The organism is Microvirga sp. Mcv34 (genome assembly GCF_024519725.1).
In the GTDB taxonomy this organism is placed as follows: Bacteria; Pseudomonadota; Alphaproteobacteria; order Rhizobiales; family Beijerinckiaceae; genus Microvirga.
The window spans coordinates 1-110,958 of the sequence record NZ_JALJRK010000007.1 but is presented as its reverse complement, the minus strand read 5'-3'; the positions used below and the strand labels follow the sequence as shown (position 1 = coordinate 110,958).

General features: G+C 64.5%; 112 protein-coding genes, 2 tRNA genes and 1 pseudogene (1 of these 115 only partly in view). 55 read left to right on the top strand and 60 right to left on the bottom strand.

Annotation, left to right across the window (positions count from 1 at the left end; translation table 11 throughout):
* The 4 genes from OC446_RS06640 to OC446_RS06625 form a co-directional block, all read left to right on the top strand.
* Positions 1 to 1,029, top strand: partial view of an APC family permease gene (locus OC446_RS06640; RefSeq protein ID WP_262028259.1) — the 3' portion only. It extends 504 nt beyond the left edge of the window; only the last 1,029 of its 1,533 coding nucleotides appear in the window; its start codon lies beyond the left edge, outside the window; its stop codon occupies positions 1,027 to 1,029.
* A 171-nt stretch (positions 1,030 to 1,200) separates the two neighbouring features.
* Positions 1,201 to 2,571, top strand: coding sequence for a glutamine synthetase family protein (locus OC446_RS06635; protein ID WP_262028258.1), 1,371 nt, complete (start codon positions 1,201 to 1,203; stop codon positions 2,569 to 2,571).
* A 72-nt stretch (positions 2,572 to 2,643) separates the two neighbouring features.
* The gene (locus OC446_RS06630; RefSeq protein WP_262028257.1) at positions 2,644 to 4,035 is read left to right on the top strand and encodes an aldehyde dehydrogenase family protein; all 1,392 of its coding nucleotides are present in this window, start codon (positions 2,644 to 2,646) and stop codon (positions 4,033 to 4,035) included.
* A gap of 11 nt (positions 4,036 to 4,046) precedes the next feature.
* A complete protein-coding gene (locus tag OC446_RS06625) occupies positions 4,047 to 5,210 on the top strand; it encodes an iron-containing alcohol dehydrogenase (RefSeq protein WP_262028256.1) in 1,164 nt (387 codons plus the stop codon).
* 71 nt (positions 5,211 to 5,281) lie between these two features.
* Here the strand turns inward: OC446_RS06625 and OC446_RS06620 are convergent, their stop codons facing one another.
* The gene (locus OC446_RS06620; RefSeq protein WP_262028255.1) at positions 5,282 to 5,878 is read right to left on the bottom strand and encodes an NADPH-dependent FMN reductase; all 597 of its coding nucleotides are present in this window, start codon (positions 5,876 to 5,878) and stop codon (positions 5,282 to 5,284) included.
* A 103-nt stretch (positions 5,879 to 5,981) separates the two neighbouring features.
* On the opposite strand from OC446_RS06620, the gene OC446_RS06615 reads away from it, so the two are divergent.
* Entirely contained in the window at positions 5,982 to 6,389 is a 408-nt protein-coding gene (locus OC446_RS06615) for a winged helix-turn-helix transcriptional regulator (protein WP_262028254.1), read from the top strand.
* A 17-nt stretch (positions 6,390 to 6,406) separates the two neighbouring features.
* On the opposite strand, the gene aac(3) is transcribed toward OC446_RS06615, so the two are convergent.
* Together aac(3) and OC446_RS06605 are read right to left on the bottom strand one after the other, a co-directional pair.
* The gene (aac(3), locus tag OC446_RS06610) at positions 6,407 to 7,222 is read right to left on the bottom strand and encodes an aminoglycoside 3-N-acetyltransferase (protein ID WP_262028253.1); all 816 of its coding nucleotides are present in this window, start codon (positions 7,220 to 7,222) and stop codon (positions 6,407 to 6,409) included.
* 54 nt (positions 7,223 to 7,276) lie between these two features.
* On the bottom strand, positions 7,277 to 7,942 hold the full coding sequence (locus OC446_RS06605; protein WP_262028252.1) for an HAD family hydrolase: 666 nt from the start codon (positions 7,940 to 7,942) through the stop codon (positions 7,277 to 7,279).
* 179 nt (positions 7,943 to 8,121) lie between these two features.
* On the opposite strand from OC446_RS06605, the gene OC446_RS06600 reads away from it, so the two are divergent.
* Complete coding sequence (locus tag OC446_RS06600; RefSeq protein ID WP_262028251.1) at positions 8,122 to 8,889, top strand: ion transporter; 768 nt, start codon at positions 8,122 to 8,124, stop codon at positions 8,887 to 8,889.
* A gap of 5 nt (positions 8,890 to 8,894) precedes the next feature.
* On the opposite strand, the gene OC446_RS06595 is transcribed toward OC446_RS06600, so the two are convergent.
* From OC446_RS06595 to OC446_RS06580, 4 genes are all read right to left on the bottom strand, one after another.
* The gene (locus OC446_RS06595) at positions 8,895 to 10,001 is read right to left on the bottom strand and encodes an ABC transporter ATP-binding protein (protein WP_262028292.1); all 1,107 of its coding nucleotides are present in this window, start codon (positions 9,999 to 10,001) and stop codon (positions 8,895 to 8,897) included.
* 5 nt (positions 10,002 to 10,006) lie between these two features.
* Positions 10,007 to 12,196 (bottom strand): ABC transporter permease, encoded by a 2,190-nt coding sequence (locus OC446_RS06590; RefSeq protein WP_262028250.1) that lies wholly within the window; start codon positions 12,194 to 12,196, stop codon positions 10,007 to 10,009.
* Between the two features lie 111 nt (positions 12,197 to 12,307).
* A complete protein-coding gene (locus tag OC446_RS06585) occupies positions 12,308 to 13,354 on the bottom strand; it encodes an ABC transporter substrate-binding protein (protein ID WP_262028249.1) in 1,047 nt (348 codons plus the stop codon).
* A gap of 119 nt (positions 13,355 to 13,473) precedes the next feature.
* Positions 13,474 to 14,268: an inositol monophosphatase family protein gene (locus tag OC446_RS06580; protein WP_262028248.1), complete on the bottom strand. Its 795-nt coding sequence runs from the start codon at positions 14,266 to 14,268 to the stop codon at positions 13,474 to 13,476.
* A 191-nt stretch (positions 14,269 to 14,459) separates the two neighbouring features.
* On the opposite strand from OC446_RS06580, the gene OC446_RS06575 reads away from it, so the two are divergent.
* The 8 genes from OC446_RS06575 to OC446_RS06540 all read left to right on the top strand — a co-directional run bounded on the left by OC446_RS06575 (position 14,460) and on the right by OC446_RS06540 (position 21,767).
* Positions 14,460 to 14,906: an NUDIX hydrolase gene (locus tag OC446_RS06575; protein ID WP_262028247.1), complete on the top strand. Its 447-nt coding sequence runs from the start codon at positions 14,460 to 14,462 to the stop codon at positions 14,904 to 14,906.
* Between the two features lie 114 nt (positions 14,907 to 15,020).
* On the top strand, positions 15,021 to 16,193 hold the full coding sequence (locus OC446_RS06570) for a zinc-dependent alcohol dehydrogenase (protein ID WP_262028246.1): 1,173 nt from the start codon (positions 15,021 to 15,023) through the stop codon (positions 16,191 to 16,193).
* Positions 16,194 to 16,204: 11 nt separating this feature from the next.
* Positions 16,205 to 16,780 carry a cyclase dehydrase gene (locus OC446_RS06565; RefSeq protein ID WP_262028245.1) on the top strand — a complete coding sequence of 192 codons (576 nt, stop codon included), beginning with the start codon at positions 16,205 to 16,207 and terminating at the stop codon, positions 16,778 to 16,780.
* A gap of 9 nt (positions 16,781 to 16,789) precedes the next feature.
* Entirely contained in the window at positions 16,790 to 17,239 is a 450-nt protein-coding gene (locus OC446_RS06560) for a DUF488 family protein (RefSeq protein WP_262028244.1), read from the top strand.
* A 33-nt stretch (positions 17,240 to 17,272) separates the two neighbouring features.
* Positions 17,273 to 17,815, top strand: a complete 543-nt coding sequence (locus tag OC446_RS06555) for an MOSC domain-containing protein (protein ID WP_262028243.1) — start codon at positions 17,273 to 17,275, stop codon at positions 17,813 to 17,815.
* 301 nt (positions 17,816 to 18,116) lie between these two features.
* Complete coding sequence (locus OC446_RS06550; RefSeq protein WP_262028242.1) at positions 18,117 to 19,928, top strand: ABC transporter ATP-binding protein; 1,812 nt, start codon at positions 18,117 to 18,119, stop codon at positions 19,926 to 19,928.
* 42 nt (positions 19,929 to 19,970) lie between these two features.
* Entirely contained in the window at positions 19,971 to 20,468 is a 498-nt protein-coding gene (locus tag OC446_RS06545) for a GAF domain-containing protein (RefSeq protein ID WP_262028241.1), read from the top strand.
* Positions 20,469 to 20,477: 9 nt separating this feature from the next.
* Positions 20,478 to 21,767 carry an NAD(P)/FAD-dependent oxidoreductase gene (locus tag OC446_RS06540; protein ID WP_262028240.1) on the top strand — a complete coding sequence of 430 codons (1,290 nt, stop codon included), beginning with the start codon at positions 20,478 to 20,480 and terminating at the stop codon, positions 21,765 to 21,767.
* Between the two features lie 227 nt (positions 21,768 to 21,994).
* On the opposite strand, the gene OC446_RS06535 is transcribed toward OC446_RS06540, so the two are convergent.
* The 5 genes from OC446_RS06535 to hemA form a co-directional block, all read right to left on the bottom strand.
* Positions 21,995 to 22,306 carry a hypothetical protein gene (locus OC446_RS06535; protein ID WP_262028239.1) on the bottom strand — a complete coding sequence of 104 codons (312 nt, stop codon included), beginning with the start codon at positions 22,304 to 22,306 and terminating at the stop codon, positions 21,995 to 21,997.
* A gap of 110 nt (positions 22,307 to 22,416) precedes the next feature.
* Positions 22,417 to 23,859 (bottom strand): M10 family metallopeptidase, encoded by a 1,443-nt coding sequence (locus OC446_RS06530; protein ID WP_262028238.1) that lies wholly within the window; start codon positions 23,857 to 23,859, stop codon positions 22,417 to 22,419.
* 395 nt (positions 23,860 to 24,254) lie between these two features.
* Positions 24,255 to 24,539 (bottom strand): hypothetical protein, encoded by a 285-nt coding sequence (locus OC446_RS06525; RefSeq protein WP_262028237.1) that lies wholly within the window; start codon positions 24,537 to 24,539, stop codon positions 24,255 to 24,257.
* A 215-nt stretch (positions 24,540 to 24,754) separates the two neighbouring features.
* A tRNA-Thr gene (locus OC446_RS06520) sits at positions 24,755 to 24,829 on the bottom strand.
* A 64-nt stretch (positions 24,830 to 24,893) separates the two neighbouring features.
* On the bottom strand, positions 24,894 to 26,120 hold the full coding sequence (gene hemA / locus OC446_RS06515) for a 5-aminolevulinate synthase (protein ID WP_262028291.1): 1,227 nt from the start codon (positions 26,118 to 26,120) through the stop codon (positions 24,894 to 24,896).
* A 383-nt stretch (positions 26,121 to 26,503) separates the two neighbouring features.
* Here hemA and murA point away from each other — a divergent pair, with 383 nt between their 5' ends.
* The 5 genes from murA (at position 26,504) to OC446_RS06490 (ending at position 30,647) form a co-directional block, all read left to right on the top strand.
* Positions 26,504 to 27,793 (top strand): UDP-N-acetylglucosamine 1-carboxyvinyltransferase, encoded by a 1,290-nt coding sequence (gene murA, locus OC446_RS06510; RefSeq protein WP_262028236.1) that lies wholly within the window; start codon positions 26,504 to 26,506, stop codon positions 27,791 to 27,793.
* A gap of 132 nt (positions 27,794 to 27,925) precedes the next feature.
* Positions 27,926 to 28,366 carry a DUF2948 family protein gene (locus tag OC446_RS06505; protein WP_262028235.1) on the top strand — a complete coding sequence of 147 codons (441 nt, stop codon included), beginning with the start codon at positions 27,926 to 27,928 and terminating at the stop codon, positions 28,364 to 28,366.
* Positions 28,366 to 29,658: a histidinol dehydrogenase gene (hisD, locus tag OC446_RS06500; RefSeq protein ID WP_262028234.1), complete on the top strand. Its 1,293-nt coding sequence runs from the start codon at positions 28,366 to 28,368 to the stop codon at positions 29,656 to 29,658. The genes OC446_RS06505 and hisD overlap by 1 nt, the downstream gene beginning before the upstream one ends.
* A gap of 17 nt (positions 29,659 to 29,675) precedes the next feature.
* The gene (locus OC446_RS06495; RefSeq protein ID WP_262028233.1) at positions 29,676 to 30,161 is read left to right on the top strand and encodes a UPF0262 family protein; all 486 of its coding nucleotides are present in this window, start codon (positions 29,676 to 29,678) and stop codon (positions 30,159 to 30,161) included.
* Positions 30,162 to 30,164: 3 nt separating this feature from the next.
* Positions 30,165 to 30,647: a low molecular weight phosphatase family protein gene (locus OC446_RS06490; protein ID WP_181051693.1), complete on the top strand. Its 483-nt coding sequence runs from the start codon at positions 30,165 to 30,167 to the stop codon at positions 30,645 to 30,647.
* Here OC446_RS06490 and OC446_RS06485 read toward each other — a convergent pair.
* The 3 genes from OC446_RS06485 to OC446_RS06475 all read right to left on the bottom strand — a co-directional run bounded on the left by OC446_RS06485 (position 30,612) and on the right by OC446_RS06475 (position 32,416).
* On the bottom strand, positions 30,612 to 30,935 hold the full coding sequence (locus tag OC446_RS06485) for an AzlD family protein (protein WP_262028232.1): 324 nt from the start codon (positions 30,933 to 30,935) through the stop codon (positions 30,612 to 30,614). The genes OC446_RS06490 and OC446_RS06485 overlap by 36 nt on opposite strands.
* Entirely contained in the window at positions 30,932 to 31,633 is a 702-nt protein-coding gene (locus tag OC446_RS06480) for an AzlC family ABC transporter permease (protein ID WP_262028290.1), read from the bottom strand. The genes OC446_RS06485 and OC446_RS06480 overlap by 4 nt, the downstream gene beginning before the upstream one ends.
* A 114-nt stretch (positions 31,634 to 31,747) precedes the next feature.
* Positions 31,748 to 32,416 (bottom strand): TerC family protein, encoded by a 669-nt coding sequence (locus OC446_RS06475; protein ID WP_262028231.1) that lies wholly within the window; start codon positions 32,414 to 32,416, stop codon positions 31,748 to 31,750.
* A 437-nt stretch (positions 32,417 to 32,853) separates the two neighbouring features.
* On the opposite strand from OC446_RS06475, the gene OC446_RS06470 reads away from it, so the two are divergent.
* From OC446_RS06470 to rarD, 5 genes are all read left to right on the top strand, one after another.
* Positions 32,854 to 33,522: a tripartite tricarboxylate transporter TctB family protein gene (locus tag OC446_RS06470; protein ID WP_262028230.1), complete on the top strand. Its 669-nt coding sequence runs from the start codon at positions 32,854 to 32,856 to the stop codon at positions 33,520 to 33,522.
* Positions 33,522 to 35,024, top strand: a complete 1,503-nt coding sequence (locus OC446_RS06465; protein ID WP_262028229.1) for a tripartite tricarboxylate transporter permease — start codon at positions 33,522 to 33,524, stop codon at positions 35,022 to 35,024. Before OC446_RS06470 ends, OC446_RS06465 begins: the two co-directional genes overlap by 1 nt.
* A 59-nt stretch (positions 35,025 to 35,083) precedes the next feature.
* Complete coding sequence (locus OC446_RS06460; protein ID WP_262028228.1) at positions 35,084 to 36,058, top strand: tripartite tricarboxylate transporter substrate-binding protein; 975 nt, start codon at positions 35,084 to 35,086, stop codon at positions 36,056 to 36,058.
* A gap of 121 nt (positions 36,059 to 36,179) precedes the next feature.
* Positions 36,180 to 36,256, top strand: a tRNA-His gene (locus tag OC446_RS06455).
* A 324-nt stretch (positions 36,257 to 36,580) separates the two neighbouring features.
* Entirely contained in the window at positions 36,581 to 37,510 is a 930-nt protein-coding gene (gene rarD / locus OC446_RS06450) for an EamA family transporter RarD (RefSeq protein WP_262028227.1), read from the top strand.
* 479 nt (positions 37,511 to 37,989) lie between these two features.
* Here rarD and OC446_RS06445 read toward each other — a convergent pair whose 3' ends face one another.
* The 6 genes from OC446_RS06445 to OC446_RS06420 form a co-directional block, all read right to left on the bottom strand.
* On the bottom strand, positions 37,990 to 39,273 hold the full coding sequence (locus tag OC446_RS06445) for a hypothetical protein (protein WP_262028226.1): 1,284 nt from the start codon (positions 39,271 to 39,273) through the stop codon (positions 37,990 to 37,992).
* Between the two features lie 586 nt (positions 39,274 to 39,859).
* Positions 39,860 to 40,795 (bottom strand): sugar-binding protein, encoded by a 936-nt coding sequence (locus tag OC446_RS06440; RefSeq protein ID WP_262028289.1) that lies wholly within the window; start codon positions 40,793 to 40,795, stop codon positions 39,860 to 39,862.
* A 118-nt stretch (positions 40,796 to 40,913) separates the two neighbouring features.
* Entirely contained in the window at positions 40,914 to 41,963 is a 1,050-nt protein-coding gene (locus tag OC446_RS06435) for an ABC transporter permease (RefSeq protein WP_262028225.1), read from the bottom strand.
* Positions 41,963 to 42,703: an ATP-binding cassette domain-containing protein gene (locus OC446_RS06430; protein WP_262028224.1), complete on the bottom strand. Its 741-nt coding sequence runs from the start codon at positions 42,701 to 42,703 to the stop codon at positions 41,963 to 41,965. Before OC446_RS06430 ends, OC446_RS06435 begins: the two co-directional genes overlap by 1 nt.
* A 140-nt stretch (positions 42,704 to 42,843) precedes the next feature.
* Positions 42,844 to 43,680: an amidohydrolase family protein gene (locus OC446_RS06425; RefSeq protein WP_262028223.1), complete on the bottom strand. Its 837-nt coding sequence runs from the start codon at positions 43,678 to 43,680 to the stop codon at positions 42,844 to 42,846.
* 5 nt (positions 43,681 to 43,685) lie between these two features.
* A complete protein-coding gene (locus OC446_RS06420; RefSeq protein ID WP_262028222.1) occupies positions 43,686 to 44,699 on the bottom strand; it encodes an aldo/keto reductase in 1,014 nt (337 codons plus the stop codon).
* 319 nt (positions 44,700 to 45,018) lie between these two features.
* On the opposite strand from OC446_RS06420, the gene OC446_RS06415 reads away from it, so the two are divergent.
* Positions 45,019 to 45,723 carry a FadR/GntR family transcriptional regulator gene (locus OC446_RS06415; RefSeq protein ID WP_262028221.1) on the top strand — a complete coding sequence of 235 codons (705 nt, stop codon included), beginning with the start codon at positions 45,019 to 45,021 and terminating at the stop codon, positions 45,721 to 45,723.
* Positions 45,724 to 46,591: 868 nt separating this feature from the next.
* Here OC446_RS06415 and OC446_RS06410 read toward each other — a convergent pair.
* The 6 genes from OC446_RS06410 to OC446_RS06385 form a co-directional block, all read right to left on the bottom strand.
* Positions 46,592 to 48,232 carry a GMC family oxidoreductase gene (locus tag OC446_RS06410; protein ID WP_262028220.1) on the bottom strand — a complete coding sequence of 547 codons (1,641 nt, stop codon included), beginning with the start codon at positions 48,230 to 48,232 and terminating at the stop codon, positions 46,592 to 46,594.
* 66 nt (positions 48,233 to 48,298) lie between these two features.
* Positions 48,299 to 49,273 (bottom strand): branched-chain amino acid ABC transporter permease, encoded by a 975-nt coding sequence (locus OC446_RS06405; protein WP_262028219.1) that lies wholly within the window; start codon positions 49,271 to 49,273, stop codon positions 48,299 to 48,301.
* 4 nt (positions 49,274 to 49,277) lie between these two features.
* A complete protein-coding gene (locus OC446_RS06400; protein WP_262028218.1) occupies positions 49,278 to 50,165 on the bottom strand; it encodes a branched-chain amino acid ABC transporter permease in 888 nt (295 codons plus the stop codon).
* A gap of 6 nt (positions 50,166 to 50,171) precedes the next feature.
* A complete protein-coding gene (locus OC446_RS06395; RefSeq protein WP_262028217.1) occupies positions 50,172 to 50,879 on the bottom strand; it encodes an ABC transporter ATP-binding protein in 708 nt (235 codons plus the stop codon).
* A complete protein-coding gene (locus OC446_RS06390) occupies positions 50,872 to 51,630 on the bottom strand; it encodes an ABC transporter ATP-binding protein (protein WP_262028216.1) in 759 nt (252 codons plus the stop codon). Before OC446_RS06390 ends, OC446_RS06395 begins: the two co-directional genes overlap by 8 nt.
* A gap of 120 nt (positions 51,631 to 51,750) precedes the next feature.
* Complete coding sequence (locus OC446_RS06385; protein ID WP_262028215.1) at positions 51,751 to 52,959, bottom strand: ABC transporter substrate-binding protein; 1,209 nt, start codon at positions 52,957 to 52,959, stop codon at positions 51,751 to 51,753.
* Between the two features lie 317 nt (positions 52,960 to 53,276).
* Between OC446_RS06385 and OC446_RS06380 the strand changes: the two genes are divergently transcribed.
* On the top strand, positions 53,277 to 54,764 hold the full coding sequence (locus OC446_RS06380; RefSeq protein ID WP_262028214.1) for an NAD-dependent succinate-semialdehyde dehydrogenase: 1,488 nt from the start codon (positions 53,277 to 53,279) through the stop codon (positions 54,762 to 54,764).
* 70 nt (positions 54,765 to 54,834) lie between these two features.
* Here the strand turns inward: OC446_RS06380 and OC446_RS06375 are convergent, their stop codons facing one another.
* Both OC446_RS06375 and OC446_RS06370 read right to left on the bottom strand, forming a co-directional pair.
* Positions 54,835 to 55,677, bottom strand: a complete 843-nt coding sequence (locus tag OC446_RS06375; RefSeq protein ID WP_262028213.1) for an endonuclease/exonuclease/phosphatase family protein — start codon at positions 55,675 to 55,677, stop codon at positions 54,835 to 54,837.
* 13 nt (positions 55,678 to 55,690) lie between these two features.
* Positions 55,691 to 56,491 carry an HAD-IIB family hydrolase gene (locus tag OC446_RS06370; protein WP_262028212.1) on the bottom strand — a complete coding sequence of 267 codons (801 nt, stop codon included), beginning with the start codon at positions 56,489 to 56,491 and terminating at the stop codon, positions 55,691 to 55,693.
* A gap of 162 nt (positions 56,492 to 56,653) precedes the next feature.
* Here OC446_RS06370 and OC446_RS06365 point away from each other — a divergent pair, with 162 nt between their 5' ends.
* Complete coding sequence (locus OC446_RS06365; protein WP_262028211.1) at positions 56,654 to 57,907, top strand: glycerate kinase; 1,254 nt, start codon at positions 56,654 to 56,656, stop codon at positions 57,905 to 57,907.
* 18 nt (positions 57,908 to 57,925) lie between these two features.
* Here the strand turns inward: OC446_RS06365 and OC446_RS06360 are convergent, their stop codons facing one another.
* Complete coding sequence (locus OC446_RS06360; protein WP_262028210.1) at positions 57,926 to 58,615, bottom strand: sensor histidine kinase; 690 nt, start codon at positions 58,613 to 58,615, stop codon at positions 57,926 to 57,928.
* 439 nt (positions 58,616 to 59,054) lie between these two features.
* Between OC446_RS06360 and OC446_RS06355 the strand changes: the two genes are divergently transcribed.
* Positions 59,055 to 59,231: a CsbD family protein gene (locus tag OC446_RS06355; RefSeq protein WP_262028209.1), complete on the top strand. Its 177-nt coding sequence runs from the start codon at positions 59,055 to 59,057 to the stop codon at positions 59,229 to 59,231.
* 41 nt (positions 59,232 to 59,272) lie between these two features.
* Here the strand turns inward: OC446_RS06355 and OC446_RS06350 are convergent, their stop codons facing one another.
* From OC446_RS06350 to OC446_RS06340, 3 genes are read right to left on the bottom strand one after another with little or no spacing between them, the layout of a single operon-like run.
* Complete coding sequence (locus OC446_RS06350) at positions 59,273 to 59,503, bottom strand: sulfurtransferase TusA family protein (protein ID WP_262028208.1); 231 nt, start codon at positions 59,501 to 59,503, stop codon at positions 59,273 to 59,275.
* On the bottom strand, positions 59,500 to 60,126 hold the full coding sequence (mobA, locus tag OC446_RS06345; protein ID WP_262028207.1) for a molybdenum cofactor guanylyltransferase MobA: 627 nt from the start codon (positions 60,124 to 60,126) through the stop codon (positions 59,500 to 59,502). Before mobA ends, OC446_RS06350 begins: the two co-directional genes overlap by 4 nt.
* 11 nt (positions 60,127 to 60,137) lie before the next feature.
* Entirely contained in the window at positions 60,138 to 61,262 is a 1,125-nt protein-coding gene (locus OC446_RS06340) for an Mrp/NBP35 family ATP-binding protein (protein WP_262028206.1), read from the bottom strand.
* 218 nt (positions 61,263 to 61,480) lie between these two features.
* Here OC446_RS06340 and OC446_RS06335 point away from each other — a divergent pair, with 218 nt between their 5' ends.
* The 5 genes from OC446_RS06335 (at position 61,481) to OC446_RS06315 (ending at position 66,013) form a co-directional block, all read left to right on the top strand.
* Positions 61,481 to 61,984, top strand: coding sequence for a pyridoxamine 5'-phosphate oxidase family protein (locus OC446_RS06335; RefSeq protein WP_262028205.1), 504 nt, complete (start codon positions 61,481 to 61,483; stop codon positions 61,982 to 61,984).
* A gap of 180 nt (positions 61,985 to 62,164) precedes the next feature.
* Positions 62,165 to 63,466, top strand: a complete 1,302-nt coding sequence (locus OC446_RS06330) for a PQQ-dependent sugar dehydrogenase (protein ID WP_262028204.1) — start codon at positions 62,165 to 62,167, stop codon at positions 63,464 to 63,466.
* 55 nt (positions 63,467 to 63,521) lie between these two features.
* Positions 63,522 to 63,851: a c-type cytochrome gene (locus OC446_RS06325; RefSeq protein ID WP_262028288.1), complete on the top strand. Its 330-nt coding sequence runs from the start codon at positions 63,522 to 63,524 to the stop codon at positions 63,849 to 63,851.
* 93 nt (positions 63,852 to 63,944) lie between these two features.
* Positions 63,945 to 65,237: a nicotinate phosphoribosyltransferase gene (pncB, locus tag OC446_RS06320; protein WP_262028203.1), complete on the top strand. Its 1,293-nt coding sequence runs from the start codon at positions 63,945 to 63,947 to the stop codon at positions 65,235 to 65,237.
* 5 nt (positions 65,238 to 65,242) lie between these two features.
* Entirely contained in the window at positions 65,243 to 66,013 is a 771-nt protein-coding gene (locus tag OC446_RS06315) for a LamB/YcsF family protein (RefSeq protein WP_262028202.1), read from the top strand.
* Between the two features lie 230 nt (positions 66,014 to 66,243).
* Here the strand turns inward: OC446_RS06315 and OC446_RS06310 are convergent, their stop codons facing one another.
* Both OC446_RS06310 and OC446_RS06305 read right to left on the bottom strand, forming a co-directional pair.
* Positions 66,244 to 67,116 carry an alpha/beta fold hydrolase gene (locus OC446_RS06310; protein ID WP_262028201.1) on the bottom strand — a complete coding sequence of 291 codons (873 nt, stop codon included), beginning with the start codon at positions 67,114 to 67,116 and terminating at the stop codon, positions 66,244 to 66,246.
* Positions 67,117 to 67,147: 31 nt separating this feature from the next.
* The gene (locus OC446_RS06305; protein WP_262028200.1) at positions 67,148 to 67,690 is read right to left on the bottom strand and encodes a D-Ala-D-Ala carboxypeptidase family metallohydrolase; all 543 of its coding nucleotides are present in this window, start codon (positions 67,688 to 67,690) and stop codon (positions 67,148 to 67,150) included.
* A gap of 333 nt (positions 67,691 to 68,023) precedes the next feature.
* Between OC446_RS06305 and OC446_RS06300 the strand changes: the two genes are divergently transcribed.
* Positions 68,024 to 68,461, top strand: a complete 438-nt coding sequence (locus OC446_RS06300) for a DUF4112 domain-containing protein (protein ID WP_262028199.1) — start codon at positions 68,024 to 68,026, stop codon at positions 68,459 to 68,461.
* Positions 68,462 to 68,599: 138 nt separating this feature from the next.
* Here the strand turns inward: OC446_RS06300 and OC446_RS06295 are convergent, their stop codons facing one another.
* The 9 genes from OC446_RS06295 to mbfA all read right to left on the bottom strand — a co-directional run bounded on the left by OC446_RS06295 (position 68,600) and on the right by mbfA (position 76,967).
* Positions 68,600 to 69,409 (bottom strand): ABC transporter ATP-binding protein, encoded by an 810-nt coding sequence (locus tag OC446_RS06295; RefSeq protein ID WP_262028198.1) that lies wholly within the window; start codon positions 69,407 to 69,409, stop codon positions 68,600 to 68,602.
* On the bottom strand, positions 69,402 to 70,127 hold the full coding sequence (locus OC446_RS06290; RefSeq protein ID WP_262028197.1) for an ABC transporter permease: 726 nt from the start codon (positions 70,125 to 70,127) through the stop codon (positions 69,402 to 69,404). The genes OC446_RS06295 and OC446_RS06290 overlap by 8 nt, the downstream gene beginning before the upstream one ends.
* Complete coding sequence (locus OC446_RS06285; RefSeq protein ID WP_315986483.1) at positions 70,127 to 70,849, bottom strand: ABC transporter permease subunit; 723 nt, start codon at positions 70,847 to 70,849, stop codon at positions 70,127 to 70,129. Before OC446_RS06285 ends, OC446_RS06290 begins: the two co-directional genes overlap by 1 nt.
* Positions 70,850 to 71,035: 186 nt before the next feature.
* A complete protein-coding gene (locus OC446_RS06280) occupies positions 71,036 to 71,881 on the bottom strand; it encodes a lysine/arginine/ornithine ABC transporter substrate-binding protein (protein ID WP_262028196.1) in 846 nt (281 codons plus the stop codon).
* Positions 71,882 to 72,095: 214 nt separating this feature from the next.
* Entirely contained in the window at positions 72,096 to 72,941 is an 846-nt protein-coding gene (locus OC446_RS06275; RefSeq protein WP_262028195.1) for a lysine/arginine/ornithine ABC transporter substrate-binding protein, read from the bottom strand.
* 118 nt (positions 72,942 to 73,059) lie between these two features.
* Positions 73,060 to 73,758 carry a fumarylacetoacetate hydrolase family protein gene (locus tag OC446_RS06270; protein ID WP_262028194.1) on the bottom strand — a complete coding sequence of 233 codons (699 nt, stop codon included), beginning with the start codon at positions 73,756 to 73,758 and terminating at the stop codon, positions 73,060 to 73,062.
* Between the two features lie 171 nt (positions 73,759 to 73,929).
* Positions 73,930 to 74,751 (bottom strand): DUF4142 domain-containing protein, encoded by an 822-nt coding sequence (locus tag OC446_RS06265; RefSeq protein WP_262028193.1) that lies wholly within the window; start codon positions 74,749 to 74,751, stop codon positions 73,930 to 73,932.
* Positions 74,752 to 75,026: 275 nt separating this feature from the next.
* The gene (locus tag OC446_RS06260; RefSeq protein WP_262028192.1) at positions 75,027 to 75,941 is read right to left on the bottom strand and encodes a metallophosphoesterase family protein; all 915 of its coding nucleotides are present in this window, start codon (positions 75,939 to 75,941) and stop codon (positions 75,027 to 75,029) included.
* A 54-nt stretch (positions 75,942 to 75,995) separates the two neighbouring features.
* On the bottom strand, positions 75,996 to 76,967 hold the full coding sequence (mbfA, locus tag OC446_RS06255; RefSeq protein ID WP_262028191.1) for an iron exporter MbfA: 972 nt from the start codon (positions 76,965 to 76,967) through the stop codon (positions 75,996 to 75,998).
* A gap of 339 nt (positions 76,968 to 77,306) precedes the next feature.
* Between mbfA and OC446_RS06250 the strand changes: the two genes are divergently transcribed.
* Positions 77,307 to 77,789: an NUDIX domain-containing protein gene (locus OC446_RS06250; RefSeq protein WP_262028190.1), complete on the top strand. Its 483-nt coding sequence runs from the start codon at positions 77,307 to 77,309 to the stop codon at positions 77,787 to 77,789.
* A 148-nt stretch (positions 77,790 to 77,937) separates the two neighbouring features.
* Positions 77,938 to 78,447 (top strand): GNAT family N-acetyltransferase, encoded by a 510-nt coding sequence (locus OC446_RS06245; protein ID WP_262028189.1) that lies wholly within the window; start codon positions 77,938 to 77,940, stop codon positions 78,445 to 78,447.
* Here OC446_RS06245 and OC446_RS06240 read toward each other — a convergent pair whose 3' ends face one another.
* Genes OC446_RS06240 through OC446_RS06225 form a run of 4 tightly spaced genes read right to left on the bottom strand, consistent with a single transcriptional unit; the run spans position 78,448 to position 85,292 of the window.
* Entirely contained in the window at positions 78,448 to 80,520 is a 2,073-nt protein-coding gene (locus OC446_RS06240) for a hypothetical protein (protein ID WP_262028188.1), read from the bottom strand.
* Between the two features lie 11 nt (positions 80,521 to 80,531).
* Positions 80,532 to 83,336 (bottom strand): DUF4159 domain-containing protein, encoded by a 2,805-nt coding sequence (locus tag OC446_RS06235; protein WP_262028187.1) that lies wholly within the window; start codon positions 83,334 to 83,336, stop codon positions 80,532 to 80,534.
* Positions 83,337 to 83,339: 3 nt separating this feature from the next.
* Positions 83,340 to 84,266, bottom strand: coding sequence for a DUF58 domain-containing protein (locus tag OC446_RS06230; protein ID WP_262028186.1), 927 nt, complete (start codon positions 84,264 to 84,266; stop codon positions 83,340 to 83,342).
* Positions 84,267 to 84,275: 9 nt separating this feature from the next.
* Entirely contained in the window at positions 84,276 to 85,292 is a 1,017-nt protein-coding gene (locus OC446_RS06225) for an AAA family ATPase (protein ID WP_262028185.1), read from the bottom strand.
* Between the two features lie 197 nt (positions 85,293 to 85,489).
* Between OC446_RS06225 and OC446_RS06220 the strand changes: the two genes are divergently transcribed.
* From OC446_RS06220 to OC446_RS06205, 4 genes are read left to right on the top strand one after another with little or no spacing between them, the layout of a single operon-like run.
* Positions 85,490 to 86,089, top strand: coding sequence for a DUF1285 domain-containing protein (locus OC446_RS06220; protein WP_262028184.1), 600 nt, complete (start codon positions 85,490 to 85,492; stop codon positions 86,087 to 86,089).
* Complete coding sequence (locus OC446_RS06215) at positions 86,089 to 86,727, top strand: CoA pyrophosphatase (protein WP_262028183.1); 639 nt, start codon at positions 86,089 to 86,091, stop codon at positions 86,725 to 86,727. The genes OC446_RS06220 and OC446_RS06215 overlap by 1 nt, the downstream gene beginning before the upstream one ends.
* Entirely contained in the window at positions 86,724 to 86,981 is a 258-nt protein-coding gene (locus OC446_RS06210) for a DUF6111 family protein (RefSeq protein WP_262028182.1), read from the top strand. Before OC446_RS06215 ends, OC446_RS06210 begins: the two co-directional genes overlap by 4 nt.
* Positions 86,981 to 88,225, top strand: coding sequence for a CCA tRNA nucleotidyltransferase (locus tag OC446_RS06205; protein ID WP_410055021.1), 1,245 nt, complete (start codon positions 86,981 to 86,983; stop codon positions 88,223 to 88,225). Before OC446_RS06210 ends, OC446_RS06205 begins: the two co-directional genes overlap by 1 nt.
* Here the strand turns inward: OC446_RS06205 and hemF are convergent.
* Together hemF and OC446_RS06195 are read right to left on the bottom strand one after the other, a co-directional pair.
* Complete coding sequence (hemF, locus tag OC446_RS06200; protein ID WP_262028180.1) at positions 88,222 to 89,118, bottom strand: oxygen-dependent coproporphyrinogen oxidase; 897 nt, start codon at positions 89,116 to 89,118, stop codon at positions 88,222 to 88,224. The genes OC446_RS06205 and hemF overlap by 4 nt on opposite strands.
* 12 nt (positions 89,119 to 89,130) lie before the next feature.
* On the bottom strand, positions 89,131 to 89,610 hold the full coding sequence (locus tag OC446_RS06195) for a tRNA (cytidine(34)-2'-O)-methyltransferase (RefSeq protein WP_262028179.1): 480 nt from the start codon (positions 89,608 to 89,610) through the stop codon (positions 89,131 to 89,133).
* Between the two features lie 262 nt (positions 89,611 to 89,872).
* Here OC446_RS06195 and petA point away from each other — a divergent pair, with 262 nt between their 5' ends.
* The 5 genes from petA to OC446_RS06170 all read left to right on the top strand — a co-directional run bounded on the left by petA (position 89,873) and on the right by OC446_RS06170 (position 94,311).
* Positions 89,873 to 90,436 carry a ubiquinol-cytochrome c reductase iron-sulfur subunit gene (gene petA / locus OC446_RS06190; protein WP_262028178.1) on the top strand — a complete coding sequence of 188 codons (564 nt, stop codon included), beginning with the start codon at positions 89,873 to 89,875 and terminating at the stop codon, positions 90,434 to 90,436.
* A gap of 26 nt (positions 90,437 to 90,462) precedes the next feature.
* Positions 90,463 to 91,743: a cytochrome b gene (locus tag OC446_RS06185; protein ID WP_181051746.1), complete on the top strand. Its 1,281-nt coding sequence runs from the start codon at positions 90,463 to 90,465 to the stop codon at positions 91,741 to 91,743.
* Between the two features lie 24 nt (positions 91,744 to 91,767).
* Positions 91,768 to 92,652 carry a cytochrome c1 gene (locus tag OC446_RS06180; RefSeq protein WP_262028177.1) on the top strand — a complete coding sequence of 295 codons (885 nt, stop codon included), beginning with the start codon at positions 91,768 to 91,770 and terminating at the stop codon, positions 92,650 to 92,652.
* Between the two features lie 79 nt (positions 92,653 to 92,731).
* A complete protein-coding gene (locus OC446_RS06175; protein WP_262028176.1) occupies positions 92,732 to 93,346 on the top strand; it encodes a 2'-5' RNA ligase family protein in 615 nt (204 codons plus the stop codon).
* 80 nt (positions 93,347 to 93,426) lie between these two features.
* On the top strand, positions 93,427 to 94,311 hold the full coding sequence (locus tag OC446_RS06170; protein ID WP_262028175.1) for an S-methyl-5'-thioadenosine phosphorylase: 885 nt from the start codon (positions 93,427 to 93,429) through the stop codon (positions 94,309 to 94,311).
* On the opposite strand, the gene OC446_RS06165 is transcribed toward OC446_RS06170, so the two are convergent.
* Positions 94,308 to 94,499, bottom strand: a complete 192-nt coding sequence (locus OC446_RS06165; protein WP_262028174.1) for a hypothetical protein — start codon at positions 94,497 to 94,499, stop codon at positions 94,308 to 94,310. The genes OC446_RS06170 and OC446_RS06165 overlap by 4 nt on opposite strands.
* Positions 94,500 to 94,550: 51 nt before the next feature.
* On the opposite strand from OC446_RS06165, the gene OC446_RS06160 reads away from it, so the two are divergent.
* Both OC446_RS06160 and OC446_RS06155 read left to right on the top strand, forming a co-directional pair.
* Complete coding sequence (locus tag OC446_RS06160) at positions 94,551 to 95,096, top strand: adenine phosphoribosyltransferase (protein ID WP_262028173.1); 546 nt, start codon at positions 94,551 to 94,553, stop codon at positions 95,094 to 95,096.
* A 10-nt stretch (positions 95,097 to 95,106) separates the two neighbouring features.
* Positions 95,107 to 95,685, top strand: coding sequence for an HD domain-containing protein (locus tag OC446_RS06155; protein WP_262028172.1), 579 nt, complete (start codon positions 95,107 to 95,109; stop codon positions 95,683 to 95,685).
* Between the two features lie 51 nt (positions 95,686 to 95,736).
* Here OC446_RS06155 and OC446_RS06150 read toward each other — a convergent pair whose 3' ends face one another.
* A complete protein-coding gene (locus OC446_RS06150) occupies positions 95,737 to 96,753 on the bottom strand; it encodes a MaoC family dehydratase (RefSeq protein ID WP_262028171.1) in 1,017 nt (338 codons plus the stop codon).
* Positions 96,754 to 96,791: 38 nt separating this feature from the next.
* The gene (nfi, locus tag OC446_RS06145; RefSeq protein WP_262028170.1) at positions 96,792 to 97,469 is read right to left on the bottom strand and encodes a deoxyribonuclease V; all 678 of its coding nucleotides are present in this window, start codon (positions 97,467 to 97,469) and stop codon (positions 96,792 to 96,794) included.
* 214 nt (positions 97,470 to 97,683) lie between these two features.
* On the opposite strand from nfi, the gene OC446_RS06140 reads away from it, so the two are divergent.
* Together OC446_RS06140 and OC446_RS06135 are read left to right on the top strand one after the other, a co-directional pair.
* Positions 97,684 to 98,898: a hypothetical protein gene (locus OC446_RS06140; RefSeq protein ID WP_262028169.1), complete on the top strand. Its 1,215-nt coding sequence runs from the start codon at positions 97,684 to 97,686 to the stop codon at positions 98,896 to 98,898.
* A gap of 82 nt (positions 98,899 to 98,980) precedes the next feature.
* The gene (locus OC446_RS06135; RefSeq protein ID WP_262028168.1) at positions 98,981 to 99,406 is read left to right on the top strand and encodes a group III truncated hemoglobin; all 426 of its coding nucleotides are present in this window, start codon (positions 98,981 to 98,983) and stop codon (positions 99,404 to 99,406) included.
* A 6-nt stretch (positions 99,407 to 99,412) separates the two neighbouring features.
* Here OC446_RS06135 and OC446_RS06130 read toward each other — a convergent pair whose 3' ends face one another.
* The 7 genes and pseudogenes from OC446_RS06130 to OC446_RS06100 form a co-directional block, all read right to left on the bottom strand.
* Positions 99,413 to 99,565 (bottom strand): hypothetical protein, encoded by a 153-nt coding sequence (locus OC446_RS06130; RefSeq protein WP_262028167.1) that lies wholly within the window; start codon positions 99,563 to 99,565, stop codon positions 99,413 to 99,415.
* A 240-nt stretch (positions 99,566 to 99,805) separates the two neighbouring features.
* On the bottom strand, positions 99,806 to 100,903 hold the full coding sequence (ychF, locus tag OC446_RS06125) for a redox-regulated ATPase YchF (RefSeq protein ID WP_262028166.1): 1,098 nt from the start codon (positions 100,901 to 100,903) through the stop codon (positions 99,806 to 99,808).
* A gap of 145 nt (positions 100,904 to 101,048) precedes the next feature.
* Positions 101,049 to 101,666, bottom strand: coding sequence for an aminoacyl-tRNA hydrolase (gene pth, locus OC446_RS06120; RefSeq protein ID WP_262028165.1), 618 nt, complete (start codon positions 101,664 to 101,666; stop codon positions 101,049 to 101,051).
* Positions 101,667 to 101,753: 87 nt separating this feature from the next.
* Positions 101,754 to 102,371, bottom strand: coding sequence for a 50S ribosomal protein L25/general stress protein Ctc (locus OC446_RS06115; RefSeq protein WP_262028164.1), 618 nt, complete (start codon positions 102,369 to 102,371; stop codon positions 101,754 to 101,756).
* Positions 102,372 to 102,532: 161 nt separating this feature from the next.
* Positions 102,533 to 103,465 carry a ribose-phosphate pyrophosphokinase gene (locus tag OC446_RS06110; protein ID WP_262028163.1) on the bottom strand — a complete coding sequence of 311 codons (933 nt, stop codon included), beginning with the start codon at positions 103,463 to 103,465 and terminating at the stop codon, positions 102,533 to 102,535.
* 154 nt (positions 103,466 to 103,619) lie between these two features.
* Positions 103,620 to 104,096: a hypothetical protein gene (locus tag OC446_RS06105; RefSeq protein ID WP_262028162.1), complete on the bottom strand. Its 477-nt coding sequence runs from the start codon at positions 104,094 to 104,096 to the stop codon at positions 103,620 to 103,622.
* Positions 104,097 to 104,236: 140 nt separating this feature from the next.
* A pseudogene (locus tag OC446_RS06100) lies at positions 104,237 to 105,269 on the bottom strand (benzoate/H(+) symporter BenE family transporter).
* On the opposite strand from OC446_RS06100, the gene OC446_RS06095 reads away from it, so the two are divergent.
* From OC446_RS06095 to OC446_RS06070, 6 genes are all read left to right on the top strand, one after another.
* Entirely contained in the window at positions 105,184 to 105,360 is a 177-nt protein-coding gene (locus OC446_RS06095) for a hypothetical protein (protein WP_262028293.1), read from the top strand. The pseudogene OC446_RS06100 and the gene OC446_RS06095 overlap by 86 nt on opposite strands.
* 124 nt (positions 105,361 to 105,484) lie before the next feature.
* Positions 105,485 to 107,083 (top strand): M10 family metallopeptidase C-terminal domain-containing protein, encoded by a 1,599-nt coding sequence (locus tag OC446_RS06090; protein ID WP_262028161.1) that lies wholly within the window; start codon positions 105,485 to 105,487, stop codon positions 107,081 to 107,083.
* Between the two features lie 174 nt (positions 107,084 to 107,257).
* Positions 107,258 to 109,261 carry an excinuclease ABC subunit UvrC gene (uvrC, locus tag OC446_RS06085; protein ID WP_262028160.1) on the top strand — a complete coding sequence of 668 codons (2,004 nt, stop codon included), beginning with the start codon at positions 107,258 to 107,260 and terminating at the stop codon, positions 109,259 to 109,261.
* 124 nt (positions 109,262 to 109,385) lie between these two features.
* Positions 109,386 to 109,982 (top strand): CDP-diacylglycerol--glycerol-3-phosphate 3-phosphatidyltransferase, encoded by a 597-nt coding sequence (gene pgsA / locus OC446_RS06080; RefSeq protein ID WP_262028159.1) that lies wholly within the window; start codon positions 109,386 to 109,388, stop codon positions 109,980 to 109,982.
* 3 nt (positions 109,983 to 109,985) lie between these two features.
* Positions 109,986 to 110,237, top strand: a complete 252-nt coding sequence (gene moaD / locus OC446_RS06075) for a molybdopterin converting factor subunit 1 (RefSeq protein ID WP_262028158.1) — start codon at positions 109,986 to 109,988, stop codon at positions 110,235 to 110,237.
* A gap of 23 nt (positions 110,238 to 110,260) precedes the next feature.
* Entirely contained in the window at positions 110,261 to 110,716 is a 456-nt protein-coding gene (locus OC446_RS06070) for a molybdenum cofactor biosynthesis protein MoaE (RefSeq protein ID WP_262028157.1), read from the top strand.
* Positions 110,717 to 110,958: the final 242 nt, after the last annotated feature.

Here is a 110,958-nt window from a genome sequence, read left to right as displayed (position 1 = left end):
AACATCATCGGCGTCGAGCTCTCGTTCAAGGTCACCGTCGGCGTGACGGTGGCGGCGCTTGCGGTGCTCGCCTTCTTCTATGTATCGGTGCTGCTCTCGGGGCAGTTCGATTTCTCGCGCTGGGCCCTGAACATCGGCCCGGACGGTGCGGAGCTGCCGAACGGCAACGGCCCGTTCCTGCCCATGGGCATGGGCAGCATCCTGGCATCGCTGCCCTTCGCGGTCTGGCTGTTCCTCGCCATCGAGCAACTGCCGCTCGCGGCCGAGGAATCGCATGATCCGCAGAAGGACATGCCCAAGGGCATCATCGCCGGCATCCTGACCCTGATCGCCTCCGCGTTCCTCGTGCTCTTCCTGAACACGAGCATCGCGCCCGGCGCTGCAGGCTTGGGCAAGTCCGGAGAGCCGCTGCTCGACGGCTTCCGCACCCTGTTCGGCACGGACATCGCCAAGATCCTGGCGGCGGTGGCCGTGATCGGGCTGATCGCGTCGTTCCACACCATCATCTTCGCCTTCGGACGGCAGATCTATTCGCTGTCGCGCGCAGGGTACTTCCCGAGCTTCCTGTCGGTGACGCATGGCGAGCGCAAGACGCCGCACGTGGCCCTGATCGCGGGCGCGGTGCTCGGCCTCCTGGTGATGCTGATCATCTGGTTCGCCCGTGGCGCCGAGGCGGGCGCGACCGTCATCGGCGGCACGCTGCTCAACATGGCGGTCGCCGGCGCGATGCTGGCCTATTTCATGCAGGGCATGTCCTACATCGTCCTGAAGCGGAAGTTCCCGAACCTGCACCGGCCCTATACGAGCCCCTTCGGCGTTGTGGGTGCCGTGACCTGCATGGTCATCGCGGCGGTGACGCTCTACTTCCAGCTCATCGACTCGGTCTTCCAGACGGCCGTCATCGGCGTGGCGATCTACTATGCCGTGATGATGGCCTACTTCCTGATCATCGGGCGCCACAAGCTCATCCTCTCGCCGGAGGAGGAGTTCGCTCTCACCAAGGGCGAGGCGGAATACAAGACGTACTAGCGCATCGTGCGGAAAAGTGGACCCGGTTTTCCGCAAGAACGATGCGCCGCCTAAGGGATTGAGCATCGAATCAATCCCAAAAGTGCAAGTCCACTTTTGGGTCCGATGCTCGAACGCTTCCAAGGGAGCGCGCCTGACGCGCTCCCTCCCATTCTGCTGAAGGTGTTTCGTATGGACGCTCCCAAGATCAAGAATGCCGCCGAGGCCGCCGAGTATGTGCGAAGCCGCGATCTCCCCTTCGTGAAGGTCGGTGTGGTCGATGTCGACGGCATCATGCGCGGCAAGTATATGGCCCGCGACAAGTTCGAATCCGCTCTCGAGAAGGGCTTCGGCTTCTGCGACGTGGTTCTGGGTTGGGATTCCAACGATCAGCTCTACGACAACACGAAGCTCACCGGCTGGCACACCGCCTATCCCGATGCGTCCGTGCGGATCCTGCCGGAGACGATGCGGCTCATTCCCTTCGAGAATGACCTGCCGTTCTTTCTTGCCGAGTTCGACGGCTATGCGGAGGCCGCCTGTCCCCGCGGCGTGCTGCGCCGCGTGCTGAAGAAGGCGGAGGATATGGGCTTCGCGGTTTCGGCCGCCGCCGAGTTCGAGTTCTTCCTGTTCGAGGAAACGCCCCATTCCGTGCGCGAGAAGAATTATCGCGACCTGAAGAACATCACGCCGGGCTTCTTCGGCTATTCGGTCCTGCGCTCAGGCGTCCATGCGGATTTCTATCACGAGCTACTCGACCTCGCGAACAAGATGGATTTCGAGATCGAGGGACTGCATACCGAGACCGGGCCCGGTGTTCTGGAGGCCGCAATCCGCGTCGACGACGCGTTGAAGGCCGCCGACAAGGCGGCCCTGTTCAAGACCTATACCAAGATCCTCGCCCAGCGGCGTGGCTGGATGGCCACCTTCATGGCGAAGTGGTCCCGCGACTGGCCCGGCCAGTCCGGTCATCTGCACGCCTCCCTGCGCGATCTTCGTACCGGCAAGGGCGCGTTCTACGATGCGAACGGCAAGCATTCCATGTCGGAGACCATGCGCTGGTTCGTGGGCGGCCAGCAGCAGCTGATGCCCGAGATCCTCGCCATGGTGGCCTGCACGGTGAACAGCTACACGCGGCTCATCCCCGGTTTCTGGGCCCCGACCGACTCGGCCTGGGGGGTGGAGAACCGCACGACGGCGCTTCGCGTCATTCCCGGCTCCGAAAAGTCGCAGCGCGTGGAATACCGGGTCGCCGCCGCCGACATCAATCCCTACATCGCGCTCGCGGCGGCCATCGGCTCCGGCCTGTGGGGCATCGAGAACCGGGTCGATCCGGGCGAGCCCATCCAGGGCAATGCCTATGCGGTGGAGCACCCCAGGGAGCGGGCCCTGCCGCGCTCCCTGGGCGAGGCGGCCGAGCGCCTGAAGGGCTCGCAGGCCGCCCGCGAGCTCTTCGGCGACACCTTCGTCGAACATTACGCGGCAACGCGCGAATGGGAGGAGCGGGAGGCCCGCAAAGCCATCACGGATTGGCAGCTCGCCCGTTACTTCGAGATCATCTAAAAGATTTATCCAGATACAAGCACAGGAGAAGATCATGGTCCTCGCGGGCCATGGTCTTTCGGACATCACATCATGGCTGATACCGACATCGTCTGCATTTCCCCCATCGACGGGCGCGAGCTCGTCCGCCGTCCCATCATGTCCGAGGCCGCCATCGACGCGGCGATCGCGGCTGCCCGCGATGCCCAGAAGGCCTGGCGCAACGTGCCGCTGCCTGAGCGCGCCGCCAGGGTCTCGGCCTTTCTCGATGCGCTGCTCGCCATGAACCAGGAGGTGGTGCCCGAGATCGCCCAGCAGATGGGCCGCCCGGTCCGCTACGGCGGCGAGTTCCGCGGCGTCGAGGAGCGTGCGCGCCATATGATCTCGATCGCGGAGAAGAGCCTGCTGCCCATTCCGGCCGATGACGAGAAGCCGGGCTTCCGGCGCATGATCAAGCGCGAGCCCGTTGGGCTCGTGCTCGTCATCGCGCCCTGGAACTATCCCTATCTGACGGCGATCAACACCATCGTGCCGGCGCTTATGGCGGGCAATGCCGTGCTGCTGAAGCACGCGTCCCAGACGGTGCTCGCGGGCGAGCGCTTCCAGATGGCGATGGATCGCGCCGGCATGCCGAAGGGCCTGTTCCAGAACATGCACTTTTCCCATGACCAGACGAGCCGCATCCTCGGCGGCGGCCTCGTCGACCATTGCAACTTCACCGGTTCCGTCGGCGGCGGCCGCGCCATCGAGCGCGCGGCGGCTGGTACCTTCACGTCCCTGGGCCTGGAACTCGGCGGCAAGGATCCGGCCTATGTGCGAGCGGATGCGAATATCGACCACGCCATCGAGAACCTCGTCGACGGTGCCTTCTTCAATTCGGGCCAATGTTGCTGCGGCATCGAGCGCATCTACGTGCACGAGAAGCACTACGACCGCTTCGTCGAAGGGGCCGTCGATCTCGTGAACGCATACGTTCTCGGCAACCCGTTGGAGGAGGCGACCACGCTTGGTCCGATGGCGCACAAGCGCTTTGCCGATCTCGTCCGCGGGCAGAATGCCGAAGCCGTGGCGAAAGGCGCGAAGGCGCATATCGACGCGAAGGCATTTGCGGCGGACGTGGGCAACACGGCCTACCTCGCGCCGCAGGTGCTCACCAACGTGGATCATTCCATGAGCGTGATGCGAGAGGAGAGCTTCGGCCCCACCGTCGGCATCATGAAGGTGAAGGGCGACGAGGAGGCGATCCGCCTCATGAACGATTCGCCCTATGGTCTCTCCGCCGCGATCTGGACCTCCGATGTCGACGCCGCCGAGGCCATCGGCGAGAAGCTCGAGACCGGCACCGTCTTCATGAACCGCTGCGACTACCTCGATCCCGCGCTGGCCTGGACCGGCGTGAAGGACACCGGCCGCGGCGCGAGCCTGTCGCGGCTGGCCTATGAGTCGCTCACCCGTCCGAAATCCTATCACCTCCGTCAGATCTGATTGAAAGCACCATGACCACGTCTCCTCGCTCCAACTGGAACTACCCCACAGCCGTGCGCTTCGGCGCAGGCCGCATCGCGGAACTGGCCGAGGCCTGCAGGGCCGTCGGCATGCAGGCCCCGTTGATCGTGACCGATCCGTTTCTTGCGACGCAGCCGATGACGAAGGCGGCGCTCGACCAGCTGACCAGCGCCGGCCTGAGGGCCGCGATCTTCTCCGAGATCAAGCCGAACCCGGTCGAGACCAATGTCTACAAGGGCCTCGAGGTTCTGCGCTCCGGAAAGCATGACGGCGTCGTCGCCTTCGGCGGCGGCTCGGCCCTCGATGCGGGCAAGGTCATCGCCTTCATGGCGGGGCAGACGCGGCCCATGTGGGATTTCGAGGATATCGGCGATTGGTGGACCCGCGCGGATCCGAAGGGCATCCTGCCGATCATCGCCGTTCCGACAACGGCGGGTACGGGTTCGGAGGTGGGCCGCGCCGGCGTCATCACGCAGGAGGCGACGCACACCAAGAAGGTGATCTTCCATCCCCTCATGATGCCGAAGATCGTGATCTGCGATCCGGAGCTGACGGTCGGTATGCCGCCCCACATCACCGCCGGCACGGGGCTCGACGCTCTCGCGCATTGCATCGAGGCCTATTGCGCTCCAGGCTATCATCCGATGGCGGACGGCATCGCCGTCGAGGGCATTCGCCTTGTGAAGGAATACCTGCCCCGCGCCTACAAGGACGGCAAGGACATCGAAGCCCGGGCGCAGATGATGTCGGCCGCCGCCATGGGAGCGACCGCCTTCCAGAAGGGCTTGGGCGCGATCCACGCGCTCTCGCACCCGACCGGCGCGCTCTACGACACGCATCATGGCCTGACCAATGCGGTCTTCATGCCCTATGTGCTGGTCTATAACCGCAAGGCCATCGAGGAGAGGATCGAGCGCCTCGCCGCCTATATCGGCCTTGAGGCTTCGTTCCAGGCCTTCCTCGATTGGGTGCTGCAGCTGCGCAAGGATCTCGGCGTGCCGCATACGCTGGAAGGGCTGAAGGTCGATGCCGCCCGCTTCGACGAGATGTCGGAGATGGCACCGAACGATCCCACGGCCGGTGGTAATCCGGTTCCGATCACCAAGGAGAGCTCCCGCAAGCTCTTCGAGGATGCGTTGGCAGGACGCCTCTGATCGTCTCACCCCAATGACAAAGGCATCGCTGTTCGTCGCAGCGATGCCTTTTGCTTTGATAGGGCTTCTGTTTAAGCCGCGGCCTTCAAGGGAGCCTTGCGTTCGGCCCGGAGCGACTTGAGGGCTTCCGTCCAGCGGAAGAGTTCGTCGAGCATCGTTGCGGCCGAAGTCTTGTAGATGTCGGGCGCATTGAGGGTGCCGTTCTCGTCCAGATTCTGGAACACCATCGGCATGGGCACGCCTTCCGGAATCGGCATCATCTTCAAGGTCGTGACGATCTGCTTCGCGACCTGAACCGAGCGCAGGCCGCCCGAGATGCCGCCATAGCTGACGAAGCCGGCCGGGGCATAGTTCCACTCGCGGGACAGGTAGTTGAGCGCATTCACGAGAGCCGGAGGCGGGGCATAGTTGTACTCCGGGGTCACGAACACGAAGGCATCGGCGGAGCCGACGCTCGCGGCCCAAGCCTTGGTGTGAGCGTGATGGTAATTTTGCTTCATCGGGTGCTCGGGCTCGTCGAAAACCGGCAGGTTGAACGACGCCAGGTCGACCAGAACCGGCTCGAACTTGCCATGCTCTGCGGTATACTCGCTGAACCACTTGGCAACGCTCGGACCGATCCGCCCGGGACGGGTGCTTCCGATGATGATGTGAAGCTTGGGCTTCATGATATGTCCTTGGTTTGCATTCAAAGGCCGGAACCCTTAAGTTCCTTTTTGTAACCAAGGCTCATTAGGTAACTTCCCTAGCGTTATGCAAGGAGGCACTTTCATGTCACCCAGTCACATCCATGTGCCCACCGATTGCGGGACCGTGACCGAAATCCTGTCGCGCGTCGGCGATAAGTGGAGCGTCCAGGTTGTGGTTCAGCTGGGCGACGGGCCTAAGAGATTCAATGAGTTACGCCGGATCGTCGGCGGAATTTCGCAGCGGATGCTCACTCTGACCCTGCGCGGATTGGAGCGTGACGGGCTCGTGACGCGGACCGTCTACCCGACCATTCCACCCCGGGTGGATTACCAGCTCACAGGGCTGGGTTGCTCTCTGCTCAAGACTGTCCGGGGCCTGGGTGATTGGGCGATCGCAAATCGGGACGAGATCCTGGCCGCGCGACGCCGCTTCGATGCGGGGAGCGGTGACGACCATGAGGCCGGACAGACGCAGTCCGATGCCGCCTGAACGGCCAGTTCGTTTTTTTAAGATCCGGCATTCCGCTGTAACCACGTGACAGCAAAGGCACAGACGGGAGCAGCTTCAACCAGGACCGATGGAGCCTGACCGATGATGCCCCTCGTGCCCCGGTCCGTGGCCAGGAAGTCCTGCACGACCGTCCCGAAGTAATCGTCTGCCAAGCCTTCTACGATAGGCTCAGAGGTATCGAACTCTTCCACCATGTGCCACGTGACGCCTTCAGGCGTGGCGAAGGGCACCTCATAGCGGCGGATGCGCTTGCCCAGGATGGGAGCCAAGTGTTCGGCGTGGTGGAGAAGTGTCATAGTATCGAGCGGCGCACCCACCATCAGGACCTTGCCGCCAGCTTCAACGAGCTTCGCCAAGGGTGAGCCCTCGCCATAGCCGTAATTGAGAGGGTGATCCGCCGTCAGCCCTTCCGCACGGGCGCCGACGGCCGCCACAGAAGCCGCCGGATTGCCGCTGCGCTTCGCTCCGGGTGTCGTGCGGATGAACTCGGCCAATACTCCGTTGTCGCGAATGGCCCGAGAGGTGGCGGGATCATAGGGTGGGATGTGGTCGCGCCATTCCGGTGGAACCCGCCCGGTTGAGTCCAGCAACCCGTCATAAGCGCCGTCCCAATCCGTATAGCTCATGATTGTGCCCGCGGGGCCGACCGCATCGAGAAGGGCGCCGATAAGGGCATCCGGGCCATTGAGCAGCCGTCCGACGCGGCTCATGGCGGCATGCACCATGACCGTGTCTCCTGCGGCGACACCGAGATCGATGAGGTCCTGCTTCAGGGAGGCGCGGGTGTGAAACACGGGTGGGGGACCGGACATTCGCCCAGGGTCGCGAGACCCGGCAATGGTGTCAACCGGCAACCCTGCGCAAGATCACGAGTTGGAGCTGGCCCTGTGCTCCAGGATCTCCCAGAGAGCCCGGTCATGGAATGTCACGATGGCTCCATCGGCGCCGATCTCTCGCATTTCGTCGGCGCTCAAACCGGTGAGAACACCGAAGGAGAACAGGCCGGCCGCCTTGGCAGCCCTCATGCCTGAGGGGGAATCCTCGAAGGCGACGGCTTCCTCGGCCTGGATTCCGAGCCGTTCCAGGGCGGTGAGATAGGGCATGGGATCCGGCTTGCCGCGCTCGACCTGATCGATGGTGACCTTGACTTCGAAACGGTCCGTGATGCCCAGAATGTCCAGAACATGGGTCGCATTCAGAAGCGGGGCATTGGTGACCAGGGCGATCTTGACGTTGTGGGCGTCCGCCCAGTCGAGCAGTTCGACCAAGCCTTCCAGCGGCTTGAGCTCGCGCGCCAGGCGACGGAAGGCAGCCTCCTTGCGGTCGGCATAGACTTCGTGTTCCTCGACGGGCAGATGGGGCAGGAGGGACGCGAAGATGGACTCGTTCGTGTGGCCGATGATCGAGGTGCGATAGAGGTCGTCGTCGATGACAACCCCCTCGGGTCCCAGGACTTCCGCGAAGGCCTTGAGATGGACGGGATCGCTGTGCACCAACGTGCCGTCCATATCGAAGATCAGAGCTTTAAGCATGGGAACGTCTCTCAAGAATGGCGGGTCTCGGGTTAGAGGGATAGACCATATGGCCCCGGAAGGCACCCCGTTGGAATTGCAGCCCAGCTCTATAGATAATCGAAGACCAGTGAAACCGTATAAAGCGTGATCCCACCGATGGTTCGCATCCTTTCCCGCCTCATCGACGAGATGGCCCGATGAAGGTGATCGACAAGCTCCGGCTCTTCTACGAGGGGGACACACCGGAGGCGCATCAGTTCCGCTACGGTCTTCTGGTGTTCGATGTGGCCACCATCCTCTTCATCGTCCTGTCGTCCTTCCTGCCCCGCTCTCCGGCCTTCGAGTGGATGGACGTCATCATCGGCCTGATCGTCCTGGCCGACTTCTCCGCCCGTATCGCCATCAGCCGGACACCCTGGCGTGACCTTGCCCATCCGACGACGCTGGCGGACGTCGCGGCCATCGTGTCCTTTCTCGCTCCGGTCGTGGGGGAAGGCATCGGATTCCTGCGGATCCTGCGCACGCTGCGCCTGCTGAGAACCTATCAGCTGCTCGCCCGCCTGCGCTCCGACAGCGTCTTCTTCCGGCGCAACGAGGATCTGATCATCGCTTCGGTCAATCTCGGCGTCTTCATCTTCATCATGACCGGCTTCGTCTATGAGACGCAGCGCTGGACGAACACGAATATCGGCAACTACATCGATGCGCTCTATTTCACCATCGCGGCACTGACCACCACGGGATTCGGCGACATCACGCTCACCGGAACGCTCGGGCACCTGATCTCCGTCGTCATCATGATCTTCGGCGTCACGCTCTTCCTGCGTCTCGTGCAGGTGCTGCTCAGGCCGGACAAGGTCCGTTTTCCATGCCCCGTCTGCGGCCTGCAGCGGCACGACAGGGATGCCGTGCACTGCAAGGCCTGCGGCACGATCCTCAATATTCCGGACGAAGGGGCGATATGAAGGGATTACGCGTTCGGCACGATGGCGACGCCACGCTGGTCGGCGAATGAAATCGAAACAGGAGTCCCCGGAGCGATCGGTTCCTTGCGCCCGTATTGGACCACGAACAGGTTTCCGATGGCGCTGTCCACCTCGTATTCCACCTGGGTGCCGAGATAGGAGGCCTTCCGCACCGTGCCGGTCAGCGCGCCGGAAGGGGCAGCCTTGTCGTCGAGGAAAATGGCATCGGGCCGCACGGCGAGCTTGACGGTCCCTTGGCGGGCATTCCTGTGTGGAAGGTGAAGGCTCACATTGCCGATATTCACCTGGGCCGTCGGCCCGGCAACGCTCACGAGGTCACCGGAGATGATGTTGGCATCGCCGATGAAGTCGGCCACGAAAAGGTCGGCCGGCTCCTCGTAGAGTTCGCGCGGCGTGCCGGTCTGGGCGATGCGGGCGTTCGACATCACGATGATGTGGTCGGATACGGCGAGCGCCTCCTCCTGATCGTGCGTCACGTAGGCCACGGTGAGGTTGAGGCTCTGCTGGAGTTCGCGGATGTCTTCACGCACCCGGCGGCGCAGCTTCGCGTCCAGGTTGGACAGGGGCTCGTCGAACAGGAGGACCTGCGGCTCCAGCACAAGCGCACGGGCCACGGCCACGCGCTGCTGCTGTCCACCGGAGAGCTCGGACGGCGCGCGCTTCTCCAGACCCTTGAGGCCGATCAGGGAGAGCTTCTCCATGGCCATCTCATGGGCGTCCTTCTTGGAGGCACCCTGCACGGACGGCCCATAGGCGACGTTCTCCAGCACAGACATGTGCGGGAAGAGCGCGTAGGACTGGAACACCATGCTCACGTCGCGATCCGCGGCGGAGAGGTTCGTCACGTCGCGTCCACCGATCAGGATCTGGCCTTCGCTCGCCATTTCGAGCCCCGCGATCATACGCAGGGTCGTGGTCTTGCCGCAGCCGGAGGGACCGAGCAGGGTCACGAGCTGGCCCGGCTCGATGGTGAAGGAGACGTCGTCCACCGCCGTGACGTTTCCATAGCGTTTCGTCACGTTGCGGAACTGAACCGAAGCCGCCTGCTTCTTGGATGTCCCGGTCTGGGACAGGGAATGGACGGAAGACATCTTGTTCATGGCACAGCCTGCACGGCAACGGGGGAGGGGGCGGTGCTCGCGCTGCGGCGCCCGAGGCGCCGCTCGCCGACGGCCAGCTGGATCACCGCGATGGCGACTAGCATGACGAGGATGAGCACGGTGGAATAGGCGATCGCTAGACCGAACTCGCCCGCCTCGACGCGGCCGACGATGTAGGTCGTCGCCATGTTGTACTCGGCGGTGACGAGGAAGATCACGGCGCTCACGGCGGTCATGGCGCGGACGAAGGAATAGACCAGGGAGGCGACGATGGCCGGCCGCAGCAGCGGCAGCACCACGCGGCGCATGGTGGTCGACGAGCCGGCACCCAGGGTCAGCGACGCCTCATCGAGGCTCTTGTCGATCTGGCTCAGGGTGGCGATGCCCGAGCGCACGCCCACCGGCATGTTGCGGAACACGAAGCACATCACGAGGATGAAGCCCGTCCCGGTGATCTCGATGGGCGGCACGTTGAAGGCCAGGATGTAGGAAACGCCGACGACGGTGCCGGGAATCGCGAAGCTCAGGAGCGTGCCGAACTCGAAGGCGCGCTGACCGGAGAAGCGCTGGCGGGTGAGAAGATAGGCGGTGAGCAGGCCGATGGCGGCCGTCAGCGGCGCCGAGAGCGCGGCCACCTTCACGGTAGCAAAGAAGGAGTTCCAGGCCGAACCCGAGAAGTAGAAGCCCCAATCGGCGCGCTCGACCCTGAAGGCGGTGACAAAGTGCTCGAAGGTCGGCGTGTAGTCCCGGCCCATGGAACGCACGAAGGCGCCGACCACGATGACCGCATAGACGGCGACGGTGAAGAGCGCCCACGGAAGGGCCGTGAGATAGGAGGCGAGCGCCACCCGCCGCGGAAGCGGCAAGGGAATGCCGGCGTCGCCCTTGCCAGTGACGGTCGTGTAGACCTTCTTGCCGAGCCAGGCGTGCTGGAGCCAGAAGGCGCCGAGCGTGAACGCGAGCAGGATGATGGACAGGACGGCCGCGCGGCCCTGGTCCTGCTGCGCACCGACGACGGCGAAGAAGATCTTGGTGGAAAGCACTTCGTAATTGCCGCCGAGCACCAGCGGATTGCCGAAATCGGCGAGGCTTTCCACGAAGCCGAGGAGGAAGGCGTTGGCGAGGCCCGGGCGCATGAGCGGCAGAGTGACGGTCCAGAAGGTCGTCCAGCTCTTGGCGCGCAAGGTCTGCGAGGCCTCCTCGAGCGTCGGGCTGATGCCCTGCACAACGCCGATCAAGACGAGGAATGCGATCGGCGTGAAGGCGAGCAGCTGCGCGATGAAAACGCCGGGAAGTCCGTAGATCCAGCGCGAGCGCGGCACGCCGAACCATTCCCACAGCACGGCGGAGAGGGCACCCGAACGGCCGAAGAGCAGGATCAGGGCCAGGCCGATCACGAAAGGCGGCGTGATGATGGGCAGAACGCTCATCAGGCGCAGGAGCTTCTTGAACCGGAACCCGGTGCGCGTCGCGATCAGCGCGAAGGCGAGGCCGAGAGCCGTGGTGCCGACGCCTACGAGGAGCCCGAGAAAGAGCGTGTTCCAAGCCACGCCGCAGCGCAGGTCGCTCGACAGGCAATCGAGGCCCCAGATCGAGCGGTCCATGAATTTCGCGAAGAATTCGTAAGGGGCGAAATTGCCGTTGTTGTCGGCGAAGGCGCTCGCGAGAATGGTCGTTACGGGGAAGAACACGAAAACGATGATCAGCGCGATGACGACGCCGATGGATGAGGTGACGAACGCATCGCCCCGGCACCAGCCGTGAGCCGCGAGCCCGTGACATAGAACAATGAGGAAGGCGGTCGCCGTCAGGGCGGCGCCGTAGCCCATGCCGGCCTGGCTGGGGCCCGGCTCGCCGAAGAGGTTTCTGAGGATGTCCAAAGTCCATCCGTTGAGGCCGATGGAGAAGCCCTGGAGGACGACGAGAGCAAGGCCGAGAACACCGGAGGCAATGAGCCAGTTGCCCTTCGTTTCCGCCGATGGACGGATCACAGGAATCAGCGCCAGGCATAGAGGCGCCAGGATCGGCAGAAGCCACCAGGCACCTTTGAGGCCATGGATCAGGGCAGAGCCGCTGACGAAATAATCGGCCAGGGTGTGAACGGCATTACGGTCGAAGCCGTACCAGGGCAGGAGGGCAAAGCCGACCCAGCCCAGAACGATCCAGCCAAGGGTTGCCCGTGACATCTTCTGTTCTCGCTTCAGGGCCGGTTCGATGCCCGGCCCTCATATGATCAGGATATCGATGTGCGACGGCGAAGCGGTAAATCGTTTCGCCGTCGCTTGTCGTGAGTCCGACTATTTCGGCAGGTTCTTCACCTCGTTGTCCCACTTGGACAGAAGGCGCTTGCGCTCGGCCGAGGAGCCGTATTTCGCAAAGTCGAAATTGATCAGCTTGATGTCGTTGAGCTTGGGAGCCTGGGGCGGAATCGGCGTGTTCTTGTTGGACGGCACCTGATAGGACTTGGCCTCCGCGCCGAGCTTCTGCGCGTCGGCCGTGAGAGCCCAGTCGTAGAATTTCTTGGCGTTGTCCAGGTTCTTGGCGCCTTTGATGATCGACATGGAGCCGATCTCGTAGCCCGTACCTTCGCAGGGGGCGACCACCTTCACGGGCGCCTTGTCGACGACCATCGTGACGATATCGTGCATGAAGGCGATGCCGGCAGTCGTCTCTCCGAGCGCCATGGCCTTGGCCGGAGCAGCGCCCGACTTGGTGTATTGATTGACGTTCTTGTGCAGGGCCTTCAGGTACTCGAAGCCTTTGTCCTCGCCCATGATCTGCACGATGGTGGCGAGAAGCGTATAGGCCGTGCCGGAAGAATTGGGATCCGCGACCTGCACTTCATCCTTCAACTCGGGCTTCAAGAGATCCGCCCAGCATTTCAGGTCGCCGATCTTCTTCGATTGGGCGAGTTCGGTGTTGTAGCCGAAGCCGAGCGCGCCCGAATAGATGCCGACGGTGCGGCCCTTGGACTGCTCCCACTGGCGCACGGCCCAGTCCTGGAGCTCACCCATCTTCGGAGACTTGTACTCGTCTGTGATACCCTCTTCGGCCGCCTGCATGTGCGGGTCGCCCGTGCCGCCCCACCAGATGTCGGCGCGGGGATTGGCGGCTTCCGCCTTGACCTGCGCATAGACTTCGCCTGCGCTCTTGCGGGTCATGGAAACCTTAATGCCCGTCTCGCGCTCGAAAGCGTTCGTCATGGCGCGGCACCATTCTTCCTGCACGCCGCAATACATGACCAGCGCGCCTTGGGCCTGAGCCGCACCCGCCGACATGAAGGACAGGGCCGTCATAGTGCCTGCCAGCATGGTTGCCGCAGCGAGATTCTTCTTCACAGTCATTCTTTCCTCCCAGGATGTCGTTCTTGTTATTGATTGGTCGGCTAAGCTCTCCCCAATGAGACGGCGGGTCAAGTGCCTAGCCTGTGCATCAAATGTGAATCTTTAGAATAAGATGCCTCTCACGGCTCCTTGCGGATTCCCGTTGCCTGCGTGAGCGAATCCGCCAGTTCCGGCGTGCAGGCCAGAACGGGGTTGCCTTTCCTGAGGCCGTCCTTGGCCAGGAAGTTGTTGGTCCAACCGCCCGCTTCCTCGATGATCAGGAGGCCGGCCAGGGCATCCCAGGAATTGATGTGGAGTTCGCAATAGGCGTCGATGCGTCCGTCCGCGACATAAGCCAGGCCCAGCGTGCCCGATCCGGCCCGGCGAACATTGGCGCCGGCCTTCTTCAGATTGTCGACGACCGCCACGTAAGGCTCCGGCGGCAGGCGCGACGACCAGCCTGCCTCGACGGTCGCCTGATTCATCTGGGCCAGCCCACTCACCCGGATCGGCTCCCCGTTGAGGATGGCGCCTCGTCCCCGTTGAGCCGTGTAGAGCTCGGCATGCATCACATCGTAGATCACGCCGATCTCGACCCGGCCCTCGCGCGCGAAGGCGATGGAGATGGCGAAATGCGGGATCCCGCGGGCGAAGTTCGCCGTGCCATCGATAGGATCCACCACCCAGACGTCGCGTTCGAAGGAGCCGCCGCCTTCCTCGCCGAAGAACGAATCGCCTGGGAACAGCTCGCTCAGGCGGTTGCGGATCAGCTCCTCGACCTCCGCGTCGGTCGCCGTCAGGAAATCCTGCGGGCCCTTGAAATCGGGCCGCTGCGAGCGCGGCCGTTCCAGAAAGCGCTTGCGCGCCAGAACGCCCGCCTCGCGGGCAATGGCGCAGGCTGCGGCAAACCTCATGTCCAGGCTGTCTGTCGTCATCGCGGGGCGTCCTTCCGGATCAAATTCAGGCTGTCCGTTGTTATGAAGCGGTCATGGATCCTTGAGAGGGTGGAGAATCGTCCGCGGCCAAAGGCCGACAACGGTCCCAATTCTTTCAAAATGATCCTTTCTTAGCCGGCTCAAATCATCTACGTTACAAACTATCTCCTTAGGAATTCTACTCTCGTCGAATGCCCCAGACACCGAAAGCAGAACTCAGCCAGGTTGCGGCACTCCCTTTCCGGATCAAGGACGGCAAGGTCGAGGTGCTTCTCGTCACGTCGCGCGAGACCAAGCGCTGGCTCATTCCCAAGGGGTGGCCGATGAAGGGAAAGAAGCCCCACAAGGCGGCCGCGCAGGAGGCCCAGGAGGAGGCCGGCGTCAAGGGCGAGATCCGGAACAAGCCTCTCGGCTCCTACGATTACTGGAAGCGCCGCGCCGCCCATTTCGATCTGTGCCGCGTCAACGTCTACCCGCTCGAGGTCTCGAAGCAGCTCAAGTCGTGGCGCGAGAAGGGACAGCGCCAGTCCCGATGGTTCGCTGTCGAGGAGGCCGCCCATCAGGTCCTGGAGCCCGCCCTGGCCGACCTCATCCGGAGCCTGCCGGAGCATGTGCAACCCCTCGCGGCGGCGGAATAGCCGGCAGATTCTGCCGACCGAAAGGGAACGCAAAGCCCCTCAAGAAGTCTTTCCACTGACGAATGCGGCCAAGCGGCGGAGCTTGGCCATCTTCAGGCATGTGAGGAGATTTCCATGAAGGCGCTTGTTTGGCACGGCACCACCGACATCCGTTGCGATTCGGTTCCCGATCCGCAGATCGAGCATCCCCGCGACGCGATCATCAAGGTGACGAGCTGCGCCATCTGCGGCTCGGATCTCCATCTCTATGACCATTTCATGCCGGGGATGAAGTCCGGTGACATCATGGGCCATGAGACCATGGGCGAAGTCGTCGAGGTCGGCTCCGAAACCAAAGGCAAGCTTAAGGTCGGCGATCGGGTGGTGATCCCCTTCACGATCATCTGCGGCGAGTGCGACCAGTGCAAGCGCGGCAACTTCTCGGTGTGCGAGCGGACGAACCGCAACGGTCACATCGCCGCCAAGGCTTTCGGCCACACGACGGCGGGCCTCTTCGGCTACACGCATCTGACCGGCGGCTATCCCGGCGGGCAGGCCGAGTACCTGCGGGTGCCGTTCGCCGATACCACCCACATCAAGGTGCCGGACGGCATTCCGGACGAGAAGCTCCTCTTCCTCAGCGACATCTTCCCGACGGGCTGGCAGGCGGCCGTCCAGTGCGACATCCAGCCGACCGACACGGTCGCCATCTGGGGCGCGGGACCAGTCGGGCAGATGGCGATCCGCAGCGCCATTCTCCTCGGCGCCAAGCAGGTGATCGTGATCGACCGGGTTCCCGAGCGTCTCGCCATGGCGGAGGCGGGCGGCGCCATCACGATCAACTTCGACGAGGAGAGCGTGATCGAGCGCCTCAACGAGCTCACCAATGGCAAGGGACCCGAGAAATGCATCGATGCGGTCGGCATGGAGGCGCACGCCGCCGGCACTGTCGATGCCATGTATGACCGCGTGAAGCAGGCGACCATGATGGAGACGGATCGTCCGCATGTGCTGCGCGAGATGGCTTATGTCTGCCGCCCCGCGGGCACGCTGTCGGTTCCGGGTGTCTATGGCGGCCTGCTCGACAAGATCCCCTTCGGGGCGATCATGAACAAGGGCCTGACCATCCGCACCGGTCAGACCCATGTGAACCGCTGGACCGACGATCTCCTGCGCCGCATCGAGGAAGGCCAGATCGATCCGTCCTTCGTCATCACGCATACCGTGTCCCTCGATGAGGGGCCCGACATGTACAAGATCTTCCGCGACAAGCAGGACGGCTGCATCAAGGTCGTCATCAAACCCTGACAGGTGAGATCATGCGCTACGAAACCGAAAGAACGCGCCGCCGTGGTCACGCCGACACGGCAACCGATACCCTGGCTCGCGGGCTCGGCCTCTTCTCCATCGCGCTCGGCATCGCCGAGATCGCCGCGCCTCGTGCCTTGGCGCGCGCGCTCGGCATGAAAGGCCAGGAGGGGCTGATTGCCGGCTACGGGGTTCGCGAGATCGCCACCGGCATCGGCATCCTCGCCTCGAAGGATCCGACGCCCTGGATCTGGGGGCGCGTCGCCGGCGACGGGCTCGACCTTGCGACGCTGGCGACAGCCCTCGAAGGCAACAACCCGAAGAAGGGCAATGTCGGCATCGCCATGGCGGCCGTGGCCGGCGTGACGGCGCTCGATGTCTATTGCGCCCAGACCCTGAGCCGGGAAAGCCCCCATCCGCTGCCGCCGCTGCAGGATTACTCGAACCGCACCGGCTATCCGCGCGGGATCGAACAGAGCCACGGCGCCGCCAGCGATTTCGAGGTGCCGCGGGACTTCCGTACGCCTGAGGCGCTGCGGCCCTATACCCAGCCGGAAGCATCTCGACATCCGCAGCCGTCCATGTAACTTCGCGGCATGGCGAAGCCGCAAGTTTTTACCATCGGATACGAGGGAGCGGACGTGGACCGCTTCCTCACCACCTTGAAGGATGCGGGAATAGGCACCCTCGCGGATGTGCGGGCCGTTGCGCTCTCACGCAAGCGGGGTTTCTCCAAGTCCGCCTTGCGCGATGCCCTGGCGAACCAGGGCATCGGCTATCAGCATTTCATCAGGCTCGGGACGCCGAAAGAGGGGCGCCAGGCGGCGCGCGCCGGGGACGGCGACCTGATGCGCCGGATCTACTGCAACGAGGTCTTGGCGACCGAACCGGCCCAGGAGGCTTTTCGGGAACTGGAGGCGCTGGCCCAGGCTCAGCCGATCTGCCTTCTCTGCTTCGAGCGTGATCCTGCCAATTGCCATCGCCGGGTTCTGGCGCAGCGTCTTGCCGAAAGAGGCTTCGAGACGGTGGATCTGGCTGTTCTCTGAGGCTACACAAGACAGGGTGGGGGGCAGTCAGTCATGCAGGCAATCGTCACGGCCGTGAGCAGCAGCGCGAGCCACAGCTTCAGCAAACCCAACCGGGACCTCATCCGGCTTATCGCCGGTCTCGGCGTCGAGGGCGACGCGCATCTTGGCGCGACCGTGAAGCATCGCTCCCGGGTGGCCAAGGATCCGACCCAGCCTAACTTGCGGCAGGTTCATCTGATCCATGCCGAACTCCATGACGAGCTGCGCGAGGCGGGTTTCGACATTTTCGCCGGCGACATGGGCGAGAACGTCACCACAGGCGGCATAGACCTGCTCGGCCTGCCGACGGGTACGCGTCTTCGCCTCGGCCCGAGCGCCGTGCTCGAGGTGACGGGGCTGCGCAACCCTTGCGTCCAGATCGACCGCTTCCGGAAGGGCCTCATGAAGGCTGTGCTCGGCAAGGACGAGCACGGGCATCTCATCCGCAAGTCCGGCATCATGGCGATCGTCCTGGAGGGCGGGGAGGTGAGGCCGGGCGATGCCATTCATGTCGAAATGCCGCCCGCACCGCACCGGCCGCTCGAGGTCGTCTGAAAGCGGGATCGGGCTGAAACAAAACCGCGGTTGCCAAGTTGAACGAACTGCACTACGTTTGTGCATAGGTTTAATTTCTAGAGAGGGAGGACTGCATGGCTTCTATCCGCTTGCTGAACGTTCCTCCCGGGTCGAAACTTTAGTTCCGACCGTGCGGGGCTCCAAGGCCCGCCAAACCTTATCAAGTCTTCACAATTTATGATCTTCGAGCGATCTCGGACGCCGTAAGCGGGCGTTCCTTCTGTCGCTCCTTGAAACTCCGAGGAGAGGTGCGCGCTCCGAGCGCCGCCTGTTCGCTTCCATGAACCAACCGAAGAAGAGCGGGGACGCCACCCGCGATGTCCTGAGATTCACGTTCCGGCACTGGCGCGAAGAGCCGCGTTACGTGGTGCTGATCGTCGCGACCATGATGGTCTCGACCCTGGCCGACGTGTTCATGCCCGTCTTCGCGGGACGGCTTGTCGACGCTATCTCCATGGGAGGCAACGACCGCGAGGCCGCCCTTCATGCGGCGCTCGTCGCGTTTGCCTTTATGACCGGCCTTGGCCTGCTCATGATCGTCATGCGGCATCTGGCATTCTACGGAATCGTGGAGCTGACCCTGCGGGTCATGGGACGCGTGGCGCAGGATGCGTTCGCGCGGGTCCAGCGCTTCTCGACCGACTGGCACGCCAATTCCTTCGCCGGCTCCACTGTTCGCAAGATCACGCGCGGCATGTGGGCGCTCGATCTGATGCACGATACGCTCCTCCTGGCGCTGTTGCCCTCGCTGACGGTGCTCGCCGGCTCGATGATCGTCCTGGGTCTGCGCTGGCCGGTGATGGGCGCCGTCGTCGGAATGAGCGCGCTCGCCTACATCGTCATGACGGCATTCCTGGCGACGCGCTATGTCGCGCCCGCGGCGCGGCTGGCGAATGCCTGGGATACGCGCGTCGGCGGCACCCTGGCCGATGCTTTGAGCTGCAATCCCGTCGTGAAGGCGTTCGGGGCCGAGACCCGCGAGGACCAGCGCCTCACCTGGGTTTTGCGCAAGTGGCAGAGCCGCACAAGCCGTCTGTGGCAGCGCGGCACCAACAGCGGCACGGTGCAGTTCATCGCGTTGCTCGGTATTCGCGCAGCCATCATCGGCACGGCCATCTGGCTGTGGTGGAAGGATCGCGCAACGCCGGGCGATCTCGCCTATGTGCTCACGACCTATTTCGTGATCCACGGCTACCTGCGCGATGTGGGCATGCACATCAACAACCTGCGCCGTTCCGTCAACGACATGGAGGAGCTCGTCGAAATTCATCGCGAACGCATCGGCGTGCCGGACCGCCCGGATGCGATGCCGATCCGCATCTCGCGCGGCGAGGTCGCGTTCGACCATGTCACGTTCCATTATGCCGGACACGAGACTCCGCTCTATCGGAACCTGTCGCTGACGATCCGAGCGGGCGAGCGCGTCGGCCTCGTCGGTCCGTCGGGTTCGGGCAAGACGACCCTCGTCAAGCTCATCCAACGTCTCTACGACGTGACGGGCGGGAGGATCCTGATCGACGGTCAGAACATCGCTCAAGCCGAGCAGGCGTCCCTGCGCGCGCAGATCGCCATCGTGCAGCAGGAGCCGATCCTGTTTCACCGCACGCTGGCCGAGAACATCGCCTATGGACGGCCTGGTGCCTCCATGGCGGAGATCGAGCGCGCGGCGCGGCTCGCCAATGCCCATGACTTCATCGTGGACCTGCCCAAAGGCTATTCGACCCTCGTGGGTGAGCGCGGCGTGAAGCTCTCGGGCGGCGAGCGCCAGCGGGTCGCCATCGCGCGCGCCTTCCTGGCCGATGCTCCGATCCTGATCCTCGACGAGGCGACCTCGGCGCTGGATTCAGAATCGGAGGTTCTGATCCAGCAGGCCATGGAGCGGCTTATGGTGGGGCGCACCTCCATCGTGATCGCGCATCGCCTGTCGACGGTACGCGCCCTCGACCGCATCCTCGTCTTCGACAAGGGCCGGATGGTGGAGGAGGGGGATCACCTCACGCTCTATCGCAAGGGCGGCCTTTATCGCCGCCTCTGCGACCATCAGGGGCTTGATCTCGCCAAGGCCCCCCGGTCCGACATGGCCGCCGAATAGGACAGCTGGACAAGATCCTTTTGGAATCTTAAGGAAAATCCCATGTTCGAAGTCAAAGACATCCCCCTCTCCGACAACAAGCGGGACTTCTATGCCTCGCTCGCCCAGCAGCTCACCGGACTCCTGGAGGGCGAGCCGGATGCGATCGCGAATGCGGCCAACATGTCGGCCCTGATCTATCAGTTCCTGCCGGATCTGAACTGGGCGGGGTTTTACTTCATGCGCGGACCGGAACTCGTTCTCGGCCCCTTCCAGGGCAAGACGGCCTGCGTGCGCATCGCGGTCGGACGCGGCGTCTGCGGCACGGCCGTGGAGCGCGGGGAATCCATTGTGGTGCCGGACGTCCATGCGTTTCCCGGCCATATCGCCTGCGACAGCGCCTCCCGGGCCGAGCTCGTCGTGCCTCTCGTCAAGGACGGCCGTGTCCTGGGTGTGCTCGATCTCGACAGCCCCACCCCGAACCGGTTCGACGAGGAGGACCGCGAAGGCTGCGAGACGCTCGTGCGGATCTACCTCGCGGCTTCCGCGCTGTCGCTTTAACGGGGCCCCATGCCGTCCGCCTATATCGACACCTATTACAGCCGCACCACAGCCAGGACTGAACACTATCCGTCGGCGGCAGGGCGCATCGAGGCGGATGTCTGTGTCGTCGGCGGCGGGCTGGCCGGCCTGACAGCCGCATTGAAGCTGGCGCGTAGCGGACGCAAGATCGTTCTGCTCGAGGCCCAGCGCGTGGCCTGGGGCGCCTCCGGCCGCAACGGCGGCTTCGTCTCCGCCGGCTATGCCACGGGCCTTGGCGCCATCGAACGCCGTGTCGGACCCGATCAGGCGCGAGAACTGTTCCGCCTGTCGATGGAGGGCGTGGAGATCGTCCGCAGCACGATCGATGAACTCGGGATTCGCGAGGCTCACCCAATCCCGGGGATTGCGAAGGCGCTGCGCCATAACTCGCGCGGAGCCCTCAAACTTGCGAGCGAGCGCCAGCAGCAGGAGTTCGGGCTGCAGCTGCGCTATCTGCCGCACGACGAGGTGAGGGAGCTTTTCGTCTCTCCCAAATATCACGAGGCGGTCCTCGACGAGGGCGCGTTCCATTTCCACCCGCTGAACTACGCGCATGGCCTGGCCCGCGAGGCGTCGCGGCTGGGCGTGGCGATCCATGAGCACTCGCCCGTGGTGGCCGCGGATCTCGACGGCGCCCGCAAGATCCTCCGCACGAAAGGTGCCGAGGTCGCGGCAGAGCATGTGCTGTTCGCGACAGGCGGCTATACCGGCGGTGTGCTGCCCGCGATAAAGCGCGCCTTCCTGCCGATTGCCACTTACGTTCTGCTGACCGAACAGGCGCCGGAACTGGTGCGAGGCGCTATCCGGACTCAGGCGGCCATTCTCGATGACCGCCGGGCAGGGGATTATTACCGGCTCGTCGATGGCGGAAGCCGTATCCTATGGGGTGGGCGCATCACGACGCGCACGACCGACCCCCGGGACATCGCAGCCCTTCTCAGGCGCGAGATGGTGACCACCTATCCGCAGCTGTCGGGCTTGCAGGTGGAGATCGCCTGGTCGGGCCTCATGTCCTATGCCAGGCACCTAATGCCGCAGATCGGCCGATGGAGGCCAGGTGTCTGGTACTGCACAGCCTTCGGAGGCCATGGCATGAACACCACCGCTATTGGCGGGACTGTCATTGCGGAGGCCATTGCGGGAGAGAGCGACCGCTATCGCCTCTTCGCGCCATTCGACTTGGCATGGAATGGCGGCATCTTCGGTCGCGCTGCGGTTCAGCTCACCTATTGGAGCTATCAGGTCGCCGATGCGGTCAAGGAATTTCGCGCGCGGTAAGATCCGGCAATGGATACAAAGTCACATCTTCGCGGCGGATGCGACGATCCAGAGACAGCTGACGCTGAACGCGAGGGCTACCACGTTCAGGAGATAGGCCAAGGCATCATTCGCCGGGTGGCGTTTTCCCGTTTCTTCCATCGCGCTTCCTTTCAGTCGGAAGGTCTTGCGATTTGGATAATGCCTAAGCTCGCGTCCTGTCCAGATGGTTAACACATAATTTTCGGTCAGCCGCCGATCAGGCCGTGGATCTTACCAAGACGCTGGCTCTCACAGGAGCAGTCGTTGCCGCTGGAAAGAGGCTCCGCGATCCAGCATACGCCCTTGGGCGTCACGCAGGTCGCTCCCTGGCTGGTTCCTGCTCGGGTGCGCTCGTAGGCGCGCAACCGATGCTCACGGAAATAGGTGCGCTCATTCGTGTGAAACGGGGCGGCGAGATCCGTCTCGGGCAGCGCATTCGCGTTGTCGGCCGCGAGGACGGCAGCCGGAACGAACGATCCGACAAACAGGGCGAGGCAGGCGGCGACGGATGTTTTCACTCACGGCTCCCAAGATCGAATCTGTTCAGCGGACGATGTGGTCTCTCCTCGCATCATTAACGACTGGAAAGCAACCCGGCTCCATGAAGAGGCGGGTCACAAAAACCTGATTACAGATAGAAGTCGCCCTTCGACAACGATGAGAGGCTGGCGATCTTGACTTTGAAATCTGCAACCGCGTCGCCATTCACGTCGGCCGACAGCATGCCGTCGGAAAAGCGCAGTTCTGCGGCCTTGCCGTGGAATGCGGATTTTCCGATGAAGTTGAAGGCCTGATTGCCCGCGACCTTCGTATTGGCATCGATGCTGCGCAGATCGATGCGATCCGATCCGCGACGGAAATCCTGAATCGTATCGAACGACGAGCCGTGGGAATCGCTCAGGGCCTGAAAGACGAACGTATCCGCTCCGCTTCCGCCGATGAGCACGTCCTTGCCGCCCTGACCGTGAAGCTTGTCGTTGCCCGCGCCACCCTCAAGCCTGTCGTTGCCGCGTCCGCCGAACAGGGCGTCGCTGCCGCCCAGGCCGTAAAGCTTGTCATTGCCGCCATTCCCACGAAGCGCATTGCCAGCCGCGTTGCCTTTCATCACATCGGCTGCGGAGCCGCCGGATGCGTTCTCGATGAGAGAGCGTGTGTTGCCTTGATAGAGAAGGGCATTGGCAATATTCCCGGCGGCCAGCTTGGAGCCGTCCCACTCCAATTTGGCGCGCTGCTCCTGAGACGTGATCGTCCAGGCCCCCGGTTGCAGATTGATCGTGAGGGGAGTGGTGTAGTTGGTGAAGCTGTAGGTATCGACGCCGCCGCCGTCCCAGACCGTCAGCAGGATCTGATTGCCACCGGAAGCGCCCTGGCCGACGCCGTTGATGAACATCTCACCCGTCGTCGGGCTCCAGCTATACGTCGTGTCGCTGCTGTTGGTCGTATAGTTCGCGCCGTAGATGTGCTGGATGGCAGCGATGTCGTACATCATGAGCGACTGGGCATAGCCCCAGGTCTCGTTGGTGTAGCCCGTGTCGGTCGAGGCGCCCACATAGGAGCGGTAGCTCATCACGGTATATTCCATGCTGTCCCGATCGAGCGGCATGCCGTTCTCATGGGAGTGCTCGAGCCCGAGGGCATGGCCGATCTCATGCACGATGGTGAGATATGCGTAGTTGCCCTTCATCGGGCTCGCGTAGCTGAGGCTGGAATTGTTGACCCAGACATCTCCGCCGGTCGCATTCGTGCTCGGGAAGTAGGCCCAGGCCGTATTTGGCAGGTCCGATTGCGCAAAGCGGAGATCGGCGGATGGGCCGCTTGCTCCGCTCAATTCCATGAATGTCAGGTTGCTGACAGCGGAATAGAGATTCAAGGCCGTGCGCGCGATGGCCTGCTGCGTCCCGTTGAACGCACCAAACCCCTTCGCGGCCTCGCCGTCGCCATAGGATGAGCCGTAGGAAGCGGCCGTGGTGGGAAAGCTGTAGGTCAGGTTGCTCGGCACCCATTTGGTGGAGCCGAGAACGGCATCGATGTAGGCATTTCCCGTGGAAGAGTATGTCTCGACAGCAGGCATGGTTCTTCAATCGAATAGAGATGGTGATAAGGCGAAGGTTCGTGCGAGCTGTCGCCTGCAAACACCAGGCAGCCGTGCGAGCTGAGAGTAAAATCCGCTGCTTTCGAAAAGCTTAAACGTAAGAGTTTATCGCGTTCGCGAACTTGTTGTTACATTGAAACAATAAACATTGACGAATGCAGGATCCGTCGGCCGCTTTTACTTACAGTGAACTCGCGCGTTCTCGCGCCAGAGCCTTTAAGCGATTTGCGATAGGACTAAAAGGGCATCTGCCGGGAATCGGACCCAATCGACAACATGCCGCATGGTGGCGTACCGTGGCCCTGCGCGTGAGCCCTGGAGCTTCGCGCCCCAGAATCGAACGCTCGATCAGTCTCGGATTTCATGTTTGGTGCTTAGGACGGGTGGCGCTCGCCCCGCTTCGAGGGCGTGAGCGGGAGGTCCGGCTTGAAATGAACCTGCGGCTTGAGAGACGGGGTTGTACCTGCGGGCCGTTTCCCGTTCACCCTTTTCCCGCGTGATGCAATCGTTCCGCGGGATGCGACGGCTTCCTGAGCCAGAAGGCGAATATCCTCGAGGCGCCATTCCTCGCTCAGCCACGTTCTGCCGATCACTTTCAAGATTTTTTCGAGCGCCGCATACGGATCCGCGATCTCGGGCGCGCTGGCCACGTTCTTCATGAGTTCCCCCATATGCCGGAGGTTTTCCCCCGGTCATTTTGGCCGGAATGCCTGCCCTGAGGGGCAGATGTTCCATGGGCTCAAGTATTGCAAAGCTGCAGCCTGAAGGGAACTGCACTTTCGGACAGGTTTTTGATGCAAAGAAGGTCGTGCCCGCGCATCGTCGGGGCGCTTGGCCTGGAGCGGGGTTCGAACCACCGTGTCAGGCGTTTGGCTGGTGCTGCCAGAGAGGATCGAACTCTCGACCTCTCCCTTACCAAGGGAGTGCTCTACCACTGAGCTACGGCAGCGCGCCAACGGGGAGGGCCGCTTACTGCCACAGGGCAGCCCTCCATGCAAGCTTGAAAATGATCTTTATTCGGCAGCCTGGATTTTTGGCTCCAGCGGAAGCCGGAGCGCCGTCCAGACTTCCACGAGGGCGGCCGCCAGGGCGTCGATATGGGCGTTCGAGTGGAACGGCCCCGGCGTGATGCGCAGGCGCTCGGTGCCGCGGGGCACGGTGGGATAGTTGATCGGCTGGATATAGATGCCGTGCTTGTCCAGAAGCCGGTCGGACGCCGCCTTGCAGGCCTCCGCGTCGCCCACCATCACCGGCACGATATGCGTGGCGGTGTCGAGGACGGGCAGGCCGACGCCGGACAGGACCGCCTTTGTGCGGGCCACCTGGCGCTGCTGCTGCTGGCGCTCGGCGGACGATGCCTTGAGATGCCGGATCGAGGCCGTCGCCGCCGCAGCAACTGCCGGGGGCAGGGCGGTGGTGAAGATGAAGCCCGGCGCGAAGCTGCGGATCGCATCCATCACGGCCTTGGTGCCGGTCAGATATCCGCCCATGACGCCGAAGGCCTTGCCCAGCGTACCCTCGATCACGTCGATCCGGTGCATGGCGCCCTCGCGCTCGGCGATGCCGGCACCGCGAGGGCCGTACATGCCGACCGCATGGACCTCGTCGATATAGGTCATGGCGCCATAGCGCTCGGCGAGGTCGCAGATGGCATGGATGGGCGAGATGTCGCCGTCCATGGAATAGACGCTCTCGAACACGATCAGCTTCGGCCGGTCGCCCGCCGCCCGGAGCAGCTCTTCCAGGTGATCGAGGTCGTTGTGGCGGAAGATCGCCTTGTCGCAGCCGGACTGGCGCACGCCCTCGATCATCGAGTTGTGGTTGAGCGCATCCGAGAGGATCAGGCAGTTCGGAATCAGCTTGGCCAGCGTCGAGATCCCGGTCTGGTTCGAAACATAGCCCGAGGTGAAGACGAGGGCCGCCTCCTTGCCGTGCAGGTCGGCGAGTTCGGCTTCGAGCGCCACGATGGGATTGCTGTTGCCGGAGATGTTGCGGGTGCCGCCGGCGCCGGTTCCGAGCCGCCAGGCGGCCTCCACCATGGCGCGGGTCACGTCTCGGTTCTGGCCCATGCCGAGATAGTCGTTGGAGCACCAGACGGTGATGGGGCGCGGGCCCTCCGGTGAGTGCCAGATCGCCTGGGGATAACGGCCGGCCAGCCGCTCGATATCGGCAAAAACGCGATAGCGCCGCTCGGCCTGGAGGCGATCGAGGGCTGACGTGAAGAAGTTCTGATAATCCATCATCTCACCGGGTGGGCAATGCAATGCCCGGGGATCCTGGACTTATTATGCCAGATCGCATTGATCCGGGTCAAAGTCCTGAACCGTGATATTGCGGTTGAGAGCCGCTTGCGAAGCCTCTATTTGATAAAGGCGACGATGGGTCGCGTGAACCATGACTGACGTGAAATCGCAAGAGAAAGCTGACCGGCTCAAGGCAGCCTTGAAAGAGAATCTTAAGCGTCGCAAGGCTCAAGCTCGGGGACGGCAGGCCGCGAAGGCGCCCGGAACCGAAACCGGGAGCTTGAGCGTTACGAACGAGCGCGACAAGCCGTCCGACTAGCCGGATGGGCTCGAGACGCGCATAGCGCTTGGCTCGCTAAAAATATTGTAAGGGGAATTCGATGGATCGCATTCGCATCCGGGGCGGCGCGCCTCTCAACGGCTTGATTCCGATTTCAGGTGCCAAGAATGCGGCCCTGCCACTCATGATCGCCAGCCTCCTGACGGAGGAGACCCTGGAGCTCGGCAACGTGCCGCGCCTCGCGGACATCTCTTCCCTCCTGCGGATCATGAGCAATTTCGGCGTCGATCACTCGATCGCCGGCCGCCGGCCCGGCCAGTCCTCGGAGACGGGGCAGACCATCCGCCTGACGGGAAAGAACATCATCGACACCACGGCCCCGTACGAGCTGGTCTCGACCATGCGGGCGAGCTTCTGGGTCATTGCTCCCCTGGTGGCCCGGTTCGGCCATGCCAAGGTGTCCATGCCCGGCGGCTGCGCCATCGGCACCCGGCCGGTCGACCTGCTCATCATGGCCCTCGCCAAGCTCGGTGCGGCCATCGAGATCGAGGCCGGCTACGTGGTGGCGACGGCGCCGAAGGGGCTGATCGGCTCCGAAATCGACTTCCCGAAGGTGACGGTGGGCGGCACCCATGTGGCCCTGATGGCCGCGACGCTGGCCCAGGGAACCACCGTGATTCGCAATGCCGCCCGCGAGCCCGAGGTGGTGGATCTGGCTGAATGCCTCATCAAGATGGGCGCCAAGATCCAGGGAGCCGGCACCTCTGAGATCGTGGTGGAAGGCGTGACCAGCCTCGGCGGCGCTTCCCATGACGTCATGCCGGACCGGATCGAGACGGGCACCTATGCCATGGCGGTCGCCATGACGGGCGGCGACATCGTCCTCGACAATACCCGGCCCGATTATCTCCAGGCTGCTCTGGACGTTCTGGGCCAGGCAGGCGCGGAAGTATCCCCGACGCATGGGGGCATCCGCATCCGGCGCAACGGCAACGGCATTCAGCCGGTCGACATCACCACGGATCCCTTCCCGGGCTTCCCGACCGACCTGCAGGCCCAGTTCATGGCGCTCATGACCCGGGCGAACGGGACGTCCCGCATCCGCGAAACGATCTTCGAGAACCGCTTCATGCACGTGCAGGAGCTCGCCCGCCTCGGCGCGCAGATCCGCCTGGACGGCGACAGCGCCTATGTGGACGGCGTGCCCGGCCTCAAGGGAGCGCCCGTCATGGCGACCGATCTGCGGGCCTCCGTGTCCCTGGTCATCGCGGGTCTCGTGGCCGAAGGCGAAACCACCATCAACAGGGTCTACCACCTGGATCGCGGCTTCGAGGCCCTCGAAGCGAAGCTAGCCCGGTGCGGCGCTCAGATCGAGCGCCTGAGGGGCTAAAACGACAGGGCCGGCATCGATGCCGGCCCTTCTCTTTTCGAAGGCCAGGAAGAAGAAGCGGCCTTGACAGGTTGCGCCAGGGCAGGGGGCTCTCTACCTAAACCTTAAAGTTCAACAATAGGTTGGTGGCCCATGGACCTCCTGAGACTTGTCGCCTTCGATCCGGAAGATCTTGCCGTCATCTCCGCTCACCTGCAGGATTCCCTGCTGCGTGTGGGCGATATCGCCTATCTGCCGAAGGAACGGCGTTTCGCCATTCAGACCCGCCGTTACGACTGGGAGGCCGACAGGCCCCAGCGCCGGCTCACCTGCATGCATTTCGAGAACGTCACGGGCGTCCGCGTCCGCGGCATCGACCAGACCAACAAGGATGCTGTTCTTAACCTTCTCGCCATTGCCTTCGAGGAGACCAATGCCCCATCGGGCACTGCCACCTTGATCTTTGCCGACGGTGGAGCCATCCAGGTGGACCTGGAGTGCATCGAAATGCAGATGAAAGATACCGGTCCGGTCTGGGCTGCCGAAAGCCGCCCTTCGCACGAGGAACAGCTTCAACCGGCGGGGCGCCCGTAATGGCGCAGAGGCTCGATGCGCGGGAGCCGTCCTTCCCGCTGGCTTTCGCTACCCTTCTCGCCGCCAAGCGGGAGGTGTCGGAGGATGTGGATCAGGCTGTCCGGGCGATCATTGAGGATGTGGTGGCGCGGGGCGACGAGGCCCTGATCGACTTCACCTATCGCTTCGACGGGTTGGCGCTCCAGCCCGAGACCCTGCGCGTTTCGGATGCCGAGATCGACGCGGCCGAGGCCCAGTGCCCCAAGGAGGCGCTGGAAGCCCTGGCCCTGGCCAAGGAACGCATCGAGACCTATCACCGGGCCCAGCGCCCGCAGGATTCCATGTCGACGGACCCGCTCGGCGTTACTCTGGGCTGGCGCTGGACCGCGATCGAATCCGTCGGCCTCTATGTGCCCGGCGGCCGCGCCAGCTATCCGTCCTCGGTCCTCATGAACGCCGTCCCGGCGAAGGTCGCGGGCGTTCCGCGCATCGCCATGGTGGTGCCGACGCCGAAGGGGGAGACGAACCCGCTCGTCCTGGCGGCCGCGCGCCTGGCCGGTGTCGATGAGGTCTTCCGCATCGGCGGCGCGCAGGCAGTGGCGGCGCTCGCCTACGGGACGGAAGCGGTTCAGCCGGTCGCCAAGATCGTCGGACCCGGCAATGCCTATGTGGCGGCCGCCAAGCGTCGTGTCTTCGGCCAAGTCGGCATCGATATGATCGCCGGCCCCTCCGAGGTGCTGATCCTGGCGGACCAGCATGGCAATCCGGACTGGATCGCCGCCGATCTCCTGGCCCAGGCGGAGCACGACCCAGCCGCGCAGTCGATCCTCGTGACGGATTCTCCCGCTCTCGCCGATGCGGTCGAGAAGGCCGTCGAGCGCCAGCTTGAAACCTTGCCCAAGGCAGAGATCGCCCGGGCGAGCTGGCGTGATTACGGCGCCATCATCCTGATCGACCGGCTCGAGAATGCCATTCCCCTCGTGGATCGGCTTGCCCCCGAGCATCTCGAAATCGAGACGGAGAACGCCGAGGAGCTCGCAGCCAAAGTCCGCAACGCGGGCTCGATCTTCCTCGGCAGCCACACGCCGGAAGCCATCGGCGACTACGTCGGCGGCCCCAACCACGTGCTGCCTACCGCCCGGTCCGCCCGCTTCTCCTCGGGCCTCGGCGTGCTTGACTTCATGAAGCGAACCTCGATCCTGAAATGCGACGCGGACGCGCTGCGTGCGCTCGGCCCCGCGGCGATCACGCTCGGGCGCTCGGAGGGACTGGAGGGGCATGCGCGGTCGGTTGCGATCCGCCTGAACCTTTAAGGATAAAGGGGAGGCGGATGGGGAGCGAAGCGCAGGAGCGGAGCCGGCTGGTTGCCGTCACGCTCGACGAGGCCTCCATCGGCCGCGGCAATCCCGATCAGGAGCATGAGCGGGCGATTGCCATCTACGATATCCTCGAGGCGAACCACTTCGCCCTGCCGAACTACGAAGGCGGCCCCTATGCCTTGCGGATTTCGTTGGTCGAAAAGAAGCTCTGCTTCGAGGTCACGGCACAGGACGGCGCCCATCTTGTCTCTCATCACCTGTCTCTGACGCCGTTCCGCAAGGCGATCCGCGACTACGAGCTGATCTGCGACAGCTATTACCAAGCCATCCGTTCCGCCTCGCCGGCGCAGATCGAAGCCATCGACATGGGACGGCGCGGATTGCACAACGAGGCGGCCGAACTCCTGATGAAGCGCCTGGACGGCAAGCTGATCCTCGATTTCGACACGGCGCGCCGCATCTTCACATTGATCTTCGCGCTTCACTGGAGGGGCTGACGCTTGGACGAGCCCCGCTCGAAACGGATCCATTCGGTTCTGTTCGTCTGCGCCATGAATGCGGTGCGTTCCGTCATGGCCGAAGCCATCGCGCGGCATTACTTCGGCCAGTCGATCTATGTGCAATCCGCCGGTGTCCGCAAAAGCGATGCGGACGGGTTCACGGCGTCGATCCTGTCCGAGATCGGCATCGACGCTTCCAAGCACAAGCCGCGCACGCTGCAGGAACTGGAGGAATGGGAGGGGCTGAATTTCGACCTCATCATCTCCCTCTCGCCGGAAGCCCATCACGCGGCACTCGAACTGACGCGCACCATCGCGGCCGAGGTGGAATACTGGCCGACGCCCGACCCGACCATCACGCAGGGCTCGCGCGAGCAGGTGCTCGACGCCTATCGCAACATTCGCGACGGTTTGATGTACCGCATCCGCCTGCGGCTCAAGCAGGGCTCAGCCAAAAGCCCTGATGACCGCGAGGGTGCCTAGGCCTGCGAGAAGGCCGACGATGTCGATCCGCGTCACCACCATCGCCACGATGGCCGCCGTCAGAGCGATGATCGCGGGCAGGCCGTTGTCGATCACCACCGGCAGGATCGTCGCCAGGATGATGGAGCCGGGCAGGGCGCGAAGTCCCCGCTCGATGCGTGGCGTGAGCCGCACCCGGCTCATCACGACGACGCCTGCGATGCGGCACAGGAATGTCACCAGCGCCATGGCGGCGATGGCGAGAACCGAGCCCCACGGGCTCGCGATGATCGTCTCGGCCGTGTTCATTCGATCAGCATTCCGGCCGCGACTCCGGCCAGAGCGCCGGCGATGATAAAACCGTAGCCGGGCACGAGGGCATGGACCACGAGGGAGACGAGGCCCGCCACGAGCCAGGGCAGGGCCGGTTTCGCGCCTTTCCACAAGGGCACCAGCATGACGCCGAAGAAGATCGGCATCACGAGATCGAGGCCGAACCGCCTCGGATCCGGCACGAGGGCTCCCGCGAAGAATCCGCTGAGCGTTGCAAGGAGCCAGACCACCCAGAGGATGATCCCGCATCCCAGAAGCACGCCGACATCGCGGCCGCCTTCGCCGTGGTAGCGGGTGCCGACCAGCCAGCCGGCCTCCGTGATCAGGAACAGGTTGAGGACCGTGCGGGCGAGCGGCTCGTTCCTGAGCCAGGGCTGCACGGTCGCGCCCAGGAGGATCATGCGCGCGTTCACGATGGCCGTGACGGTCATGATCGTGAGGATCGTCGAAGGCGTCCAGGCCTGCTGCCAGATTTCGAGCCCGACCATCTGGGAGGCTCCCGCATAGACGAAGGCTGAGAGGCCCAGCGTTTCGCCGAGCGACAATCCCTTCTGGGCGGCCGCCGTGCCGAAGGCCACGGCGAACATGATGAAGCCGGGAAAGGCGGGCAGCGCCGCGCGGGCGCCGTAGCGCAGTCCTGCAGCGGAGAAATGAGGGCGGATACCGGAAGACATGAGCGTCACGCTCTCTGCCTTTCCGCATCCCCGCCGTCAATTGGAGAAAAGAGATGATCTCGCGCAGGCGGGAGAAACTCTTGTCGTGGTCGTTCGGCGATCGGTCCGTCGGCTTTAGCCGACGGCGCCGTTCATCAGCGGATACACCTCGAGGAAGCCTTCGTAGATCATCTTGATCGACACGTAGAGAATGATCGCCAGACCGACATAGGCGATCCAGCGGAAGCGCTGGAGCAGGCGGGCGATGTACGAGGCCGCGATGCCCATGAGGGCGATCGACAGAAGCAGGCCGAAGGCGAGGATGTAGGGATGCTCGCGCGCCGCGCCGGCCACGGCGAGGACGTTGTCGAGGGACATGGACACGTCGGCAATGACGATCTGCCAAGCCGCCTGCGCGAAGGTCTTGCGGGGTGCCTTTCCGGCGATGGTGCCGTCCTTGTCGAGGTCAACGCCTTCCAAGGCCTCCTCGGCGGCCTCTTCTTCCTCATGCGTCGTGCGCAGTTCGCGCCACATCTTCCAGCAAACCCAGAGAAGCAGGATGCCGCCGGCGAGCAGAAGGCCCACGATCTGAAGAAGTTGCGTCGTGACCAGCGCGAAGGCGATGCGCAGGACGGTGGCAGCGAGGACGCCGAGGAGAATCGCCTTGTTGCGCTGTTCCTTGGGAAGGCCAGCCGCGGCCATGCCGATGACGATGGCATTGTCGCCAGCGAGAGCCAGGTCGATGCCGATTACCATCAGGAAGGCGACGACTTCGGGTCCGAAAAGCTGCGAGAGATCAAACATGCAGTGCCTCATATGTCGGTTGAGGGACAGCGCATGCGAACACTCAAAAAGACGCATCTGTCGCCGGTCCAGTCCGGAATTCCTCGGACCGGGAGCCGAAATGCAGGCAAAACCGTCTTTTTGAACGAACCCAGGCCGCCCTGGTTTTCATCCAGTCCGACATCGCCGCTCCTGTTCTCGAGGAGCGACCAGAGGGGCCCGGCCTGGCTACAAGGTTCCATCTAGACAAGACGAGGCCAGGGATCAAGTCACCTCCCACAGGGTTCGGGTGACTGTCCTATAGTTCAATAGACGTTTTCCCTGAGGATTGTTCATTCAAGCAGGTCTTGTTGAGAAGCTTTCTCGGCAGGACAACGTAAGCTTGATCCAAAGTGCGGCCTCGGGCCATATCGGTCGCAATAATCTTGGGCGCGCCAGCGCCTGCCGGGAGGTCGACTATGTCTGTTCTTCACGAAGGCTCCGAGCCGCCGCGTAGCCGCGGGCCGGTGCGCGCCCCGCAAAGCCTGGCGGGCGGTCTTCTCCTGGTCGCTCTTGCGGCCCTCGCGCTGTTTCTGACGCGGGATCTGGACCAGGGTACGCTCAATTCCATGGGGCCGGCCATGCTGCCCCGCTGGCTGGCCATCGGCGTCGGGCTTTCCGGCCTGGCCCTGCTCGCCGCCGCCTTCCTCAAGGAAGGCGATCTCCTGGAGCGCTGGACCCTGCGCGGCCCGGTTTTCGTCATCGGCGCCATCGTGGCCTTTGCCCTGACCATCCGCGGCTATTCCTTCGGGGCCTTTGCCATTCCCGGCCTCGGCCTGCTGGTCGCCGGGCCGCTGGCGATCATCCTCGGCGGGTTCGCCACTCCCGAAGCGCGGCTGCGTGAACTCGTCATTCTGGGCCTGAGCCTTACCCCCTTCTGCATGGTGCTGTTCGGCGATCTGCTCAACCTGCCGATCCCGGTCTTCCCGCAGGCGCTGACGAGCCTCTTTCCCGCCGACTGGTCGCAGAAGGCGGTGCTGCGCGCCTGCGCGGCCCTCATGACGGCAGGGGCCATCGTGGTGTTTTTCGCCACGCGTAACCGATACTCGGGCCCCGTGGACGTCGCCGACCACAGCGGGAGGATCTGATGGGTGACTTCTTCTCCAACCTGAGCCTCGGCTTCGGCGTCGCGCTCAGTCTGCAGAATCTGGGGCTGGCCTTCCTCGGCTGCCTCGTCGGCACCCTGATCGGCGTGCTGCCGGGGGTCGGTCCCATCGCCACCATCGCGATGCTGCTGCCGATCACCTTCGGGCTCGATCCCACCGGCGCGCTGATCATGCTGGCTGGCATCTATTACGGCGCCCAGTACGGCGGCTCGACCACGGCCATCCTGGTCAACATCCCCGGCGAGGCCACCTCCGTGGTGACGGCGCTGGACGGCCACGAGATGGCCAAGCAGGGCCGCGCCGGCGTGGCGCTCGGCATCGCGGCCATCGGGTCGTTCTTCGCCGGCACGGTGGCGACGCTGGTCATCGCGGCGCTCGGCGCGCCGCTCACGGGCCTCGCCCTGGTCTTCGGCCCGACCGAGTATTTCTCGCTCATGGTCATGGGCCTAGTCTTCGCCGTCGTGCTGGCGCGGGGCTCGATCCTGAAGGCCATCGCCATGATCCTGGTCGGGGTGCTCCTGTCCACCGTCGGCACGGACCTGGAGACTGGCGAGGAGCGCATGACCTTCGGCCTGCCGTTCCTGTCCGACGGCATCGATTTCGCCGTGCTGGCCATGGGCATCTTCGGCATCGCCGAGATCATGCGCAATCTCGATCAGACCGAGCATCGCGACGTGGTGCGCAAGGCCATCGGCCGGCTTCTGCCGAACCGGGACGACTTCCGGCAATCCTACAAGCCGGTGGTGCGCGGCACCATCATCGGCGCGATCCTCGGGATCCTGCCCGGCAACGGCGCAGTGCTCGGGCCGTTCGCCTCCTATACGCTGGAGAAGAAGCTCGCCAAGGACCCGCGCCGCTTCGGGCGCGGCGCCATCGAGGGCGTGGCCGGGCCTGAGAGCGCCAACAATGCGGGCGCGCAGACCTCGTTCATTCCGCTGCTGACGCTGGGCATTCCGCCGAATGCCGTGATGGCCTTGATGGTCGGCGCGATGACCATCCACGGCATCATTCCCGGCCCGCAGGTGATGACCAAGAACCCGACTCTGTTCTGGGGCATGATCGCCTCGATGTGGGTGGGCAACCTGATGCTGCTCGTCATCAACCTGCCGATGATCGGGATGTGGGTGCGCCTCCTGAAGGTGCCTTACCGGCTGATGTTCCCGGCGATTCTAATGTTCTGCGCCATCGGCATCTACTCGATCAACTCTCTGCCGACCGACGTAATGTTCATCGGCCTGTTCGGTTTCGTGGGCTATGTGCTGATCAAGCTCGGCTTCGAGCCTGCTCCAATGCTGCTTGGCTTCGTGCTCGGCAAGCTGATGGAGGAGAACCTCAGGCGCGCGCTCATCATCTCGCGCGGGTCGCTGGAAACCTTCATCGATCATCCGATCAGCGCCGGCCTGCTCGCCGTCGCGGCTATCCTGCTTGTGATCGCGCTCCTGCCTTCCATCCGGAAGGGAAGGGACGAGGTGTTCACGGAGTAGCTTGCCTTCAACCCGCCTCGCCACATGTGAGGCCATAATGTAAACCAGGGAGGAAACTGATGAAGACAATCGCACTGGCCCTTGCGGCCGTGGCCGGTTTGGCGGCAACAGGCGCCCACGCCCAAGGTTATCCCACCCGGCCGATCACCATGATCGTGCCCTTCGCGGCGGGCGGCCCGACGGACGTGATCGCCCGGATCGTCACCGATCACATGAGCCGTACCCTCGGCCAGCAGATCGTCATCGAAAACGTGGCGGGTGCCGGCGGCACCACGGGCATCACCCGTGCGGCCCAGTCGCAGCCGGACGGCTACACCATCATGATGGGCCATATGGGCACCCACGGCGCCGCGCCGGCCTTGTACCCGAACCTGAAATACGATCCGACCAAGGACTTCGCCCCCATCGGCCTCGCCGCCGGCACGCCGATCGTCATCGTGGCCAAGAAGGACTTTCCGGCCAACGACCTGAAGGGTTTCCTCGAGTACCTGAAGGCCAACAGCGACAAGGTGAACATGGCCCATGCGGGCGTGGGCTCCGTCTCGCACTCCACGGGCATCTTCTTCAACTCGGTGGTCAAGGCGAAGCCCACTATGGTCGCTTATCGCGGCACCGGCCCGGCTCTGAACGACCTGATGGCCAACACGGTCGACTTCATGACGGACCAGATCGTCAACGTGGCGCCGCAGATCCAGGGCAACAACATCAAGGCCTTCGCCATCGCGACCCCGGAGCGCTCCCCCGTGCTGCCGAACGTGCCGACCACCAAGGAGGCCGGCCTCGACGGGTATGAAGTCAGCGCCTGGAATGCGGTGTTCGCCCCCAAGGCCACCCCGCCGGACGTGGTCAAGAAACTCAGCGACGCGCTCATGAAGTCCCTCGACGACGAGAACACCAAGAAGCGGCTCCTTGACCTCGGCGGCGTGATCCCGACCAACGCCGAACGGACCCCGGAAGCCCTGCAGAAGCTCGTCGAGAGCGAAGTGGCTCGCTGGACCCCGGTCCTCAAGGCCGCCGGCGCCACCGCCGAGTAAGCCCTTCAAAGCTTGAGCATACGAGACGGCGGGCTCCCGGGCCCGCCGTTCTCATTTCAGATTCTGAAATGAGAACAGGACTTGAAATTACCCGCCCGGGCGATTACACCCTGCCTCACGTGCAGCCGTAGCTCAGTTGGTTAGAGCACCAGATTGTGGATCTGGGGGTCCCCCGTTCGAGCCGGGGCGGCTGTACCACTTCATAATCAATGGTTCAGCCCTCGCAGGTTCGAGGCGTGTCTTCCGGGCTATTGGCCCGGACGTCGTGTGACGGGCCGCGTGCCGTGTCCCTCCAAAAATCGGCGTCAAAAGCGGGCGTGACGGTTCATGCCGTCGACCCGGCCGTTTACCAACATCATCCGAGTACACGTCTTGGCGGAGTGCCGCATCGCTTTGGGGAAGACCAGTTGTCGTCTCACCAAGGTGGGGCTATCCCGTGACCACGAATTGACATAGGAGCGTGGCGAGCGGGAGACCTCGCAAGGCCTGCCCTCCATCAAACGGGCGAGGCCAGAGGTTAAGATGGGAACAGGACCAGCGCCTTCGGAGGCAGAGCGGGCACAGGCCGGGGTGTTTTATGCCTTGGCGGCGTTCTTCATGTGGGGTCTGGCCGTTCCGCTTCACTTCAAGCTCGTGTCTGCGGTGCCGGCCCTTCAGATTCTCGCTCACCGGATCGTCTGGGCCAGCGTGTTTGCCCTCGGCCTGATCCTCGCGGGTCGGCAATGGCGTAAGCTCATCGAGGCGCTGACTTCCGGTCGCCGGCTGCTGCTTCTGTGCCTTTCGGCCGGTCTCATCGCGATCAACTGGCTCATCTACATCTGGGCGGTCAATTCCGGGCATCTCGTTCAGACGAGCCTCGGTTATTTCATCAATCCGCTTCTGAACGTCGTGCTCGGCGTTCTCTTCCTGCGGGAGCGGCTGAACCCGGCGCAGGTCGCCGCCTGCGTGATTGCCGCGCTCGGCGTGTTGGTGCTCGCCATCTCGTCGGGGGAGATGCCCTGGGTCGCGCTGGCGCTGGCCTCCAGCTTCGGCTTTTACGGCCTCGTCAGGAAGATCGTGCCGGTCGCTCCGCTCATCGGCTTCTGCGTCGAGTCGCTTCTGCTCACTCCCTTGGCCCTGAGCTATCTCGCGTTCGTGGTCACGAATGGCCAGTCCGTGGCCTTCCGGGGCGACCTGCGCCTGGATGCGCTTCTTATCCTGACCGGGCTCAGCACCGCACTGCCGCTCATCTGGTTCGCGGCCGCCGCGCAGAGACTGAAGCTCTCCACCATCGGTCTCCTGCAATATCTCGCCCCGTCCGGCCAGCTCGCCCTCGGTGTCCTCGTCTATGAGGAGGCCTTCGGATGGATCGACGGCATGGCGTTCAGCCTGATCTGGATTGCCCTCGGGGTCTACACCGCCAGCGCCCTGAGATCCTCGTCTGCGGTTCCCAGACCTGCAAGCCGAGGTTAGAGCAACGGACTGGAGATTCCACTCCCGCACTTTTGGGCTGGCGCGAATTGCGATTCAGCTGCTGGAGCAGGAGGTGGATCACGGAACTGCGTGTGCGGTTGCCGGCATTGTCGAGGCATGTCACTTCTACCGAGCGACAGCACAGCGCTCTGACATCAGCGAAAGCTTCGCCACCAATTTGGTACGGCGACTGAAATTCCGAATGCTCAAGCGGCGTACCCGGCAACGCAGTCCTGCGCCTGCACAACGAAAGGCCGCGCATCGTATGTCCAACACGGCATAGCGGGTTATCTGAGTCACCTTCTTGATGCGGATCACACGCTCAAGCACGTGATCCGCCGTAGTCATTGCATTCTGCGGGAGCGTCAGGCGAGAGGCGAGATCCATCCCATCGATCCGTTCTTCTCTCTTGCGGCCTGTGTGATCGTTCGAAGGAGTTCGCTATGTTCATCAGACGATCCCACGACAGTACTGATACTCTAGGTGAAGTCGAAATCGGATGCGGTTAGCTTCGCGACATGCTTGACCGTGACGCTGTTGCTGTCATCGAAATGGATGACGCTATCTTTGCCCACCGTCTCGATCGTTGCGCCGGTGAAGCGCTCCAGAAGACGAAGGAACACTTTGTTGGGCAGGTGCTCCAATGCGCGGTCTGAGATATGAGAGAGGCCAAAGCCGTCCAACTCAATGGTGTCCCGCCCTCGGTGGAAGTCGTGGATGACGTCGTTTCCATTGTCGCGGCCGAAGACGAACGTGTCCGCGCCGCCGGTGGCGGTGCCGTCCGAGTCTCCGAAGTCTCCCCACATGTGATCGTCGGCACTGGCGCCGCTGACGAGGCGGTCATCCCCACCTTTGGAGCCCTTGTTCATGGTGATGGCGTCGCCGTAGAGAAAGTTCTCTCCGGAGGGTGCGCCACCCGTGAGTGTGTCGTTGCCACCTTTGGAGGAGGTCATGTCATTGGCATCGCCGAGGAGCACGTTGGAAAAGGAATGCGCCCCGCCGGTCAGATGATCGTCGCCTCCTTTGGAGCGGATCATGGTGTAGGCGTCGCCCCGAAGCCCGTTCCCGGCAGCGCGCTCACTTCCTGTCAGGATGTCGTTCCCACCTTTCGATGAAGTCATCTCATGGGCGTCGCCGGTAAGGTCGTTGTAATCTGAGCTTGCCCCGCCCGTGAGTGTGTCGTCGCCACCCCTGGAATGAGTCATGCCGTGGGCATCACCGAAGAGGCTGTTTCCGTAAGAGTTCTCTCCGCCCGTAAGGTGATCGTCGCCGCCCCTGGAACGGGCCATGTCATAGGCGTCGCCGTAGAGCCGGTTGTCGGTGGCGTGCGCTCCGCCGGTGACGGTGTCGTTCCCGCCTGTGGAGGACGTCATGGTGCGAGCGTCGCCGTAGAGACCCGAGTTGAAAAACGAGAACGCTCCCCCCGTCAGGATGTCATTTCCGCCTTTGGAGGAGGTCATGATATCGGCGTCGCCGTAGAGAAAGTTGTCGTCCGTGTGTGCTCCACCGGTGAGATGGTCGTTGCCGCCCTTGGAGCCGTACGTCATGATGCTGGCGTCGCCGAAGAGGCTGTTGACGATCGGAATATACTCACCCGAGACGGTTAGGCTCCCACCAGTCAGAGTGTCGTTCCCGCCCCTGGCGGGTGTGTCGGGCGGGGACATCGTCCCGTCGGTATCACCGTAGATCTGGTTCGACTCGTTGTCAGTGCCGTTCAGAGGAGGGGGCGGATTGTTTCGGAAGTCTCCAACAATGTATGCCATAGCTTGATCCTCACGGTGTGAATGAGACTAGACACAAACCGGGAGCGCCGCATTTAGCTTCTGCGACATCATGTGGGGGCGCGACGCATGGAGAACGGCATGCGAAGTCCCGATGCTTTGGGACGAACTCGGTTTCGGTTCCCCGACTCGGCTAGAGCAGCCAATATTGTTCAGGTTTCGCCGTCACTCAGGATCCAACCAATGCTGGTCGAGCATGGTTGCGAATTGCGGCCGTTTCGCAACCATGAACAAGCCCTTAAGGAGTAGTCGAGGCCCACCCGATGTAGTGTGCGGACCTTCGCGTCACGCCGGGCAATAGCTCAGTTTAGATCGGGGAGCATCAGAAATGGCGACCACCAGAGCAAGCAGGCCAGCGGACGAAGCGCGATATTAGGAAACGGCTTTTGCGCGAAGATGCGGCAAACCGGAAACGTGAGGCATCGGGCGTACGTCCGAACTCACGTCCGATTCTTGAGGATGTGCTCTGGCCACCAAGACAAGAAAGGCATCGGGGTGCGCTTCAACGGAAGCGCCCTGGAGAGGTCTTTCCAGGGCGCGGGTGTGTGCCAGTGATTGAAGTGTCAGCTCATTTGAGCATGGACGCGACATTGTCCTTCGTCACGCGGTCGATGCCCGCATAGACGATGTCCTGGACCTTCTCGCCTTTCTTGAGCTGCATCAGGATGTCCATGGCCTTTTCGCCCATCTCGTAGGGACGCTGTCCGACGAGAGCATTGGCATAACCGTCGCGCAGCAATTCGAGCTGCACCTTCAGGGTATCGGCCACCACGAGGCTGAATTTGCCCTGGTCCATGGCTTCCTTGTTCTTGTTGACGAAGCTCTTGTAGGCCTCGGGAACGAACATCGGCCAGCCGCCGACCGGCACGATGGCGGCGAGATCCGGATTGGCGGTCTTGAGGTCCTGCATCTGCTGCACGGCGAGGGCGAGGTCGTCATTGCAATAGGTGGGTGAGCCGGAGACTTCGGTCCACTTGGAGCCTTTCAGCGCATCGCGCACGCCTTCGACACGCTCCTTCAGGTTGGCGGCGGCCGGACCACCCGACACCATGGCGTATTTTCCGCCGTCCGGACGCAGCTTCAGAAGCTCCTCGCCGAGGGCGCGGCCCATGGCCCGGTTGTCGGTGCCCACATGCGCCTGACGCGCGGAGTTCGGGGCATCGGCATCGAATGTGATCACCGGAATGCCCGCGTCGCGCGCGGACTTGATCACACGCACGGCGGCCGCCGCGTCGGAGACGGAGATGGCGATGCCGTCGACCTTCTGGCTGATCAGGTCCTGGATGATCTGAGCCTGGCTCGCCGGTTCATGCTCGACCGGCCCCTTGTAGATGCATTCGACATTCCCGAGCTCTTTCGCACGCTTCATGCATCCGTCGCGGGAGAGATCGAAATAGGGATTGTTCATCGCCTTCGGAACGATGGCGAACTTGTAGGTCTGCTGCGCCATAGCCGGCGCGGTGAGCGCCGCGGCAGCGACCGCGGCAAGGATCAGGCGTTTCATCATGTCTTCCTCCTGGTTGGTTCTCGGTCCCATTGATGGGGTCTCATGACCGGCTTCTGTCGTCCGGCTTTTCGTGTCCGCTTGGGAGGCAGGCAGTGCTGGCCTCCGACAACGGTGTTCAGGATGTCATGCGCAGGGTCCGCAGGCGGTCGACCAGGACCGCCAGGATGATGATCCCGCCCACGAGGACGATCTGCCAATAGGCGTTGATGCCCGCGAGGACGAGGCCATTGCGGATGACTTCGATGAGAAGGGCGCCGATGACCGCGCCCGCTGGCCCTCCGATGCCCCCGCTGAGATTGGCGCCGCCGATGACTGCCGCGGCGATGATCGTTAGTTCGTAGCCGGTCGCGAGATTGGCCGGGGCTGAGCCGAGCCATCCCACCATCAGGATGCCCGCGAACCCGGCCGACAGGGAGGACAGGACGTAGACGGCGATCTTGACCCGCTCGACCGCGACGCCCGTCAGCGCCGCAGCCTTCTCGTTGCCGCCGAGCGCGAAGATGTGCCGCCCGAAAGCCGTGTGGTGAAGAACGATGCCGATGATGGCCGCGAGAACGAGCAGATAGATGATGGCCACCGGCACGCCGGCGATGTTGCCGTCGGTGATGTCGTAGAAGAGATTCACGTCCGGCCCGGTCGGCGCCTGCCCGCGTCCTTCGGTGACCGCATAGGCGAGGCCGCGGACGATCGACAGCATACCGAGCGTCGTCACGAAGGGAGAGAGGCCGACACGGGCGATGAGCACGCCGTTCGCGAGGCCGATCAGCAGCGCCACGCCGAGGCCCGCACTGAGCGAGACCACCATGCCCGCAAGCGGTATGTTGTCGAGAAACGTGCCGCTCACGGCCTGCATGACGATGGCGCAGGTGATGGCCGAAAGGGCCATGGTCGAGCCGACGGAGAGGTCGATGCCGCCGGTGACGATCACGAGGGTGACGCCCAAGGTCACGATACCGACGAAGGAGAAGTTCTTCGCCACGTTGGCGAGGTTTCCCGGGCTCAGGAAAGCCGAGCTCAGGAATGACATCACGATCATGATGACGATGAGCGCGACCGCCACATAGGCCGTCTGGCTCGCGAAGAAACCGCGACGCCACCAGCGCGCCCGGCCCACATTCGAGAAGTCGCTTGCGTCGGAACTGGTTGCCGGAGAGAGTTCACTCATCACGCCGCTTCCTTGGCGCCCGTAATCAGCGCGGTGACTTCCTCGGGGCTCGATTGGTCGATGGGCTTGTCCGCCACCTTGGTCCCGCGCCGCATCACGACCACGCGCTCGCAGACGGAGAAGACATCCGGCATACGGTGCGAAATCAGGATCACGGCGATGCCCGCATCCTTCAGGCGGCGGATGAGGTCGAGCACCTCGGCCACCTGTCGCACGGAGATGGCCGCCGTCGGCTCGTCCATGAGGATGAGCTTGGCCTTGGCGAGGCGCGTGCGGGCGATCGCCACCGCCTGCCGCTGGCCACCCGACATGGCGCGGACCACATCGTCGGGTCGTGTCTCCGATTTGAGTTCGCGGAACAGGGCCGCGGTGCGCTGGTTCATGGCGGCATGGTCGAGGAACGAGAACGGCCCGACCTTGCGCCTCAGCTCGCGCCCGAGAAACACGTTGGCGGCGGCCGTCAAGTTGTCGGCGAGAGCGAGGTCCTGATAGACGACCTCGATGCCGACCGAGCGGGCATCGACCGGCCGCGTGAAATGGACTTCCTGATCCTCGAACAGAACCTTGCCGTGCGAGGGCGGGAAGTTGCCCGCGATGATCTTCACCAGGGTCGATTTGCCGGCGCCGTTGTCGCCCATCAGGCCGACGACCTCACCGGGTCTGATCGTGAGATTGACGTGGGACAGGGCCCGGATGGCGCCGAATTCCTTCCCGACGTCTTGCAGGACGAGGAGTGACAAGACGTTCCTCCCTCTATGTCAGGCTCTCGCCTGTGCGGCGTCTGTGCGCCATGGTTGATCTAAGCACGGGACCGCAGGCGATGTCATCTGCGCCTTCGGGGGAAAAGACGCGATTGGACGAGCCCTCTTCGTGTGCGGCGTCATGCAGGTTCCTTGCTCCCGTCGAGCCTGTAGAAGCGGATGGCATTCTGGCCGAAGACTGCATCGTGATGGTGGTGCGGCACGAAGGCGTGGCACATGGCGAGCCACTCCTCGTAGGTTCCCGCAAGCTTCAGGACCGGCCAGTCGCTGCCCCAGATCAGGCGCTCGGGACCGAACAATGCGAGAAGCGCATCGGCGTAAGGTTTGATCGCTTCCGCATCGCGCCGTTCACCAGCTTCGGTCAGGAGGCCCGATAGCTTGCAGTGAATGTTCGGAAGAGCGGCCAAGCCCACCATGGCTTCGCGCCATGCAGCGATTTCACCCGCCGCAATGCGCGGCTTCGCGCCATGATCGATAACGATAGAAAGATCGGGATGGCGCTTGGCGAAGGTCGTCAGGGCCCTCAGGTGCTGCGGCATCACCAATGCGTCGAAACACAGATCAGCTGCCTTCATGGCCGCGATGGCGGGATCGAGACGCGGATCGTCGATCCAGTCGACATCCGGAGTATCCTGCAGCATGGGCCGCAGGCTCTTCAGCTTCGGATGGGCCGCGAGCCGGGCAATATGGCTCGCCGCATCGGCCGCCTTGAGATCGACCCAGCCGACGACGCCGAGGATGAACCGATGCCGGTCAGCCAGATCCAGCATGAAGTCGGTATCGGCCGTATTGGGAAGCGACTGCACGAGGATCGTGCCGCCGATGCCACATGCGTTCAGCAGGAGCTCCAGATCGGGCGGGACGAAATCACGATGGATCTCCGCCAGGTCCGGCGGAGGCCATTGCCCTTGTCGGTTGCGCATCAGCCAGAAATGCTGGTGAGCATCGATCCGCATGGAGCCTATTCGCCTTCACGCGGGAGGGGAGCGGCTTCGTCCAGCAATCCGTCCTTCCTCAGCGCCGTCCAGAGTTCTTCAGGGATGGACCGCTCGAACCAGGCCACGTTGGTGTGAAGCTGCTCTGCGTCGCGGGCTCCCGTCACGCAGGAGACGACGGCCGAATGGGCCAGGGGAAAGCGGAAGGCCGCGGCCGGGAGCGGGACGTCGAATGCGTCGCACGCCGCCTTCAGAGCCTGAACGCGCCGCACGACCTCCGGCGGAGCATCCGCGTAGTCGAACTTGTTGTTGCCGGCGAGGATGCCTGAATTGAACGGGCCGGCAATGACGATTCCTGTTCCAGCGCGGGCGCATCTGTCGAGCAAGGGAAGGCTCATCTGCTCCAGCAGCGTATAGCGGCCCGCGAGCATGACGACATCGAGATCCGCTTCCCCCATGGCATCGTGAACCACCTCGGCCTCGTTGACTCCCAGCCCGATGGCCGTGACATATCCGCTGTCGCGCAGCTCCAGGAGCGCCCGGAAACCGCCGCCTGCGGTCAGCTGGCGCCAGTAATGCTCATGCCGGTCGCCGTGGGTGTAGCGGCCGATGTCGTGAATGTAGAGGATGTCGATCTTGAGCAGGCCGAGGCGCTGCCGGCTGTCCTCGAAGGACTTCAGGATCGCGTCGTAGGTGTAGTCGTAGACGGGACGGAACGGGAGGGGATGCACCCAGCCGTTCTCTTCCGCGCTGACGGTTTCATCGGGCACCATCAGGCGCCCGGCCTTCGTGCTGAGGATATAGTCGTCCCGCTCGCGGTCGCACAGCAGGGCGCCGAGCCGACGCTCGGAGCGCGTGTAGCCGTAATAGGGAGCCGTATCGAAATAGCGGATGCCATGAGCCCAGGCTGCTTCGGTGGTGGCTTGGGCCTCCGCGAAGCTCGTGGGGCTGTAGAGCCCTCCCATCGGTGCACTGCCGAGGCCGAGCACCGTGAGGGACAGGTCGCTGCGGGAGAGGGCGCGACGCTCGGAGATCTTCATGGCGCGCCCTTGATCGTCGCGCGGCAGGAAGCAGTCCGTCGCTCGGCCGCCTCGGGCCGGTCCGGCGTGCCGGTGCAATGGTGGAGATGGGCTGTCACGCTGCGCATGCTTCCTCCCTCTGCAATTTGTCTCTGAACCCGAGCCCCATTCTTCGCAGGGCTTGAGGCTTGAATTGGTCAGGCCAATCCGCGAGCAATAGGAATATGGCCGGCGTTGACGATCGGTCAAGTCAAAAGGAATGGTCCCGGATTGTGCCTCGATCCGCGTTGTCAGTGGTCTGAGGTGGAATTATGGTCAGGCCAATTGCAGGTCCGCGCTCATGTCCATTGCCCTCCGATCGATCGAACCCCGGCGTCTCTATCAGCAGGTGGCCGACCAGATTCGTGCCCTGATCCAGGCCGGCCAGTTTCAGGCTGGAGGACGTCTTCCCGCCGAGCGGGACCTCGCGCAACAACTGGGGGTTTCTCGCCCGTCGCTCCGGGAAGCTCTCATCGCTCTCGAGATCGATGGCAGCGTCGAAATCCGGTCCGGGTCCGGCGTTTATGTCTGCGCTCCGGTCGAGCCGGCAGCCGGCACGATGCATGCGATGGGGGAGAGCCCCTCGGAGCTGATGCAGGCACGGGCGGCCATTGAGGGGACGGTTGCGGCCCTTGCCTGCGCCCGTATGACCCCGGAAGGGCTTGCCTCCCTTCAGGCGACGATCCAGGGGATGCGGGCTGACATCACGGATGGACGCGATCCGCTCGACCAGGACCGTCAGTTCCACCTCGCCATTGCGGGCCTCTCTGGTAATTCGGTGCTCATGCGCATCGTGCGCGATCTGTTCGACGAGCGGCACAGTCCGATCTCCGCTCAGCTGAGAAACCGGTTCGACAGCCGCGAGGGCTGGCACGCGGCCCTTCAAGAACATGAAGCCGTCTATGCAGCCTTCGAGAATGCCGATCCGCCGATGGCGCAGGCTGCGATGCGGATGCATCTCGAGGCGTCGAAGAGGCGGTGGCTTGGGACCGAAGCATTGGGGTGAAGTCGCTCCTTGCCGAGGAGGCGGTTTAGGGACGTCGACACTCCCGCAAAGAAAAGGCCGGGATTCGATCCCGGCCTTGAAAGTTCAAATCACACGCTGTGAGCAATGTTTTCACAGAGTCTGATTGGAATCGCAATTCAATGACAATGAAATCTGGTGCGTCGGCTCGGTGTGGTTCGAGAGCCCGCACCGTTCGGGGCCAGAAAAGATCTTCCGTCCTATGTCGATGGTGGAAACCTCGGTGGCAGACAGCTTATGCCATCGCGGCTCGGCGCCGCATCCGGGCCTGAGGGGTTGGAGCGCCTCGTCGGCGATCACCGTGCCATTTATGTCTCTCAGCTCGGCGCGACAGAATAAATCGATGCCATTTCATCTGCCCCAGATTGAGTCAGCCATTTCGCTGTACTCTTAGAGTAAAATTCTGAATTCCAGTGGAGAGATTGCCGAAAGATGGCAGGAGAGAAACGCAGTATACTTACGGAATGATCTAACCGTTCAGTTTAAACGTTTAGATCCCATGATTCATCGACATTTACGTCCCGATAACCATGAAAGGTGTTCTGCTGGCTGAATAAGGCAACATCGTGGCGCCGTGAGAAAAAGCTCACTCTAGAGCCAAGACTTCGATCTCTCGTAAGATAATATGATCATTAGGAGATTATAAACACGTCACGGATCTCGGTAGAAGCGGCTTGGACGCTGAGGAACGTGCCTGGTGGATATCGCTCGCTGATCGCTGGGCCAGGTCAATGGCTGGCGTACCTCTTCGCAGCTTGGCGGCTACTCCCATCCGCCAAGCCCCTGCGACAGCGCTGTCACGCTGCATTCAATTCGTTCCTGTCGCGAATAAGCACAAGACAAAAGCCGGCTATGCCGAGCGCAGGGCAGACACTGCGATCTGCGACTGATCCTCCAGGATGATCGCCGCTCCTCTTTCCGCGATCATCAGGGTCGGCGAGTTCGTATTGCCGCTCGTGATCGTCGGCATCACGGACGCATCGATGACACGCAATCCCTCGACGCCACGAACACGCAGGCGCGAATCCGTAACGGCCATCGGGTCACTGTCGATCCCCATCTTGGCGGTTCCGACAGGATGGAAGATCGTGGTCCCGATGTCCCGCGCTCCGTTCAGGAGTTCCTCGTCCGTCGTCAGCTGGGCGCCGGGCTTGTACTCCTCCGGGCGATATTTCTGAAGGGCGGGCATCGAGACGATGTGCCGGACCAAGCGCAGCGAATCCACCGCCACGCGCTGGTCTTCCGGCGTCGCTAGATAATTTGGACGGATGAACGGCGCATCCTCCGGCGCGCCGCTGCGGATCCTGACGCTTCCCCGGCTGGTCGGCCGCAGGTTGCAGACGCTCGCCGTGAAGGCCGGGAAGGGATGGGGATCTTCCCCGAACCTGTCGAGGGACAAGGGCTGGATGTGGAACTGGAGGTTCGGCGTGGCATATTCGGGCGACGAGCGCGTGAAGGCCCCGAGCTGCGAAGGAGCCATCGTCAGCGGACCTCGGCGAAACAGCGCATATTCCAGCCCCATATGGGCCTTCTTGAGAAGGGACCGGTAATCCTCGTTGAGCGTTCGCACCCCATGTACTTTGTAGATCGGACGCAGCTGCAGATGATCCTGCAGGTTCTCGCCGACGCCCGGCAGGTGGTGGACCGTCTCGATCCCGTGCTGCTGGAGATATGCGCCGTCCCCGATCCCCGACAATTGCAGGAGCTTCGGAGACGCGATGGCGCCCGCTGACAGCACGACTTCCTTACGGGCGAAGATGCGCTTCAGAGCACCGTTCTGGAGGATCTCGACTCCGATGGCTCGCTTGCCTTCGAACAGGATGCGCGTGGCATGGGCCTGGATTTCCAGCTTCAGATTGGGGCGCGGCAAGGCGGGCTTGAGAAAGCCCCGCGCCGAGGACCAGCGCCGTCCACTTTTCTGGTTGACGTGGAAATACGAGATGCCCTCGTTGCTGCCCGTGTTGAAGTCGCTCACGCGGGGAATGCCGGCCTCGACGGCGGCTTCGATGAAGGTGTCGAGCAGGTCCCAGCGGGTCCGGGGCGCCTCGACGCGCCACTCGCCACCAATGCCATGGTGCTCGCCCGCGCCGAGGTAGTGATCGAGGTGCTGGCGGAAGATTGGCTTCACGTCGTCCCAGCCCCAGCCCACCAATCCCATCTGACGCCAGTTGTCGTAATCCTCGCGCTGGCCGCGCATGTAGATCATCGCGTTGATGGCCGAGCAGCCGCCCAAGACCTTGCCGCGTGGATAGTTCAGGACGCGGCCATTCAGGCCCGGCTCGGCCTCGGTCTTGAACATCCAGTCGGCTCGCGGATTGCCGATGGCGAAAAGATAGCCGACCGGAATGTGGAACCAGATCCAGTTGTCCTTGCCGCCGGCTTCGAGAATGCAGACCGAATTGCGGGGATCCTTGGACAGGCGGTTTGCCAGAACGCACCCGGCAGAACCAGCTCCGACGATCACGTAATCGAATGTATCGCTGCCCGACATGGTATGGCTCGATGAAATGAGCGGGCGCTCGATCCGAGCGCCGGCAGAGGTTACGTCGCTCGTACCTTAGGAGGCGTTCTTGCCCCGACGCCGCATCAGTTCCAGGACCTCGCCCACGATGCCTCGGCGGAACAGAAGCACGCAGATCACGAAGATGATGCCGATCAGCACCGTCACGGGGAAGGCGGAGGCCGCAAGATAGTTCTGGAGGGCGATCACCAGGCCGGCGCCGACGATGGGGCCGATCATCGTGCCAATACCGCCGAGCAGGGTCATGAGAATGACCTCGCCGGACATCTGCCATTGCACGTCCGTGAGGGTCGCGAACTGGAACACGATGGCTTTCGTGCCGCCCGCCAAGCCCGCCAGGGCAGCCGACATGACGAAGGCGCCGAGCTTGTAACGGTCGACCCGGTAGCCGAGGGAGACCGCACGTCGCTCGTTCTCGCGGATCGCCTTGAGGATGTTGCCGAAGGGCGAGTTCACGATGCGCCAGATGGAGAAAAAGCCGAACAGGAAGATCGCCAGCGTGACGTAGTACATGGTCAGGGGCTGGTTCAGGTCGATGAAGCCGAGCAGATGGCCGCGTGGCACGCCCTGAATGCCGTCCTCGCCATGGGTGAAGGGCACCTGCAGGCAGATGAAGGCGAACATCTGCGACAGGGCGAGCGTGATCATGGCGAAATAAATGCCCTGCCGGCGGATCGCCACGAAGCCGATGACGAGACCCATGACAGCGGCTCCCGCCACGCCCAGCAGGATGGCGGTCAGGGGCTCCCAGCCCCAAACCTTGGCCGCATGGGCGGTGAAATAGGCCGCTCCGCCGAAGAAGGCCGCATGGCCGAAGGAGAGCAGGCCCACATAGCCGATGAGCAGGTTGAACGCGCAGGCGAAGAGCGCGAAGCAGAGCACGCTCATCAGCATGACGGGGTAGAAGAAGAAAGGAGCCGCCATCAGGGCCGCGATGGCGACCGCTCCGAGCACCATCGAGGACGTGCGGAGCCTGGGCTGTTCCGCGAGATATTGGGTTCCGACAGCCATGATATCACTCCTCCCGCCCGAAGAGACCTGCCGGCCTGACGAGCAGAACGATGGCCATGATCACAAAGATAACGATACTCGAGGCTTCCGGGTAGAAGACCTTCGTCAGGCCCTCAAGGACGCCGAGCACATAGCCGGTCACGATGGCGCCCAGGATCGACCCCATGCCGCCGACGACGACCACGGCGAACACGATGATGATGAGGTTCGAGCCCATGAGCGGGCTCACCTGATAGATCGGGGCCGCCAGGACGCCGGCGAGACCCGCCAGCGCCGCACCCAGGCCGTAGGTGAGGGTCAGGAGCAGCGGGACGTTCACGCCGAAGGCCTGGACGAGCGTGGCGTTTTCCGTCGCGGCGCGGAGATAGGCGCCGAGCCGCGTCTTCTCGATGAGGAGCCATGTGCCCAGGCAGATGACCAGGGAGGCGATCACCACCCAGCCGCGATAGATCGGCATGAACATGAAGCCCAGGTTGACGGCTCCCGTCAGCTGCGGGGGAGGGGAATAGGGCTGGCCCGCGGCGCCGAACCAGTAGCGGAAAGCGCCTTCGAGAATGAGGGCGAGGCCGAAGGTCAGGAGAAGGCCGTAAAGGGGATCCACGCCGTAGAGACGGCTCAGCATGGTTTTCTCGATCACGACCGCGATGGCGCCGACGATCAAAGGGGCCAGGATGAGCGCCGGCCAATAGCCGATCCCGAGCCAGCTCAGGAGCAGGTAGGCAGCGAAGGCGCCCAGCATGTATTGCGCGCCATGGGCGAAGTTGATGACCCGGAGCAATCCGAAGATCACCGCGAGGCCGAGGCTCAGCATGGCATAGAAGGAGCCGTTGATCAGCCCGATGAGGATCTGGCCGTAGAGAGCCGGGGCGGGTATGCCGAAAATGGTGCTCATGATGCTCTACACCCCAAGAACTTCGTGGAGTTCGTCCATGCGCGCATCGAGCTCGTGCCCGGGGAACGAATTCACCATACGCCCATCTTCCATGAGGTAGAAGCGATCGGCCACTTTCTTCGCGAAGCGGAAGTTCTGTTCCACGAGCAGGATGGTCATTCCACGCTTCTTCAAGGCGACCAGCACATCGCCGATGCGCTGGACGATGACGGGAGCCAGACCCTCCGTCGGTTCGTCGAGAAGGATGATCCGCGCACCCGTGCGCAGCACGCGGGCGATGGCGAGCATCTGCTGCTCACCGCCCGACAGCTTCGTGCCCTGGCTCGAACGGCGTTCGTGCAGATTGGGGAAGAGGCTGTAGATCTCCTCCACGCTCATGCCGCCCTCGGAGACGGTCGGCGGCAGCATCAGGTTCTCGGAGACGTTGAGGCTCGCGAAGATTCCGCGCTCCTCGGGCACGTAGCCGAGACCCGACTGCGCGACCTTGTGGAGCGGCAATCCCAGAAGATCCTTGCCGCGCAGGCGAATGACGCCCTCGCGACGGCGCAGGATGCCCATGATGGCGCGCAGGGTCGTGGTCTTGCCCGCGCCGTTGCGGCCGAGAAGGGTGACCGTCTCGCCCTCTCGGATGTCGAGATCGACCCCGTGAAGAACATGGCTTTCGCCGTACCAGGCATTCAGCCCGCGGACTTCGAGAAGAGGAGCGCTACTCATGCTCGGTTCCCATATAGGCTTCGCGCACGCGCGGGTCCTGACTGACTTTCTCGTATGTTCCGTCGGAGAGGATCTCTCCGCGAGCGAGAACGGTGACCCGATCGCAGAGATCGGACACCACGTTCAGGTTATGCTCGACCATCAGCACCGTGCGATCGCGGGCGATGCGCCGGATCAGGTCGGAGATGCGACCGATGTCTTCATGGCCCATGCCGGCCATGGGCTCGTCGAGCAGCAGCATGGCGGGATCGAGAGCCAGGGTGGTGGCGATCTCCAGCGCTCGCTTGCGTCCGTAGGACAATTCAACGGCGGGAAGATGTGCATAGGCCCTGAGGCCGACCGCGTCGATCAGTTCCATCGCGTGCTCGTTGAGCGTCGAAAGGGACGCGGCGGAGCGCCAGAACTGCGTCGCGAGACCCGAGGGACGCTGCAGGGCGATGCGCACGTTGTCGAGCACGGTCAGGTGCGGGAACACGGCGGAAATCTGGAACGAGCGGACGAGCCCGAGACGGGCAACCTCGGCGGGCTGCAGGCCCGTGATGTCCGAGCCCTTGAATGCGATCTGCCCCCGGGTCGGCGTGAGGAATTTTGTGAGCAGGTTGAAGACGGTCGTCTTTCCGGCGCCGTTGGGGCCGATCAGGGCGTGGATCGTGCCCTCATTGACGGACAGCGTCACGTCCTTCACGGCCACGAAGCCGCGAAACTCCATGGTGAGGCCGGTGGCGCTCAAGATAGGTTGCGTACTGACCATTGAATGGGCCGACACTCTCTGGGTGAGGATGCAACGGCTGGCTCGGGCGCGAGGCTCGAGTCCAGCCGTTGTCGAAGGATGAGGTGGGGGCGGCTCACGCCGCCCCGTGCAGCCTGAGGGTTACTGCGTGAGCTGGCAGCCGCTCTCGGCCATGGACAGGTAAGCCTGGTCGCCCGGCACCTTGGCGAGCTGCTTGTACATGTCCCAGTCGCTCTTGCTCTCTTCCGGCTTCTTCACCTGGAAGAGATACATGTCGTAGACCATGCGGCCGTTGGGCAGCACCTTGCCGTTCTTGGCGAAGACGTCCTGGACGGGCATTTCGTGCAGAAGCTTGGCCACCGGCTCGGTCGCGTCGGTGCCGGCCTTCTCGACCGCCTTCAGATATTGCAGGACGGCCGAGTAGGTGCCCATGTGGATCATGTTGGGCATGCGGCCGGTCTTTTCCTGGAACTTCTTCGCGAAGGCGCGATTCTCGTCGCTCTGGTCCCAGTACCAGCCTTCGGTAAGGGTGAGGCCCTGCGCGGCCTTCAGGCCGAGGCCCTTCACTTCGGCCAGGGTGAAGAGGAGCGCCGCCAGACGCGTGCCGCCCTGGGTGATGCCGAACTCCGCCGCCTGCTTGATGGCGTTGGCGGTATCGAGGCCCGCATTGGCGAGGCCGATCACGTTGGCGCCGGAGCTCTGGGCCTGGAGCAGGAAGGACGAGTAATCGGTGGCCGCCAGCGGATGGCGGACGGAACCAACTACCTGGCCGCCCTTCGACTTCACGAATTTCGAGGTCTCGCCCTCGAGGGAGTAGCCGAAGGCGTAGTCGGCCGTGAGGAAGAACCACTTGTTGCCGCCGTTCTCCACCAGCGCGCCGCCGGTGCCGACCGCGAGGGCGTGGGTGTCGTAAGCCCAGTGGAAGCCGAACGGGGTGCACTGCTTGCCCGTGAGGTCGCTCGTGGCGGCGCCGGTCGTGATGGTGATCTTCTTCTTGTCCTTGGACAGGCCCTGCACCGCGAGGGCGACGGACGAGGTGGTCAGCTCCATGATGGAATCGACCTTCTCGGTGTCGTACCATTGCCGGGCGATGCTGGCCGCGACGTCAGGCTTGTTCTGGTGGTCCGCGCTCACGATCTCGACGGGCACGCCCAGAACCTTCCCGCCGAAATCCTGCACGGCCATGCGGGCGGCCTCCACCGAGGACTTGCCGCCGAAATCCGCATAGACGCCGGATTGGTCGTTCAGGATGCCGATCTTGACCACGCCGTCGGAGGCCTGCTGCGCAAGGGCCGACTGCGCCGCGACCGTGCAGCTGAGAGCGAACAGAATTTTGCTGAGAACTCGCATCGATTTCCTTCCCTTCGTGCCGAGGCCGGTTGATCCGGCCATTGTTGGGGCCGTGGCGTCCGCGGATGCCCGGCAATGGTCAGAAAGGTACCGCGACTCGTGTCTTGTGCAATGCGAGAAGAGGTCATCCTTAAGTCGCAGCTATCCTTCTGTTTCTGCCTCATTTTCAGGCACGGGCGCCGCCGTCGGCCATGAAGCCCGGCCGCGCGGCCCGTAACCCTGCTCCGCAGCCCCTGCGGTTCACAGAGCCGGACTCAGCCACTATATCTCGCTGAAGCTTCCCGACCTTCCCATTGTCGAGATTGGAGTCGTTCAAGATGACCGTTCATGCAAAGCCTGTGGATCGCCGTGTGGTGGACCTGAAGGACCCCTCGCTCCTGGTGGGGCAGGCCTATGTGGCGGGCGAGTGGATCGATGCCCCGGACGGCAAGACCATTCCCGTCACCGATCCCTTCGACGGTGCCCTCATCCTCGAAGTTCCCGATCTCGGCCCCGAAGCCGCCCGGCGGGCCATCGACAAGGCCCACGCGGTCCAGAAGGAATGGGCCAAGCGCACCGCCAAGGAGCGCAGCCAGATCCTGCGCCGCTGGTACGACCTGATCGTCGAGAACGCCGACGACCTGGCGCTCATCCTCACCACCGAGCAGGGCAAGCCACTGGCCGAGGCCAAGGGCGAGGTGATCTCGAACGCTGCCTATATCGAGTGGTTCGCCGAAGAGGCCAAGCGCATCGACGGCGACGTCATTCCCGGGGCTTCGCCGTCCCAGCGCATCGTGGTGCTCAAGCAGCCGGTGGGCGTGTGCGCGGCCATCACACCCTGGAATTTCCCCAACGGTATGATCACCCGGAAAGTGGGCCCGGCGCTCGCCGCCGGCTGCACCATGGTGCTCAAGCCCGCCGCTCAGACCCCGCTCTCGGCCCTGGCGCTCGCCGTGCTGGCCGAGCGGGCCGGGGTGCCCAAGGGCGCCTTCTCGGTGGTCACCGGCGAGGCCAAGCCCATCGGCGAGGAGTTCTGCCGCAACCCGAAGGTCGCCAAGATCACGTTCACCGGCTCCACGGGCGTGGGCCGCTGGCTGATGAAGGAAGCGGCCGATGGGATCAAGCGCCTGTCGCTGGAACTCGGCGGTAATGCGCCGTTCATCGTGTTCGACGATGCCGATCTCGATGCGGCGGTCGAGGGCGCGATGGCGTCCAAGTTCCGCAATGCCGGCCAGACCTGCGTCTGCGCCAACCGGATCTACGTGCAGGAGGGCGTGGCCGAGGCCTTCGCCGCGAAGCTCGCCGCCAAGGCCGGAAGCCTCAAGCTCGGCCGGGGCACGGAAGCCGGCGTGACCATGGGGCCGCTGATCGACGACCGCGCCGTGGCCAAGATGGAGGAGCACGTGCAGGACGTGCTGGACAAGGGCGGCAAGCTCTTGGTGGGCGGAAAGCGTTCGGATCTCGGCAGCACGTTCTTCGAGCCCACGGTGATGACGGGTGTCACGCAGAGCATGAAGGTGACGAAGGAAGAGACCTTCGCGCCGCTGGCGCCGATCATCACGTTCAAGGATGAGGCGGACGTGATCGCGATGGCGAACGACTCGGAGTTCGGCCTGGCGTCGTATTTCTACGCCAAGGACATGGCCCGCGTCTGGCGGGTGGCGGAGGCGCTGGAGAGCGGCATGGTGGGCGTGAACACGCCCGCGCTCGCCAACGAGATGGCGCCGTTCGGCGGCGTGAAGCAGTCGGGGCTGGGCCGCGAGGGCTCCAAGTACGGTATCGAGGGCTTCCTCGAAATCAAGTACATCAACATCGCCGGTCTGTAAGAGACCGCAGAAGGCCCGGCCGTTTGCAGCGGCCGGGCCTTTCGTTTGCTCCGTCGAATGCCGGGCGCTTCTATCCGCCCAGCGTCATCGCCACCGGCTGGTGATCGGATGAAGTGGTTTCGACATCGACGCTGACATCCACGATCCGGTCGGCGAGATCCTCCGAGACGAAGATGTAATCGCGGGAATGCGGCCCCTGGGGCCATTGCACGTGATCCGCGACGCCCGTGGTCGGTGGATGCGGGATCGTGTCGTGCCGCGCCGTCCAGGCATCCACGAAAGCCGGAACGTTCGACGTGAAGGGGCGCCGCATGTCCATATAGACCGGATCATGCGGCTCGATATTGAAGTCGCCGCAGACGATGGAGCCGATAGGCGCGGGCAGTGTGCGGTAGGGCCCGTCCGTGGCATCGCGGAAGGTGAGCCGCGCCCGCTTCACAGCGTCCTCGTGCAACTCCCGCAAACGCCCGACCTGAGCCTGCCGATGCTCGTGCGAATGATATTCGAGATGGCAGGTGGTGATGCGGATCGGTCCCGCATCCGTCGCGACGATCGCCTCCAGCGCCTGCCGCTGCATGCTGCGGACCTCGGTGGCGGGCCAGGGCAGCATGTGGCTCGTGACCTGCAGCACGGGCAGGCGCGACAGGATCATGTTGCCGAAAACCTGCGGACTGCCGTCGCCGTCCCGCATCTCGACGGCGGGGCGGAAGATCGCCGCATAGCCGGGCAGGAGCGACGCCAACCGCGCGGGCTGATCGTCATGGCCGTCATGCGGGGCGAAGCCGTGGGAGATCTCCTGGAAGCAGAACACGTCCGCATCGCAGAACGAGCGCGCATCGTCGACGATCCGCGCGAGATCGACCCTCCCGTCGCAGCCCAGGCCCCATTGAATGTTCCAGGTGACGAGCTTCATCGGGTCCGGTCCTTCATCCGCGTCTTGCGTCCAGCAGCAGGCGGGCGAGTTCGGCGAAGCCGTCGCCCGAATGGCCCCTTGTGACATAGGCGGGCTTGCTGGTCAGGCGATGCGCGAAAGACTCAATATTGGCGACGCCGACGCTCAAGGGAAAAGCCGCGAACATCGGCTCGTCGTTCGGCGAGTCGCCCGCATAGACCACGGCCTTCCTGGCCTCTTCCCAATCCATGCCGAACACGTCGGACAAGAGGGTCTTGGCCATGCTCAGCTTGTTATAGTCGCCGAACCAGCCGTTCACATGGATGGAGCTGACCTTCGCCTGCGCGCCCGCACGCTCGAAAATGGACACGATTCTGTCCACCTCCGATTCCGGCAGCGCGGGAACGTCCTCGCAGAAGTCGATAGCAAGGTCCGCCACGCGATAAGCTTGGTCGCTGGCGAGCGCCGAGCCGGGGACACTGGCGAGCACTTCCGACTCGATGGCATCGAGCTTCTCACGATTGCGCTTCAGCTCCTCCCGGCTCGCCCAGAATCGCTGCTCCATCGTCTTGCGCTCGCGGTCATAGCGGAAATAGAAGGCGCCGTTCTCTCCCACCACCGCATCCACCGGCCACATGCGGGCGATATGATCGCACCATCCGGCCGGTCTGCCCGTCACGGGAATGACGAGGAAGCCGGCGCGATGAAGCTCCTCCAACGCACCATACGCCGAAGCCGTCAGCATTCCTTCGGACGTGATGGTGTCATCGATATCGGTCAGCATCACACGAACGGCGCGTGCCGTTTCCAGCGGCATCTGTGAGAGGGGAAGCATGGTCATCCTTGAGAGGGTAAGAAGATCGTAAGACGGCTAATTGCCTGTCTTTAAGCATGATCCTGTGGAGAGATCCAAGAGCTTTGATAGCGACATAGGCCGCCTGTGCGCAATCCGCCGGTTGAGGCTTCACGCGGGGGATTTCTGACGTAAAGTGACGCCATGCCAAACGATGCCGAAATCCTCCTCGCCCTGTTCGATGCCGCTCTCAAGGCTGCTCTCCCGGATGGTCAGTTCGACGGTCGCCTGCCTCCTCGCCCCAAAGGGCGAACGATCGTCCTCGGCGCCGGAAAGGCCTCGGCCCGCATGGCGGCCGCCTTCGAGGAAGCCTGGAGCCGTGTGGGAGGAACCTGCGAAGGGCTCGTGGTCACCCGGTATGGACACGCGGTGCCGACGAAAAGCGTGGAAATCGTCGAGGCTGCGCATCCCGTCCCGGACGAGGCCGGTCTGAAGGCCGCCCGGCGCATCCTGGACCTGGCGCGCGATGCTGGCCCCGATGATCTCGTCGTGTGCCTCATGTCCGGCGGAGCCTCGGCGCTCCTGTCGCTGCCAGCCGAGGGCGTAACCCTCGCCGACAAGCAGGATCTGAACCGGGCGCTGTTGAAATCGGGTGCGCCCATCGGGGAGATGAACCTGGTGCGCAAGTCCCTCTCGGCCATCAAGGGCGGCAGGCTCGCGGCCGCCATCGGCAAGGCGCAGCTCGTCACCTATCTGATTTCGGACGTTCCTGGCGACGATCCCGGCAGCATCGGGTCCGGCCCGACGATACCCGAGCGCGTCGACCCCGATGTGGCTCTCGGGATCCTGCGCAAATACGGCATCGCCGTGCCCGAACACGTCATCAGGACTATCCGCTCCAACGCCGTCACCCAGCCGGTGGAGGGCGGCGCGGTGCATATGTTGTCGACCCCCAAAATGGCGCTCGACGCGGCCGCTGCGCGAGCCCGTGAGCTGGGGCTGACGCCGCTCGTCCTCGGCGATGCGCTCGAAGGCGAGGCGCGGGAGGTGGGCCGCGTCATGGCAGGCATTGCCCGTTCCGTCCTGCTGCATGGAGAGCCTGTGAAAGCGCCATGCGTCCTGCTCTCCGGCGGCGAGACGACGGTGACGGTGCGGGGGCAGGGCAGAGGCGGACGCAATGCCGAGTTCCTGTTGTCCCTGGCCCTGTCCTTGAAGGACGAGGACAAGATCTCGGCCATTGCCTGCGATACGGACGGCATCGACGGCTCCGAGGACAACGCGGGCGCCTGGTTCGACGGAGGCCTGTTCGAGAGCGCCCGCGCGAAAGGGATAGACCTCGCGGCGCACTTGGACAGGAACGACGCCTACACGGCCTTCGCGCAGCTCGACAGGCTCGTCGTGACCGGTCCGACGCTGACCAACGTGAACGATTTCCGGTGCATCCTCATCCGCTCGTGAGCGATGCGGGATGGCGGCTCAAATGGAATAGCTGAGTCCCGTCGTGTTCATTTCCGGCAGGAGCATCGTGACCTTGGTCCCATGACCTTCCTGGCTCTCGATCTCCAGGTCTCCGCCGTGAAGCTTGAGAATGTACCAGGCAAGGCTCAGGCCGAGGCCGGTGCCCGGCAGTTTCTTCACGTTCTGACCGCGGAAGAAGGGTTGCGTGATGAGAGGCAGATCCCGTTCCGGGATGCCGATTCCCTGATCCTGGACCACGAGGCGGATCATGCTGCCCCTCTTGCGGGTGGTCACCTCGATCGGCTGATCCGGACGAGAATATTTCATCGCGTTCGACAGGACGATGACAAGGGCCTGTTCCAGAAGGATCTGGTCACCGATCACGATTTTCGGCAGCCCGCGAAGCTGGAGGTGAAAAGGGCGGTCGGGTTCCTGTTCGCCTTGTTCTCGACACGTCCGGCGGATGAGCTCCCCCAGGTCGAATTCGCCCGAGTTGAGCACGATCCCGCCGGCGGTTGCGCGGGAATAGGACAGGATCGTGTCGATCAGTTCGTCGAGGCGCAGGCTCGCACGCCAGATCTTTTCGGCTTTTGCCCGGATCTCTTGGGTGCTGAGCCGGTCGGCTCGCCGGACGAGGCCTTGGGCCAAGGCATTGATGGCCGACAGCGGCGCCTTCAGTTGGTGGGCCAGGAGGGTGACACGGTCCATGGAATGAGCCGAGCCCCTCGATGCGGTCCGGCCATTTCTACGACGAGAGGTTTTGGGACCCGGGGAATGTCTGGAGGGTGGGGACAAGGACAGGCTCTTTTTGACTATATAACGTTCTATTCGAGCTCCAATTAGTGCGCCCGGATCAGTTGTCCATCCTCTCTCCTGCGAGATTGGCCAGGAGTGTCAGCGGCCGTTGAATAAGATTTGGATATGAATGGCGAGCGTATTGTTGCCAATAGTCGTATGATGTCCGGTTGATAATATCTCGAAATTTTAAATTTATACGTAAGTATAAATCAATGAATATCGAATTTGGCGATGATAAAGAGGTCACTCTACATGTTCGCGATCAGGATTGTCGCAGCCTGCATTTCGTTGAAACCAACCGTCCAAAGCGGCGTTGCCTCCCCAGACGACAAGTTTCAGGAGAAGCATCATGGATAACGATCGCGCCGAAGGCAGCATGAAGAACGTGAAGGGCCGCATCAAGGAAGGCCTGGGCAAGGTCCTGGGTGATTCCAAGATGGAAGCCGAAGGCAAGATGGATAAGGCCGAGGGCAAGATCCAGAACACCGTCGGCGGCATCAAGGATTCGCTGCGCAAGAATCCTTAATCGCAGATGATGGAAAGGGCCCGGCATTTGCCGGGCCTTTTTCATGTGGAGTGTTCGGCCTTGCGGATCAGGAAGCTGATCCGGGAGGCTTCCTGTTTTTGCTCTTCCAGAATGTCGCCTGTTTCCCGGATCAGGTTGGGCACGTCGATCCCCGCGAGCGGATCCGTGCAGATGACGTGCAGTCGCTCGCCGGCCGCCAGCGAACGCAGGGCCTTTCGAGTGCGCAGGACCGGGAGCGGGCATTTCAGGCCGGAGAGATCGAGCTCGGTCATCGTGCGCCTTCCTGCCGTGCCGACAGGCCCGCCTCGGCCAAATCCTCCGGCGTGTTGATGTTGAAGAACGGGTCCGTGGCCTCGATAGGCCATGAAGCCTGTGCATATCCGTGACGCCCCGCCCAATCCCGGATGCGGCGGGTCCCCTCGGCCAGGAGCGCCCGGCGCAGATCGTCCTGCAAGGCGACGGGCCAGAGGCCGACTGCGAAATGGATCCGCGAGCCCGACGACGCGCAGGCGAGGGGTTGCGCCGATGCAAGGCGCGCATGATGCAGGCGCTGGACCAGGTCGGCCGGGATGAACGGCGTATCGCCCGGAACGCTCACGACCCATGCGATGCCGGGACGATGAGCTGCGGTCCATTCTAGCGCCGTCAGAATGCCCGACAGCGGACCCAGATGACCTTCGATCAAATCTGGCACGACGGGATAGGGAGAAGTCCCGAAACGGCTGATGTCGCCATTCGCATTCACAATCAGGCCGTCGCATTGCGGCGCGAGGCGCTGCGCCGCATGGTCGAGAAGCGTCAGCCCGTCGACCGTCAGGAGAACCTTGTCGCCGCCTCCCATGCGCCGCGACAGGCCACCCGCCAGCACGACGCCAAGCGTGGGAGGCGGCGTCATGCCGGACCCGCTCACTCGATCACGATGCGTGGCGCGGGCCGTGCGGCTGCGCCGCCTGCGAGCGAGGACCAGACCTGCCGCGCCATGTCCTTGTAGATCGTCGCATGCGGCCCGTCGGGATCGGCGACCACCACGGGGCGCCCCGCATCCGAAAGCTCACGGATGGTCATGTTGAGCGGAACTTCGCCCAGGAAGGGAACGCCCAGGCGCTGGGCCTCCTCACGCGCGCCGCCATGGCCGAAGATGTGGGAGCTCTGGCCGCAATGGGGGCAGACGAAGGTCGCCATGTTCTCGACGATGCCGAGGATCGGGATCTCCACGCGCTTGAACATGGAGACACCGCGCCGCGCATCGATCAGCGCGAGGTCCTGCGGGGTGGAGACGATCACCGCGCCGGCCAAGGGCGTCGCCTGCGCCATGGTGAGCTGCGCATCGCCCGTGCCGGGCGGCATGTCGACGACGAGAACGTCGAGATCGCCCCAGGCCACTTCGCGCAGCATCTGGGTGATGGCCGACATCACCATCGGGCCGCGCCAGATCATGGCGGCCTCTTCCTCGACGAGGAAACCGATGGACATGACCTTGAGGCCGTAGGCCTCCATGGGTTCCAGAACCCGGTTCTCGAGCAGGCGCGGCTTGCCGTGGATGCCGAGGAGCTTCGGCATGGAGGGACCGTAGATGTCGGCGTCGAGCAGGCCGACCTTCAGGCCCATCGCCTTTAACCCGAGTGCCAGGTTGCAGGCGGTGGTGGATTTGCCGACGCCGCCCTTGCCCGAAGCGACGGCGATCACGTGCTGCACGCCCGGGATACGTTGGTTCCGCGGCTGCGCCGCCGCGTGCGGGCGCTGCGGCGCGGAGGGAGAGGAGGCAGCGCCGGAGCCGGCGGGCCGGTCGGCCGTGAGGCTCGCGAAGACGCCCTTCACGGCCGGCAGGCCCTGCACGGCCGCGACGGCGGCCTGGCGCACCTGCTCCATGGCGGCGGCCTCGCTGGGCTGAATGGTGATCGCGAACATCACCCGGCCCGCATCGTCCACCACCACGTCGGACAGGCGGCCCGACGCGACGAGGTTGGTTCCGCCTGCATCGACCGGAACGGTCGACAGAGCCTGCAGCACGTGCTCACGGGTAATTGCCACGATGAAGTCTCCTGAATGGCTCCGAGGTTCTGACCTTCATGTATAGGCCCGGAGCGCATCCGTTAAGACGCGCCCGCGGGGCCTTGTGCGATATCCCGAACCAAACCGCACCTTGTCCGTTGTTCACCGGACCCCTCGGGAGCCGGTTCGACCGGTCGCAGGGCCGCCTTCGATGATCGCTCCCGGGAACCTGTCGTACAAGATCTGAGGAGACGAGGATGCACCAGCACGGCCATAACGATCCGAACGCCGGAAAGCTCTATGAGCTGATCAAGGACGTGAAGATCGCCATGATGACCACCGTCGATACGGACGGAACGCTTCACAGCCGCCCCATGCACAACCAGGAGGCGGACGAGCATGGCGATCTCTGGTTCTTCACCCAGATCCAGTCTCCCAAGACGACGGAGCTCTCCCGCGACAACGAGGTGAACCTCGCCTATTCCGATCCGAGCAGCCAGACCTACGTGTCGGTGACCGGCAAGGCCGAGATCGTGCGCGACAAGGCAACGATCGAGGAGAAGTGGTCGGAGCCCCTGCGCGCCTGGTTCCCGAAGGGCGTCGACGATCCGCAGATCGCCCTGATCCGCGTTCATCCGGCCAAGGGCGAATACTGGGACAGCCCGTCCTCGACCCTGGTGCATCTCTACGGCTATGCCAAGGCCGCCATTACCGGCGAGCAGCCGAAGCCCGGCGATCAGGCGAAGGTCAACCTGAGCTGATTTCCGCCGCAGCGCGAAATATTCAGGGGCCGCGTGCGGCCCCTTTTTCTTTGCTCTTATTCGCTCCTTCCGCTGTGGAAGTGGCTTGAGTATGATCTATGTTAAGAATTGGCTGGGGAGCGCATTCGAACACGGACACACAACGATAAAATCATAAGGGGCAGTCTCTCGGAGGAATCGATGAAGTTCATCTGGCTTGCTGCTGTCTCAACGGTTGTTCTTGCGTCCTCAGCTTTTGCCCAGCCTGCCGTCCAGGGAGGCGCCGGGAATACACCATCGGCGACGCAATCGCCGACGGGCAACCTGGAACGCCTGAGCGGCTTCCGCGCCACCGACACGCCGCCGCCCAAACCGATTCCACAGGAGGGCCGCAGGGCCGATGCTCTCAGGCGCAATCTCGAGAAGATCAAGCTGCCGGACGGATTCAAAATCGATCTTTACGCCGTGGTTCCCGATGCCCGCCATATGGCCGTCGGGCCCAATGCCGGCGTCGTTTTCGTCGGAACCCGCAAGAGCAACGTCTACACGGTGACGGATCGCGACAAGGATCGCGTGGCCGACGAGGTCGTCCCGTTCGGGGCGGCCGTCACCTTCAAGATCCCCAACGGCGTTTGCTTCTCGCCCGATGGGATCCTCTACATCGTCGAACAGAACCGGGTGATCCAGTTCCCGGCCGCCGAGTTCTTCTACGAGGGTGGCGCCGATGTTCCCATCTTCCAGGTCGTGAAGCAGGGTGATCTCATTCCGCCCGCCGAGGAAAGCTTCAATCATACCGCCCGCGTCTGCCGGATCGGACCAGACAATAAGCTCTATATCGCCCTTGGCCAGCCCTTCAACGTGCCGCCCAAAGACAAGCTCGATCTCTACAAGAAGGTCGGGATCGGCGGCATCATCCGCATGGACCAGGACGGCAAGAACCGCGAGGTCTATGCGACGGGCATCCGCAATTCGGTCGGGATGGACTTCAATCCCGCCGACAAGTCTCTCTGGTTCACGGACAACCAGGTCGACGGCATGGGCGACGACCAACCTCCCGGGGAGCTCAACCGCATTGCCAGCATGGGGCAGAACTTCGGCTTCCCCTGGTATGGCGGCGGCACCGTCCGCACGGTCGAGTACAAGGACGATCCGGTCCCGGCCGGGGTGATCGGCCCGCAGGCCGAGATGGCTCCGCACGCGGCCGATCTCGGCATGATGTTCTACACGGGCAAGATGTTCCCGCAGACCTACCAGGGTGGCATCTTCTCGGCCCAGCACGGCTCCTGGAACCGCACCAAGCCTATCGGCGCGCGGGTTATGTTCACGCCGGTCAAGCCGGATGGCACGGCGGACAAGCCGCAAGTCTTCGCAGAGGGATGGCTGACGGAGAACGGTGAGTATCTCGGGCGGCCGGTCGATGTCGCAATGCTGCCTGACGGGTCTCTCCTGGTCTCGGACGATACCGCCGGAGCGATCTATCGTATATCCTACGAAGGACGCTGAGCATTTCTCGATGGGCGCCCCGTGCGGGCGCCCGCTTCTCCCGGGACCGTCCATGATGAAATCGATCCATGCTCTTGCCCTGGCGGGTCTCCTCCTGGGTGGCCTCGCGGCCGATCCGGCCTTTGCCGGAGACGCCCGGGCGGGGCGCCAGAAGCTCACCACCTGCCAGGGCTGCCACGGCCTCGACGGCCTCTCGAAGAACCCGGAAGCGCCCAATCTGGCCGGTCAGGTCGAGAGCTACATCGTCCGCAGCCTCGAAGCCTATCGCTCGGGTGATCGCAAGAACGAATCCATGAATATTGTAGCAAAGGAGCTGTCGGACGAGGATATCGCCGACGTGGCGGCCTACTACGCCTCGATCCAGGTGGATGTCCTGCCGCCCTGACGGGACTGCATGGAAGTCCTGTAGCCGGCGCTCTTTCATACCGGGCACGCCTTCGCTATTGTCTCGCCTCCTTTGAGTGGCAAGGAGCAGGCGATGGTGGACATCGCGACCCGGGTCTACAACCATACTTGGAAGATCGACCCGATCGTCCGGTCCGTTCTGGATACGGATTTCTACAAGCTCCTGATGGCGCAGACGATCTTTCGCCGCCACAGGGACGTGCAGGTCACGTTCGGCATCCATAACCGCACCACCCGCATCCGCCTGGGCGATATCATCGATATCGGTGAGCTGCGCGAGCAGCTCGACCATGTGCGCAGCCTCTCGCTGACGCGGGGCGAGTCCACATGGCTGCGCGGCAATACCTTCTACGGCAAGCGGCAGATGTTCTCGCCGGAATTCATGGACTGGCTCGAGACCTTCCGCTTTCCGGAATACCTGCTCGAGAAGGAGGACGGCCAATATGTGCTGACCTTCCACGGCCGCTGGATCGAGACCACCATGTGGGAGATCCCGGCCCTCGCCATCCTCAACGAGTTGCGCTCGCGCGGCGTGCTCAAGGGCATGGGCAAGTTCGAGCTGCAGGTTCTCTACGCCCGCGCCATGACGCGTGTCTGGGAGAAGATACAGCGACTCAAGCAGATTCCCGATCTGTCGATCTCCGATTTCGGCACGCGCCGCCGCCATGGCTTCCTGTGGCAGGATTGGTGCGTGCAGGCGATGATCGAGGGTCTTGGCCCTTCCTTCCTCGGCACGTCCAACTGCCTCATCGCCATGCGCCGCGAGGTCGAGGCCGTGGGCACGAACGCCCATGAACTGCCGATGGTCTATGCGGCCCTGACCGACAGCGACGAGGAGCTCGCCGAATCGCCGTACCAGGTGCTGGCGGATTGGCAGCAGGATTACGAGGGCAACCTGCGCATCATCCTGCCCGATACCTACGGCACCACGAACTTCCTGCAGAACGCGCCCGAGTGGGTGGCGTCGTGGACGGGCATCAGGGTGGATTCCAAGGATCCGATCGAGGGCGGCGAGGAAGCCATCGAGTGGTGGCGTCAGCGCGGACAGAATCCGAAGGAGAAGCTCGCGATCTTCTCCGATGGGCTCGATGTGGATTTGATCGAGCGGATCCATCGGCATTTTCGCGGGCGCATGCGCATGGGTTACGGCTGGGGCACGCTCCTCACCAACGATTTCCGCGGCTTGGCGCCTGACGGTGCGCTCGACCCGATCTCCATCGTGTGCAAGGTCATCTCGGCCGACGAAAGGCCGACGGTGAAACTCTCCGACAATCCAACGAAGGCCATGGGGCCGAAGGCGGAAATCGAGCGCTACAAGCGCATCTTCCACGTGGGCCAGCAAACGGCCAAACCTGTTCTGGTGTGACGGACATGATCATCGATCTCAACTGCGACATGGGTGAGGGCTTCGGCCCCTGGCCGATGGGAGACGACGAGGCGATGCTCGACATCGTCTCGTCGGCCAACATCGCCTGCGGCTATCATGCGGGCGATCCGTCCATCATGTTTCGCACGGCCGAGATGGCGAAGCGGAAGGGCGTCGCAATCGGGGCGCATCCGGGCTTCAACGACCTGCACGGCTTCGGCCGCCGCGCGATCCGCGGCGACAGCCCGGCGGAGATCGAGCGCATGGTGGCCTATCAGATCGGCGCCATGCAGGCCCTCGCGGCGCTCGCCGGGCACAAGGTCACCTATGTGAAGGCGCATGGCTCGCTCAACAATATGGCGAACGAGGACATGGATCTCGCGCTCGCCATCGCCCGCGCCATCAAGGGCGTCGATGCCGGCCTCGTCAATGTGTGCATGCCCGGTCTTCTGATGGAAAAGGCGTCGGACCAGCTCGGCGTGAAGGTCGCGCGCGAGATCTTCGCCGACCGCACCTACGAGGACGATGGTACGCTCACCAGCCGGAAAAAGCCCGGTTCCGTGCTGCACGACGCGGAATTCGCCGCCGAGCGCATTCTCCGGGCCGTCCAGGACCGGGCGATCACGACGGTGTCGGGAAAGCGGATCCCGGTCGAGATCGACACGATCTGCGTGCACGGCGACGAGCCGAGCGCCGTCGTCATGGCCCGCACGGTCCGCGCGAAACTGGAGGCGAACGGCATCACCATCGCGCCGTTCGCAAAGGCCAGGGCGTAGAGGTCCTTTCGCTTCCGAGACCGGAGTGGTGAGTGTCATCCCCGGCGAGCCGAAGGCGAGGGAAGGGGATCCATGGCGCTGCGCCTGTCAGTGGTTTCCCTTCCCCTCCGATGGCTTCGCCATCTCCGGCCGGGAATGACACTGGGGAGCTCTCACCACGTCATGGCCTCCCCGGATCAAGTCCGGGAAGGCCATGACGTGAGCGGGTGTTGGCCGCAGACGCGTGAGCGTCAACCTTCAAATGCTCGCGCGAGAAACGGCTCCAGGGCCGCCAGCGTTTCGTCCGGCGCTTCCTCGGCGAGGTAGTGGCCGCAATCGATGCCGTGGCCTTCCACGCTGTCGGCCCAGTCGCGCCAGACGGCAAGAACGTCGTACCAGCGCTCCAGGCCGTTCTTCAGACCCCAGAGAGCCTGCACCGGACAGGCGATGCGGCGCCCGGCCTTCTGGTCCTCTTCGTCGAGACGCATGTCGATGGTCGCGCCGGCCCGGTAATCCTCGCACATGGCGTGGATCGTCTCGGGGTTCGTGTAGCAGCGCCGGTATTCGGCCAGCGCCGCTTCGTCGAAGAGCGAGCGTCCCCGGCGCAGGTAGAACACGTCCGGGTCGGATGCGATCAGGCGCTCGGGGATGGGATGGGGTTGAGCGAGGAAGAACCAGTGCCAGTAGCCCATGGCGAAGGCCATGTCCGTACGCTGGAAGTGCTCGGCCGTCGGAATGATGTCGAGAACCGACAGTGCGATGATCCGGTCCGGGTGGTCGAGCGCCATGCGATAGGCGCAGCGCCCGCCGCGGTCGTGGCCGACGACGGCGAAGCGCTCGAAGCCGAGAGCCTGCATCGCCCCGACCTGATCGCGCGCCATGGCGCGCTTGGAATAAGGCTCGTGGTCGGGCGTGGTCGGCGGCTTCGCGCTGTCGCCGTAGCCGCGAAGATCGGCGCAGACGATCGTGTAGTTCCGGGCCAGATTCGGCGCCACCTTGTGCCACATGGCATGGGTCTGTGGATGTCCATGCAGCAGAAGGACCGGCGGTCCGCTTCCGGCGTGGCGGAGATTGATGACGGCCTCGGAGGTTTCGATCCGGCGATGGGTGAAATTCTCGAACATGCTGCTGTTGTATCGAAGACGATCCGGGGCGTCACCAGGAACGGCGTTCCCCGTTGTCGATGTGAATGATGCCGTTTCGATAGATCTTCAGGCCGCCGACCTGAGGAAGTCCCCGCAGATAGGCCATGACGCCGCGCGCGCGGGCTCGCACCCGGAAGTCGACTGCCCGGCAGGCGAGATGCAGGGAATGGCGCGCGCCTCCGGCGCGCCGGTTGCGGCCGCGGCTGCGATGGGTCGACTCGACGCTGACGGGGCCGAACTTCTCCGCCACGGAGGCCACCACTTCGCGCAGATGGCCCGGGATGCAGTCCGTCGGGGCGGTATCGCGCAGAGTGATCGTTCCATGCGCCACCAGCGAGGCGAATCCGGAAAGCGCTTTGGTGTCCGGCAGGCTTCCGGTGACGTCGGCATCGTCGAGGCGGTCGTTGGCCGGCAGGCTGGCGTATTGGGCGGGAGGGACGATCCCGCCGTCGCCGTCGTCGGCTTTGAGTGCGGCCGGGAATGATCCTGCCAGAAACGCGCCCGTGATGATCGCAACCCCGGACAGGCGACGAATGCGGGAATCGGTGCTCATCGGGTTATCCCTTTCCGAGCCCCTACACAGTTGCAGCCGCCGGACCCAGGGTCCGGGCACCGTCGCTGCTTGTTGTCAGATCCCCGACGGGACCGATCGCAGCGTTAGGCAATGCTACCTAAAGTGAGCGTGGTCTTAGGCAAGAACGCCTATCCGGATTCGGCCGCAGGCGGGCTGCCGATCGCCGGCAAAGCTTTGCCCGGCAAGGATTCCCAAGAGAGGAAATTTTGGGTGAGTTACAGGGTAACGGGTCCTGAATCTTGCAGAAGAAGGCCGGAATGCACACATCAAGTCCCGTTGGCCAGTCATGGGACCGGCCGCTCGGAGATGGGAATGACCACTGCTCGCAGCGCTGCTTTCGACGCTATCAGGATGGCCGGTCCGACGCAGGCCGATGCGATCGCGCGCGTCACGCTCGTGGCGAAACTGCTCGACAATGCCGTGCTGATTCCCGGCTTGAACCGGCGCGTCGGCTTCGATGCCCTGATCGGCCTCGTGCCGGGCATCGGCGATGCGGTCTCGGCGGTGCTCGCCAGCTACATCATCTGGGAAGCCCGTCGGCTCGGCCTGCCGCGCTGGAAGATCGCGCGCATGATCGGCAACGTGGCGTTCGACACGGCCATCGGGGCGATCCCGCTCGCGGGCGACGTGTTCGACGTGTTCTTCAAGGCAAACCAGCGCAACCTGCGCATCATCCACGAGCACCTGGGCATGCCCAAGCACGGTCCGGTCGAAATCGACGGCACGGCCGTCCGGGTGGACGAGCGCTAACGGGGCCTCCCTGCCTGTTCACACCACGTCATCACCAGCCTTGTTCCGGTGATCCCGTTCGGAGAGGCGAGGTGCTTCACCGTATCGGGACGGCCGGCACAGGGCCGGCCATGACGTGAGGGGGGCCAGGGCGTCGTTCTAGCGATGGCTCGAGATGAACTGCTTGAAGCGTTCTGATTTCGGAGCGCCGAACACCTCGGTCGGTGCGCCTTCCTCCTCCACCACGCCCTTGTGCAGAAACACGACGCGGTTCGACACGTCGCGGGCGAAGCCCATTTCGTGCGTCACCACCAGCATGGTGCGGCCCTCCTCGGCGAGGGAGCGCATGACGCGCAGGACCTCGCCGACGAGTTCCGGGTCGAGCGCGGAGGTCGGCTCGTCGAACAGCATCACCTTCGGGTGCATGGCGAGCGCCCGCGCGATGGCGGCGCGCTGCTGCTGGCCGCCGGAAAGGTGCGAGGGATACTGATTACGCTTGTCGACGATGCCGACCTTCTGCAGCAGTTCCTCGGCCTCGGCGATGCATTCGGCCTTCGGGCGCTTCTGCACGTGCACCGGCGCTTCGATCACGTTCTCCAGGATGGTCATGTGGGACCAGAGGTTGAAGCTCTGGAACACCATCGCGACGCGCGAGCGGATGCGGTCCACCTGGCGCTGGTCGGCGGGCTCCATGCCCTTGCGGCCTTTTTTCAGCCCGATGGTCTCGCCGCCGATGCGGATCTCGCCGGAATCCGGGACCTCCAGCATGTTGATGCAGCGGAGCATGGTGGACTTGCCGGAGCCGGAGGCGCCGAGGATCGAGATGACGTCGCCTTCCCTCGCGCTCAGCGACACGCCCTTGAGCACCTCGAGATTGCCGAAGCTCTTGCGGAGATTGTTGACGGAGACGGCAGGAGCGGCCTCGGAGGCTGCGGGTTGGGTCGACAAGGATGCAACTCCGTTAGACATGGGCGGCCTCCAGGCGCGGCTCGATGGCCGGGGGGCGGCGCAGATGCGGCGAGAGCCACCATTCGATGGCCATGATGATGCGCGTGATGATGAAGTTGAGGATGAGGTAGATCAGGCCCGCCACGATGAAGACCTCGACCGCGCGGAAGGTCTGCGAGATGAGCTTCGCGGCAAGTCCCGTCACTTCCATCATGGTGATGATGGAGGCCAGCGACGTGGCCTTCACCATGAGGATGATCTCGCTGCCGTAGGCGGGAAGCGCCTGACGGACCGCGATGGGGAAGACGATGCGGCGGAAGAGCAGGAAGCCCGACATGCCGCAGGCGCGCGCCGCTTCGACCTGGTTGTGCGGCACCGATTGCAGGCCGCCGCGGATGATCTCGCTGGCATAGGCGGCGGTGTTGAGGGTGAGCGCGAGCACGGCGCACCAATAGGGCTCGCGGAAGAACGTCCACAATCCCCATGCCTGCAGGGTCGGGCGGAACTGCCCGAGGCCGTAATAGATCAGGAAGATCTGCACGAGCAGGGGCGTTCCCCGGAACACGAACACATATCCTTGAGCCGGCCAGTCGAGCACCTTGATACGCGACATGCGCATAAGGGCCAGGAGCATCGCCAGCACGGCTCCGAGGGCCACCGACGTAAAGGACAGGTTGAGCGTCAGCGGCACCCCGCCCATCAGGGTCAGGAAGGTGTCGCGCATGAAGGCGAAATCCATCAGGAAGCCCTCCGCATGCCACGCATCGAATGAGCCTCCGCGCGCTGGAACAGGTAGGTCGAAACCCAGGTGATGAGCAGGTAGAGGATCGCCGCCGTGACGTAGAAGTCGAAGGGGCGGCGGGTGGAGCCGGCCGCGATATGCGACTGGCGCAGCAGCTCCACGAGGCCCGTCACGGAGATCAGGGCCGATTCCTTGAGCACCAGCTGCCAGGTGTTGCCGAGGCCGGGAATGGCGTAGCGCAGCACCTGCGGGGCGATGATGCGGCGGAACATCAGCCAGCGATGCATACCCACGGACCGGGCGGCTTCGATCTCGCCGCGGCTCACCACCTGATAGGCGCCGCGGAAGACCTCTGCCTGATAGGCGCCCGACACGATCCCGATGGCGAGCGCGCCGGTCACGAAGGCCGGCACGCCGATGAAGCCCTCGGCGCCGAACAGGCTGCCGATGGCGCCGAGCGCCGCGCTGCCGCCGAAATAGAAGAGGTAGATGACGAGAAGATCGGGAATGCCGCGCAGGACGGTGGTGTAGCCGTCCGCCAGGCTGCGGGTCACGAGATTGCCGCCGATCTTCCCCCAGGCCACCAGGGTTCCGACGATGGAGCCCGCAAGGAAGCCGCATATGGCGACGGCGATGGTCATTCCCGCCGCGGTGAGAAGGGCCCATCCCCAACCGTTGGGGCCGAACCCGACGAGCTCGAAATAGCTCAGCTGCTGCACGCTTCAACTTTCCTGAATATGTTTCCCCTCATCGAGGGCGCGAGGGGAGACAGGATCTGTCAAATCCGGCCTTCGACCGGATCGTGTCCCGGGTCCGTGTAGCAGGATCCGGGACTTACTTTCCAGTAGCCAGAAACACCGGATGGCTTCCGAAAGCTTGCCCGCCTTCGGCAACGATGCCCGATGTCAGGCCTGCGGAGTCGCGTCGATCTTGAACCACTTCTCGGACAGCGTCTTGATGGTGCCGTCCTTGATCGCCGCCTGGATCGCCTCGTCGAAGGACTTCTTCAGGTCCGCGTCGTCCTTGCGCATGCCGACGGCGACGCCGCGGCCGAGCAGACCGCCGCGCATACCCGTGCCGGCAATCACCATGTCCTTGAACTCGGGCTTCTCCTGCGTGGCCTTCAGGGCCGCCTGACCGGCGAAGATCGCATCGAGACGGCCGGCGGACAGGTCGAGGTCGTGCTGCTCCGTGGTCTTGTACTCGCGGATCGTGACCGTGTCCTTCAGGTAGGTCTCCACGAACTGCGCGTTCACGGTCGAGGTCTGGACGCCGACGGTCTTGCCCTTCAGGAGCGGCTTCCAGGCCTCGATCGCCTTCTTGGCGCCTTCCGGATCCTTGTCGAGGTTCACCGTCGTACCGGTTCCTGCCAGCTTGGCGAGGGGAGAATCCTTCATCACGCCGAAGCCGTGCGGGGTGGCCGCGTAGGGAACCGAGAAGTTGATCGTCTCGAGGCGCTTGTCCGTGATGTTCATGCCGGCCATGATGGCGTCGTACTTCTTGGCCTGGAGCGCCGGGATGATGCCGTCCCAGTCCTGGGCCACGATCTCGCATTTCACCTTCATGCGGGCGCAGAGGTCGTTGGCGAGATCGATCTCGAAGCCTTCGAGCTTGCCGCCCGCGCCGGTGAAGTTCCACGGCGCGTAAGCGCCTTCAGTCGCGATCTTGACGGTCTTTTCCTGGGCGGAGGCGCCGCCAACGGCGAGCACCGAGGCCAACAGGCCGAAACCCAATGTCTTGAAGAATGTCATCGTCTTCCCTCTGGTCAGCTTGGACTGATCCTATTGTCGGATGAAGGTCGTAGCCTTCATCGCGCGTCCAGAAGCTAACATTCAAAAGCCAAGCCGGCGCAAGTGCTAAACATGCTGAATAAAGCGCCCAAGCTGGCGAATTCGGTCGCAGTTAGATGAGCCAATACAAAAAAGGCGCGGCCGAAGCCGCGCCTATCATGGGTCGAAACGAAGATCAGCCCTTGGGGGAAATGTCCACCTTGAACCATTTCATGGACAGGGTCTTGACCGTGCCGTCCTGGATCGCAGCCTTGATCGCCTCGTTGAAGCTCTTCTTCAGCTCGTCGTCCCCCTTGCGCAGGCCGACACCGACGCCCGCGCCGAGCAGGCCGCCGGTGATGGACGGGCCGACCATGACGTAATCCTTGAATTCCGGCTTATCGAGCGTGCCCATAATGGCCGTGGAATCCGCCAGGACAGCGTCGATGCGGCCGGCCGCGAGATCGAGGTCGTGCTGCTCCGTGGTCTTGTACTCGCGGATCTCGGCCGTGCCCTTCAGGTACTTGTCGGCGAAGTTCGCGTGGATCGTCGAGCCCTGGACGCCGACGGTCTTGCCTTTGAGGATCTCCTTCGAGGCCTCGATGGCCTTCTCTGCGGCAGCCTGCTGGGTGCCGAGGTTATAGGCCTGGCCCGTGCCCGCCATCTTGGCGAGGGGCGAGGACTTGGCGACCATGTATCCGTTGGGGCCGTTCACATAGGGACCGGCGAAATCGATGGTCTTCTTGCGCTCGTCGGTGATGCTCATGCCGGCCATGATGGCGTCGTACTTCTTGGCCGTGAGCGCCGGGATGATGCCGTCCCAGTCCTGGGCGACGATCTCGCACTTCACCTTCATGCGGGCGCACAGGTCGTTGGCGAGATCGATCTCGAAGCCTTCGAGCTTGCCGCCCGCGCCGGTGAAGTTCCACGGCGCATAAGCGCCTTCCGTGGCGATTTTGATGGTCTTCTCCTGGGCAGAGGCTGCACCCATCGCGAGAGCGGAGCCGAGAAGAGCCAAGCCGACGGTCTTAACGAATTTCATAGTCGTTCCCTTGTTCGTGGACCCCGGCTCGCGCCGGGGCCTGATGCAACGGCGGCCTGTTCCGGCCGCGCCGTGACGCAGTAACAGCCAAACTCGCCAAAAAGGCAAGAGGACGCCCTTACACGACCTTCAGGGTGATCTCGCCGAGGCCCTCGATGGCGCCGACCATGGTCTGGCCCTTCGTCACCGCGCCCACGCCGTCGGGCGTTCCGGAGAAGATCACGTCGCCGGGCGCGAGCTCGAAATAGGAGGAGAGATAGGCGATCTGCTCGGCCACGGACCAGATCATGTCGGATAGGTCGGCGGTCTGCTTCGTCGTCCCGTCGACCGACAGGGAGATGGCGCCGCCGGCCGGGTGTCCAACCTGCGAGACCGGATGGATCGGCCCGACCGGGCCCGAATGATCGGCCGCCTTGCCGAGCTCCCAGGGGCGGCGAAGCTGTTTGGCCTCGTCCTGGAGGTCGCGGCGGGTCATGTCGAGACCGATGGCATAGCCGAAGACGTGGTCGAGGGCCCGCTCGACCGGGATGTCGCGCCCGCCCTTGGCCAGGGCCACCACCATCTCGATCTCGAAATGGTAATTCCCGGTCTTCGGCGGATAGGCGTGGTCCGCCGTTTCGCCTTCCCGGACGGGCTGGAGCGCATCGGCCGGTTTCATGAAGAAGAAAGGCGGCTCGCGGGTCGGATCGCCGCCCATCTCCCGCGCATGGGCCGCATAGTTTCTGCCGACGCAATAGACGCGGCGGACCGGGAACAGGTCGGCCGTGCCGGCAACGGGGAGAGCGGGAATCGAAGGCGCGGGAATGACGTAGGCCATGGAAGCTCGCGATAGGTCGGAGGGTGATGGGACAAGGCCCGAAAGCAGGGACCTGCTGCCTCCTTCCTACACTTTCGAAGGGGTACCGCAACCCGCCGCGGCCGGGATGCGGATAGCCCTTTCGGCGAACATGGAAACGGCGGGCCCTGAGGGCCCGCCGCGAAGCCCCCCTTAGCGGCGGCGGACCGCGCCGCCCGGGAGACGCTGGGCGTCGGCCGCGTGGTGCTCCAGGTGCGGAACCACCGAGGCCGCGAACTGGCGCAGCGCCGGATCGTTGCCGGCCTGGGCGTAGCCCGAATGCAGGGCCAGGGCTTCCTGGTGCGCCATGCGCTGGGCCTGGCCGTAGAGGCGGTCGAATTGCGGGCCCGATGTCGAGGCGAGCTGGTTCAGCATGGCCATCTTGTCCGGCGAAAGCGGAACGCCGAGGCGGACCGGGCTCACGGAACCGGTCGCCTGCACGTCGGCGGTACGTCCCGCCGCAGCGCCCGTGGTTGCTCCGACGCCAGCCCCGACGGCCGCGCCGACCGGGCCGCCCACCAGGGCGCCGACGCCCGCACCGGCCAGAGCGCCGGTGGCAGTGCCTCCGGCTGTTGCCGGAGCGCCGCTCGTCGCTGCACCGGCCGTGGCGCCAGCCGTCGCGCCGACGCCTGCGCCTACGGCAGCCCCCACCGGGCCGCCCACCAGGGCGCCGATGCCGGCGCCCGCGAGCGTGCCGCCCACGGTCCCGCCGAGGAACTCACCGGACGCGGAATAGACCGGGCGGCCGCCGTTCAGGGCCTGACTGGTCATCCCATGATCCCGGATCATGGTCTCGGCATAGCGGCGCACCACGGGACTGCGCGAGCGCTCGAGGGCAAGCTGGCTCGAGGCGATCTCGAAGGCATCCGATTGAGCCGCCATCGTGCGGTAGGTCTGGCTGTCCATGACCTGAGCCGAGGCCGGAACGGCCGCGACGGATGCGAGCAAGGCTGCGAGAGGAAGATACTTCTTCATCAGGGAAAACTCCTGTTGTCGGGATCGCAGAACACCGTGCGAAGCCGAGCAGGCTTGCGAAACTCATGGGTGGCTGCTGCATCCGTTCAACGGAGTGCGATCGGAGCGGTTCCAGAAAAGCTAAGGATATATTGCCAGTCGGCCTGATTATGCGCGCCTCGTACGGAATGGAGGCCTTGAAGAGCGCAGTACAGTCCAGGTTTATACTGGGCAGGCGCCCTCAAGCGGCACTGCAGTAATCTTGGAAAATGGCAAAGCTTGGCCGAAGCGACGGATCAAAGCTTGTCCGTCGGCTTGCGAATGCGTGCGAGCGAGAGCATGCCCATGCCGCCGACCGTCCCGTCGGGCCTCAACCCCCGAAGTTCGGCCGTGAGGAGAAAGCCCGTCTCGTCGTGCCCGATGGTGAAGAGATGATAGCCGGCCGTATGGGTCAGGGTTCCACCGCGGGCGGAGGCCGAAGGCGCGCCGATCACCGGAATGGGGCCGCGCGGCCCGTCGAGATGGGCGAGGGAGCCCACGTGGTTGTGCCCGTGCAGCACGAGTTCCGCGCCGACCCGGCACAGCATCTTCTCGAAGCGCCGCGCATCGGTGAGGTTTCGCCCCGCCTCGGCGCCGCCCACATGGGGCGGGTGGTGGATCAGCACGACCCGGAAGCAGCCCGGATCGCGCCCCAGCTCCCCGAGAATGTCCTCGACGGCCTTCATCTGCCTGGATCCCACCCGGCCGCTCGCCACGAAGGGCAGGGTCGGGATTGCGGAGGACAGGCCCACGATGGCGATCGGGCCATAGCGGCGCAGGTACGGGAAGGTGCCCTCGCGGCCGTCGTCGCCCCGGGTCCAGGGCGCGACCTCCCGCATCAGACCTTCGAGCGAACCGCGGACATAGGCGTCGTGGTTGCCCGGCACGAAGGTGACGCGGGACGGATCGCCCAGGCCTTCCAGGAAGACGCGGGACGTCTTCCATTCCTCCGGCAGGCCGATGTTGCAGGTGTCGCCCGTACAGGTGATGTGGTCGGGCTTCTGCGCATGGATGTCGGCTACGAGCTCCGCCAGGAGCTCCATGTCGTGCAGGTCCTGCCGGCTGCGGTGCCAGTTGTACCAGCCGGTCAGGCGCTTGCTCAGGAGCTGCTTGAGGCGCGGCCGGGGAAGGGGTCCCACATGGGGGTCGGTCAGGTGAGCGATGCGGAACATGGCGGCCGGGTTGATGCGAGCGGAAGCGAGAGTTCGCGCGCCTGGTCCCGTGCGTCAAGCGCTGCCGATGAAGATACCGGCGAGAAGCACCAGAACGCCGCCGAAGACGACCTGCATGGTCGCGCTCCAGAACGGCGTCTCCATGTAGCGCGTCCGGATCCACGAGATCGCCACGAGCTCGACCGCCACGACCACGGCCGCGATGCTGGTGGCGAGCAGGAAGGCGTTGGGCCAGGAATCCGGTACGAGATAGGGCAGGGTGTGGCCGAGGCCGCCGGCCGCCGTCATGACGCCGCAGATCAGGCCGCGCAGCCAGGGGGAGCCGCGGCCCGTGATCTCGCCGTCGTCGGACAGCGCTTCCGTCAGGCCCATGCTGATGCCCGCGCCGACCGAGGCCGCGAGGCCGACGAGGAAGGTCTCCCAGTTGTTCTGGGTGGCGAAGGCGGCCGCGAACAGGGGGGCGAGGGTCGAGACCGAGCCGTCGATGAGACCGGCCAAGCCCGGCTGGACGTATTGCAGCACGAAGAGCCTGCGGCGGGCGTGCTCCTCGGCGGCTTCCGCGTTTTCGGTCAGGTGAGCGGCGTGCAGCTCGCTCGCCTTGCGCTCATGGCCGCGCTCGACCTCCGCGAGCTTGGTGAACAGCTCCCGGACGGACACGTCGAGGGTCTGCTGGGCGGCCTTTTCGTAGAAACTCGCCGCCTGCAGCTCCATGACCTCCGCCTCGCGGCGCATGCGATCGAGGTCGAGATGGGGGCTCCACCAGACGGCCCGGCGCTTCAGGAAGCCGCGCACGTCCTCCCGGCGGATGGGCGGAAGATGCTCGCCGAAGCGGGAGCGGTAGAAATCGTAGAGGGAATTGCGATGGGCCCGCTCTTCCTCGGCCATGTCGTTGAAGATGTCAGACGAGGCGGGGAAATCGACCCGGAGGCGGTCCGCGAAATCCTGGTAGATCCGCGAATCTTCCTCTTCGTTGGCGATGGCGAGCGCGATGACTTCGCGCTCGGAGAGTTCGGACAGAGACTTCATGGTCGCTCCTGTTTAGAAATATTCTAAACAGGAGAATGGTCCTTCGCCAAGCCCTTCTGCGAAGGCAGGAAGGGCAGACGTTAATCTCAGTACTGGGCGCCCGGGATCAGGGTCGAGTAGATCGAGCGGTCCTCGAGGTTGAGGGCCGGGGACCAGGAGAAGCGGGCGGAACGGTTGAGACGGGACAGGATCAGCGCGAGAAACATTGGAACACCTTTGGTTGACGCTGTCTTAGACCTTCGTATAAGGCACGTCACGTGCCGAATTGCCGGAACAGCTATGCAATTGATGAATGACTACATTCATCCTTCCGTAATCTTGTTATGGTTTGATGGTTCGATGTCTGACTCTCATCCGGCCCGTGGGGCATCGCGTTTCGTCTCCTGGGGCCTTCATACCTATTGGCGCTTCTCCCGCGGCCTGACGCTGGGGGTACGCGGCGCGGTTCTCGACGAAAGCAACCGGGTCTTCCTCATCCGGCACACCTATGTGCCCGGCTGGCACCTGCCCGGGGGAGGGGTCGAGACCGGCGAGACGGCTCTCGAAGCGCTCGGCCGCGAGCTCCGGGAGGAGGCCTGCATCACGCTCGACGGGACGCCCGACCTGTTCGGAATCTACTTCAACCGCAGGATCTCCCGGCGCGATCACGTGCTGGTCTATGTGATCCGGCGTTTCACGGTCGTCGAGGTGAAGCAGCCGGACCGGGAGATCGCCGAGGCGGGCTTCTTCCCCCTCGACGGGCTGCCCGAGGGAACGACCGTCGCCACCCGCGCGCGCTTGGCCGAGATCCTCAACGGTCGGCCTGCTTCCGTGAACTGGTGAGAGAGGGTTTGCGCCGCGTTCCCGACGCTGCTATGGCCTAAAACGCCTGAGGAAACGCCGAGCTCATGACCATCACCCGGATCTTGCGACGACGACAGGGCTGAGATTCCGTCAGCCGCCATTCCCGTATTCTCGTCCCGAGTCCGTCATGACCGAGCTTTCGCTCCTGATCCGCACTGAACAACCCATCGATTCCGAGGCCATCGAGCGCCTGCACGAGCGCGCTTTCGGCCCGGGACGCTATGCCCGCACCGCCTCGCGCCTGAGGGAAGGGGCGTCCCACCGGCTCGACCTGTCCTTCACGGCCATGGTCGGTACGCTGCTCGTCGGCTCGGTGCGCATGACGCCGGTGAAGGCCGGCGAGGTGCCGGCCCTGATGCTCGGCCCGCTCACGGTCGAGCCGGCCTTCGAGAGCCGCGGCATCGGCGCAGCCCTGATGCGCCGCTCCCTCGATGCCGCCAAGGCCAAGGGCCATACCCTGGTGCTGCTCGTGGGCGACGAGCCCTATTACAGCCGCTTCGGCTTCAAGCGCATTCCGCCGCAGCAATTGCAGCTCCCCGGCCCGGTCAATCCGGCGCGCTTCCTGGCACTGGAACTGGTGGAAGGCGCGATGGCCGGCGTGAAGGGGCTGGTGAGCCCGCTGCCCGAGGGCGCTTGATCAGGTCCTGCGCCGCCCCTCGATCAGCCACGCCGCAAGTGTCGAGCCGATCAGGAGCACCAGGCCGACGAAGCCGAGGGCCATGGGGAAGACCGAGACGCCACGGACGATGGCGCTGTCGCTGGGCCTGATCCCGATCCAGTCGCCGCCCGACAGGCGGGTGCCGGAATGCACCGCCAGGATGCGCGGCACCGTGATGCCCTGATCGCCCGCCATGGCGACCCGCCTGACCGATCCGCCCGTCGCCTCCGCGATCGGCCCTAACGCCTCCGTATTGCTGAACACGTCCATCAGCTCGCGCGGATTGGCCGGCCCTATGCTCACGAAGGCGACGAGGTCGCCCGAGCGGAGCGTGTGCAGGCCGAGCTCGCGGCTTTCCACCTGGGCGGTGAAGAGGCCGGGACGGCTCTCGGTGAGCGGAATGCTGCTCTCCTGGCCGCTCGGCGCCGTGAGGGTCACGGGATCGGCGGTCTCCGCCATGGTCTGGCGTTCGATGCGGATCTCGCGCCCCTGCGCGCTGGCGCGCAGGGCCTCTTCCTCGAGAGCAGGCTCCTTCATGAGCCAATGGGCGAGGCGGCGCAGCAGGTCGAGATGCGGCCCGCCCTCCTGGTAGCCCCGCGCCCAGAGCCAGGCATGGTCGGAGAGCAGCAGCGCCACGCGCCCCTTTTCCTCCCGGCGCAGCACGAGGAGCGGCAGGTCGTTGGCGCCCGACATGAGGGTGTCGCCGGACTGCACCTGCGAGCCGATGATGCGCAGCCACTCGCCCCAGGCTGGCGGCGATTGCTCGGATCCCGGCAGATCGCGGGTGACTGGATGGCGGTCGCCTGTCTCGGTGATGTGCGCCTTGTAGGGCTGCTCGACGATGCTGCCGTTGGGCTGGCCCGGGATGATCGGTGCGAGCCTCGTCTGCGCGAGGCTGCCGTAGCTGGCGAATTCCGGCCCCGCCGCCACCAGGATCGCCCCGCCCTCGCGCACGTAGCGCACGATGTTCTCGAAATAGCTGGAGGGCAGGATGCTCTGGTTGGCGTACCGGTCGAAGATGATCAGGTCGAATTCCTTGATCTTCTGCTGGAACAGCTCGCGGGTCGGGAAGGCGATCAGCGACAGCTCGTTGATCGGCGTGCCGTCCTGCTTCTCCGGCGGGCGCAGGATGGTGAAGTGGACGAGGTCCACGTTGGCGTCGGATTTCAGCAGGTTGCGCCAGGTCCGCTCGCCCGCATGGGGCTCGCCCGAGACCAGCAGCACGCGCAGCTTCTCGCGGATGCCCTCGATGGGCACGACCGCCCGGTTGTTGGCCTGGGTCAGCTCGTCCGGCAGGCCTTCCACTTCGAGCTCGACCACGTTGGTGCCGCCATGCTCGATGCGCACGTCGAGGGAGAAGGGCGTGTCGGCCGGCACCTGCTGGCGGGTGAGGACCTGCCCGTCGCGCCGCACGGTCACGAGAGCCGAGCCTGTGCCGCCGCGCTCCATGATCTGCGCCCGAATGGTCTGGTCCTTGCCGACGATGCCGAAGCGCGGGGCTTCCAGGAGCTTGATCTGCCGGTCGCGCTCGTCCGGCCGGCCGGTGATGAGGGCATGGAGCGGCGCCTTGAAGCCGAGGCCTTCCACGGAGGACGGGATGTCGTGCACCACACCGTCGGTGACGAAGATGACCCCCGCGAGCCGGTCCGGCGGCACGTCGGCCAAACCGTTCGACAGGGCGGTGAACAGGCGCGTGCCGTCGTCGCCGTTGCCGTCGTCGGCCTCGATGAAGCGGGGTTCCACGTCGGCGAGCGAGCCGAAGCGGCGCTCCAGCTCGGCCCTGACCCGGTCGGTCATGGCGGGCCGGTCGCCGAGGGTTTGGGAGGTCGAGCGGTCCATGACCACCGCGACGATGTCCTTCACCTTCTCCCGGTCCTCCTGCACGAGCGCCGGGTTGGCGAGGGCGAGGAGGACGAGCCCGAGGGCCACGGCCCGCAGGATTGCCACGGGGCCACGCGACAACAGCGCGAGGAGCGACAGCAGGACCACGACCGCGCCGAGGGCCCAGAGGGCGTAAGCCGGGACGAGGGGGGAGAAGCCGATGGAAAGCAACGATGATCCCCCTACTGCCCGAGGCGTTCGAGCAGGGCCGGCACGTGGACCTGATCGGCCTTGTAGTTGCCGGTCAGCGCGTACATGACGATGTTCACGCCACTGCGATACGAGAATTCCCGCTGGCGCTGGTCGCTGCCGACGACCGGAAAGAGCCACTCGCCCCGCTGGCCCACGGCCCAGGCGGCGGCGAGATCGTTGGATGTGATGATGATCGGCGACACGCCGTCACCCGAGCGGGCGGGGCGGCTCGCTTCGCCCTCGGGGACGGGCGGCAGGGCCTCGACCCAGGTCTGGCCCGTGGCGTAGCGGCCGGGGAAGCTGTCGAGGATGTAGAAGGTCTTGGTGAGCACGTGGTCGGACGGCACGGGCTCCAGCTCGGGAATGTCCAGGCTCGTCAGCATCCGGCGCAGGTATTGCCCCTCCGCCGTGGGGGCGCCGTCAGGGCGGTTGCCGAAGGCATCGCGGGTGTCGAAGATCACCGTGCCGCCGCCCTTCATGAAGGCGTCGAGCCGCCGGATCGCGGCTTCCGACGGCATCGGCCGCGAGGCCACGATGGGCCAGTAGATCAGCGGATAGAAGGCGACCTCGTCCCGCGAGAGATCGATGCCGATAGGCTCGCCGGGCGACAGCGCCGTGCGCTGGCTCAGCACCTGGGTCAGGCCCGCCAGGCCCGCCTTGCTGGTGTCGTCGACCTGCGGGTCGCCGGTGATGACATAGGCCAAGCGCGTCACGAGGGCCGGATTGCTGCTCTCCATCGTCATGGAGGACCGGCGGTCCTGCGCGTTCGCGTCGGAGGCCGGGTTGAGAAGCAGGATCGCGCCCAGGACGAGGGCCGCCGTCGCGCCGGCCCGGCGCAGGCGGCCGGTCAGGTTCGACAGATGGCCGCCGAGCCACAGGGACGCGAGGGTGTCGATCAGGAGGAGTGCCAGGGCGAGCATGAAGAGCGGCATGCGCAGGTCGATGGTCTGGGCTCCGGCGAGCGGGGCGACTCGTGCGTTGAGCGGCGCGTAATCGAGCGGCGCCAGCCTGTCGCCCGTCAGGAGCGCATTCACCGCGAGGTTCGAATCCACCGGCCCGTAGAAGCCCGGCGGGTGCTCGCCGTTGGCGCGCGCGGCATAGGTGCGCGGAATGGCACGGGCCGTCGCCGGGGGCGAGGTGTAGAGGCCGTATCCGTCGAGAGTCAGGCGTGGGGCCACAGTCTCGTTCTCCGCGTTGCGGGCTTCCGCATTCACGTCGCCCGGCGCGCCCGCGAGGGCCGTGGTCCGGCGCAGCATGTCGACGAAGAGGCCCGACAGGGGCAGGTTCGACCAGGTTGTGTCGGCGGTGACGTGGAAGAGCACGATCAGGCCGTCGCCGCGCCGGTCCGCCGTTACGATGGGCGTACCGTCGGCGAGCGACGCCCAGGTCTTCGCCGGCAGGTCGCCGTCCGGCTCCGCGAGGATCTGGCGGCGGATGCCGATCTCCTCCGGCACCGGAAGGCCGAAATAGGGGCTCTCGCGGGTGAAGGGCGCGAAGGTCTTGGGCGTGTCCCAGGAGAGGGTGCCGCCGAGGCTGCGGCCGCCCCGGCGCAGGCGCACCGGCACGAGGTCGTCGTTGCCGGCCGCAAGCCTTGAGCCCGCGAAGCGCAGCAGCATGCCGCCCCGCTCGACGAAGGCCGTGACCTTGCCGAGGGTTTCCTGGTCGAGGCCGCCCACATCGGCGAGCACGAGCACGGAGACCTGCTCGTCGATGAGCTGGTTCACCGCGTCGGCCACCGCGCCGCGGCCGTTGCGGATCTCCGAATAGGGCGCAAGCGCGCGCTCGATGTAGTAGAGCGGCGAGAGAAGCGGCTGGGCCTGGTCGGAGGTTCCGCCGAAAACGAGGCCGACGCGGCGGCGCTTGCCGCGCTCGTCGAGGAGATGCACGGCGCCGGCGGAACCCTCGCCGAGGATCTCGATGCGCGCGATGGCGTTGCGGATCTCGGTGGGCAGATCGAACGCGACGCTCGTCTCGGTGGCGTTCGGATCGAAGGAATAGCGCATGTCGGCAAGCGGCAGGCTCTTCAGGTCGAGGGCCCGCACGGTCCCGGCATCGCGTCCGTTCGGCTCGGGCCGCACGATCCTGACATTGAGCTGGCCGCCGGCATTCTCCGCGCCGGCGACGGCGAGGGCGGGAGCGCGCTCCGCTTTCAGAACGGTGATCCGCTGCCCGTTCGCCATCTGCGCCAAGCCGTCGATGAAGCCCTGACCGTCAACGCCCGCGACCCCGTCGCTGATCCAGACGATATGGGCCTCGGGCGTGGATTCCAGGAAGCGCCTGATGGCGTCGAGATGGGCCTGCCGGTCCTGCAGATGGGGCAGGGGCTTGAGGGACCGCAGCCGCTCCAGGGCCGTGGCCGGGCTCGTGGGCTCGATGGCGGCGGGCGCCTCCGCGGTCGCCACGAGCGCGACGGTGCGCCCGTCGCGTCCCGCCGCCTCGATGCGCTCGGAGGCGAGGTTCATGCGCTCGCGCCAGTCGTGCGCGGCGGCGAAGCCGTTGTCGAGGACCATCAGGAGCGGCGAGCGGTTGTTGTCCTCCGCCAGCGGGTTCCAGATCGGCCCGGACGCCGCGAGGATCAGGAACGCGGCGAGCAGCAGCCGCAGGAGCAGGAGCCACCAGGGCGTGCGCGCGGGCAGTTCCTGCTCGGGCCGCAGGTCGGCCAGGATCTTGAGCGGCGGGAAATCCACGCGCCTCGGCTGCGGCGGCGTGATGCGCAGCAGCAGCCAGATCGCCGGCAGGGCCGCGAGGGCCGTCAGGACCAGGGGAACGGTGAAGGTGAGGGGAAGGCCGAACATCGCCTATCGTCCTCCCGGACCGGCGCCGCGCGACGTCGACACCAGGGTCATGATGCGCAAGGCGGCCTCGCTGGCGGGGCGGTCGGTGCGATGGATCGTCAGGGTCCAGCCCCGGCGGCGTGCAAGCGCCTGCAACTCCTCCCGATGCTGCTCGATCCGCAGGCGATAGGCTTTGCCCCAGGAGACCGCATCGCCGATGCGCAGGGAAAGTCCGTCCTCGAGATCGTGCAGGACCGCCTGCCCCTGGAACGGGAACGTCTCCTCGACGGGATCGACGATCATCACAAGGTGGCCCCGCGCCCCGCGCGACGAGATGGCCTCGACCATGGCGGTGATGTCGCGCAGGGGCGACAGGAAATCGCTGATCAGCAAGGCCTCGTGCTGCGGCGCCACGGGCGCCTGCGGCGGCAGGTCCTCCTCCAGGGCGGAGCGGTCGGCCACCAGGGTCTGGGCCATGGCCTCCGCGATGCGCCGGGTGGCGCGCGGCGGCATCAGGCCCAGCATGCCGACCCGCTCGCCGGCTTCGACGAAGCAATCCGCGAGCGCGAGGCCGAGCACGATGGCGCGTTCGATCTTGGGCGCCTGGGCCAGGTCGGAGACGAAGCCCATGGAGGCGGAGCGGTCGATCCAGAACCACATGGTCTGGGCCGTCTCCCATTCCCGCTCGCGCACGTACAGCCGGTCGTCCCGGGCCGAGCGCCGCCAGTCGATGCGCTGCGCCGCTTCTCCGGTCACGAAGGGGCGGAACTGCCAGAAGGTTTCTCCCGTCCCGGAGCGACGGCGGCCGTGGATGCCGTGCGCGAGGTTCGCGGCCACGCGCCGGGCCTCGAGCACGAGATGCGGCATTCGCCCAGCCAGGGCGAGCGCGCTCTCCGTTTCGCTGCGCCCCGGCGAGCGGGCGCTTTCGGGAAGGACCCGGACGCGGGCCATGATGTGATCCTAGCCTGCAAGCCGCGAGGTGAGCCGGCCGACGACGCTCTTGATCGTTTCCCCGTCGGCCCGGGCGGAGAAGGTCAGTGCCATGCGGTGTTTGAGCACGGGTTCGGCGAGTGCCACCACGTCGGCGATGGAGGGCGCCACGCGGCCCTCGATCAGCGCGCGGGCGCGCACCGCCAGCATCAGGGCCTGGCTGGCGCGGGGGCCGGGGCCCCACAGAATCCTGTCGGTCACGCCGTCGACGGCCTCGCCTTCCGGGCGGGCCGAGCGGACGAGGTCGAGGATCGCATCGACGACGCTCTCTCCGACCGGCAGGCGACGGACGAGCCGCTGCGCGTTCATGAGCGCCTCGGCATTCATGACGGCCTGGGGCTTGTGCTCGTCGGCGCCCGTGGTCTCGATCAGGATGCGCCGCTCGGCGTCGCGGGTTGGATAGCCCACGTCGATCTCGAGCAGGAAGCGGTCGAGCTGGGCCTCGGGCAGGGGATAGGTGCCTTCCTGCTCGATGGGGTTCTGAGTCGCGAGCACGTGGAACGGTTGGGGCAGGTCGTGCCGCTCGCCGCCCACGGAAACTTGATGTTCCTGCATGGCCTGGAGCAGGGCCGACTGGGTGCGCGGGCTCGCGCGGTTGATCTCGTCGGCCATGAGCAGCTGGGCGAAGACCGGACCCTTCACGAAACGGAACGAACGGCGGCGGTCGACGCCCTCGTCGAGGATCTCGGAGCCGAGGATGTCGGAGGGCATCAGGTCGGGCGTGAACTGGATGCGGCGGGCATCGAGCCCGAGCACGGTGCCGAGGGTCTCCACGAGCTTCGTCTTGGCGAGGCCCGGAACGCCCACGAGCAGGCCGTGGCCGCCGGCGAGAAGCGTGATCAGGGTCAGGTCGACCACATCCTCCTGGCCGAAGATGACCGTGTGAATGGCCTCCCGGGCGCGGCCCACAGTCTCAAGGGTCGCCTCCGCGTTGCGGATGATCGCGTCGTCCAATGCGGTAGGCGCTTGAGCAATGCTGGCCGTCATGAGGTCACTCTCCTCGTTCGCAATTGCCCCCGGTAGTTAGTCTGCCTTTGTTCCATGTCGAGATGCAAGGGTCGTTGCGCCGCATCATGGGGAGGAACGGAGTGGACGGGACCGCCGGGGGCCCTATGCTGTAGCAAGTAACAATCGATGGCCGTTCGTCGATCCGTCCTTTCAAGATTCCTGTTCACGCTTGCGTCATGACCGAACATTCAGCCCCCATTCCCGGGAATGCCCTGGCCCGTCTCGCCGAGGCGCTCGGCCCTGAATCCAAGCGCAAGGGCCCGCCGCCGGTCGAGCGCTGGAACCCGGCCTATTGCGGCGAGATCGACATGCGCATCGCGGCCGACGGGACGTGGCATTACATGGGCACGCCGATCAACCGCCCGGCTCTCGTGAAGCTGTTCTCGACCGTCCTGCGCAAGGACCCGGAGCGGTACGTGCTCGTCACCCCGGTCGAGCGGGTCGGGATCATGGTCGAGGATTCGCCGTTCCTCGCGGTCGAGATGGCCGTGGAGGGCGACGGCGAGAGCCGGCAGATCGCCTTTCGGACGAATGTGGACGATCTCGTTCAGGTCGGACCCGACCATCCCCTGCGCTTCGACCGGGACGACCGCGACGGCGTGAAGCCTTACGTTAAGGTACGAGGCGATCTCTGGGCCCTGGTGACCCGTTCCCTTGCGCTCGACCTCGTCGCGATGGGCGAGGAGCAGGATGTGGCAGGCGTCGCCACCTTCGGCATCAACGCCAATGGCATCTTCTTCCCCATGGCTGCCAGCGACGAACTGGGCGCGCCCTGATGCGGCTTGCCCCCCACGACGCGCCCGATTTCCTGACGCTGGCCGCCGAGCGGCTGCGGCAAGAGCCGCCGCCTCACGACGAGGCGGTCGCCAATCCGCGCGGCGATCACACCATCGACAATGTGCCCCTGGCCCATCCCCTGACGCCCAAGCCGGCTGCGGTCCTCGTGCCCGTGGTCATGCGCGAGGAGCCGATGCTGCTCCTCACCGAGCGCTCCGCGCAGCTGCGCCAGCATTCCGGGCAGATCGCCTTTCCGGGCGGGCGGGTCGATCCCGAGGACGTCTCCGTCCTGGCGGCGGCCTGCCGCGAGGCCATGGAGGAAATCGGCCTCGACAGCCGCTTCATCAGCCCGCTCGGCTATCTCGACCCCTATTTGTCCACGACGAATTATCTGGTCATGCCGGTGGTGGCGCGGGTGTCCCCCTCCTACACCCTCAACCTCAACCCCGATGAGGTTGCCGAGGCTTTCGAGGTGCCGCTCTGCTTCCTCATGGACCCCGCGCGCCACGAGTTGCACTCCCGCGAATGGAAGGGCCGGGTGCGCCGCTACTATGCAATGCCCTACGAGGGACGCTACATCTGGGGGGTGACGGCGGGCATCATCCGCAATCTGTACGAAAGGCTCTATGGTTCATGACGCGGGCAGTTGTTCAAGGATTGGTTCTGTTCTTTCTGCCCTTCGTCCTCTTCGGTTCCTATCTCGTCATCCGCCGCCGCAACCCCTTGCTGTGGTCGCACTGGAGCAGCCAGTCGCTCTGGCTCACCATCGCGGGTCTCGGTTTCGTGGTCCTGTCCCTGATCGTCACGGGCCTCGTGGACGAGCGCCGGACAGGCACCTATGTGCCGACCCGCGTCGAGAACGGGCGCGTGATACCGGGACATTTCGAGTGATGGACATGCTCGACCGACAGGCCCTGGCCGGCCTTCTGGAGCGCCCGGCGCTGCGCCGCCTCCTGGAGGTCTTCAACGACGATGCGCAGGAGACGCGCATCGTGGGCGGCGCCGTGCGCAACGCCCTTCTCGGCAGGCCCGTCACCGAGGTGGATTGCACCACGACCCTGCTGCCGGACGCCATCATCGCCCGAGCGGAGGCCGCCGGCTTCAAGGCCGTGCCGACCGGGATCGAACACGGCACGATCACGGTCGTCGTCGAGGGCGAGCCCTACGAGATCACGACCCTGCGCGAGGACGTGGAAACCAACGGGCGGCACGCAATCGTGCATTTCGGCCGCGATTTCTGGCTCGATGCCCGCCGTCGCGATTTCACCATCAATGCCCTGTCCCTCGGCCTCGACGGGCGCCTCCACGACTATACGGGCGGCGTGACCGATCTGGCGGCCCGGCGCGTGCGCTTCATCGGAGACGCACACACCCGTATCCGCGAGGATTACCTGCGCATCATGCGGTTCTTCCGCTTCCACGCGGAATACGCGCAGGGCGATCCGGACCCGGAGGGCCTCGCCGCGTCGGGAGCCGAGCGGCAGGGACTGGCGATCCTCTCGAAGGAGCGGATCAGGCATGAGCTTCTCAAGCTCATCGTCGCACGCCGGGCGGAGGACACTATCCGCCTCCTGGCCGATCACGGTTTCCTCACATGGCTCTTGGACGGCGCGGCCGAGTTCGGGCGTTTCACCCGGGAGGCTGCCTCCGATCGGGACGATCCTGTCTCGATCTGGCGGCTCGCCGCACTCGCCGTCATGATCGAGGAGGATGCGGAGCGGCTGCGAGAGCGCCTGCGGCTCTCCAACGATGAGCACAAGAAGCTCGCCGCCTATGGCAGGCTCCTGTGCCTTCTCAAGAGCTGGGCCTCGCCCCTGGACGCCGCCGCCATCCGGCGTCTGGCGGCGGACCATGATCTCGACACCCTCCGGGTCGTTCTGACGGCCACGGCCGGAGAGCCCCGTCCGGTCGTCGAGGCCGACGCCCGCGAGGCGCTCGCCCGGTTCTGGGTCGGCACCGAGCCGGTGCCGGTCTTTCCCTTACGGGGCGCCGACCTGATCGGGAACGGTGTTCCGAAGGGGCCCATGATCGGGCAGCTGCTCGCCCAGGCCCGCCAAGCCTGGCTGGCGGAGGGCTGCCGGACGGATGAGCAATATGCCAGGGACTTACTGAAGCGAGTGCTGGAGCGGGTTTAGGGCCACCTCACTGTCGGCGGCATGGAGGAGAGGATCGACGCGATGTTGCCGCCGGTCTTCAGGCCGAAGATCGTGCCCCGGTCGTAGAGCAGGTTGAACTCCACATAGCGCCCGCGCCGCACCTGCTGCTCGATGCGGTCCTCTTCCGTCCAGACCTTGGTGACGTTGCGCCGGACGATCTCGGGATAGACCTTGAGGAAGACTTCGCCCACTCGGCGGGTGAAGGCCAGGTCCTCGTCCGGATTTCCGGTCCAGTGATAGTCGTAGAAGATGCCCCCGATGCCGCGCGGCTCGTTGCGGTGCTTGAGGAAGAAGTACTCGTCGCACCACGCCTTGTACTTCTCGTAGGAGCCCGCCGGCGCATGGCTTCGGCAGGCCTCTTCCAGGGCTTGGTGAAACGCAATGGTGTCCGGGTCGTCCTGGGTCCGCCGCCGGTCGAGCACCGGCGTGAGGTCCGCCCCGCCGCCGAACCACGGCTTCGTGGTGACCACGAAGCGGGTGTTCATGTGCACCGTCGGAACATTGGGGTTCCAGGGGTGGGCGATCAGCGAGATGCCGCCGGCCCAGAAGCGCGGATCCTGTTCGGAGCCCGGGATCTGACCGCGGAACTCCGGCGCCAATTCCCCATGGACGGTCGAGACGTGCACGCCCACCTTCTCGAACACGCGGCCGCGCATCATCGACATGACACCCCCGCCGCCGGGGGCTCCGCTATGGTCCTTGCGCTCCCAGGGCGTGCGCTCGAACCGGCCGGGCTCGGAGGCCTCCGGGGGGAGGGGGGCCGTCACCTCGTCTTCCAGGGCTTCGAACGCGGCGCAGATCCGGTCGCGCAGGGTGGCGAACCAGCGGGGAGCCTCCGTCTGCAGGCGCTCGATATCGGCTTTGTCGGTCATGATGATGTCGCTTCAGGTTTCTGGAAGAATGGCTTGCGGGAACGTGTTCGTCTGCCGCAGGGCCTCGCCGAGGATCATGGCGGCGGTCACGGCGACGTTGAGGGAGCGCAGGCCGGGCTGCATGGGAATGACCACCCGGGCATCGGCCGCCCGGTGGACCTCCTCCGGCACGCCGGCGGATTCCCGTCCGACCAGGATGATGTCGTCGGGGCTGTATGCGAAATTAGCGTAGGGGACGGCGCCCTTGGTGGTGGTCAGGATCAATCGGCCCTTGGCGTCCTGCCGCCATTCCTCGAAGGTCCGCCAGGAGATGTGCCGCGTGATCGCCGCGCGGTTGAGATAATCCATCCCGGAGCGGCGCAGGTTCCGGTCCGACACGTCGAAGGCCGCGGGTTCGATGATCTCCACCGGCACGCCGAGGCAGGCGGCGAGGCGCAGCATGGTGCCGGTATTCTGCGGGATGTCCGGCTGGTAGATGGCGAGACGGGGCATGGGCCCGTCATCGGGGCATCGGGCCCTGCCGTCAAGGGAGCTGTTGAGGGCGAAACCACGGCGGCATTTTGCGCCACAGGCTGGAACAACTCCAATCCGGCTATGGACAGCAGGGCTTGGCCGTGCCAAAGAGCCACCGCGCGGCGACTCCCAGTCGCATTGCGCGCGCGTCGCCGCGCATGCTTGTTCCATTGTGGACCTCGTGTGCCAAATGCCTTGGTTCCCAAGGCATTGCCGATGCGCGGTTCTCGTTTTTTGACCAATGCTGGAGAGCCAAGTGGCCGAGACCACCACTCATGTCGCTGAGCCGACACGGCGCGATTTCCTCTACATCGCCACGGGCGCAGCTGCCGTTGTCGGCGGAGCCACCCTGGTATGGCCCTTCGTGCAGTCCCTGGCGCCCGACGCGGCGACGGTGGCCGCCGGCGCACCCGTCGAGGTGGATCTGACCCCCATCGCCGAAGGGCAGATCGTCAAGGTCTTCTGGCGCGGCAAGCTGATCTTCATCCGTCACCGCACGGCCGAGGAGATCAAGGCGGCAGAGGACGTGAACGTCGCCTCCCTGCGCGATCCGCAGCCGGACTCGGCCCGCGTGAAGGAGGGCAAGGCCCAGTGGCTGATCGTTTACGGCAACTGCACCCATCTGGGCTGCGTGCCGCTCGGCCAGCAGGGTGAGTATCACGGCTGGTTCTGCCCCTGCCACGGCTCGATCTTCGACACCTCCGGGCGCGTCCGCGGCGGCCCGGCGCCGATCAACCTGCCGATTCCGCCCTATACCTTCACGTCGGACACGAAAATCGTGATCGGCCAAGAAGCCACGGCGTAACTGAAAGCGACGATCAGGCGATATCCATGAGCGCACATCCCACAACCTACGTCCCCAAGAGCGCCTTCGGTAAGTGGTTCGAGAGCCGTTTGCCCATCGCAGGCCTCATTCACTCGTCCTTCATTGCGTTCCCTGTTCCGCGGAACCTGACCTATTTCTGGACCTTCGGCGCCATCCTGGTGTTCATGCTCGCCGCGCAGATCGTGACCGGCGTGTTCCTGGCGATGTACTACACCCCGAACGCGGGTCTCGCCTTCCAGTCCGTCGAGCACATCATGCGAGACGTGAACTACGGCTGGCTGATCCGCTACCTGCACGCCAACGGCGCGTCGATGTTCTTCGTCGCCGTCTACGTGCACATCTTCCGGAACTTCTACTACGGCTCCTATAAGGCGCCCCGCGAGGTTCTCTATATCCTCGGCGTGATCATCTTCCTGCTGATGATGGCCACCGCCTTCATGGGCTACGTGCTTCCCTGGGGCCAGATGTCCTTCTGGGGCGCCACCGTGATCACGAACCTCTTCTCGGCGATCCCGGTCGTCGGCGAGACCATCGTGAGCTATCTCTGGGGCGGCTACTCGGTGGGCAACCCGACCCTGAACCGCTTCTTCTCGCTCCACTACCTGCTGCCCTTCATGATCGCGGGCGTCGTGATCCTGCACATCTGGGCGCTGCACGTGCCGGGCCAGAACAACCCGACCGGCATTCCGATCAAGTCGGGCAAGGACGCGGTTCCCTTCACGCCCTACGCGACGATCAAGGACGTCTTCGCCGTCGTCGTGTTCATGATCTTCTTCGCCTATTGGGTGTTCTACATGCCGAACTATCTCGGCCATGCGGACAACTACATCCCGGCGAACCCGGCCGTGACGCCTGCGCACATCGTTCCGGAATGGTACTTCCTGCCGTTCTACGCGATCCTGCGCGCCATTCCCGACAAGCTCGGCGGCGTTATCGCCATGGGCGCGGCCATCGTGATCTGGTGCTTCATGCCCTGGCTCGACACCTCCAAGGTGCGCTCCACGGCCTACCGCCCGCTCTACAAGCAGTTCTTCTGGATCTTCGTGATCGTGTGCTTCCTGCTCGGCTGGCTGGGTTCCCGCCCGGCTGAGGGCTGGTACGTGATCGCCTCCCAGATCTGCACGGTCTACTACTTCGCCCACTTCCTGATCATTCTGCCGGTGCTCGGCTTCGTCGAGCGTCCGCTGCCGCTGCCGAATTCGATCCTCGAATCCGTCATGGGCGTTCAGAAGGGTGGAGCGGGCATTCCGGCCGGCGCCAATCCCGAACCGCATTCCAAGGGCTGACGCGAGAGTCGAGGAAACATAACTATGATGAAGCGTACTCTTCTCATCGCAGCCGCCGTCCTCGGCCTGGCCGCTCCGGCCTTCGCGGCCGGCGAGACCCCGGTTCCGCCGATCCACAAGTGGAGCTTCGCGGGTCCGTTCGGCACCTTCGACCGGGCGCAGCTCCAGCGCGGCTTCAAGGTCTATCGGGAGGTCTGCGCCTCCTGCCATTCCTTGAACTACGTGGCCTTCCGCAACCTGCACCAGCCCGGCGGTCCGGAATTCTCCGAGGCGCAGGTCCGTGCCCTGGCGGCGGAATACAAGGTCCAGGACGGCCCGAACGAGGCCGGCGACATGTTCGAGCGGCCCGGCCGCCCGGCCGATCACTTCCCGGCTCCGTTCCCGAACGAGAACGCCGCCGCGTCGGCGAATGGCGGCAAGGCTCCGCCGGACCTGTCCTTGATGCCCAAGGCCCGCACCTATGAGCGCGGCTTCCCCTGGTTCATCACGGACGTGTTCCGCCAGTATTCCGAGAACGGCGCAGATTATGTGACGGCGCTGCTCAACGGCTACGAGGAGGCTCCGCAGGGCTTCAACGTGCCCCAAGGTGGTCACTACAACCACTACTATCCGGGCCACGTGATCGCCATGCCGAAGCCGCTCAGCGACGGCCAGGTCGAGTATCCGAAGAATGAGGCGGGCCAGCCTCAGGTGCCCGAGACCGTGGATCAGTATGCCCGCGACGTCACGGCCTTCCTGATGTGGACGGCGGAACCGCACCTCGAGGCTCGCAAGCGCCTCGGCTTCCAGGTCATCCTGTTCCTGATCGTCCTGTCCGGCCTTCTCTACTTCACGAAGAAGAAGGTCTGGGCCCGGGTGGGCGGCGAGGTCGAAGGCCACGCGACGCCTCCGATGACCCACAATCCCTAAAGACCAGGATCAAGGCCCCGCTCCGGGGCCTTTTTCTTTTCGGGTGACAGGATGCCGGGCCGGCTCTATCCCGGTCCCCATGTTGCAGACGATCGCCGACGATATCTGGGGGCAGCCCTGCCTCGCCTATCACGTCCAACCCAGCCTGGAGCCCGAGACCCGGGAGGCTCTCGCCCAGGTGCAGCGGAGCTTCGTGGAGCTCTGGCCCGAACCCCTGCATGTGGGTCCCAATGCGGGCCTGCACGTCACCATCTACCCGCTGGTGATGGTCAAGGGCGATTTCGACAAGGACGCCTACTGGCGGAGCGTCGCCGGGCCGATCCGCGCGATCCTGGGCGAACTCTGCACAGGCCATCGGCCTCTGGAACTGCGCTTCTCCCGCCTCAAGGTCACGGACACCGCCGTCATCGCGACGGCGACCGAGGAAACCGGCCTGATCGAGGCCATCCGGAACAGGATCGTCCGGGACATTCCTCCGCCGCCCGGCCGGAAGCCGATCATCTACGACCTGATCCACACGACCCTGGCGCGGTACCAGACCCATGCCTCGGTTCCAGATGAGGTTGTCGAGCGCATCGAGAGCCTGCCCGTCTCCATCACGGCGCCTGTCAGGCAGATCAGACTCGTGCGGGAGACCCTTTTTCCCTGCCTCGTGACGGACGAAATCGCCGCGATCCCTTTGACTGGACGGTGAGCGCTTAAGACAGTCAGGCTTGGGACATGCCTTGCCGTCGGCTATGAAGAGCCGTGGGCCCAGACAGGCGAGGATTCGAGATGGCGAAGGCGGTTCTAGGCATCATCGGCGGATCGGGGGTCTACGACCTGCCCGGGCTCGAGGACATGCGCGAGATGCGTGTCGATTCTCCCTGGGGCGAACCCTCGGACGTGCTGCGCGTCGGGAGCATCGGCGGCACCGAGGTCGCGTTCCTGCCGCGCCATGGGCGGGGCCACCGCCTCTCGCCCTCGGACATCAACTACCGAGCCAATGTCGACGTGATGAAGCGGGCCGGCGTCACGGACCTGATCTCGATCTCCGCCTGCGGCTCGTTCAAGGACGAGTATTATCCCGGCTTCTTCGTCCTGGTGGACCAGTACGTGGACCGCACTCACAAGCGCGAAAGCTCGTTCTTCGGTCTAGGCTGCGTCGCCCATGTGCCTATGGCGCATCCGGTCGGTCCCCTGCTGCGCCAGCGCATCGCCGATGCGGCGGTGGCCGAGCACATCCCGTTCACCCTCGACGGTACGCTCGTGTGCATCGAGGGGCCGCAATTCTCCACCTATGCCGAGTCGATCACCTACAAGAACCTCGGCTACGACGTGATCGGCATGACGGCCATGCCCGAGGCCAAGCTTGCCCGCGAGGCCGAGATCACCTATGCGACCATCGCCATGGTGACAGATTACGATTGCTGGCATGAGGAGCACGACGATGTCGACGTGGCCTCCGTGGTCGCCGTCGCGCACCAGAATGCCCGCAAGGTGGCCAGCCTGGTCGCCCGCGTCGCCAGGGATTTTCCGGCCGAGCACGAGCCTTGCCCCGTGGGTTCGGACCGGGCGCTCGACGGCGCCATCATGACGGCACCCTCGGCCCGCGATCCGGAGCGGATGAAGAAGCTGGACGCGGTGGCGGGCAGGGTTCTGAACGCGCCGTCGACCTAGCGCATCATCCAGCCCATATGACTGACGCCGAAGATGGTGCCGATGATCCAGCTGATGAGCGCCAGGACGAAGCTCACGATGATGGCGGCCGGGATCACCGCGAGCGAAGCCTTGACGAAGAAGAGAACAAGGCTTCCAAAGGGAATATCGATATCGGTCAGAACGGTTCGGGAGGGTTGTTCGGCCATGGCACGGCTCCTCGGATAACCTCAACAATTCTACCTATGGCAGGCTCAAACATGGACCAGCGTCTCATCACCGACCTGAAGGCCGCGATCCGGTCGATCCCGGATTACCCGAAGCCCGGCGTCGTCTTCCGGGACATCACGACCCTGCTGGGCGATGCGCGGGCCTTCCGCCGTGCGGTGGACGAGCTCGTCCATCCCTTCGCCGGCGGGCGCGTCGACAAGGTGGCGGGGATCGAGGCGCGCGGGTTCATCCTCGGCGGGGCCATCGCGCACCAGCTCTCCTCGGGATTCGTGCCGATCCGCAAGAAGGGCAAGCTGCCGCACGAGACGGTGCGGATCGCCTATTCGCTCGAATACGGCGTCGACGAGATGGAGATCCACACGGATGCCATCGGCCAGGGCGAGCGGGTAATCCTCGTGGACGACCTCATCGCCACCGGTGGCACGGCAGTGGCCGCGACCCAGCTGCTGCGCCAAATGGGCGCCAATATCGTGGCCGCCTGCTTCATCATCGACCTGCCGGATCTCGGCGGCGCTCAAAAGCTGCGCGACCTCGGCGTCGAGGTGCGCAGCCTCGTGAGCTTCGAGGGGCATTGAGAGTCCGCCGATGGCAAGTGACCGCATCCTCGGAGCGCTGGAATTCCTGCGCGAGGCGGAGAGGCTCAAGAGCACCCTGCGCAGCGGCTATACCTCGACCGGGCGCCCGGAGAGCACGGCCGAGCATACGTGGCGGCTGTGCCTCATGGCGCTCGTGCTCTCGGACGAGTTCGAGGACATCGATCTCCTGCGCCTCATCAAACTCTGCATCGTGCACGATCTCGGCGAAGCCCTGAGCGGAGACATTCCGGCCATCGTGCAGACCGAAGGGATGGACAAGTCCGCCCAGGAGAGGGCTGATCTGCAAATCCTGACCCGGGCACTTCATTCCGACAGGCGGAGTGAGATCCTGGCCCTGTGGGAGGAATACGAGGCCGCCTCGTCGCCCGAGGCGATTCTCGCCAAGGGGCTCGACAAGCTCGAGACGATCCTCCAGCACAACCAGGGCCTCAACCCGGCGGATTTCGACTACGCGTTCAATCTCGGCTACGGGCGGAAGCAGACGTCGGCCCATCCCGTTCTCGCCGGGATCCGGGCGGTTCTCGACGAGGAGACGCGCGCGCGGGCCGAGGCTTCGGAGGCGGGCTAGCTTATCGCATCTTCCCACGCAAAACCGGTGCCGGCTTGTGCGTTCGATGCTTTAGGCTCGCCGTTCCCAGAACACCATGCCGTCGAAGGCGAACACCTCTTCTCCATGCTGGTTTGTGCCGGTGTTGTGGTGGAACACCAGTCCCCAGCCGGGCCGCGAGGCCGAGGCGCGCTTGGATGACACGGTCGTGCGGTAGGTGATCGTGTCGCCCGCATAGACGGGCTTGAGCCATTTCAGGTTCGAGAAGCCGGGGGAGGGGCCGAGCCGGGCGGGCCGGCCGCCATGGGCCAGCGCATAGGCCCGGATGCGGTCGCGGTAGCCGACCATCTGCTTCATCCAGGCGCTCGCCGTATGCCAGCCAGAGGCGCAGAGCCCGCCGAACAGGCTGTCCTTCGCGGCCTCCGCGTCCACATGGAAACGCTGCGGGTCGAACTGCCGGGCAAAGCCGATGATGTCGTCCGGCGTGAAGGTGTGGGAGCCGAGCTCCTCCGTCTCGCCGATTACGAGATCCTCGAAATACGGGTTGGAGGAGATATGCGGCAGCTCACGCGCCGGCGTGTGGTCCGGCATGGCTGCGGCGGCCGCGGACAGGACGCCTGGACCGGATCCCCTGACGGGTTCCGCATCGCGGCGGCCGAACATGATCCAGTTCTTCTGCGCGAAGACGGCCTCGTCCTCTTGGTTCAACATCTCGAACTGGAAGCGCACGAGGCCGAGGGAGGGGCGGCTGGCCGAAGGGCGGCTCTCGAGGATCGTCATGCGCGAGCGCAGGGCGTCGCCCGGCCTGACGGGCTTCAGCCATTTCACCTCCTCGATCCCCGGAGAGCCCAGGGACGTGGAATCGAGAATCACCTCGTCGGCCAGCAGGCGCATGTTGATGCTGCAGGTGTGCCATCCGGAGGCGATGAGCGTGCCGATGAAGCTGTCCTTGGCCGCGACCTCATCCACGTGGAAGGGCTGCGCGTCGTATTCCCGAGCGAAGGCGAGCAGTGCCTCCTTGGTGACGACGGTCGGGCCGAGCATCCGGGCGGAGCCGGGCGTGAAATCTTCGAAAGCGTAGCGGGGCATGGTCTCGATCGATGCGGTTTGAGCGTATCGCCTCAGGGTCAGGCCGGGAGGGGACTGAATTGTCCAGCCGCGTTGTGCGCCAGGCGGATCGGTTCGGGCAAGCGATACTTTGGAGAACAGCGCAGGACGAGCTCCGCCGCCGTGGGAATATCGGCCAGGTGCCCGGGCGAGATGAACATGGGGTTCTTGGCCGTGCGGGTGCGCAGGGCCACGCCGATGGTCTCCTTGCGGTCGACCAAGGGGGCGGCGGAGCCTTTCTCCTCGCCCAGGTCCTTGTAGCGTCCGCACAGGAGCGTCTTGCCGCAGCCGATGGTGGGACGCTGCAGCCACAGGCCCATATGGCTGGCGATGCCGATGCGGCGGGGATGGGCGATGCCCATGCCGTCGAAGAGAAAGACGTCCGGCTCGGATTTCAGTTTCTCGAAGGCCTCTTCGAGGACCGGCCCTTCGCGAAAGCTCAGGAGGCCCGGAACATAGGGAAAGGGCGTCGGGCGCTGCGCCAGTACGGTCTCGACCGGCAGGAAGCCCGGATAGGTCACCACCACGATGGCCGCCTGCGACTGCTCGTTCTTCACGCTCACGTCGACGCCGGCTACGAGCCTGACCGCATCCAGGTCGATGGGTTGGTCAGACACGACCTCCGTCCTCAGCTGCTGCTGAAGGGCGATGGCTTCGGAGGGGGAGAGATTCCAGTCGTGCCGATGGTGAAGCTGCATGGTCGCGCATTGAAGATGACATGTCTTCAACGATCAAGGTTCAGGAACGATCCGTCCGCAGCGTAAGGCCAACTCCCACAGGACGGTCGCGTTAAGGCCAAGTCTATGATGCCGCTACGGAAAAGCCCTTAGGGATATGAACTGAATGTTCGTGCCCCCGGGATAGGGCTATGTCCTCGTTTGTCCAAGAACGATTTCCCATAACGAGGATGTCATGCGTACCGAAACTGCCGCGAAGGGCCAGATGCCGCGCGGGCCAAGAGCAAGAAATCTGCGTTCCATCGGGCGTGCCGCGGCGGGACTTCTCACCCTCGGTGCCGGCGCAAGCTGGACATTGCCGGCCCAGGCCCACGTGAAGTGGTTCGCCCCCTATATCGTCGATGCCGCTCCGCAGCCGATCGGCGCCACACTGACCAATCCATGGTTCTGGACCGGCATCGGCCTGGTGCTCGCCTTCTTCCTCGCCACGCTCGCGGTCGAGCGCATGGCCTTGGGTCGCGCTGTCCAGGCGGGCCTCGACAGGATGAGCGCCCCGCTTTGGAGCCGCTCGGACGATTTCATGCGTTCGTCCATCGCGGCCTTCTTCGTTGCCATCTTCGCGGTCGGCGGCATCTATCTCACCCCGGACCTCAAGACCGATTCCGAACTGATCTCGTGGGCGCAGCTCCTGATCGCCGCCTGCGTGTTCTCGCGCAGGACCATGCCGATCGCGGCGGCCGGCATCATCGCCCTATGGGTCGTGGCTCTGCGTGAATACGATCTCTTTCATCTGCTCGACTATCTGGCGCTCGGTGTCGGCGTTGCGGCCTATCTGGTGCTGGCCTCCTCACACGACGAGAAATGGCGTGACCGCCGGTTCCTGGCTCTGCGCTGGGGCATCGCAATCGCGCTCATGTGGTCGAGCCTGGAAAAGTTCGCCTATCCCAACTGGTTCTACCCGCTCGTCGAAGAGAAGCCCTTCCTGACCTTCGGCATGCCGCGCGACGTGTTCATCCCGATGGCGGGCGTTGCGGAATTCACCCTTGGCTTCGGCCTGCTCTGGACCCCGCTGGTGCGCCGTCTCTCGGCCGTGTCGCTGCTGCTGATCTTCTTCACCGCCGTCTATCCGTTCGGCCGCATCGACCTCGTCGGCCATGCCCTGATCATGGCGGCTCTGTTCCTCGTTGCCGCCGATCCCTGCCGCGAGGCCAAGGCCATTGCCGTCAAGATGCCGAATACCCTGCCGCGCTTCGGCAGTCTGGCTTCGGTCCCGACGGGCTTGGCCGTCGCCCTCGTGTTGCTGGTGAGCGGCTATTGGGGGCTCCACGGGGTCTTCTATGGGGCCGAGGGTGGTGCCGGTCAGCAGATCGAACTGACGACACATTCCCACAGCAAGGAATATCCCCATGGCCCGCAGGTGAAGCCGCTGGCAGACCATGGCCACCATTGACGACTTGATCTGCAGCAAGGATTGCTGGAGCGGGATGGGAGCATGATGCTCCCATCCCGCTCGGCTCAAGAGGAGTTCCGCTTTGGCCCATTCAGCCGCCACAGGCCGCAGCATCCCGATCATCAGCCCGGCCGAGGGCGTCTCGGAGGAGCTGATCCGCGAGCTTGTGGAGACGTTCTACGACCGGGTGATCCGCGATCCGGAACTCGGTCCCATCTTCCATAAGGCGCTCTCCGGCCGCTGGAGCCGGCACCTGGCCCTGATGGTGGATTTCTGGTCCTCGATTGCGCTGCGGACCGGGCGCTACCAGGGCAAGCCCCAGGCAGCGCATTTCGGCCTTCAGCTCACGCCGGAGCTCTTCACGCGCTGGCTGACGCTGTTCGAGGCGACGGCTGGCGAGATCTGCGAGCCGGACGTAGCGGCCTTCTTCGTGGAGCGTGCACGCCGCATCGCGGAGAGCCTGCAGATCGGCCTCGGGATCGGCCCGAAGGCGCTGCGCCTGCCGTGAAGAGGATTATCGCTCCCACCATTCGAGCTTGTCGGCGCCTCGCTTGGGGAGCAGGGCCGAAATACCAATCATGAGAAAGCCGCAGGCCATGAGAACGCCGACGAAGAATTCGGCCTGGCCGAGCCCGGGAGAGACGAAGGTATCGAATAAAGCCTGCATGGATCATATCCTCAATGCAGGCCTTGTCGCATGGCGGCCCTGAACGGACGGAAAAGCGCGCGTTCAGGAAATTGACAGGTTGGGGAGGGGGATTATCGACCTCGCTTGTCATCACCGCCCTTGTGCCGGTGATCCCGATGGGAAGAGCGCTGCGCTTCTCGGATCGAGATGGCCGGCACAAGGCCGGCCATGACGTGGAGAGGACGTAAGAGAGCTATCCTCTCAAGCGTGGCGGAGGCCTCAGGTATTGAACCGGAAGTGCATCACGTCGCCGTCCTGCACGGTGTATTCCTTGCCTTCCAGCCGCAGCTTGCCGGCATCGCGCGCGCCCGCTTCGCCCTTGAGGGAGGTGTAGTCCGTGTATGCGATCGTTTCGGCGCGGATGAAGCCCTTCTCGAAATCCGTATGGATCACGCCGGCGGCGGCCGGAGCCTTGGTGCCCTTGGTGATCGTCCAGGCGCGGGCTTCCTTGGGGCCGACGGTGAAGTAGGTGATGAGGCCGAGGAGATCGTAGCCGGCGCGGATCACGCGGTTGAGGCCGGGTTCCTCGAGGCCCACGGCTTCGAGATAATCCGTCTGCTCGTCGGGTGGCAGAACGGCGATCTCGCTCTCGATCTTGGCCGAGACGACCACGGCCTTGGCGCCTTCTTCCTTGGCCCGCTCGAAGACGCGCGCGGAGAACGCGTTGCCCTTGTCGGCGGAGGCTTCCTCGACGTTGCAGACGTACAGCACGGGCTTGGAGGACAGGAGGCCGAGCATCTGGAACAGGCGCTCTTCCTCGGGCTTGCGCTCCACGATGCGGGCGGGCTTGCCGTCGCGCAGGAGCGGCAGGCAACGGTTGACGAGGTCGAGGGTTTCCTTGGCTTCCTTGTCGTTGCCCTTGGCCTTCTTCTCGAGCGCGGTGACGCGCTTCTCGAGGCTGTCGAGGTCCGCCAGCATCAGCTCGGTCTCGATGGTCTCGATGTCGGCGATCGGATCGATCTTGCCTTCGACATGGGTGATGTCCGTGTCCTCGAAGCAGCGCACCACATGGGCGATGGCATCGACCTCGCGGATATTGGCGAGGAACTGGTTGCCGAGCCCTTCGCCGCGGGACGCGCCGCGCACGAGGCCCGCGATGTCCACGAAGGTGAGGCGGGTCGGGATGATCTGCGCCGAGCCGGCGATGGACGCGAGCTGGTCGAGCCGCTCGTCCGGCACGGCCACGTCGCCCACATTGGGCTCGATGGTGCAGAACGGGTAATTGGCCGCCTGCGCGGCGGCGGTCTGCGTCAGCGCGTTGAAGAGGGTGGACTTGCCCACGTTCGGCAGGCCGACGATGCCCATCTTGAAGCCCATGGCCTCACTCCTTGTCATGGCCGGCGTCCGCCAGCGTGAATGTCTAGAGCGTCGGCTGTGAACTCGAGCTCACAGCCGATGCTCTCATCGTTTGTTTTTCGCATCTTTCCACGCAAAACCGGTTCCCGCTCTTGCGTTCGATGCTCTATTTCTCGGCGGCCTTTTCGCCCGGCCGCTTCACGTCCGTCCAGCCTCTCGCCTCCATGGCGAGGTGGACCTTGTTCTGAAAACTGCCGTCCTCTCCCTTGGCCAGGAGGGCGGCGCTGTCCGCGATGATCCGGCACAGGTCGTCGACCCAGGCCTCCTCGCTCTTCCCGAAATCGCCCAGAACATGGTTCTGAACGAGCGCCTTGTGGCCCGGATGGCCGATGCCGAGGCGCACGCGGCGATAATCGTTGCCGCAATGGGCCGAGATCGAGCGCAGGCCGTTATGGCCGGCATTGCCGCCGCCGATCTTCACGCGCAGCTTGGCCGGGGGAAGGTCGAGTTCGTCGTAGAAGACCGTCACGTCGTGGAGCGGGATCTTGAAGAAGTTCTGCGCTTCTCCCACGGCCTGACCGGACAGGTTCATGTAGGTCTGCGGCTTGATCAGCAGAACCTTCTCGCCGCCGATCACCGCGTCGGCCGCTTCCGCCTGGAAACGCTTGCGCCAGGGGCCCGCATTGTGCGCGCGGGCGATCTCGTCCACGGCCATGAAACCGATATTGTGACGGTTCCTGGCATAGCGCGATCCGGGATTGCCGAGGCCGACGAAGAGGCGCATCGCTTGGTCCTGCTCATAAGAAACGCTCCGGCCTTGCGGTCGGAGCGTCGAAGCCGGTCAATGGGCTTGAAACGCCCGATGAGGCCTTTAGGCCGCTGCGGTGCCTTCAGCAGCCGCCGGAGCCGCGTCCGTTTCCGTGAGGCCGGTCGGGGCCACGACGGTGACGAGGGTCACGTTCTCCGTGGAGGTGGCCTTGGCGCCCTTCGGCAGGGCGATGTCGTTCAGGTGGATCGAGGAGCCGATGTCGAGACCATCGACCGAAGCCTCGATGTAGTCCGGGATCGCGTCGGACGGAACGAGGAGTTCCACCGAGTGCTCGACGATCTGGAGAGCGCCGCCGCGCTTGAGGCCCGGGCTCTTCTCCTGGCCGACCACGTGCACCGGCACCACGACCTTGATCGCCTGACCCTGCGCAAGGCGCAGGAAGTCGACGTGGACGGGGAAGTCGCGCACCGGGTCGAGCTGGTAGTCGCGCGGAATGGCGCGGACCGTCTGGCCGTCGACGTCGATCTCGAAGATCGTGGTCAGGAAGTGACCGGCGAAGATCAGCTGCTTGGTCTGGTTGAAGTCGAGAGCAATCGCCTGGGCGGGCTGACCGGCACCGTAGATAACGGCGGGAACTTGGCCTTGGCGACGAACGGCCCGGGCGGCCCCCTTGCCGGCCCGGTCGCGCGCCACGGCCTTGATTTGCTTAATTTCGCTCATGGTCGTGGTCCTTAAAATGGGAGTTAAAAACCGATGGCCGCCCGGGCTCTTTTAAAGAACCAGCCGGCGGCCATGAGGTCCGCGCCCGTGCCTCCAAGGGTGTCGAGCGGGCGCGAGGCGGCTTATAGATAATAACTACCGAAAATGCAAGATTGCTCGACTCAGTCGAACAGGCTCGACACCGAGCTTTCCGTCGCCGTGCGGCCGATGGCCTCGCCCATGAGGGGCGCGATGGAGATGACCCGGATGTTGTGGGCCACCTTCACGGCTTCCGTCGGCATGATGGAATCGGTGATCACGAGCTCCTTCAGGCGGGAGCTGGCGATGCGGGCCACCGCGCCGCCCGAGAGCACGCCGTGGGTGATGTAAGCGTAGACTTCCTTGGCTCCATTGGCCAGGAGGGCGTCGGCGGCGTTCACCAGGGTACCACCGGAATCGACGATATCGTCGACGAGGATGCAGGAGCGGCCGGACACGTCGCCGATGATGTTCATCACCTCGGATTCACCCGGGCGTTCGCGGCGCTTGTCCACGATGGCGAGCTGGGCGTCGATGCGCTTGGCGAGCGCGCGGGCGCGCACCACGCCGCCCACGTCGGGCGAGACCACCATGCGGTTGCCGCCTTCGAGGTGATCCTTGATGTCGCGCGCGAGCGCCGGGGCCGAGAACAGGTTGTCGGTCGGGATGTCGAAGAAGCCTTGGATCTGGCCGGCATGGAGATCCAGCGTCAGCACCCGGTCGACGCCCGCATGGGTGATGAGGTTGGAGACGAGCTTGGCCGAGATCGGTGTGCGGCCCGACATGCGCCGGTCCTGCCGCGCGTAGCCGAAATAGGGGATCACCGCCGTGATACGCTTTGCCGACGAGCGACGAAGCGCATCCGTGATGATCAGGAGTTCCATCAGGTGGTCGTTCGTGGGGAACGAGGTCGACTGGATGATGAACACATCCTCGCCGCGCACATTCTCCTGAATCTCGACGAAGACTTCCATGTCCGCGAAGCGCTTGACCTGGGCCTTGGCCAACGGGACATTGAGATAGGCGGAGATGGCCTCCGCCAGCGGACGATTGGAATTTCCCGCAACGAGCTTCATGCAAGCAACTTTGGCTTCGAGTGACCGATAACACCCGCTGCGCAACGCCATAATCCCTGCACGGCTGGGCGCAAGGCTCTTAGCAGCGATACGGAGCCGTCACAATAGATGGAAGGCTTCCAATCCGCTGCAAGTTTGGCCCACTGCCATGCGCTCACTGCATCGCGACCGCAGATTCCTCGCCTGAGACCTCCGCCGTTTGAATGGCTGTTCCGGGAGCGGCCGGGGGTTCGGAGGCTGTTTCCGATTTCGAGGCGGTCAGGAACTCGGCGATCTCGTCCATGCTGGCCTGCGCCAGCTTGGCGAGCGCCGCCTTGTCGAGGGCCGAGATCGACGACGCCGGGACGGGACTCGAGCCGGCCAGGCGCTTAGCCCGGCGCTTCTGGGCATCGAACACGTCCCAGACATAAGCCACCTTTGTCTCCCCGTCCTCGGTCGAGGTCGAGAGATAGCCGCGGACCCGGTAGCGCGCCTGGGCGCTGGCGCCCACGAGATCGACCTTGCGGTCGGTGGCGGCATTGGTCAGTTCGTCGACCAGGGCGGTGCGGATCGGAGCTGGGGCCCCGTCGATGCTCTCTAGGGCGACGGGGACACCCTCCGGCGAGCCGTTCACGATATGGCATGCGGTCATGCAGGCCACCCTGCATCCTCCCAAACCAGCCGCAAGCGCGATGACAGCGACCTGTCCCCAGCGTTTCAAACCGGCCATGAGTTCCCCCATTCTTGTTCTTCGTAACGAAGTATTAAGCTTAACGGAGGCAGCCGTCCAGATCAGCCGCGCTTGCGCCAGGCGACGGCCATGAAATCGAGCCCGAGCGTTACGAGACCGGCCACGAGCCCCCAGAAGGCCGAGCCGATGCCGAAGAGGGTGAGACCGGAGGCCGTGACCACGAGGGTGACGATGGCCGGGAAACGCTTCGAATCCTCCGAGAGGGCGGAGGTCAGGGCGCCCATGAAGGCCCCCATGAGGGCGAGGCCCGCGACAGTCTTGATCAGTTCGGGCGGCAGCGCGGCGATCAGGCCGATGAGGGCGGCGCTGAAGGCGGCGAAGACGAGATAGCTCAGGGCGTAGAAGGGCCCGACCATCCAGCGCTTTCTTGGATCGGGATGCGTGTCGGGTCCGGTGCAGATCGCGGCCGAGATCGCCGCGAGGTTGCTCGTATGGGCGCCGAAGAAGGCACTCACGATCGAAGCGAGCCCGGTCACGGCGAGGATCGGGCTGGAGGGCGGCTCGTAGCCCGAGGCCGATCAGGGCCGTGACGTCCCAGGCGGGCGCAATGAAGGTGAGGGTGGACAGGGTGAAGTCGGACGTGAGCGGCCGGGCCATGCCGCCGCCGAAGGCGATGCCGAGGCCGACGAAGAGCACCGCCAGGACGGCGAGCGCCGGATTAAACAGGCGCGTCACGAGGAAGATGCCGACGAGGGGCAGGACGAGGCCCGGCGCGCCTTGGGCGCTTTGGAAGACCCCGACCACGAATTGCAGCAGGACGCCGGCCAGCATCGCGGCCGCGATGGAGGTGGGGATGCGTTCGATCATCCGCCCGAAAGGTCTGATGAGGCCCGCGAGCACAATGAGGCCGCCCACCAGGAGGAAGGCCCCGACGGCCGCATGGATGGAGATGCCCGTGGAGGCCGCGATGAGGGCGGCGCCCGGCGTCGACCAGGCAGTCACGACGGGCATCCGGTAGCGGACGCTCAGGTATCCGGCGGTCGCCGCCATGGACAGGCACAGAGCCGCGACCCAGGACGAGGTCTGCGCCGCATCGGCTCCCACCGCCTGGGCGGCCGCGATGATGATGGCGATCGTGCTGCCGAATCCCACCAGGGCCGCGACGACGGCTGACGTAACGATCGACAGGCGCATGATGGGCTCCGCTGACTTCCCGGGAGCTTAGCCGTTTAGCCGGGGTATGGGAGATAGTCTATGCGGGCATTTTGAAGCCGGAGGATGAGGAGCCGGGCATAGACTCCCATCAAAGGCAGTGGTAACTCAATTACATATTGATTTGGGGCTGAAACATGTCTTTGACCCGTAGTGGATCTGAGTGGATCCTCAATTCCAACGAACTCCGTTTCGGCACAACCCTTACGAGCGGAAACACTCTTTTCCTCGGAGTCCGATCCGGATTCAATGGAAGCAACGATCTGGTTGGCCAAATCGTCTCTCCTACCGGTGTGGCTCTTGGTGGAAGCCTCGTTCTCAAATCCTATACGTCAGGAGAGATCTTCGATCTTGCCGTGACCTCCCTGACCAATGGCCGCTTCGCAGTCGCTTGGCAACGTGTGGTGCGCGGACCAGATAGCAACTCTACGACGGATGACATTGTCACGCTGGAAACGGGGATCTTCAATTCCGACGGATCCGTGTTCAACGCTTCCGTCCAAGTTGCCTCAAGTCAAGTTGGTTCAGGTGGCGTACGCAATCCTACCCTCACAGCTCTCGCTGATGGCGGCTATGCCATGAGCTATGATCACGGCGGCACCAAAAGCATCGCCTTCGACCGCAGTGGCGTCGCGGGAACGGTCTCCGGCATTTCTCCAGCACACACCAGTGTAATCGCTGGGTTGAGGGGAGGCGGCTACGTTACGGTGACCACTAGTCAGGCCGCATCAGGTTCGGGAAACGAAATAAAAGCCTATCTGCGGCAGCCTGACGGCTCGATCACGGAGACGCTCATCAAGACGATCTCGACGGAGGTTCCACAGGCACAGGTGGTTGGTCTGGCGGACGGAAACTTTGTTGTCGCATGGCGAGAGGTGAACACCGACGGATCCGTTGCGGCCAAGGCACGGATCATCAGCTCTCAGGGAGCGCCTGTCGGGAGTGAGGTTACCCTCCATTCTGTCGCGGATGGAAACGTGAGCGGCATCACGCTTGGGGCATTGCTGGACGGAGGTTTCGCCCTTGTCCTCGACACCTCCGACGCCAACGACTCTAACGTCTGCGTCGCAACCTATTCGGCGACAGGCGCTGTCGTCACCGCGCCCATGCTCGCGCATCTGAGTGCGGAGGATTATCAGGCTACAGGAGATCTTGGAATCTTAAGCGATGGCCGCTTATTGGTGAGCTGGCACTCCTACACAGGAGGAAGCGGATTTCACTTTCAGGTCTTTGATACTGGTTATGCTATCCCTCCTGGTACTGATCCTTCGAACACTTCTGGCTTCATCCGGATTGGTACCAAGGGCAAAGATGCGCTCGCGGGCGGCTGGGGCGATGACAAGTTCTACGGAGGATATGGCAACGACACGCTCAAGGGCCTGAACGGCGCGGACGTCTTCGTGTTCAACGCCAAGCTCGGCACGGCCAAGACGGACCGCAAGGTGAACTTCGACACGATTGCCGACTTCAAGCCCGGCGAGGACAAGATCTGGCTCGACAACGCCATCTTCAAGAAGCTCGGCAAGGCGGGGACCGAAACCATGCCCGTGGCCCTGAACAAGAAGTTATTCAAGATCGGCAAGCAGGCCGGGGACAAGAACGACTACGTGGTCTACGACAAGAAGACCGGCATCCTCTCCTACGATGCGGACGGCTCCGGCGCCAAGGAGGCGATCGAGATCGCCAAGCTGGCGAAGAACCTGAAGCTGAGCCACCTCGACTTCGCGATCGTCTGAACCTTGGCTGCCCACGTCATGGCCGGTTCGGGTCGGCCATGGCATTCAACGAGGCATCGCCCCTGGCCGGCCGTCTTGGACAAGAGCCAGCCCGTTGAATGGCCCTCTGCCATCCGACCCGTCGGGGTGGGAACGGGACTTTCCTGAACGACCGGGAATCCCTAAATCTCCCCCATGAGTCGCAACACCACCAACGACGTTCCGCCCGATATTCTGGACAACGAGGAAGACGACGAGGCCGTTGCCGTCGAAAGCGGCTCGGATGTCGAGTTCGACCTGGAGGCCAATCCGGGCTCGGTCCAGCGCGGCACCGAGGTCATCCGGCATTTCTGGAACACCCTTCCCAATGCGCCCGGCGTCTACCGCATGCTCGATGGCAAGGGCGACGTGCTCTATGTGGGTAAGGCGAAGAGCCTGAAGAACCGCGTCGGCTCCTATGCGCGAGGGCAGGCGCATTCCAACCGCATCGCCCGCATGATCGGCGAAACCACCTCGATGGAATTCGTCACCACGGCGACCGAAACCGAGGCGTTGCTGCTCGAAGCCAACCTCATCAAGCAGCTCAAGCCCCGCTACAACGTGCTGCTGCGGGATGACAAATCGCTGCCCTATATCCTGCTCACCGCCGACCACGAGGCGCCGCAGCTCGTGAAGCATCGCGGCGCGCGGAAGCGCAAAGGGGATTATTACGGACCGTTCGCCAGCGTCTGGGCGGTGAACCGCACCATCAACGCCCTGCAGCGGGCATTCCTGCTGCGCTCCTGCAACGACAGCTATTACGAGAACCGCACCCGGCCGTGCCTTCTCTATCAAATCAAGCGCTGCTCGGGGCCGTGCACGAACGAGATCTCGCACGAGGACTACGCCGAGCTGGTCTCGGAGGCCAGGGCCTTCCTGTCGGGCAAGTCGAACGCCGTGAAGCAGCGCATCACGGACGAGATGCAACAGGCCGCCGAGGAGCTGGAATTCGAGCGCGCCGCGCGCTGCCGCGACCGCCTGGCCGCCCTGTCGGCCATCCAGGGCGTGCAGGGCATCAACACGCAATCGGTGGAGGAGGCTGACGTCTTCGCCCTCGACGAGCAGGCGGGGCAGTTCTGCGTCGAGGTGTTCTTCTTCCGCAACTGGCAGAACTGGGGCAACCGGGCCTATTTCCCGAAGGCCGACAAGTCCATGAGCCGGGAGGAGGTCCTCGGCTCGTTCATGGCGCAGTTCTACGACGACAAGCCTGCCCCGCGGCTGATCCTGCTCTCGCACGAGATCGAGGATGCCGAGCTCATGGCGGCGGCCCTCTCCACCCGGACCGAGACCCGGGTCGAGATCCATTCGCCCCAGCGCGGCGAGCGGCGCCAGCTCATCGAATACGCCCTGCGCAATGCCCGTGAGGCGCTCGGCCGGCGCCTGGCCGACACGTCATCGCAGCAGAAACTCCTCGTGTCCCTGGGACAGGCTTTCGGCCTGCCGAAGGCGCCGCGGCGCGTGGAAGTCTACGACAACTCGCACATCATGGGCACCAATGCGGTGGGCGCCATGGTGGTGGCGGGCGTCAACGGCTTCATGAAGCAGCATTACCGCACCTTCAACATGAAGTCCGAGGACCTGAAGCCGGGCGACGATTACGGCATGATGCGCGAGATGCTGCAGCGCCGTTTCGCCCGCCTGGTGAAGGAGGAGCCGCGCGGCGCCGAGGCGGACGGGCATCCGGGCGACGATTCCTTTCCCGCCTGGCCGGACCTGGTCCTGATCGACGGCGGCAAGGGGCAGCTGGAGGCGGCCAGGCAGGCCCTGGCCGAGGTGGGCGTCAGCGAGGACGACGTGGCCCTGGTCGGCATCGCCAAGGGGCGCGACCGGGATGCCGGGCGCGAGACTTTCTTCAAGCCGGGCCAGCCGCCTTTCAAGATGCCGCCGCGGGATCCCGCGCTCTATTTCGTGCAGCGCCTCCGCGACGAGGCCCACCGCTTCGCCATCGGGGCACACCGGGCCAAGCGCAAACGGGAGCTGGTGAAGAACCCGCTCGACGAGATCGCCGGCATCGGGCCCACTCGCAAACGGGCGCTCCTGCACCATTTCGGAACCGTCAAGGCGATCCAGCGGGCAGCCCTGGAGGACCTGATGAAGGCGCCCGGCGTCAATGCCGCCACGGCTCGAGCGGTCTACGACTTCTTCCACGAGCGGGGATAGACATGGATATCGGCTGGATCGGGCAGGCTCTCCTCACATTGCCGTGCTCGGGGCACGACGGCGGTGCGCAACGGCCGCCCCTCCGATTGACGGACCGACCATCCTCATGCTTCCTGCAGGTGTCATGAAGACCGTTTCCTCCCTGGGCCGCTCGAAGGCTTTCAACCTTGCGAACATGCTGACCTACGGTCGGCTCGTCGCGGTGCCGGCCGTGGTCGCTCTCCTGTTCTGGCCCGAGGACCACTGGTCCCGCTGGCTCGCCCTGGCGGTCTTCGCCATCGCGGCCATCACCGATTACCTCGACGGCTACGTGGCCCGCACCTTCGCCCAGCAATCGGCCCTGGGGCGGATGCTGGACCCGATCGCCGACAAGCTCCTGGTCGCCGCGAGCCTGCTCATGCTGGTCGCCGACGGCACCATCCGGGGATGGGCGCTCTGGGCCGCCATCGTCATCCTGTGCCGCGAGATCCTGGTTTCGGGCCTGCGGGAATTCCTGGCCGAGCTGAAGGTGAGCGTGCCCGTCAGCCGGGTGGCCAAATGGAAGACGACGCTTCAGCTCGTGGCCCTCGGGTTCCTGATCGCCGGCCCGGCCGGCGAGACCGTCCTGCCCAACAACATCCTCATCGGCACGATCCTTTTGTGGATCGCCGCCATCCTGACGATCTACACGGGCTGGGATTACTTCAAGAACGGCATCCATCACCTCATGGACGAGGGCTAGGCCATGAAGCTCGTCTATTTCGCCTGGGTACGGGAGCGGGTCGGCAAGACCGACGAGCAGGTGGCCCTGCCGGAGGGCATCGACACGGTGGCCGATCTGGTGCGCTGGCTGAAAGGCCGGGGGGAGGAATATGAATACGCCTTCGAGAACGAGGGCATCGTCCGGGCCGCCATCGACCATGTCCATGTGAAGCCCGACGCGCGGATCGCGGGCGCGCAGGAGATCGCCTTCTTCCCGCCGATGACGGGAGGCTAGCTCCTGCCAGGGAGCGGTTCGCCATGGCCGTCACCATCCGCATCCAGGCCGAGCCTTTCGAGACCGCCGGCGAGACGGCCGCCCTGACCGAGGGGAGGACGGATATCGGCGCCGTGGTCGCCTTCACGGGCCTCTGCCGGGACGAGGGCGGGCGGCTCGCGGCTCTCGAACTCGAGCATTACCCAGGAATGGCGGAGGCTGAGATCGGCCGCATCGCCCATGAGGCGCAAACCCGCTGGCCGCTGCTCGGCCTCACGGTCATCCATCGCTTCGGCAGGATCCGGCCGGGCGAGGAGATCGTGCTCGTGCTCGCGGCCAGCGCCCATCGCCAGGCGGCCTTCGAGGCCGCCTCGTTCCTGATGGATTACCTGAAGACCCACGCGCCGTTCTGGAAGCGCGAGCATCTCACGGACGGGACCGTCGGAGCCTGGGTCGACGCTAAGGAGGCCGACGACCGGGCCATGGAGCGGTGGCGCTGATCCAGCGCGCCGAACGCGAAAGCGGGAACCGGATTCGGGTGAAATGAAGCGCCGGACCAAGAGCTTGAAGCATCAGGCGTGATCTCGACAATCCGATGGTTTGGGCTTGACGCAACGTGTGGACGGCGTGAGCATCTCGTCCTGGAACGACATACGGAGGCGTCTCATGCGCAGCGTCGTCGTCTTTCTAGTGTTGTGTCACTGACGGGTGATTCCGAAATCTGGTGGGCTGTGCGATGCTG

Coding starts and splice junctions, on each gene's coding strand:
- OC446_RS06635 (WP_262028258.1), top strand. CDS start 1,201: ATGGACGCTCCCAAGATCAAGAATGCCGCCGAGGCCGCCGAGTATGTG.
- OC446_RS06630 (WP_262028257.1), top strand. CDS start 2,644: ATGGCTGATACCGACATCGTCTGCATTTCCCCCATCGACGGGCGCGAG.
- OC446_RS06625 (WP_262028256.1), top strand. CDS start 4,047: ATGACCACGTCTCCTCGCTCCAACTGGAACTACCCCACAGCCGTGCGC.
- OC446_RS06620 (WP_262028255.1), bottom strand. CDS start 5,878: ATGAAGCCCAAGCTTCACATCATCATCGGAAGCACCCGTCCCGGGCGG.
- OC446_RS06615 (WP_262028254.1), top strand. CDS start 5,982: ATGTCACCCAGTCACATCCATGTGCCCACCGATTGCGGGACCGTGACC.
- OC446_RS06605 (WP_262028252.1), bottom strand. CDS start 7,942: ATGCTTAAAGCTCTGATCTTCGATATGGACGGCACGTTGGTGCACAGC.
- OC446_RS06600 (WP_262028251.1), top strand. CDS start 8,122: ATGAAGGTGATCGACAAGCTCCGGCTCTTCTACGAGGGGGACACACCG.
- OC446_RS06595 (WP_262028292.1), bottom strand. CDS start 10,001: ATGTCTTCCGTCCATTCCCTGTCCCAGACCGGGACATCCAAGAAGCAG.
- OC446_RS06590 (WP_262028250.1), bottom strand. CDS start 12,196: ATGTCACGGGCAACCCTTGGCTGGATCGTTCTGGGCTGGGTCGGCTTT.
- OC446_RS06585 (WP_262028249.1), bottom strand. CDS start 13,354: ATGACTGTGAAGAAGAATCTCGCTGCGGCAACCATGCTGGCAGGCACT.
- OC446_RS06580 (WP_262028248.1), bottom strand. CDS start 14,268: ATGACGACAGACAGCCTGGACATGAGGTTTGCCGCAGCCTGCGCCATT.
- OC446_RS06575 (WP_262028247.1), top strand. CDS start 14,460: ATGCCCCAGACACCGAAAGCAGAACTCAGCCAGGTTGCGGCACTCCCT.
- OC446_RS06570 (WP_262028246.1), top strand. CDS start 15,021: ATGAAGGCGCTTGTTTGGCACGGCACCACCGACATCCGTTGCGATTCG.
- OC446_RS06565 (WP_262028245.1), top strand. CDS start 16,205: ATGCGCTACGAAACCGAAAGAACGCGCCGCCGTGGTCACGCCGACACG.
- OC446_RS06560 (WP_262028244.1), top strand. CDS start 16,790: ATGGCGAAGCCGCAAGTTTTTACCATCGGATACGAGGGAGCGGACGTG.
- OC446_RS06555 (WP_262028243.1), top strand. CDS start 17,273: ATGCAGGCAATCGTCACGGCCGTGAGCAGCAGCGCGAGCCACAGCTTC.
- OC446_RS06550 (WP_262028242.1), top strand. CDS start 18,117: ATGAACCAACCGAAGAAGAGCGGGGACGCCACCCGCGATGTCCTGAGA.
- OC446_RS06545 (WP_262028241.1), top strand. CDS start 19,971: ATGTTCGAAGTCAAAGACATCCCCCTCTCCGACAACAAGCGGGACTTC.
- OC446_RS06540 (WP_262028240.1), top strand. CDS start 20,478: ATGCCGTCCGCCTATATCGACACCTATTACAGCCGCACCACAGCCAGG.
- OC446_RS06530 (WP_262028238.1), bottom strand. CDS start 23,859: ATGCCTGCTGTCGAGACATACTCTTCCACGGGAAATGCCTACATCGAT.
- OC446_RS06525 (WP_262028237.1), bottom strand. CDS start 24,539: ATGAAGAACGTGGCCAGCGCGCCCGAGATCGCGGATCCGTATGCGGCG.
- hemA (WP_262028291.1), bottom strand. CDS start 26,120: ATGGATTATCAGAACTTCTTCACGTCAGCCCTCGATCGCCTCCAGGCC.
- murA (WP_262028236.1), top strand. CDS start 26,504: ATGGATCGCATTCGCATCCGGGGCGGCGCGCCTCTCAACGGCTTGATT.
- OC446_RS06505 (WP_262028235.1), top strand. CDS start 27,926: ATGGACCTCCTGAGACTTGTCGCCTTCGATCCGGAAGATCTTGCCGTC.
- hisD (WP_262028234.1), top strand. CDS start 28,366: ATGGCGCAGAGGCTCGATGCGCGGGAGCCGTCCTTCCCGCTGGCTTTC.
- OC446_RS06495 (WP_262028233.1), top strand. CDS start 29,676: ATGGGGAGCGAAGCGCAGGAGCGGAGCCGGCTGGTTGCCGTCACGCTC.
- OC446_RS06485 (WP_262028232.1), bottom strand. CDS start 30,935: ATGAACACGGCCGAGACGATCATCGCGAGCCCGTGGGGCTCGGTTCTC.
- OC446_RS06480 (WP_262028290.1), bottom strand. CDS start 31,633: ATGTCTTCCGGTATCCGCCCTCATTTCTCCGCTGCAGGACTGCGCTAC.
- OC446_RS06475 (WP_262028231.1), bottom strand. CDS start 32,416: ATGTTTGATCTCTCGCAGCTTTTCGGACCCGAAGTCGTCGCCTTCCTG.
- OC446_RS06470 (WP_262028230.1), top strand. CDS start 32,854: ATGTCTGTTCTTCACGAAGGCTCCGAGCCGCCGCGTAGCCGCGGGCCG.
- OC446_RS06465 (WP_262028229.1), top strand. CDS start 33,522: ATGGGTGACTTCTTCTCCAACCTGAGCCTCGGCTTCGGCGTCGCGCTC.
- OC446_RS06460 (WP_262028228.1), top strand. CDS start 35,084: ATGAAGACAATCGCACTGGCCCTTGCGGCCGTGGCCGGTTTGGCGGCA.
- rarD (WP_262028227.1), top strand. CDS start 36,581: ATGGGAACAGGACCAGCGCCTTCGGAGGCAGAGCGGGCACAGGCCGGG.
- OC446_RS06445 (WP_262028226.1), bottom strand. CDS start 39,273: ATGGCATACATTGTTGGAGACTTCCGAAACAATCCGCCCCCTCCTCTG.
- OC446_RS06440 (WP_262028289.1), bottom strand. CDS start 40,795: ATGAAACGCCTGATCCTTGCCGCGGTCGCTGCCGCGGCGCTCACCGCG.
- OC446_RS06435 (WP_262028225.1), bottom strand. CDS start 41,963: ATGAGTGAACTCTCTCCGGCAACCAGTTCCGACGCAAGCGACTTCTCG.
- OC446_RS06425 (WP_262028223.1), bottom strand. CDS start 43,680: ATGCGGATCGATGCTCACCAGCATTTCTGGCTGATGCGCAACCGACAA.
- OC446_RS06420 (WP_262028222.1), bottom strand. CDS start 44,699: ATGAAGATCTCCGAGCGTCGCGCCCTCTCCCGCAGCGACCTGTCCCTC.
- OC446_RS06415 (WP_262028221.1), top strand. CDS start 45,019: ATGTCCATTGCCCTCCGATCGATCGAACCCCGGCGTCTCTATCAGCAG.
- OC446_RS06410 (WP_262028220.1), bottom strand. CDS start 48,232: ATGTCGGGCAGCGATACATTCGATTACGTGATCGTCGGAGCTGGTTCT.
- OC446_RS06405 (WP_262028219.1), bottom strand. CDS start 49,273: ATGGCTGTCGGAACCCAATATCTCGCGGAACAGCCCAGGCTCCGCACG.
- OC446_RS06400 (WP_262028218.1), bottom strand. CDS start 50,165: ATGAGCACCATTTTCGGCATACCCGCCCCGGCTCTCTACGGCCAGATC.
- OC446_RS06395 (WP_262028217.1), bottom strand. CDS start 50,879: ATGAGTAGCGCTCCTCTTCTCGAAGTCCGCGGGCTGAATGCCTGGTAC.
- OC446_RS06390 (WP_262028216.1), bottom strand. CDS start 51,630: ATGGTCAGTACGCAACCTATCTTGAGCGCCACCGGCCTCACCATGGAG.
- OC446_RS06385 (WP_262028215.1), bottom strand. CDS start 52,959: ATGCGAGTTCTCAGCAAAATTCTGTTCGCTCTCAGCTGCACGGTCGCG.
- OC446_RS06380 (WP_262028214.1), top strand. CDS start 53,277: ATGACCGTTCATGCAAAGCCTGTGGATCGCCGTGTGGTGGACCTGAAG.
- OC446_RS06375 (WP_262028213.1), bottom strand. CDS start 55,677: ATGAAGCTCGTCACCTGGAACATTCAATGGGGCCTGGGCTGCGACGGG.
- OC446_RS06370 (WP_262028212.1), bottom strand. CDS start 56,491: ATGCTTCCCCTCTCACAGATGCCGCTGGAAACGGCACGCGCCGTTCGT.
- OC446_RS06365 (WP_262028211.1), top strand. CDS start 56,654: ATGCCAAACGATGCCGAAATCCTCCTCGCCCTGTTCGATGCCGCTCTC.
- OC446_RS06360 (WP_262028210.1), bottom strand. CDS start 58,615: ATGGACCGTGTCACCCTCCTGGCCCACCAACTGAAGGCGCCGCTGTCG.
- OC446_RS06355 (WP_262028209.1), top strand. CDS start 59,055: ATGGATAACGATCGCGCCGAAGGCAGCATGAAGAACGTGAAGGGCCGC.
- OC446_RS06350 (WP_262028208.1), bottom strand. CDS start 59,503: ATGACCGAGCTCGATCTCTCCGGCCTGAAATGCCCGCTCCCGGTCCTG.
- mobA (WP_262028207.1), bottom strand. CDS start 60,126: ATGACGCCGCCTCCCACGCTTGGCGTCGTGCTGGCGGGTGGCCTGTCG.
- OC446_RS06335 (WP_262028205.1), top strand. CDS start 61,481: ATGCACCAGCACGGCCATAACGATCCGAACGCCGGAAAGCTCTATGAG.
- OC446_RS06330 (WP_262028204.1), top strand. CDS start 62,165: ATGAAGTTCATCTGGCTTGCTGCTGTCTCAACGGTTGTTCTTGCGTCC.
- OC446_RS06325 (WP_262028288.1), top strand. CDS start 63,522: ATGAAATCGATCCATGCTCTTGCCCTGGCGGGTCTCCTCCTGGGTGGC.
- pncB (WP_262028203.1), top strand. CDS start 63,945: ATGGTGGACATCGCGACCCGGGTCTACAACCATACTTGGAAGATCGAC.
- OC446_RS06315 (WP_262028202.1), top strand. CDS start 65,243: ATGATCATCGATCTCAACTGCGACATGGGTGAGGGCTTCGGCCCCTGG.
- OC446_RS06310 (WP_262028201.1), bottom strand. CDS start 67,116: ATGTTCGAGAATTTCACCCATCGCCGGATCGAAACCTCCGAGGCCGTC.
- OC446_RS06305 (WP_262028200.1), bottom strand. CDS start 67,690: ATGAGCACCGATTCCCGCATTCGTCGCCTGTCCGGGGTTGCGATCATC.
- OC446_RS06300 (WP_262028199.1), top strand. CDS start 68,024: ATGACCACTGCTCGCAGCGCTGCTTTCGACGCTATCAGGATGGCCGGT.
- OC446_RS06295 (WP_262028198.1), bottom strand. CDS start 69,409: ATGTCTAACGGAGTTGCATCCTTGTCGACCCAACCCGCAGCCTCCGAG.
- OC446_RS06290 (WP_262028197.1), bottom strand. CDS start 70,127: ATGGATTTCGCCTTCATGCGCGACACCTTCCTGACCCTGATGGGCGGG.
- OC446_RS06280 (WP_262028196.1), bottom strand. CDS start 71,881: ATGACATTCTTCAAGACATTGGGTTTCGGCCTGTTGGCCTCGGTGCTC.
- OC446_RS06275 (WP_262028195.1), bottom strand. CDS start 72,941: ATGAAATTCGTTAAGACCGTCGGCTTGGCTCTTCTCGGCTCCGCTCTC.
- OC446_RS06270 (WP_262028194.1), bottom strand. CDS start 73,758: ATGGCCTACGTCATTCCCGCGCCTTCGATTCCCGCTCTCCCCGTTGCC.
- OC446_RS06265 (WP_262028193.1), bottom strand. CDS start 74,751: ATGAAGAAGTATCTTCCTCTCGCAGCCTTGCTCGCATCCGTCGCGGCC.
- OC446_RS06260 (WP_262028192.1), bottom strand. CDS start 75,941: ATGTTCCGCATCGCTCACCTGACCGACCCCCATGTGGGACCCCTTCCC.
- mbfA (WP_262028191.1), bottom strand. CDS start 76,967: ATGAAGTCTCTGTCCGAACTCTCCGAGCGCGAAGTCATCGCGCTCGCC.
- OC446_RS06250 (WP_262028190.1), top strand. CDS start 77,307: ATGTCTGACTCTCATCCGGCCCGTGGGGCATCGCGTTTCGTCTCCTGG.
- OC446_RS06245 (WP_262028189.1), top strand. CDS start 77,938: ATGACCGAGCTTTCGCTCCTGATCCGCACTGAACAACCCATCGATTCC.
- OC446_RS06235 (WP_262028187.1), bottom strand. CDS start 83,336: ATGTTCGGCCTTCCCCTCACCTTCACCGTTCCCCTGGTCCTGACGGCC.
- OC446_RS06230 (WP_262028186.1), bottom strand. CDS start 84,266: ATGGCCCGCGTCCGGGTCCTTCCCGAAAGCGCCCGCTCGCCGGGGCGC.
- OC446_RS06225 (WP_262028185.1), bottom strand. CDS start 85,292: ATGACGGCCAGCATTGCTCAAGCGCCTACCGCATTGGACGACGCGATC.
- OC446_RS06220 (WP_262028184.1), top strand. CDS start 85,490: ATGACCGAACATTCAGCCCCCATTCCCGGGAATGCCCTGGCCCGTCTC.
- OC446_RS06215 (WP_262028183.1), top strand. CDS start 86,089: ATGCGGCTTGCCCCCCACGACGCGCCCGATTTCCTGACGCTGGCCGCC.
- OC446_RS06210 (WP_262028182.1), top strand. CDS start 86,724: ATGACGCGGGCAGTTGTTCAAGGATTGGTTCTGTTCTTTCTGCCCTTC.
- OC446_RS06205 (WP_410055021.1), top strand. CDS start 86,981: ATGGACATGCTCGACCGACAGGCCCTGGCCGGCCTTCTGGAGCGCCCG.
- hemF (WP_262028180.1), bottom strand. CDS start 89,118: ATGACCGACAAAGCCGATATCGAGCGCCTGCAGACGGAGGCTCCCCGC.
- OC446_RS06195 (WP_262028179.1), bottom strand. CDS start 89,610: ATGCCCCGTCTCGCCATCTACCAGCCGGACATCCCGCAGAATACCGGC.
- petA (WP_262028178.1), top strand. CDS start 89,873: ATGCTGGAGAGCCAAGTGGCCGAGACCACCACTCATGTCGCTGAGCCG.
- OC446_RS06185 (WP_181051746.1), top strand. CDS start 90,463: ATGAGCGCACATCCCACAACCTACGTCCCCAAGAGCGCCTTCGGTAAG.
- OC446_RS06180 (WP_262028177.1), top strand. CDS start 91,768: ATGATGAAGCGTACTCTTCTCATCGCAGCCGCCGTCCTCGGCCTGGCC.
- OC446_RS06175 (WP_262028176.1), top strand. CDS start 92,732: ATGTTGCAGACGATCGCCGACGATATCTGGGGGCAGCCCTGCCTCGCC.
- OC446_RS06170 (WP_262028175.1), top strand. CDS start 93,427: ATGGCGAAGGCGGTTCTAGGCATCATCGGCGGATCGGGGGTCTACGAC.
- OC446_RS06165 (WP_262028174.1), bottom strand. CDS start 94,499: ATGGCCGAACAACCCTCCCGAACCGTTCTGACCGATATCGATATTCCC.
- OC446_RS06160 (WP_262028173.1), top strand. CDS start 94,551: ATGGACCAGCGTCTCATCACCGACCTGAAGGCCGCGATCCGGTCGATC.
- OC446_RS06155 (WP_262028172.1), top strand. CDS start 95,107: ATGGCAAGTGACCGCATCCTCGGAGCGCTGGAATTCCTGCGCGAGGCG.
- OC446_RS06150 (WP_262028171.1), bottom strand. CDS start 96,753: ATGCCCCGCTACGCTTTCGAAGATTTCACGCCCGGCTCCGCCCGGATG.
- nfi (WP_262028170.1), bottom strand. CDS start 97,469: ATGCAGCTTCACCATCGGCACGACTGGAATCTCTCCCCCTCCGAAGCC.
- OC446_RS06140 (WP_262028169.1), top strand. CDS start 97,684: ATGCGTACCGAAACTGCCGCGAAGGGCCAGATGCCGCGCGGGCCAAGA.
- OC446_RS06130 (WP_262028167.1), bottom strand. CDS start 99,565: ATGCAGGCTTTATTCGATACCTTCGTCTCTCCCGGGCTCGGCCAGGCC.
- ychF (WP_262028166.1), bottom strand. CDS start 100,903: ATGGGCTTCAAGATGGGCATCGTCGGCCTGCCGAACGTGGGCAAGTCC.
- pth (WP_262028165.1), bottom strand. CDS start 101,666: ATGCGCCTCTTCGTCGGCCTCGGCAATCCCGGATCGCGCTATGCCAGG.
- OC446_RS06115 (WP_262028164.1), bottom strand. CDS start 102,371: ATGAGCGAAATTAAGCAAATCAAGGCCGTGGCGCGCGACCGGGCCGGC.
- OC446_RS06110 (WP_262028163.1), bottom strand. CDS start 103,465: ATGAAGCTCGTTGCGGGAAATTCCAATCGTCCGCTGGCGGAGGCCATC.
- OC446_RS06105 (WP_262028162.1), bottom strand. CDS start 104,096: ATGACCGCATGCCATATCGTGAACGGCTCGCCGGAGGGTGTCCCCGTC.
- OC446_RS06095 (WP_262028293.1), top strand. CDS start 105,184: ATGGACAGGCACAGAGCCGCGACCCAGGACGAGGTCTGCGCCGCATCG.
- OC446_RS06090 (WP_262028161.1), top strand. CDS start 105,485: ATGTCTTTGACCCGTAGTGGATCTGAGTGGATCCTCAATTCCAACGAA.
- uvrC (WP_262028160.1), top strand. CDS start 107,258: ATGAGTCGCAACACCACCAACGACGTTCCGCCCGATATTCTGGACAAC.
- pgsA (WP_262028159.1), top strand. CDS start 109,386: ATGAAGACCGTTTCCTCCCTGGGCCGCTCGAAGGCTTTCAACCTTGCG.
- moaD (WP_262028158.1), top strand. CDS start 109,986: ATGAAGCTCGTCTATTTCGCCTGGGTACGGGAGCGGGTCGGCAAGACC.
- OC446_RS06070 (WP_262028157.1), top strand. CDS start 110,261: ATGGCCGTCACCATCCGCATCCAGGCCGAGCCTTTCGAGACCGCCGGC.